This window comes from Motilimonas sp. E26 (assembly GCF_021278025.1).
In the GTDB taxonomy this organism is placed as follows: Bacteria; Pseudomonadota; Gammaproteobacteria; order Enterobacterales; family CBDFNC01; genus Motilimonas.
On sequence record NZ_JAIBHJ010000018.1, the window covers coordinates 1 to 90,125 of the forward strand.

At 43.5% G+C, this 90,125-nt stretch carries 78 protein-coding genes, 2 tRNA genes, 1 pseudogene and 1 riboswitch; of the genes and pseudogenes, 30 read left to right on the forward strand and 51 right to left on the reverse strand.

Features of this window, described 5'->3' with window-relative positions:
• Positions 1-484: 484 nt before the first annotated feature.
• Both K1M91_RS14620 and K1M91_RS14625 read right to left on the reverse strand, forming a co-directional pair.
• Positions 485-2,122 (reverse strand): methyl-accepting chemotaxis protein, encoded by a 1,638-nt coding sequence (locus tag K1M91_RS14620; RefSeq protein WP_232802787.1) that lies wholly within the window; start codon positions 2,120-2,122, stop codon positions 485-487.
• A gap of 154 nt (positions 2,123-2,276) precedes the next feature.
• A complete protein-coding gene (locus K1M91_RS14625) occupies positions 2,277-2,867 on the reverse strand; it encodes a DNA-J related domain-containing protein (protein WP_232802788.1) in 591 nt (196 codons plus the stop codon).
• A gap of 276 nt (positions 2,868-3,143) precedes the next feature.
• A riboswitch (cobalamin riboswitch) is annotated at positions 3,144-3,372 on the forward strand.
• Positions 3,373-3,407: 35 nt separating this feature from the next.
• On the opposite strand from K1M91_RS14625, the gene K1M91_RS14630 reads away from it, so the two are divergent.
• On the forward strand, positions 3,408-5,210 hold the full coding sequence (locus tag K1M91_RS14630) for a TonB-dependent receptor (RefSeq protein ID WP_232802789.1): 1,803 nt from the start codon (positions 3,408-3,410) through the stop codon (positions 5,208-5,210).
• A 72-nt stretch (positions 5,211-5,282) separates the two neighbouring features.
• On the opposite strand, the gene hemW is transcribed toward K1M91_RS14630, so the two are convergent.
• The 7 genes from hemW to K1M91_RS14665 form a co-directional block, all read right to left on the reverse strand.
• A complete protein-coding gene (hemW, locus tag K1M91_RS14635; protein WP_232802790.1) occupies positions 5,283-6,428 on the reverse strand; it encodes a radical SAM family heme chaperone HemW in 1,146 nt (381 codons plus the stop codon).
• On the reverse strand, positions 6,428-7,030 hold the full coding sequence (locus tag K1M91_RS14640; RefSeq protein ID WP_232802791.1) for an XTP/dITP diphosphatase: 603 nt from the start codon (positions 7,028-7,030) through the stop codon (positions 6,428-6,430). The genes hemW and K1M91_RS14640 overlap by 1 nt, the downstream gene beginning before the upstream one ends.
• 7 nt (positions 7,031-7,037) lie before the next feature.
• Positions 7,038-7,442, reverse strand: coding sequence for a DUF4426 domain-containing protein (locus K1M91_RS14645; RefSeq protein WP_232802862.1), 405 nt, complete (start codon positions 7,440-7,442; stop codon positions 7,038-7,040).
• An 80-nt stretch (positions 7,443-7,522) separates the two neighbouring features.
• Positions 7,523-7,819 carry a DUF167 family protein YggU gene (gene yggU / locus K1M91_RS14650; protein WP_232802792.1) on the reverse strand — a complete coding sequence of 99 codons (297 nt, stop codon included), beginning with the start codon at positions 7,817-7,819 and terminating at the stop codon, positions 7,523-7,525.
• A gap of 8 nt (positions 7,820-7,827) precedes the next feature.
• Positions 7,828-8,394 (reverse strand): YggT family protein, encoded by a 567-nt coding sequence (locus K1M91_RS14655; RefSeq protein ID WP_232802793.1) that lies wholly within the window; start codon positions 8,392-8,394, stop codon positions 7,828-7,830.
• A gap of 8 nt (positions 8,395-8,402) precedes the next feature.
• Complete coding sequence (proC, locus tag K1M91_RS14660) at positions 8,403-9,224, reverse strand: pyrroline-5-carboxylate reductase (RefSeq protein WP_232802794.1); 822 nt, start codon at positions 9,222-9,224, stop codon at positions 8,403-8,405.
• Positions 9,225-9,269: 45 nt separating this feature from the next.
• Positions 9,270-9,977, reverse strand: coding sequence for a YggS family pyridoxal phosphate-dependent enzyme (locus K1M91_RS14665; protein ID WP_232802795.1), 708 nt, complete (start codon positions 9,975-9,977; stop codon positions 9,270-9,272).
• A 27-nt stretch (positions 9,978-10,004) separates the two neighbouring features.
• On the opposite strand from K1M91_RS14665, the gene K1M91_RS14670 reads away from it, so the two are divergent.
• The 3 genes from K1M91_RS14670 to yaaA all read left to right on the forward strand — a co-directional run bounded on the left by K1M91_RS14670 (position 10,005) and on the right by yaaA (position 13,062).
• Positions 10,005-11,039: a type IV pilus twitching motility protein PilT gene (locus tag K1M91_RS14670; protein WP_232802796.1), complete on the forward strand. Its 1,035-nt coding sequence runs from the start codon at positions 10,005-10,007 to the stop codon at positions 11,037-11,039.
• A 51-nt stretch (positions 11,040-11,090) separates the two neighbouring features.
• The gene (locus K1M91_RS14675) at positions 11,091-12,200 is read left to right on the forward strand and encodes a PilT/PilU family type 4a pilus ATPase (protein WP_232802797.1); all 1,110 of its coding nucleotides are present in this window, start codon (positions 11,091-11,093) and stop codon (positions 12,198-12,200) included.
• 85 nt (positions 12,201-12,285) lie between these two features.
• Complete coding sequence (yaaA, locus tag K1M91_RS14680) at positions 12,286-13,062, forward strand: peroxide stress protein YaaA (protein ID WP_232802798.1); 777 nt, start codon at positions 12,286-12,288, stop codon at positions 13,060-13,062.
• Between the two features lie 54 nt (positions 13,063-13,116).
• Here the strand turns inward: yaaA and K1M91_RS14685 are convergent, their stop codons facing one another.
• From K1M91_RS14685 to pepA, 4 genes are all read right to left on the reverse strand, one after another.
• Positions 13,117-13,623: a 2TM domain-containing protein gene (locus K1M91_RS14685; protein WP_232802799.1), complete on the reverse strand. Its 507-nt coding sequence runs from the start codon at positions 13,621-13,623 to the stop codon at positions 13,117-13,119.
• 219 nt (positions 13,624-13,842) lie between these two features.
• Positions 13,843-16,689: a valine--tRNA ligase gene (locus tag K1M91_RS14690; RefSeq protein ID WP_232802800.1), complete on the reverse strand. Its 2,847-nt coding sequence runs from the start codon at positions 16,687-16,689 to the stop codon at positions 13,843-13,845.
• 139 nt (positions 16,690-16,828) lie between these two features.
• Complete coding sequence (locus K1M91_RS14695; RefSeq protein WP_282561156.1) at positions 16,829-17,269, reverse strand: DNA polymerase III subunit chi; 441 nt, start codon at positions 17,267-17,269, stop codon at positions 16,829-16,831.
• Positions 17,269-18,777: a leucyl aminopeptidase gene (gene pepA, locus K1M91_RS14700; RefSeq protein ID WP_232802802.1), complete on the reverse strand. Its 1,509-nt coding sequence runs from the start codon at positions 18,775-18,777 to the stop codon at positions 17,269-17,271. The genes K1M91_RS14695 and pepA overlap by 1 nt, the downstream gene beginning before the upstream one ends.
• 167 nt (positions 18,778-18,944) lie before the next feature.
• On the opposite strand from pepA, the gene lptF reads away from it, so the two are divergent.
• Together lptF and lptG are read left to right on the forward strand one after the other, a co-directional pair.
• Positions 18,945-20,060: an LPS export ABC transporter permease LptF gene (gene lptF, locus K1M91_RS14705; protein ID WP_232802803.1), complete on the forward strand. Its 1,116-nt coding sequence runs from the start codon at positions 18,945-18,947 to the stop codon at positions 20,058-20,060.
• Positions 20,060-21,124: an LPS export ABC transporter permease LptG gene (lptG, locus tag K1M91_RS14710; protein ID WP_232802804.1), complete on the forward strand. Its 1,065-nt coding sequence runs from the start codon at positions 20,060-20,062 to the stop codon at positions 21,122-21,124. Before lptF ends, lptG begins: the two co-directional genes overlap by 1 nt.
• Before the next feature lie 65 nt (positions 21,125-21,189).
• Here the strand turns inward: lptG and K1M91_RS14715 are convergent, their stop codons facing one another.
• Complete coding sequence (locus K1M91_RS14715; RefSeq protein WP_232802805.1) at positions 21,190-21,738, reverse strand: RDD family protein; 549 nt, start codon at positions 21,736-21,738, stop codon at positions 21,190-21,192.
• A 256-nt stretch (positions 21,739-21,994) separates the two neighbouring features.
• Between K1M91_RS14715 and K1M91_RS14720 the strand changes: the two genes are divergently transcribed.
• A tRNA-Leu gene (locus tag K1M91_RS14720) sits at positions 21,995-22,079 on the forward strand.
• Between the two features lie 53 nt (positions 22,080-22,132).
• Here the strand turns inward: K1M91_RS14720 and K1M91_RS14725 are convergent.
• The 6 genes from K1M91_RS14725 to rsmC form a co-directional block, all read right to left on the reverse strand.
• Complete coding sequence (locus tag K1M91_RS14725; protein WP_232802806.1) at positions 22,133-22,459, reverse strand: antibiotic biosynthesis monooxygenase; 327 nt, start codon at positions 22,457-22,459, stop codon at positions 22,133-22,135.
• A gap of 294 nt (positions 22,460-22,753) precedes the next feature.
• Entirely contained in the window at positions 22,754-23,050 is a 297-nt protein-coding gene (locus K1M91_RS14730) for a late competence development ComFB family protein (protein WP_232802807.1), read from the reverse strand.
• Positions 23,051-23,135: 85 nt separating this feature from the next.
• Entirely contained in the window at positions 23,136-24,605 is a 1,470-nt protein-coding gene (gene glgA, locus K1M91_RS14735; protein ID WP_232802808.1) for a glycogen synthase GlgA, read from the reverse strand.
• Positions 24,606-24,686: 81 nt separating this feature from the next.
• On the reverse strand, positions 24,687-25,907 hold the full coding sequence (gene glgC / locus K1M91_RS14740; RefSeq protein WP_232802809.1) for a glucose-1-phosphate adenylyltransferase: 1,221 nt from the start codon (positions 25,905-25,907) through the stop codon (positions 24,687-24,689).
• Positions 25,908-26,090: 183 nt separating this feature from the next.
• Positions 26,091-27,314 carry a glucose-1-phosphate adenylyltransferase gene (gene glgC, locus K1M91_RS14745; RefSeq protein ID WP_232802810.1) on the reverse strand — a complete coding sequence of 408 codons (1,224 nt, stop codon included), beginning with the start codon at positions 27,312-27,314 and terminating at the stop codon, positions 26,091-26,093.
• Between the two features lie 233 nt (positions 27,315-27,547).
• A complete protein-coding gene (gene rsmC, locus K1M91_RS14750; protein WP_232802811.1) occupies positions 27,548-28,594 on the reverse strand; it encodes a 16S rRNA (guanine(1207)-N(2))-methyltransferase RsmC in 1,047 nt (348 codons plus the stop codon).
• A gap of 304 nt (positions 28,595-28,898) precedes the next feature.
• Between rsmC and K1M91_RS14755 the strand changes: the two genes are divergently transcribed.
• The gene (locus K1M91_RS14755; RefSeq protein WP_232802812.1) at positions 28,899-30,596 is read left to right on the forward strand and encodes a sensor domain-containing diguanylate cyclase; all 1,698 of its coding nucleotides are present in this window, start codon (positions 28,899-28,901) and stop codon (positions 30,594-30,596) included.
• A 34-nt stretch (positions 30,597-30,630) separates the two neighbouring features.
• On the opposite strand, the gene K1M91_RS14760 is transcribed toward K1M91_RS14755, so the two are convergent.
• Both K1M91_RS14760 and K1M91_RS14765 read right to left on the reverse strand, forming a co-directional pair.
• A complete protein-coding gene (locus K1M91_RS14760) occupies positions 30,631-30,939 on the reverse strand; it encodes an STAS domain-containing protein (RefSeq protein WP_232802813.1) in 309 nt (102 codons plus the stop codon).
• A gap of 96 nt (positions 30,940-31,035) precedes the next feature.
• The gene (locus K1M91_RS14765) at positions 31,036-31,962 is read right to left on the reverse strand and encodes a Gfo/Idh/MocA family oxidoreductase (protein WP_232802814.1); all 927 of its coding nucleotides are present in this window, start codon (positions 31,960-31,962) and stop codon (positions 31,036-31,038) included.
• 172 nt (positions 31,963-32,134) lie between these two features.
• Between K1M91_RS14765 and K1M91_RS14770 the strand changes: the two genes are divergently transcribed.
• The 4 genes from K1M91_RS14770 to K1M91_RS14785 are packed head-to-tail and all read left to right on the forward strand — an operon-like array spanning position 32,135 to position 35,543.
• Positions 32,135-33,121 (forward strand): iron ABC transporter permease, encoded by a 987-nt coding sequence (locus tag K1M91_RS14770; RefSeq protein ID WP_232802863.1) that lies wholly within the window; start codon positions 32,135-32,137, stop codon positions 33,119-33,121.
• 1 nt (position 33,122) lies between these two features.
• Positions 33,123-33,890, forward strand: coding sequence for a heme ABC transporter ATP-binding protein (locus tag K1M91_RS14775; protein WP_232802815.1), 768 nt, complete (start codon positions 33,123-33,125; stop codon positions 33,888-33,890).
• Positions 33,884-34,567 carry a YdcF family protein gene (locus K1M91_RS14780; protein ID WP_232802816.1) on the forward strand — a complete coding sequence of 228 codons (684 nt, stop codon included), beginning with the start codon at positions 33,884-33,886 and terminating at the stop codon, positions 34,565-34,567. Before K1M91_RS14775 ends, K1M91_RS14780 begins: the two co-directional genes overlap by 7 nt.
• Before the next feature lie 34 nt (positions 34,568-34,601).
• A complete protein-coding gene (locus tag K1M91_RS14785) occupies positions 34,602-35,543 on the forward strand; it encodes an L-lactate dehydrogenase (RefSeq protein ID WP_232802817.1) in 942 nt (313 codons plus the stop codon).
• A 55-nt stretch (positions 35,544-35,598) separates the two neighbouring features.
• On the opposite strand, the gene K1M91_RS14790 is transcribed toward K1M91_RS14785, so the two are convergent.
• The 5 genes from K1M91_RS14790 to K1M91_RS14810 form a co-directional block, all read right to left on the reverse strand.
• The gene (locus K1M91_RS14790) at positions 35,599-36,234 is read right to left on the reverse strand and encodes a hypothetical protein (RefSeq protein WP_232802818.1); all 636 of its coding nucleotides are present in this window, start codon (positions 36,232-36,234) and stop codon (positions 35,599-35,601) included.
• A gap of 72 nt (positions 36,235-36,306) precedes the next feature.
• Positions 36,307-36,753, reverse strand: coding sequence for a chemotaxis protein CheX (locus tag K1M91_RS14795; protein WP_232802819.1), 447 nt, complete (start codon positions 36,751-36,753; stop codon positions 36,307-36,309).
• Between the two features lie 5 nt (positions 36,754-36,758).
• Entirely contained in the window at positions 36,759-37,121 is a 363-nt protein-coding gene (locus K1M91_RS14800) for a response regulator (RefSeq protein WP_232802820.1), read from the reverse strand.
• Positions 37,102-39,270 carry an ATP-binding protein gene (locus tag K1M91_RS14805; protein WP_232802821.1) on the reverse strand — a complete coding sequence of 723 codons (2,169 nt, stop codon included), beginning with the start codon at positions 39,268-39,270 and terminating at the stop codon, positions 37,102-37,104. Before K1M91_RS14805 ends, K1M91_RS14800 begins: the two co-directional genes overlap by 20 nt.
• A gap of 180 nt (positions 39,271-39,450) precedes the next feature.
• The gene (locus tag K1M91_RS14810; RefSeq protein WP_232802822.1) at positions 39,451-39,702 is read right to left on the reverse strand and encodes a hypothetical protein; all 252 of its coding nucleotides are present in this window, start codon (positions 39,700-39,702) and stop codon (positions 39,451-39,453) included.
• Positions 39,703-39,839: 137 nt separating this feature from the next.
• On the opposite strand from K1M91_RS14810, the gene K1M91_RS14815 reads away from it, so the two are divergent.
• A complete protein-coding gene (locus K1M91_RS14815; protein ID WP_232802823.1) occupies positions 39,840-41,093 on the forward strand; it encodes a glutamate-5-semialdehyde dehydrogenase in 1,254 nt (417 codons plus the stop codon).
• A gap of 131 nt (positions 41,094-41,224) precedes the next feature.
• Here K1M91_RS14815 and K1M91_RS14820 read toward each other — a convergent pair whose 3' ends face one another.
• Positions 41,225-41,902: an OmpA family protein gene (locus K1M91_RS14820; RefSeq protein WP_232802824.1), complete on the reverse strand. Its 678-nt coding sequence runs from the start codon at positions 41,900-41,902 to the stop codon at positions 41,225-41,227.
• A 473-nt stretch (positions 41,903-42,375) separates the two neighbouring features.
• On the opposite strand from K1M91_RS14820, the gene K1M91_RS14825 reads away from it, so the two are divergent.
• Both K1M91_RS14825 and K1M91_RS14830 read left to right on the forward strand, forming a co-directional pair.
• Positions 42,376-44,007, forward strand: coding sequence for a methyl-accepting chemotaxis protein (locus K1M91_RS14825; RefSeq protein ID WP_232802825.1), 1,632 nt, complete (start codon positions 42,376-42,378; stop codon positions 44,005-44,007).
• Positions 44,008-44,328: 321 nt separating this feature from the next.
• Entirely contained in the window at positions 44,329-44,547 is a 219-nt protein-coding gene (locus K1M91_RS14830; RefSeq protein WP_232802826.1) for a hypothetical protein, read from the forward strand.
• A 78-nt stretch (positions 44,548-44,625) separates the two neighbouring features.
• Here the strand turns inward: K1M91_RS14830 and K1M91_RS14835 are convergent, their stop codons facing one another.
• Positions 44,626-45,741 carry a phosphoserine transaminase gene (locus K1M91_RS14835; protein ID WP_232802827.1) on the reverse strand — a complete coding sequence of 372 codons (1,116 nt, stop codon included), beginning with the start codon at positions 45,739-45,741 and terminating at the stop codon, positions 44,626-44,628.
• Between the two features lie 242 nt (positions 45,742-45,983).
• On the opposite strand from K1M91_RS14835, the gene K1M91_RS14840 reads away from it, so the two are divergent.
• The 6 genes from K1M91_RS14840 (at position 45,984) to K1M91_RS14865 (ending at position 49,768) form a co-directional block, all read left to right on the forward strand.
• Positions 45,984-46,820 (forward strand): HDOD domain-containing protein, encoded by an 837-nt coding sequence (locus tag K1M91_RS14840; RefSeq protein WP_232802828.1) that lies wholly within the window; start codon positions 45,984-45,986, stop codon positions 46,818-46,820.
• A 115-nt stretch (positions 46,821-46,935) separates the two neighbouring features.
• Positions 46,936-47,011, forward strand: a tRNA-Trp gene (locus K1M91_RS14845).
• Positions 47,012-47,141: 130 nt separating this feature from the next.
• Positions 47,142-47,555, forward strand: a complete 414-nt coding sequence (locus K1M91_RS14850) for a DNA polymerase III subunit psi (RefSeq protein ID WP_232802829.1) — start codon at positions 47,142-47,144, stop codon at positions 47,553-47,555.
• Positions 47,556-47,564: 9 nt separating this feature from the next.
• Positions 47,565-48,032: a ribosomal protein S18-alanine N-acetyltransferase gene (gene rimI / locus K1M91_RS14855; protein ID WP_282561158.1), complete on the forward strand. Its 468-nt coding sequence runs from the start codon at positions 47,565-47,567 to the stop codon at positions 48,030-48,032.
• Positions 47,992-48,954: a M23 family metallopeptidase gene (locus K1M91_RS14860; protein ID WP_232802830.1), complete on the forward strand. Its 963-nt coding sequence runs from the start codon at positions 47,992-47,994 to the stop codon at positions 48,952-48,954. The genes rimI and K1M91_RS14860 overlap by 41 nt, the downstream gene beginning before the upstream one ends.
• Before the next feature lie 79 nt (positions 48,955-49,033).
• The gene (locus tag K1M91_RS14865) at positions 49,034-49,768 is read left to right on the forward strand and encodes an RNA methyltransferase (RefSeq protein WP_232802831.1); all 735 of its coding nucleotides are present in this window, start codon (positions 49,034-49,036) and stop codon (positions 49,766-49,768) included.
• Positions 49,769-49,785: 17 nt separating this feature from the next.
• Here the strand turns inward: K1M91_RS14865 and K1M91_RS14870 are convergent, their stop codons facing one another.
• The gene (locus tag K1M91_RS14870) at positions 49,786-50,370 is read right to left on the reverse strand and encodes a DUF922 domain-containing protein (protein ID WP_232802832.1); all 585 of its coding nucleotides are present in this window, start codon (positions 50,368-50,370) and stop codon (positions 49,786-49,788) included.
• 465 nt (positions 50,371-50,835) lie between these two features.
• On the reverse strand, positions 50,836-51,576 hold the full coding sequence (locus tag K1M91_RS14875; RefSeq protein ID WP_232802833.1) for a fused MFS/spermidine synthase: 741 nt from the start codon (positions 51,574-51,576) through the stop codon (positions 50,836-50,838).
• A 209-nt stretch (positions 51,577-51,785) separates the two neighbouring features.
• Here K1M91_RS14875 and K1M91_RS14880 point away from each other — a divergent pair, with 209 nt between their 5' ends.
• Complete coding sequence (locus tag K1M91_RS14880) at positions 51,786-52,271, forward strand: DUF4190 domain-containing protein (RefSeq protein ID WP_232802834.1); 486 nt, start codon at positions 51,786-51,788, stop codon at positions 52,269-52,271.
• 41 nt (positions 52,272-52,312) lie between these two features.
• Here the strand turns inward: K1M91_RS14880 and mtgA are convergent, their stop codons facing one another.
• From mtgA to K1M91_RS14925, 9 genes are all read right to left on the reverse strand, one after another.
• The gene (gene mtgA, locus K1M91_RS14885; protein ID WP_232802835.1) at positions 52,313-52,999 is read right to left on the reverse strand and encodes a monofunctional biosynthetic peptidoglycan transglycosylase; all 687 of its coding nucleotides are present in this window, start codon (positions 52,997-52,999) and stop codon (positions 52,313-52,315) included.
• A 174-nt stretch (positions 53,000-53,173) separates the two neighbouring features.
• Positions 53,174-53,980 (reverse strand): HAD family hydrolase, encoded by an 807-nt coding sequence (locus K1M91_RS14890; RefSeq protein WP_232802836.1) that lies wholly within the window; start codon positions 53,978-53,980, stop codon positions 53,174-53,176.
• A 141-nt stretch (positions 53,981-54,121) separates the two neighbouring features.
• Complete coding sequence (locus K1M91_RS14895; protein WP_232802837.1) at positions 54,122-54,559, reverse strand: DUF411 domain-containing protein; 438 nt, start codon at positions 54,557-54,559, stop codon at positions 54,122-54,124.
• A gap of 65 nt (positions 54,560-54,624) precedes the next feature.
• Complete coding sequence (locus K1M91_RS14900; protein ID WP_232802838.1) at positions 54,625-55,215, reverse strand: hypothetical protein; 591 nt, start codon at positions 55,213-55,215, stop codon at positions 54,625-54,627.
• 23 nt (positions 55,216-55,238) lie between these two features.
• Positions 55,239-58,397, reverse strand: coding sequence for an efflux RND transporter permease subunit (locus tag K1M91_RS14905; RefSeq protein WP_232802839.1), 3,159 nt, complete (start codon positions 58,395-58,397; stop codon positions 55,239-55,241).
• Positions 58,394-60,124 (reverse strand): efflux RND transporter periplasmic adaptor subunit, encoded by a 1,731-nt coding sequence (locus tag K1M91_RS14910; protein ID WP_232802840.1) that lies wholly within the window; start codon positions 60,122-60,124, stop codon positions 58,394-58,396. The genes K1M91_RS14905 and K1M91_RS14910 overlap by 4 nt, the downstream gene beginning before the upstream one ends.
• A gap of 15 nt (positions 60,125-60,139) precedes the next feature.
• On the reverse strand, positions 60,140-61,483 hold the full coding sequence (locus K1M91_RS14915; protein ID WP_232802841.1) for a TolC family protein: 1,344 nt from the start codon (positions 61,481-61,483) through the stop codon (positions 60,140-60,142).
• Between the two features lie 115 nt (positions 61,484-61,598).
• Positions 61,599-62,045, reverse strand: coding sequence for a hypothetical protein (locus tag K1M91_RS14920; RefSeq protein WP_232802842.1), 447 nt, complete (start codon positions 62,043-62,045; stop codon positions 61,599-61,601).
• Positions 62,046-62,148: 103 nt separating this feature from the next.
• Positions 62,149-65,088, reverse strand: coding sequence for an EAL domain-containing protein (locus K1M91_RS14925; RefSeq protein WP_232802843.1), 2,940 nt, complete (start codon positions 65,086-65,088; stop codon positions 62,149-62,151).
• Positions 65,089-65,246: 158 nt separating this feature from the next.
• On the opposite strand from K1M91_RS14925, the gene K1M91_RS14930 reads away from it, so the two are divergent.
• From K1M91_RS14930 to K1M91_RS14940, 3 genes are all read left to right on the forward strand, one after another.
• Complete coding sequence (locus K1M91_RS14930; protein ID WP_232802844.1) at positions 65,247-66,356, forward strand: site-2 protease family protein; 1,110 nt, start codon at positions 65,247-65,249, stop codon at positions 66,354-66,356.
• Between the two features lie 79 nt (positions 66,357-66,435).
• Positions 66,436-66,972 carry a YaeQ family protein gene (locus K1M91_RS14935; RefSeq protein ID WP_232802845.1) on the forward strand — a complete coding sequence of 179 codons (537 nt, stop codon included), beginning with the start codon at positions 66,436-66,438 and terminating at the stop codon, positions 66,970-66,972.
• Positions 66,973-66,994: 22 nt separating this feature from the next.
• Positions 66,995-67,978 carry a Gfo/Idh/MocA family oxidoreductase gene (locus K1M91_RS14940; RefSeq protein ID WP_232802846.1) on the forward strand — a complete coding sequence of 328 codons (984 nt, stop codon included), beginning with the start codon at positions 66,995-66,997 and terminating at the stop codon, positions 67,976-67,978.
• Positions 67,979-68,038: 60 nt separating this feature from the next.
• On the opposite strand, the gene K1M91_RS14945 is transcribed toward K1M91_RS14940, so the two are convergent.
• The 5 genes from K1M91_RS14945 to K1M91_RS14965 form a co-directional block, all read right to left on the reverse strand.
• Positions 68,039-70,846: an AAA domain-containing protein gene (locus K1M91_RS14945; RefSeq protein ID WP_232802847.1), complete on the reverse strand. Its 2,808-nt coding sequence runs from the start codon at positions 70,844-70,846 to the stop codon at positions 68,039-68,041.
• Between the two features lie 210 nt (positions 70,847-71,056).
• Positions 71,057-71,743 (reverse strand): phospholipase D-like domain-containing protein, encoded by a 687-nt coding sequence (locus K1M91_RS14950; RefSeq protein ID WP_232802848.1) that lies wholly within the window; start codon positions 71,741-71,743, stop codon positions 71,057-71,059.
• A 2-nt stretch (positions 71,744-71,745) separates the two neighbouring features.
• Positions 71,746-76,767 (reverse strand): DNA repair ATPase, encoded by a 5,022-nt coding sequence (locus K1M91_RS14955; protein ID WP_232802849.1) that lies wholly within the window; start codon positions 76,765-76,767, stop codon positions 71,746-71,748.
• Between the two features lie 76 nt (positions 76,768-76,843).
• Positions 76,844-79,072, reverse strand: a complete 2,229-nt coding sequence (locus tag K1M91_RS14960) for a hypothetical protein (protein ID WP_232802850.1) — start codon at positions 79,070-79,072, stop codon at positions 76,844-76,846.
• 19 nt (positions 79,073-79,091) lie between these two features.
• Complete coding sequence (locus K1M91_RS14965) at positions 79,092-79,700, reverse strand: OB-fold-containig protein (protein ID WP_232802851.1); 609 nt, start codon at positions 79,698-79,700, stop codon at positions 79,092-79,094.
• Positions 79,701-80,092: 392 nt separating this feature from the next.
• On the opposite strand from K1M91_RS14965, the gene K1M91_RS14970 reads away from it, so the two are divergent.
• Positions 80,093-80,344, forward strand: coding sequence for a hypothetical protein (locus tag K1M91_RS14970; RefSeq protein ID WP_232802852.1), 252 nt, complete (start codon positions 80,093-80,095; stop codon positions 80,342-80,344).
• A 244-nt stretch (positions 80,345-80,588) separates the two neighbouring features.
• Here the strand turns inward: K1M91_RS14970 and K1M91_RS14975 are convergent, their stop codons facing one another.
• Positions 80,589-81,659 (reverse strand): lactonase family protein, encoded by a 1,071-nt coding sequence (locus tag K1M91_RS14975; protein WP_232802853.1) that lies wholly within the window; start codon positions 81,657-81,659, stop codon positions 80,589-80,591.
• A gap of 28 nt (positions 81,660-81,687) precedes the next feature.
• On the reverse strand, positions 81,688-83,271 hold the full coding sequence (locus tag K1M91_RS14980; protein ID WP_232802854.1) for an ATP-binding protein: 1,584 nt from the start codon (positions 83,269-83,271) through the stop codon (positions 81,688-81,690).
• Between the two features lie 178 nt (positions 83,272-83,449).
• Here K1M91_RS14980 and K1M91_RS14985 point away from each other — a divergent pair, with 178 nt between their 5' ends.
• The 3 genes from K1M91_RS14985 (at position 83,450) to K1M91_RS14995 (ending at position 85,791) form a co-directional block, all read left to right on the forward strand.
• The gene (locus K1M91_RS14985; RefSeq protein ID WP_232802855.1) at positions 83,450-84,685 is read left to right on the forward strand and encodes a cystathionine gamma-synthase family protein; all 1,236 of its coding nucleotides are present in this window, start codon (positions 83,450-83,452) and stop codon (positions 84,683-84,685) included.
• Between the two features lie 36 nt (positions 84,686-84,721).
• Positions 84,722-85,534, forward strand: a complete 813-nt coding sequence (locus K1M91_RS14990) for a M90 family metallopeptidase (RefSeq protein ID WP_232802856.1) — start codon at positions 84,722-84,724, stop codon at positions 85,532-85,534.
• Between the two features lie 74 nt (positions 85,535-85,608).
• The gene (locus K1M91_RS14995; protein ID WP_232802857.1) at positions 85,609-85,791 is read left to right on the forward strand and encodes a hypothetical protein; all 183 of its coding nucleotides are present in this window, start codon (positions 85,609-85,611) and stop codon (positions 85,789-85,791) included.
• Positions 85,792-85,968: 177 nt separating this feature from the next.
• On the opposite strand, the gene K1M91_RS15000 is transcribed toward K1M91_RS14995, so the two are convergent.
• The 3 genes from K1M91_RS15000 to K1M91_RS15010 are packed head-to-tail and all read right to left on the reverse strand — an operon-like array spanning position 85,969 to position 88,622.
• The gene (locus tag K1M91_RS15000) at positions 85,969-86,535 is read right to left on the reverse strand and encodes a thioredoxin family protein (RefSeq protein ID WP_232802858.1); all 567 of its coding nucleotides are present in this window, start codon (positions 86,533-86,535) and stop codon (positions 85,969-85,971) included.
• A gap of 18 nt (positions 86,536-86,553) precedes the next feature.
• Positions 86,554-87,900 (reverse strand): ATP-binding protein, encoded by a 1,347-nt coding sequence (locus tag K1M91_RS15005; RefSeq protein ID WP_232802859.1) that lies wholly within the window; start codon positions 87,898-87,900, stop codon positions 86,554-86,556.
• 47 nt (positions 87,901-87,947) lie between these two features.
• A complete protein-coding gene (locus tag K1M91_RS15010) occupies positions 87,948-88,622 on the reverse strand; it encodes a response regulator (RefSeq protein WP_232802860.1) in 675 nt (224 codons plus the stop codon).
• Positions 88,623-88,988: 366 nt separating this feature from the next.
• Between K1M91_RS15010 and K1M91_RS15015 the strand changes: the two genes are divergently transcribed.
• Positions 88,989-89,654, forward strand: coding sequence for a hypothetical protein (locus tag K1M91_RS15015; RefSeq protein ID WP_232802861.1), 666 nt, complete (start codon positions 88,989-88,991; stop codon positions 89,652-89,654).
• A gap of 271 nt (positions 89,655-89,925) precedes the next feature.
• On the opposite strand, the pseudogene K1M91_RS15020 reads toward K1M91_RS15015, so the two are convergent.
• A pseudogene (locus tag K1M91_RS15020) lies at positions 89,926-90,125 on the reverse strand (hypothetical protein); the annotation flags it as partial.

Below are 90,125 nucleotides of genomic sequence, written 5' to 3' on the forward strand. Positions count from 1 at the left end.
CAGATAGCTCAGTCGGTAGAGCAGGGGATTGAAAATCCCCGTGTCCGTGGTTCAATTCCGCGTCTGGGCACCATATTAAAGGCCTCGCTAAAAGCGAGGCCTTTTTTTTACGTTGAATTTGTCCGAACACCACTCTGTCTATACATTTATCATTTGGCTATCTTTATCTCTCGGTGAGGGCGTGTTGTTTAAATTACGATATTGGTTGCTACTGCCGTTAATCCTTACGTTTTTGTTCCATGTTGGCAGTTCCGTCTATTACGCTTATGGCGGATACGGTGGTGCGCATTGCGCAGGATTGCTTGATGCTGTTTGGTCATGTTCATGGCTCGAATATTATTTAGACTATCTGCTTAACCCATTTGCTCTGTTTACTTTGGCCTTCTATCTGAGTGCTTATATGATTATTATTGTGCTTACATGGACGGTTATTCGGGCAATAAAAAAAGCGCCGTAGCGCTTTTTATTTAAGTGGCAGGTTTTGTTAAACCTTAAACTGTGCGACCAGTCTATCCAAGTTTTCACACTGTTGCGCCAATGACTCGCAAGCGTTTTCTGCACTAGCGACCATTTCAACCACCTGGTGACTATTGTCGGCGATACGTTGCACATTACTGCTCACTTCTTCGCTGACATGGTTTTGTTCTTTCGCTGCGGTGGATATTTGAATATTGAGATCGTTGATCATCGCGATAGCGTTGACAATCGCATCCAGTGACGCACCAGCTTCGCCAGCCTGCGTTGCTGTTTGCTCTCCACTTTCTTGGCTTGAAGTCATGACACTGACGGCTTGCTTGGCGCCGTTTTGCAATTTTTCAATCATATTGTGAATTTCGCCAGTACTGGCTTGTGTTTTACTGGCGAGGGAGCGTACCTCATCGGCCACAACAGCAAAGCCTCGACCTTGTTCTCCAGCTCTGGCTGCCTCGATCGCGGCATTTAAAGCGAGTAGGTTAGTCTGGTCTGCAATGCCTCTAATAACGTCTAAAATTGATGCTATATCACCTACATCATGTTCTAAGGTATTAATCACTTGTGATGCTTGAGCCAATTCATTCGATAGCGCTTGAATTGACACTACGGTCGTGCTGATGATGTGTTTTGCGCTGGTGGCTTCATCATTGGCATCTTGACTTGAGTGAGCCGCGTCTTCAGCATTCTGACTCACGGTTTCGCTGGTGGCGTTGAGCTCATGAACTGCTGTGGCTACCGCATCACTTTCTAGTTGTTGGTTACTGGCGCCATGAGCAACCCCCTGAGTGATAGATTGAATGTTGGTCATCTCAGCACGTACCGCATTCGATGAGATAATCACTTCAGTGATAGTCTCTTGTATTCTTTGGGTAAAAGTATTGAACGACTCAGCTAGATCGCCAATCTCATCTTGGGTCTCAACGGGCACTCGTGCGGTTAAGTCACCTTCACCCGATGCGATATTTTTCATGGCTGCGGTTAGGCGTTTTATCGGTGCGATCAAAATATTACCGAGTAGCCAAGTGATCGCAGCGGCAGCGACCAAGGCGCTGATACCGCCTACTTCCATCATCATTTTTGCACTACTAATACTGGCAAGTTTATCTTGTTCGAATCCATGAACAGTATCAACAAGGTTATCTTCAATGCGTTTTAGCGCTTCACGCATAGTATCAAAGGCTTGCTCTAACTCTTCCCCATTAACGGCGAATAATTGAGGAGCTTGATTTGGATTATCGATATAAGGCTTAGTCATAGCTAACCAAACATCAAAGGTACGTGCCATTTCATCTAAGTGAGTTTGATTTGATGGGGCGAATAGGCCGATATCGATTAAGCGCTGCGCTGCCAAAATTCGTTTCCGTGCTTTTGGGGCGTTATCGTTATACTCAAAAACTTGTTTTTCGATCAGTGCTTTATTGCCATTGGCTATCACTAAACCTTGGATGGCCGCAGTGGCTTGGTAAAGATCGCGATAACCGTCACCTAAATCTGCTAGGACAGGCTGTATTTCTTGGCTATATAAAATATTGAACTCAGCTTGTTGATTGAACTTGTGAATCGTGAATAAGAAAATAGCAACGAATACTACTGTTACTAGCACCACCGGGATGGCTAACTTGGCTCTAAAGTTTAATTTTTTTAACACGTGACACCTCATCGAATGGCTGAATGTGGAACTAAAAGTAGCAATATAAGTTTTACAGCTAAACTAAAAGTATGGGTTTATAAATAAAATATCTATGTAAGTATCAGGTTTTTTGATGTTGTACTTGTTGTTTTGGCGAATTAATCTAACTTCATCACGAAATGCAAACATGGATGTTTTTTAATGCCTGCCAAGCAGCATGATATTGTTTGAATTTTTCTGGAGACTGATAACCACGATCAGGATGATAAATGAGGGCAAGCTCTCGCCAGCGTTGTTTTATTTCAGCAAAAGTTGCATCTTCATTCAGTTGAAATAGTTCTAGCGCTTGCTGTTCACTTAGGCTGGATGGTTGTGTAGGCTGTTGTTGAAATTGTTGCCAAAACTGGGCGAGTAATTGGGCTATTTCCTCATTACTGGTGAGGTAGTTTTGCCAATCTAAATAGTAGGCTTTCAAGTTATGAGTGGTGCTTGTGTTAACTAGCTGAATGTCCCTTTCCGGCTTTACCAGTAACTCGATATGCAAGCTGCTTATCTGTAGATAATATTCGTTGATAAGCTCATCTTGCAGCTGGTAAAGCGCATTCATAATTAAGAAGTTAAGCTTAAATAGATGGCTGTTGGGGTCATCGTCTAGTTGAGCTTGTTGTAACGGCTTGAGGGCTTGACCTATATCGTGAATCTTCAGTGGCTGTTGGGTGTTTAGTAACAGCTCGAAAATTGGTTCAATAAATGGATTCTCCATATTTTCCGTCCTAAGCAGGTCGTAAGGCGACCCAGTTATAATAAAATTAGTGGCATTAATACTTCGTACCAGCGTTCACTATTTCGTACATACCTTCACAGCTGTTCCTTACGGTTGTTAATGACCTGCATGCTTACTTGTTCAGTATATGCACTTATTCAATACAAAATAAGTTTGTGTTTTCTTGAGTAGAAAATGTTACTTGAATAGCTACTATGTTAATTATAAATATAAATTTAGGATAAGCATTACTAGACATTTGGGCTCTTGCTCCTTAGCATGCGCGCGAATGCTGATTATGCTAGGCCTTAATTATTAAAAGCCATGGCGGGAACAGGGTGTAAATCCCTGACTGACGCGCAGCGGTGATAGAGAATACTAAAATACCGAGGGCAACCTCAGACACTGGAGCCGATAGTTTAACTTTACTCTGGGAAGTCGTGTTTTAGCGCCCACTTGGGCAGTCTCTTAAGTCCGAATACCGGTCAGCAACTAAGCGATGGACGCTTAGGTTTTTAACGCGAATAAGGTTTTCAAAAAATGAAAAAAACACTTCTCGCAGTGGCATTGACGCCGCTGTGCTTGCCCTATGCAACCGCAAAAAATATTGCTGAGGATGACACTATTATCGTCACCGCTAATCGAACCGAGCAGCCATTAGCTAGTTCATTAGCGTCGGTCGCTGTGATTGAAAAGGAAGAAATCGAAGCGATTCAAGCCAAGTCATTTGCTGAGGTACTGCGTCGTTTACCTGGTATTCAAGTCAATGAAGGCGGCTTCGGCCAGCAAACTGACATTTTTGTTCGTGGCTCCTCCAGTAAGCATATTCTACTGTTAATCAATGGCGTGCGTATCGGCAGCGCGACCACTGGCTCGGCAAACTTTGGCCAAATACCGTTAACCGGAATTGAGCGCATTGAATTTGTGCGTGGCCCGCGTGCGGCGATTTATGGCTCTGATGCCATGGGCGGCGTGATTAATGTGATCACCAGTTATCAAGGCGAAGAGTACGGTGAATTGAGTACTAGCCTGGGCTCTCGTGAGTTTTCTAGTATTGAAACCGCAGCAGCAGCGGCGCTTAAAGACGACGCTTGGGTTAAATTTGCAGTCAAGCATGACAATGCAGAAGGTTTCTCCGCGCAAAAAGCGCCGGTCGATCAAGATAAAGATGGCTTTCATAACACTAGTTTTGTGGCTGAACTGGGCAAGCAATTTAACCAACAGTGGCGTGCCAGCTTGCAAGGGTATTTTCAGCAAGGTCAATCTGACTATGATAGTGCATGGGCTGAAGATACTTATAGTGAAACTGAAAACTACAACGTGGCTGGTAAGCTTAATTACCAAGGGGAGTGGCTATTTGGTGAGCTAACGTTGGCGACAAACCAAGACAAAAGTGACGACTATTCAGCAACATCCCATGATGTATTCAAAACTAATCGTGATTTAGTCAATCTTTTAGTCAGTGCTGCGGCTAATGAAGCTGTCACTATTACTTCTGGTGTTGAGTGGTATCAAGACGAAGTGGGCACTGATAGCGCGGCTTATGCTAAGTCGACACGCGACAACAAAGCGATTTATATCAATCTAGATTATCAACTCGCGCCATTAAGTATTGAAGCCAGCGCGCGCCTAGATGATAACCAAAGCTATGGTAGCAAAACCACGTGGCAATTAGCGACAGGTTATCAAGTTGTCGAGCAAGTACGCCTGCTAGGTTCAATTGGCACCGCATTTAAAGCGCCAACCTTTAATGACCTGTATTACCCAGAATCGCCTTACAGTAAAGGTAACCCAAAGCTCAAACCAGAGCAGTCGTTGAGCTACGATTTAGGCGCAGAAGTGGTGCTTGATAGTGTTGATTTTCGTTTCACTGCCTATCAAAGTGAGATTGAAGACCTGATAATTTGGCCTGCCCCTAATTATTACATGCCTGAAAATGTAAGTGAGGCAGAGATAAAAGGTCTAGAAATTCAAGCCGAATTTGCCACGGGGGCGCTAAATCATCAGTTGTCATATGATCATGTTAATGCCAAGGATAAAAAAACAAATAAGTATTTGCCTCGCCGCGCTCGACATTTAGCCAAATGGAATCTGAATTATCGCTACCAAGACCTCCAGTTTGATGTCACTACCTTATATCAAGGTGATAGTTACGATAATGCTGCTAATACAAATAAGCTAAAGGGGTACTTCTTAGCTGACCTAGCAACTAGCTATTACTTCAGTAACGGCTTGGTGTTACGAGGTCGTATAGCTAACTTGTTCGATAAAGAATATGAAGTGAAGAAAAACTACAACACCGCAGAGCGTAGTTATTATGTAACCGGCTCATACCGCTTTTAAGTGTTTTAGTTGTAGCGCTAAATGAACAAAGGGCCAAAAGGCCCTTTTTAGTGTCGTTGTCTTTAACTTAGCTTACTCGTCCATAAATAACGCTAATAGTTCATTCAAATAGCGATGGCCGAGTGGGCTAACTTGCCACTGCTCATCCAGATCCAGTAGTAAACCTTTGCTTAGTGCGGCATCAATTGCTGTTTGCAACATATCTGGTGATTGGCCGGTGCGTTGGCTAAATTCGTTTTTATCAAACGGCTCAAATAGGCGCAGGCGGTTCATCATGTACTCAAAGGGCAATTCATCCGGCTTAACTTCATTAAGCTGATCTAAATATGCGCGCTCAGGATCAAGATAGCCATTAGGATGTTTCACCTTAGTGGTGCGGATAATCTTATTTTGCTCTGGCAGCGTCACTTTACCATGAGCGCCACAGCCAATACCTAAGTAGTCGCCGAAGCGCCAGTAATTTAAGTTGTGCTGACATTGCTTACTAGGTTTCGCGTAACCGGATATTTCATATTGCTGATAACCTGCAGCAATTAAGCGCTGGTGGCCCTGCTCATAAATATCCCACAAGATATCGTCATCAGGTAGCGTTGGCGGTTTAGATGCAAATTGCGTATTGGGTTCGATTGTTAGTTGATACCAAGATAAATGGGGCGGCGCTAAATCGATTGCGGTGGTTAAATCAAACAGTGCGTCATCAAGGTTTTGATTTGGCAAACCGTGCATCAAATCGAGATTAAAGCTATTGAGTGGGCTAGCACTGGCAAGCTTGGCGGCATTAACGGCTTCATCTTCGCCGTGAATGCGGCCTAACAAATTGAGCTTAGGTTGTTGAAAGCTTTGCACGCCAATGGAAATACGGTTTACACCGGCGGCGATAAAGCCAGCAAAACGCTCGGTTTCTACCGTGCCAGGATTCGCTTCCATGGTGATTTCAATATTTTGGCTAAACGGGATTTGTTGTGCAACGCCTTTGAGCAGCCTGGCCATCGCTTCTGCGGTTAATAGGCTCGGCGTACCGCCACCAATAAAGATACTGTGCAGCGCTCGGCCTTGGATATATTGCGCTTCAAGGCTTAAGTCTTCGAGTAGGGCGTCAATATACTCAGCTTCAGGAATGTCGCCTTTTAAGCCATGGGAGTTAAAGTCGCAATACGGGCATTTTTGTACACACCAAGGTATGTGAATATATAAGCTCAGCGGTGGCAGGGTTAGCATTATTGGCCCAGTTTCTTGTTGATTTTAGTGCTCAGTAACTGCAGCGCTTTGCCGCGATGGCTTAATTGGTTTTTACGCGATTTATCCAGTTGCGCACTGACCACGCCTTCTGTTGGCACAAAAAATACGGGGTCATAACCAAAGCCATTTTCGCCGACGGCTTCGGTGGTGATGTATCCTTCCCATTTACCATGACAAATAACGGGGGTGGGATCATCAGCGTGGTTCATCAATACTAATACACAATGAAAGCGAGCGGTGCGTTGTGACTCAGGCACTCCTTCAAGTTCTTTCAGCAATTTATTGATGTTATCTTGGTCGGTAGCGCGTTCGCCAGCATAGCGGGCGGAATAAATACCCGGAGCCCCCTTTAGAAAGTCGACTTCTAAGCCTGAATCATCAGCAATCGCAGGTAAGCCAGTAATATAAGCAGCATGACGCGCTTTAATAATGGCATTCTCAACAAAAGTGGTGCCGGTTTCTGGTACGTCTGACACCTTAAAGTGGCTTTGTGGTAATACTTCTAGATCAAAAGCGGTTAATAATTCACTTAACTCTTTTACTTTTCCTAGATTACCTGTGGCTAATACTAATTGTTTCATGCTGGTCTCAATTGTCTTCAACGTAGAATTTTTGAATGAACTTCAATTTATTACTTTTTCCTTGGCTTTCCACCTTAATGTCAAAGGTGAAGGTTTCTTCATTGCGAAACGGCACTTCGGCTAAATAATAAATGGCATTGCCTTCTTTTACTTCGCGAAACGCTAAAGTGATGCTGTTGCCTAATAGGTTTCTGGCGGTACCAGTTAATTTCGCTTCGACGCCGGGATTGCCAACTTGGTTGGTATCAAGCACGCTGATATTTATCAAGCCGTTATAAGCACTGCGTTTAATCTTGTAGGCTCGGGCAATTTTTGGCGTTAAAAACGTTGAGTTTAAAGCGATGTAATGAATATCAAGGTTGGCAAAGGTTTGTTTTTGCTCTGCTTGCCCCATTGGGCTAATGAACAGCATTAGGCTGGTTATCAAGCCTAATATAGGCAGTTTGAGGATTGACATTACTAACTCCGGTTTGGCTGTGCTGAATGGTCGTTTTAAGTATGATCTATTAGTGGTAAAAGCGCTGATGGGATCACTTTGGGCGCACAGATCCGCACTTGTTTATGTCGGCCTAACTCACCTTTCTCTATCAAGATCTGACCCTTAGCAACCTTACATATTTTACTGAAAAATTTAATTAGGTGACTATTGGCTTTGCCGTCCACAGGCGGTGCGGTAATGCTCACTTTAAGCTCGTCACCGTGTAGCCCCATGATTTTATCTTGGCTAGCCTTAGGTTGAATATAAAGGCGAAGCACTAAGTCTTCGCCTTGTCGGGTTATGGCATTCATCGACTAATTTAGAGCATTAGCCAAAGTGGGCCGATTAAGCTCAACATACCGTAATTGATAAACTGCAGTAGGATAAAAATCACTAAGATGGATAAATCCAGTCCGCCCATTGAAGGGAGCATACGTCTAATCGGCGCCATGAGAGGTTCTGTTAACTGATACATTACATATTCTATAGGGCTACGGCCTTGGCTAACCCAGCTTAATATGGCGCGAATAATCAGTACCCAAAACAGCAAGTAACCGATTTTCTTTAGGGCAACTAATGCCGTTATTAGCAATAAACCACCGACACTGTTCATGGCATAAGGTAAAAAGTTAAGGTATTGCAGCAACAATAACTTAGCTAATACGATAATCAGCAGTAACACCACACTGGCAAAGTCAAAGCCACCAAAGCCGGGGATCACGCGGCGCAGTGGTTTGAGCAATGGGTTTGTTGCCTTTACCACAAACTGACAGAATGGATTATAAAAATCGGCCCGAACTACTTGTAGCCACAAGCGTAAAATAACCACTGAAATATATAAATCAAACAGGGTGTTAATTAAAAAATCAAACGGGTTAGTGCCCATTTTGCCTCCTAGAAGAGTTGTTCCATTTGCGCGCCGCGCTTGGCAGCTGCGGTCATGGCTTGCTTAACGGTGTCAGCTAAACCTTGTTCGTTAAAAGTGCGAACAGCTTCGGCAGTGGTACCACCTTTAGAAGTAACATTGGTGCGTAAGGTGGCTAAATCAAGGTCAGGGTTTTGTACCACCATTTGCGCGCTGCCTAATGCTGACTGTTGCACCAATAGACGTGCTTGCTCAGGGGTAAAGCCCATTTCAATCGCAGTTTGCTCCATTGCTTCCATGAATAAGAAGAAATAGGCCGGCGCACTGCCAGAGGCGGCGATAATGCCGTTAATTTGTGCCTCGTCTTCAACCCAAACGGTTTTACCTACCGCTGCCATTAGATCGCCTGCAAAGGTTTTATCGCTGTCACTGACTTGAGCAGATGCAAATAAGCCGGTCATGCCAAGCTGTAACAGGGCTGGCGTGTTGGGCATGGTGCGCACTACTGGTACGTTACCTAAAATGCCTTGTAAACGTGACACCGAGATGCCTGCTGCAATTGAAACAAATAGTTTACCGGATAAGTCGGCGCCTTGGTCGACGATGTCTTGGCACACTGCAGCCATAATCTGTGGCTTAACTGCTAGTACAACCACATCTGCCCAGGCTACCGCTTCTGCGTTGTTAGTTTGGGTGCCAATAGCAAACTGTTGCTGCATTTTGCTGCGGTTTTCATCACTAGGGTCACTGGCTAATAAACACGTTTTATCATAACCGTCTTGAAGTAGGCCGCCGATCAAACTGCTTGCCATGTTGCCGGCACCGATAAAGGTAATCTTTTTTTGTTCCATGTGAGTCTCTTTATAAATCCGTTGTTAATGTTATGCGCTGATATCTTAAGCGGAATAATCGCGCGCGCCAAAAATGGCGGTTCCTACTCTAACCATGCTACTGCCATTAGCGATGGCCGGTATCATATCACCACTCATGCCCATGGATAGGGTGTCCATCTCGGGGTAGGTTTGCTGTAGTTGCAAATATAACCGATGTAATTGTTGAAAGCTGTTATTTAAGATGTTTTCGTCATCGGTTGCTTGCGGTATGGCCATGATGCCACGCAGTTTTAAACGTGGTAATGCACTTACTTGTGATGCGAGTTCAATAACTTGAGATAAAGTGGTTCCCGACTTACTGGCTTCTCCGCTAATATTGACCTGTAAGCAGATATTCAGTGGCGAGAGGTGTGCGGGGCGTTGATCGCTTAGGCGCTGTGCTATTTTTAAACGGTCGATACTTTGTACCCAATTAAAATGCTCAGCCACGGGTTTAGTTTTATTTGATTGCAGTGGTCCGATAAAATGCCACTCAATTGGCTCAACGATATCTGCGTCTTGGCTGAGAGCTTGAATTTTTTCTATGCCTTCTTGCACATAGTTCTCACCAAACAGGCGTTGGCCTGCGGCGTAGGCCGTTTTAATTTGTGCTATTGGCTTGGTTTTACTGACCGCCAGTAGTTTTATTTCATGTTTTTCTCGATTAGCAGCGGATGCCGCTTGTTCAATTTGAGATAAAACCGTAGTGAGTTGCTTCGATAGTGTGCTCATAATAGTTTACTACAGGAATCTTAGGTTATGGATATTACAGAGTTATTGGCGTTTAGTGTAAAGCATAAAGCGTCGGATCTACACCTTTCTGCCGGTGTATCACCCATGATCCGTGTTGACGGTGAAGTGCGCAAGATTAACTTACCGGCTCTCGACCATAAGCAAGTACACAGCTTGATTTATGACATCATGAACGACAAGCAGCGTAAAGATTTTGAAGAAAAATTAGAAACGGATTTCTCGTTTGAAGTGCCAGAGTTAGCGCGTTTTCGTGTTAACGCCTTCAACCAAAATCGCGGTGCCGGTGCGGTATTTCGTACCATCCCAAGTGAAGTATTAACCTTAGATGATTTAAACGCCCCTGATATTTTCAAGAAAATTTCAAAGACTCCCCGTGGTTTAGTGTTAGTTACTGGGCCAACGGGCTCGGGTAAATCAACCACCCTCGCGGCGATGATCGATTACATTAACGACAACGATTACAAACATATCTTAACCATTGAAGACCCGATCGAATTCGTCCATCAAAACAAAAAATGTTTGATTAACCAGCGTGAAGTGCACAAAGACACCCATGGCTTTGACGCCGCGCTGCGTAGTGCGCTTCGTGAAGACCCCGATGTGATTCTGGTGGGTGAGATGCGTGACTTAGAAACCATTCGTTTAGCATTAACAGCGGCAGAAACGGGTCACTTAGTGTTTGGTACCTTGCACACCACCTCAGCTGCGAAAACCATTGACCGTATCGTGGATGTATTCCCCGGCGCGGAGAAAGACATGGTACGTTCGATGCTGTCGGAATCGTTGCGTGCAGTAATTTCACAAACCTTGTTAAAGAAAAATGGCGGTGGCCGTGTTGCAGCCCATGAAATAATGATGGGGATTCCTGCAATTCGTAACTTGATCCGCGAGGATAAGATTGCCCAGATGTACTCTGTGATCCAAACGGGTATGACTCATGGCATGCAAACATTAGATCAGTGCTTGCGTCAGCTAGTTAATACGGGGCAAGTTTCTCAAGCTGATGCTGCGACCAAGGCAAGTGATGCTAATACTTTCTAAGGGGCAAGTGATGCTAAAGCGACAATTACAACTACTGTCTAGGAGTTACGGATGACACTGGAGCAATTATTAACCGGTATGCATAAGCTGAAAGGCTCGGATGTCTATATTTCGGTAGGCATGCCGCCAGCCATTAAAGTAAATGGTCAGCTGCAATCAGCGGGCAAAGAGTCATTTTCAGAAGCGGCTGTCTATGAGCTGGCTAGCCAGGCCATGAATGAACAGCAGCTGGCGGAGTTTAAAGAGAAAAAAGAATCTAACTTTGCTTTTAACGTTGAAAAAGTCGGCCGGTTTCGTATTAGCGCATTCTTTCAAAAAGACATGCCAGGTATGGTTATTCGCCGCATTGAAATGCGTATACCCACCTTTGAAGAGCTGCACTTACCGCAAGTGCTTAAAGAAGTATGTATGGCAAAGCGCGGCCTGATCTTGTTTGTTGGTGCGACAGGCTCGGGTAAGTCGACCTCACAAGCCGCGATGATCGGCTATCGCAACATGCATGCTAGTGGTCATATCATTACAGTTGAAGACCCGATTGAATTTGTGCATCAGCATGGCAAATCCATTATCACACAGCGTGAAGTGGGGTTAGATACCGAGTCATTTGAAATGGCGCTGAAAAACTCATTGCGTCAAGCACCTGATGTGATCCTTTTGGGTGAGATCCGTACACGTGAGACTATGGAGTTTGCCATTGCGTTTGCAGAAACGGGGCATTTATGTATGGCGACCCTTCACGCTAACAATGCTAACCAAGCGCTAGATCGTATTTTGCACTTAGTGCCAGAAGATATGCAGCGGCAGTTCTTATTTGACCTGTCGGTTAACTTGCGCTGTGTGGTGGCCCAGCAATTAATTAAAACGCAAGACGGTGGTACTCGTCGTGGTGCATTTGAAATTTTGCTCAATACGCCTTTGGTATCAGATATTATTCGTAAGGGTGAGTTACATGAACTGAAAGAGATCATGAGCAAATCGACCGAGCTGGGCATGAACACCTTTGACCAAGCCTTGTTTGAATTGTTCCAGCAAGGTTTAATTGGCTACGCTGATGCCCTTGCTCATGCTGATTCTCCGAACGATCTGCGTCTAATGATCAAGCTAAAAGGCAATGATAATCTGGGCACAGGCATGATGGATGATGTCACAGTAGACATGTAATGTCAGCGCGGTAAGATGTCACTATTCTAAGCCCAGTGCGCGTACGCGGCTGGGCTTTATTGCTTATAAAAAGAGTATTGTTGTTATGTTAGTGCTAATTTCTCCTGCAAAAACCTTAGATTATGAATCTCCTTTAGCGACAGACACTTTTAGTCAGCCTGAATTTGTTGCGCACAGCCATGAGTTGATCAAACGTTGCCGTGAGCTGACGCCATTGCAAATTTCACAGTTGATGAAAATCAGCGACAAATTAGCTGGTTTAAATGCGGCGCGATTTGCTGAGTGGCAACCTGAGTTTAACTTAGAAAACTCACGCCAAGCCTTGCTTGCGTTTAAAGGGGATGTTTATACCGGATTAGATGCGGCGAGTTTTAGCGAGCAAGACTTTGCCTTTGCTCAGCAGCATTTACGGATGCTGTCTGGCCTTTATGGCTTACTGAAACCGTTAGATCTAATGCAACCCTATCGCCTAGAAATGGGCACAAAATTGGATACCGCTCGCGGTAAAAATTTGTATGAATTTTGGGGCGATATAATTACCGACAAAGTTAACCAAGCCCTTGCAGAGCAAGGTGATGAACTGGTGGTTAACTTAGCATCTAATGAATACTTTAAAGCGGTAAAACGTAAAGACTTAAAAGGTAAGTTAGTCACCCCTGTTTTTAAAGATAATAAAAACGGTCAGTACAAGGTGATCAGTTTTTACGCGAAAAAGGCGCGCGGCTTAATGGCGCGCTACATTATTCAAAATCAGTTGACGACTGTGGCACAACTTAAGCAGTTTGATTTAGATGGGTATTTCTTCTCAGAAATAGACTCTAAGCCTTATGAGTTAGTATTTAAGCGCGATCAGCAAGATTAATTTTGCTGAAAGGGCACCGTAAAATGGGGGGACTCCCCATTTTACACAGCTGGGTTATTTTTTAAGACGTTTTTGAATTTGCTTTTCTTCCCAATCCTTGCCAAATTTTGGCCAAATATTAAATACGCCTAGAGCATGATTAACAATGCCGATACCCCAACCTAGCATTGGCCAAATTGCCCAAAAGTAATCAGGACTAAAAAATAAATTGATCGCAGTAAGTAATAACATGACCAAGACATAGGTTGAAAGGTGACTGTAAAAGCCTTTCAGCTCTTGCACCTCAGCTTTGGCTTGGGCTAGTTTTATCGCCTCTGGATCTTGTGGTTCACTGGCTTGACTTGTGTTCATGTTGGCTTCCTCAGTGTTAGGCATATTCTGTAATTTTTGAATGTCTACGTCCAAGGTTGCCGCAATGGCTTTTAGTGTCTCAAGTGCACCTTGTCCGCCTTTTTCTAAGCGTTGAATGGTGCGTACACTGACGCCACTAAATTCCGATAGTTGCTCTTGCGACCAAGCCTTTTGTAAGCGATATGTTTTAATCATATTGGGTTTCGACATCCTGTTATCCTTTCATGCCTCTAAGGTTACTAGAGCATACCTTTTTAACCACGACATGCAAGTGACACTAAGGTGACACGTATTTAATATCAATAACTTAGCTTTGTTTTCTTATTGGGAAGATTTGGTTCAGAAAAGGGGATGTCGGGTCTGTCAGTTGATGTAGGCAATAAAAAGGCCACCCGAAGGTGACCTTGAAAAATGCGATTAATTGAGCAATTACAACGCAGCGATGGTCGCCTGTTGCTCGGTAATTTTATCGAGTGTACCTTGCAGCTCTTCCTGCTTGGCACGCTCTTTGGCGATAACCTCTTCCGGCGCTTTACCAACAAATTTCTCATTGCCTAGTTTCGCGGTGACCTTATCAAGATCTTTAGCCACTTTCTCGGCTTGTTTCGCTAAACGTGCCAGCTCTGCTTCTTTATCGATTAAGCCCGCCATTGGGATTAATAGCTCCATTTTGCCAACTAAATTAGTGACTGAAGCCGGAGCAATTTCGCCTTCTTGCAGTACCGTGACTGTCTCTAATTTTGCTAGCGAGTTTAAGAAACTACGGTTGTCGTTAAAGCGGCGTTGATCTTCAGCGGATGCATTTTTAAGTAACGCATTCAGTGGCAGGTTAGGGCTAATGTCCATTTCACCACGAATATTACGTACCGCGAGGATCACCTGCTTAACCCATTCTAAATCGGCAATTGCAGTGGCATCGAGTTTGCTGTCATCACATTCTGGGAAGGCTTCCAGCATGATGGTATCGCCCGTTTTACCTGCGAGTGGCTTCACGCGTAGCCAAATCTCTTCAGTGATATAAGGCAGCATAGGATGTGCTAAACGCAGTAGCGTTTCTAACACGTCAACCAAGGTTTGACGGGTACCACGTTGCTGCTCTGGCGTACCTTTAAACAGCACTGGTTTGGTTAGCTCTAAGTACCAGGAACAGAACTCGTTCCAGGTAAAGTCGTATAAAGTGTTTGCCGCTAGGTCAAAACGGTAGGCATCAAGGTGATCGCGGTAGGTTTTGATGGTTTTTTGTAGTTGACCTTGGATCCAGCGATCCGCCAAGCTAAATTCGCCCGCGCCTGCTAAGTCTTGGTCTTCGGTGTGCATGAACACATAGTTACTGGCGTTCCAAAGCTTGTTACAGAAGTTGCGGTAGCCTTCTAAACGCTTCATGTCCCAGTTAATGTCACGGCCAGTTGAGGCCAGTGCCGCTAGGGTGAAACGCAGGGCATCGGTGCCGTGGGTTTCAATGCCTTCAGGGAAAGCTTTGCGAGTGTTCTTTTCGATTTTTGCCGCCAGCTGTGGTTGCATCATGTTGCCGCAGCGTTTATTCACTAAACTTTCTAAGTCGATGCCATCAATCATGTCTAATGGATCGAGTACGTTACCTTTAGACTTTGACATCTTATCGCCGTTTTCATCGCGAATAAGACCAGTAACATAAACGGTTTTAAACGGCACTTGAGGTTTGCCATTCTCATCTTTGATGAAGTGCATAGTCATCATGATCATGCGTGCCACCCAGAAGAAAATGATGTCAAAACCGGTGACCAACACATCGGTAGGGTGGAAGGTTTTTAGGGCTTCCGTATCGTCTGGCCAACCTAAGGTTGAGAAGGTCCACAGGGCGGATGAAAACCAGGTATCGAGTACGTCATCATCTTGGCGCAGTGCAACATCGGCAGGGATGTTATTTTCGCTACGAACTTGTGCTTCGTCATGGCCTACGTACACGCCGCCTTTATCATCATACCAAGCTGGAATGCGATGGCCCCACCAAAGTTGGCGTGAGATACACCAGTCTTGTACGTCACGCATCCAAGAAAAGTACATGTTCTCGTATTGCTTAGGCACAAACTGAATATCACCATTTTCAACTGCTTCAGTGGCGGTTTTGGCTAGCGGTGCAACACGTACATACCACTGGTCAGTCAGCATTGGCTCGATCACCACGCCACCACGGTCGCCGTAAGGAATGGTTAAATCGTGATCTTTGACTTCGTCTAATAAGCCCAGTTCATCTAATGCTGCAACCACGGCTTTACGCGCGGCAAAGCGCTCGAGGCCTTGAAATTGCGCTGGCAATTCAGTGCTGTAAGCATCTGATTTTTCACCATTGGTGTTAAACACTTCGGCGCTGTCGCGAATTTCTGCGTTGAAGGTCAGGATATTAATCATCGGTAGTTGATGACGTTTACCTACCTCATAGTCATTAAAATCATGAGCTGGAGTAATTTTTACACAACCCGTGCCTTTTTCCATATCGGCATGCTCATCAGCAACGATAGGAATGCGGCGGCCTACTAGAGGTAATTCAATAAATTTACCAATCAGGCTTTGGTAGCGTGGATCTTCTGGGTTGACGGCGACACCAGTATCTCCCAGCATGGTTTCAGGACGCGTGGTGGCGACAATAATGTAATCTTTACCATCTGCTGTGGTTGCGCCATCGGCTAATGGATAGCGGAAATGCCACATAAAGCCTTTTTTCTCTTGGTTTTCAACTTCCAAGTCAGAAATAGCGGTGTGCAGTTTTGGATCCCAGTTGACTAAGCGCTTACCGCGATAGATTAAATCTTCTTGGAATAGCTTTACGAATACTTCTTGTACCGCTTTTGACATGCCCGGATCCATGGTGAAACGTTCACGATCCCAGTCTACCGAGGCACCAAGGCGACGTAGTTGCTTGGTGATGGTGCCACCTGACTCGGCTTTCCAATCCCAAATTTTTTCAATAAAGGCTTCACGGCCGTAATCATTTTTAGTTTTGCCTTCTTCGGCGGCAATTTTACGCTCAACCACCATTTGCGTGGCGATCCCTGCGTGGTCGGTGCCTACTTGCCACAGTGTGTTTTTTCCTTTCATACGTTGGTAACGTACTAAGGTATCCATGATCGTATCTTGGAAGGCATGACCCATATGCAGGCTACCAGTGACGTTTGGCGGCGGGATCATGATGCAGTAGCTGTCTTGGGTGGTATCACCATGGGGTTTGAAATAGCCTTTCTGTTCCCAGTTTTGGTAATGCTTTTGCTCAATTGATTGAGGGTTATAGGTCTTTTCCATATTCAGTGTCAGCTTCTGTCAAATTAATGCCATGCAAGTAAACAGCTTGCATGTCGGGTTAGCTCTTAGCCAGAGAATGCTCTCTGTCGGCGGTATTCGTTACTGGTTATTAGGCGTTGGCATAACATACCGTGGACGCTTATTCCAGTTGAGTGGTTGCAAGCGTTATGCCCCATTGTTTGTATGTGACATAACGTTGCCGAGCTTGCTGCTTGAGCAGTTCGTCTATAGGGACGAAATCTACCACTTGTGCAAACTCAGTTGCAAATTCTGGCGCTATTTTACGCAAGTTAATCAGTACTTGTCGTCTTTGTTTTGATTTTTGCCAGCCTATTTCAACTGGCGTGCCGTAATAGGGTGGTTCGCCTGTTAAATTATGTGGCACAAAACTGTCGCCACTAAATTGCCATAAGTATTCATCGAGTAAAAATGCATCGGCTTGATTGTCGGTGGCGATAAATACTTTTTGCCCTTGTTGGTAGTGATATGCCGCCAATTGGCAAGCATAAGCAAAATGAGCCGGAAGGTTAACTTCCGGCTCATTTGCCTGACTCATTAGGTAAAACAGCCCTTGAGTCATTATTCTTCGACGCTGACGCCGCTTTTATTGATTAAAAACTGTGTCAGCATGGGCACGGGTCGCCCGGTCGAGCCCTTATCTTTGCCGCCACTGCGCCAAGCTGTGCCCGCTATGTCTAAATGAGCCCAATGGTATTTCTTAGTAAAGCGCGCTAAAAAGCAAGCTGCGGTGATTGTCCCAGCTGACTTACCGCCGATGTTAGCCATATCTGCAAAGGGGCTTTCGAGTTGCTCTTGGTATTCATCGGCCATTGGCAAACGCCAAGCGCGATCGCCAGCTTGTTCGGAAGCATTGATTAATTCATGGGCCAGCGGGTTATGGCTGCTCATTAAACCCGTGATGTGGTGGCCCAATGCAACAATACAAGCGCCAGTTAAGGTGGCGACATCAATGACTAGCTCTGGTTCAAAGCGTTCAACATAGGTTAGGGCGTCACATAATACTAGGCGGCCTTCAGCATCAGTGTTGAGTACTTCTACCGTTTGCCCTGACATCGTCGTTAAGATATCCCCTGGGCGATAGGCATTTGCGTCTGGCATGTTTTCTGCCGCTGCGATGACGCCAATGACATGTAACGGTAAATCCAGCTCAGCTAAAGCGAGCATAGTACCAAATACACTGGCAGCGCCGCCCATGTCATATTTCATTTCATCCATGCCAGCGCCGGGTTTTAATGAAATGCCGCCAGCATCAAAAGTTAAGCCTTTGCCCACGAGTACAATGGGCTTACCGGATGCGTCGCCTTGTTTATATTCAATAATCGACATTTTCGATTCATTATGCGAGCCACGCCCTACGGCTAGGTATGAATTCATTCCTAGTTCGGCCATTTCTTGCTCGCCAATAACCTTAGTGGTGATAGTGTCGTATTTTTCCGCTAACTGCAGTGATTGCGTGGCAAGGTAGTCAGGGTTACAAATGTTGGGCGGTAGGTTGCCAAGATCTTTACACTTTTTAACACCGCGCGCGACAGCTAAGCCATGAGCAATGGCACTTTCGCCTAAGCCTAGCTCTTTACGTGTTGGCACATTAAAGACCAGTTTGCGTAATGGGCGGCGGGTTTCACCTGGGTTACTTTTTAATTGATTAAAAGTGTAGAGACTGTCATCTGCCGCTTCGACGGCTTGGCGTACTTTCCAGTAGGTGTCACGACTTTTGACATGTAACTCTGTCAAAAAACAGACCGCTTCCATTGAGCCTGTTTCATTCAGGGTACCAATGGTTTTACGAATAATTTGTTTGTATTGGCGCTCATCGAGTTCGCGCTCTTTACCACAACCAACAAGAAGTACGCGCTCACTGAGCATGTTTGGTACATGGTGTAATAGCAGCATCTGTCCGGCTTTGCCTTCAAGATCACCGCGGCGCAATAAAGCACTTAAATAGCCATCACTCACTTTATCTAACTGCTCAGCAACGGGAGTCAGGCGGCGAGGTTCAAATACACCCACCACAATACAGGCGCTGCGCTGTTTCTCTGGGCTGCCACTTTTTACGCTAAACTCCATGGACTCTCCTTCATTATGAGGTCAAAAGCTGCTATTTTTCGCATATCAAAACGGCGCTGAAGGCCAATATTCGCTTTTGTGTTTGATTTAGTAAGTGCTAAAAATAATAAGTTTACCTAAAATACAGGTCTACGCCAGTAAAAACACAAGTTTAGCTAGGAATGCTCGTGATTCTTTTCCGTTATTTATTAAAAGAAACAGCCAAGACACAAATTGCTGTGTTGTTCATTTTACTATTGATTTTTATTAGCCAAAAATTTGTTCGGGTATTGGCTGATGCGGTCAATGGTAATATTCCTGCCGACTTGGTGATGACCATTTTGTGGTTAAATCTGCCTTCACTCGGCACCTTAATGATTCCCATAAGTTTATTTATTGCGGTGTTGTTTGCTCATGGGCGGCTGCACGCAGAAAGTGAAATGGTGGTGATGACGGCCTGTGGCTATAGCCCCAGAAATGTGCTAAACGCGACCATGGTATTAGCGCTTATCACCGCTGCCTTTGCGGCCTACATTACTTTTTATATTTCGCCTGCAGCGAACTTAAAAGAGCGGCAAGTGATTGAGGAGGCACAGGCTGATGCTGGACTTGCCACTTTAATCGAAGGTCGTTTTCACTCTGCACCGGATGGCTCGGGAGTCGTTTATGTTGAAAATTATTCCGAAGGTTACAATTTAAGTAAAATTTTTGCTGCTCACTGGCCCAAGGAAGGAGAGCAGCGACCGTCGGTGCTGACTGCCCGCACTGGTAAGGTGGTAGAAAAGAAAGGCGCTGAAATTCTGACCTTATATGACGGCCAACGTTATGAGGGGATACAGGGACAAAAAGATTACCAGATCACTGAGTTTGATAGCTTTTCCATGGTACTAGAAAGCCGTGAGGTAAAGGAGAGTCGGCGTAAGGTTGATACTATTCCCACTGCTGAGCTAATTGGCTCCAAGGACTTAGCGGAGCAAGTGGAGCTGCAATGGCGTATTGCGCTGCCTATTTCTATTTTGATCCTCACGTTTATAGTGGTGCCGATGGCGGTGGTGAACCCTCGTCAGGGTCGTTATGCTAAGTTATTTCCTGCCCTGTTGATTTATTTATCCTATTTTCTATTACTCAGTGCAAGTCGTAGTGGCATTGAAGATAAGACTTTACCTCTGTTAAGTATGTGGCTAGTACAAGGGATTTTCTTATTGGTGGGCATCTATCTCAACATTAAAGATGCTCCTGCGATTGCTCAGTTATTTAACAAAACAGCCAAGACAGTGGCAAGCTCAGGAAAAGGTGAAAGATAATGGGGATTCTTGATCGTTATATTGGCCGTACCATTATTGCTGCAACGTTATTGTGTTTGCTCACGTTAGTTGGGTTAAGTGCCATTATCAAGTTTGTAGAGCAGCTGGGTAAAGTGGGTGAGGGCGATTACGATGTGATGCTTGCCGGGTTATATGTGTTACTTAAAATGCCGAAAGAAATAGAGTTATTTTTTCCGATGGCGGCATTACTTGGCTCTTTAGTTGGTTTGGGCTCTCTTGCTAGTAGTAGTGAATTGGTGGTGATGCAGGCTGCTGGCATATCAAAAATGCGCATTGCGCTGTCGGTATTAAAAACTGCAGTACCGATTATGGTCTTAGTGATGGTGATTGGCGAGTTTGTTTCGCCAGTGTCTGAAACGGCAGCGAAAGAGCTACGACGAGGGGCGACTTATGGCGGCAATGTCATTAGTTCGCAATACGGCGTGTGGGCTAAAGACGGAGATAATTTTGTTAGTATCGGTGAAGTGAGAAATAAAACACAAGTGTTTGATGTTAAAGTATTTGTGTTTGATGATGAATTAAAGCTAAGCCAGTCTGTACATGCCGAAAGAGCTGAGTTTACCGAGCAAGGTTGGCAGGCATTTAATATTCAAAAAACCTTCTTCAATGAGCAGTCCGTTACATCTACATCAATCGAACAAGAAATTTGGCAGTCTAGCCTAACGCCAGATAAATTAAGTGTGGTTACGATCAAACCCGAAGATATGTCGATGCGAAACTTATGGGCTTATATTGATTATTTAAAAACTAACCGACAAGATGCTAGCCGTTACGAGTTAGCATTGTGGCGTGCGGTAATGGTGCCATTTACGGTATTGGTAACTATGTTATTGGCGATTTCGTTTATTTTTGGTCCGTTGCGTACGGTAACAATGGGGGCCAGATTAATGATGGGGATAGTCGTTGGTTTTACATTTTATGTTTCTAATGAAATGTTTGGCCCTGTTAGTTTGGTTTTTAACATTCCACCTTTTATTGGTGCGCTTGCGCCAAGCTTCGGTTTTATTTTACTTTCTGCCTTCTTACTTAAACGGCAAAGCTAAAACAACCATCGTTTAAACACAAAAGGTCACCCAAGGGTGACCTTTTGTTTGTCGGAGCTTGCTGGTTAGTACCACTTAATCCCTTTGATTGTGACTCGCTGGTTCAATTCTTTTGTTAATACTACTACTTCACATTCAGCCCAATGATCTTGGAAGCTACGGTGTTTAGGCTTGTTGAATGGCACGAATAAGTTACCTAGGCCACAGGTTGCGGTCGCTAATCGGATCACCGCTTGTGATTTAGTTATTGGGCTACCATCTTCATTTTGGACACGCAAGCGCCATGCTCGCATGCCAATGGTTTGCCCTCCTCGAGTCCAAAAGAACACATAAAAGCTAATAAATACAAACCAAATCCAAAGTTGATAGAAAATGTTATGGCTTAAGTAAGCTGCCATATCGACATGACCCGCGGTTGAAATAAGCCCCATCTTTTCCAATAGAATGGCTACCACGGCGCCCAGTGCTGCGGAAAATAGCATCACAGCTATAACCACCAGTGCATCGTATATGAGTGCGCCCAAACGTCGCCCTAAACCCGCAGATGGCAGACCGATAAAGGGGTTCACTGGCTTGCTAGGGGTTGCAGTCTTATTCTTCTTATTTTTTTTCATCGTTCGTCTACTTTAAATAATAGTGTCAGATTATGGAGCGCCAAATAACAGTGCTAGATTTTGGAGCGGTGATTGTAGCAAATTTATTTGATTTAGCAGTGTGATAGGTCATTAAAATTGCTGAATTGCTGAATAAGTGAGCGGTTGATTTGATTGTCAAACAGATTGGCATAAAAGCACTTGCCAAGGCGTTTGCCTTGAGTATAATCGGCAACACTTAACAGGGAATAGCGTTTAGGCTAAACCCAAATTGTTAGCCCGAGTGGTGAAATTGGTAGACACGCCTGATTCAAAATCAGGTTTCTTCGGAAGTGGCGGTTCAAGTCCGCCCTCGGGCACCATTTTTAAAAAAAGCCTCAACTTATGTTGAGGCTTTTTTTTTGCGTTCATTTTATTATAAGTAGGGCGGAGTAACCATTTCATCACTGACTAAGTGGTCTAAGATGGGGGTCATTAGCACAGGTGGATAGCTTCGCAAAATTGCACTGACCATTTTCTTTCGAGCTTCTTGATGGGAATCATCCATATTAAATGCCGCTTCCCAGCATGCTTTACTGGTCCACTGGCTATAAGAATACCAATTATTGTCACTTCCTTTATGTAGTTTGGAGCCTAAGGCACCGTATTTTTCAATATTACGATGAACGATTTCAGTCCAACCTTCTTGGAAGGATCTTAGGCGTTCAGGAGTAAGCTGCCATTGATATAAAACTACAAACATATTCACCTCCAAAACAACTTGCTAATAGTAATTATTATCATTAAAGTGTTTTCCATATCCATTTATTTAAGCATAGACGAAACTAAGTGATTGTCTTTATTGTTTTTTGAGCAGAAGTAACAAAAGGGTTTTATGGAGATGAACGTTTTAGTTGCCGTGTGTATTTTAATCGCTCCTGTATTGCTAATGGTACCTTCGATGCGCCCGTTTATACTTATATCGCCAATGTTTACCTTATTTGCATTGGCGATATTGTTGGCATTCGAACACGCTGGATTTAACTAATCAGAGTTATTATTCAGTATCTTTTGGTTCGCGGCTGAATTTGATTTTTTTTTCATCAAACAAAAACGCAATAGATTCATCAACGGCAGCTTCAACTTTTTGCTTTAAAGATGTTTTATCTTCATCTTTCATGTAGTTATACATATCGACATCGTATCGAATGTAATGGACAGGTAATTTATTTAGCACAATACAGGCTAAATCTTCTAAAAATTCACTATCAAATCGACTATATAAGTCGAGCTGTTTAAAGCGTTCGCTTACGAATCTTTCTGTGAAGTTATGTACATCAATACCAAGTGCCATAATAAACCCTGCTTATATGTGATTTTTTAAGTATACCCAAACATCTACAAAATGCCTTTAGCATGATGCATATTCATTATGCTGGTCATAAAGCGTAACGTTCTAGAGCTTTGGCATACAAACGTTCGTATTGAATAACCGATTCAGACCAGTAGAAATGAGACTGCATTGCTTGTGTTTTCAACCTTGTAATTTCATCTGGGCGCTCTATGTAAAGCAATAAAACCCGGCGTAATAGGTTAATTAAATCAACGGGCTCTGGTTCATAAAACATAAAGCCGTTGCCGTTATCATTGTCTTGATCGTAGTCATTCACTGTATCTTTTAGCCCGCCAACACCCCGTACAATCGGCAAGGTGCCATAAGCTAAGCTGTATAACTGGTTTAAACCACAAGGTTCAAATAAGGATGGCATTAAGAAAAAGTCAGCTCCGGCTTCCACCAAGTGAGAAAGGTAGTCACTATAGGTATTCACAAACTTAAATTTCTCAGGATGATGTTGCTCTAATGAACGTAAATGACCTGTGATAGCGGGATCGCCAGTGCCGACAATAATGAGCTGAATATCGTGCAGCAATAAATCTTCTAATGCTGGCAGTAAAATATTAAAGCCTTTTTGCTCGGTTAAGCGGCACACCATACCAAAGATGGCTTTATCTGATTGTGCTAAGCCAACCTCTTGTTGTAGCTTGGCTTTACAAACGGCTTTGCCGGATAAATCTTGGGCTGAATAGTTTTGTGGTAGATGCGGATCAACCTCAGGATTCCAGTCATTGTAATCGCAGCCGTTGATAATGCCTTCAAAGTCTCGGATTCGATTAACAAAGCAATGCGACATGCCATGTGAGCCAAGTGGTGTTAAAAGCTCAGAGGCATAGTTAGGACTGACGGCGTTAATTTTGTCCGCATAAAGTACCCCTGCTTTGAGGTAGTTAATGTAGCTGTAATTCTCTAGTACTTGATGATCCATACAGCTATTAATTTCTGGAATTAATTTCAGTTGGGACTTATCGAAAATGCCCTGATAAGCTGCGTTGTGACAAGTGAGGACCGTTTTTGTATGACTAAAACGGCCATTATCGCGGTAGCGTGTTTTAAGTAAAAATGGCACTAACGAAGTATGCCAATCATTACAATGAATGATATCGGGAATAAAATCTAAGGTTTCACAGCTTTGTAAAATAGCTAGAGAGAAAAAAGCAAAGCGCTCGCCGTTATCATTGTAAGCATGATCATCTTCGCCGTAGAGACCTGCGCGATCAAAGTAATGTGGGCTGTCGATACCATAAACGGGGACATTACCCATTTTTAATCGTTTTATAGCATAAGGGATTTCAGGCAAGCCACTTTGAGGGCACATGGTTTGGTTACATAAAAACTCAGCTGTTTCAGCACCTTTTACCGTGCGATAAAGTGGCATCATGACGCGCACGTCATGGCCATGCTCATGCAAGGCTAGAGGCAGTGCTTTGGCCACATCGGCAAGCCCACCTGTTTTCGCGAAGCCTTCAACTTCGGAAGCAACAAACAGAATTTTTAGTTTTGTATCGGTCAAAATGCGCTCCTTTTGATGCGCTGTATTTATAGTTCTAATTTTAGAAACGAAAAAGCGGCCAATCAGCCGCTTTAGGAGTGGCTAAAAGCCGACTTTAGAGCCCTTAGGAATAACAACTATCCCCTCATCGGAAACGGTAAAACGACGACGGTCGAGTTCAAGATCTTCACCGATCAAGGTACCAGGTGCAATCTCAACATCTTTATCTATGATAGCATTTCGGATGACGCAGTTTTCACCTACCTTGGTATTACCTAGCATGATGGTTCCGCTGATCCTTGAGCCCGCTCGGATGTGGCAGCGAAAGCCAAGTACGCTTTTATCAATACTTGAGCCCAAAATGTAACAACCGCCAGAAACCAACGATTGGCTTACTTGAGTTTCATGGCTTTCACAGTCTTTAAAGGTCGCAGGTGGCAGCGGTGGATAATAAGTGTGTAAGGGCCATTTACGATTGTATAGTGAGAATGGTGGCTCATCTTCAAGTAAATCCATATGAGCCTGCCAGTAAGCACTTATGGTCCCTACATCACGCCAATAGCTTCCCTCTTGTTCACCATTAATTTTGTTATCGTTAAAATTGTATACAAACACTTTTCCATTTGGATAAAGTTTCGGAATAATATCTTTACCAAAATCGTGGCTAGAGCTTTCGTCTTCGGCATCACTTTTTAATTCACGCATTAAACACTTAGCTTCAAATACGTAGTTACCCATGGACGCTAAGACATGATCTGGGTCGCCAGGGATAGTTTTTGGATTTGAAGTTGGTTTTTCTTCAAAACCTATCATGCGACCTTCTTCATCCACTTCAATAATGCCAAACTGGTTGGCCTCACTGACAGGAACTTGAATCGCGGCAACGGTCAACTCAGCCTCATTGTGTTGATGGAAGTCTACCATCTGACGGATGTCCATCTTATAGATATGGTCACTACCAAAAATACATACATGGTCAGGCTCATCAATTTCAATAAAGCGTGAATTTTGATAAATAGCGTCAGCGGTACCATCATACCAGCGTTTACCCATGCGCATTTGTGCCGGTATTGCATCAATAAAGCGATCTGTTATGCCAGTTAAGTGCCAAGCTTTACGTAAATGCACGTTTAGCGATTGTGATTTAAATTGTGTTAATACGTAAATACGTAAAAAGTCCGAGTTGACAAAGTTGTTCAGCGCAAAGTCGATCAAACGATAACTGCCACCAAAGGGAACCGAGGGCTTAGAGCGTGATTGTGTGAGTGGATAAAGGCGTGTGCCTTCACCGCCAGCCAGCACCATGGAAAGAATTCGTGCCATTAATACATCCTTAATTTAATTCATTTATTTGGGGGGGTCCCCTGCCTTGGCCCTATATCAATCTGTTCACAACCATTATTATTATTTTCTTAGTGTGTTGTGATTAGTCTGCCTAATTTGTTAATTAAGACAGTGCGGTAGCTCAAGCTTTAAGATATCTGCTTCAGTTCCGCGTAGTGATCGTTAAAATCCAACTTTAGAGTTTTTCGCGATGACTACAATGCCGTTTTCAGATACGGTAAAACGGGCTTTATCTTGCTCTAGATCTTCACCAATAATGGTGCCTGGTGCTATTTCAACGTTTTTATCAATAATTGCACGAGTAATTCGGCAGCCTTCACCTATTTTTACACTGCCTAGCATCACGGTTTCGCTAATTTTAGAGCCGCTGCGAATATGGCTGTGAAAGCCTAAAACACTGCGTTCAATCACGGTTCCAAGGACAAAACACCCGGCTGAAAGCAGAGATTGGCTTACTTTTGTTTTATGTCCGTCACTGTCTTTAAAGGTGGCTGGTGGCAGTGGTGGGTGATAGGTATGAAGTGGCCATTTTCGGTTATATAAAGAGAAAGGGGCTTCATCATCGAGTAAGTCCATGTGGGCCTCCCAATATGCATCTAAGGTGCCCACATCACGCCAGTAGACAGCATCCGGCTCACCAGCAATTTTGTTCTCATTAAAGTTGTAAACGAAAACCTTACCTTGCGGGTATAAGTGCGGAATGATGTCCTTGCCAAAGTCATGCTCGGAGTCTTCTAAATCGGCATCACGTCTTAATTCACTTAATAAGGTGTCGGTTTCAAAGATGTAGTTACCCATGGAAGCTAACACATGTTCAGGATCGCCAGGGATGGTTTTAGCTTCTTCAACGGAAGGCTTTTCTTGGAAACCTATCATGCAGCCATTCTCATCAACTTCAATAATACCAAAGTGATAGGCTTGATCTTTGGTTACTTTTATTGCCGCAACGGTCAACTCTGCCGCTTTACGTTTATGGAAATCAACCATTTGGCGAATATCCATTTTATAGATATGGTCACTGCCGAAAATACAGACTTGATCAGGCTCATTACTTTCAATGGACTTATCATTTTGGTAAATCGCATCGGCGGTACCGTCATACCAACGTTTGCCAATGCGCTGTTGCGCCGGAACGGGGTCAATGAAGCGGTCTGTAATACCTGACAGGTGCCATGCTTGTCGCAGGTGGATATTGAGAGATTGTGATTTAAACTGAGTCAGCACGTATATTTTTAGAATGTCCGCATTAACAAAATTGTTGAGTGCAAAGTCCAGTAAGCGGTAGCTGCCTCCGAATGGCACTGCGGGTTTAGAGCGAGTTTCTGTTAGGGGGTGAAGGCGTTTTCCTTCCCCTCCCGCGAGGATCATCGCGAGAATACCGGCCATATGTTCTCCATTTTAAGTTATTAGATAAGCACAAGAATTTTCGGGTGTAGTGAGTTCATTTGAATAAAAAATCATGACACTAAAATGAATTCTGATATTTTTATTACTTATTAATAGTTTTATCTTTTTTTGCTTATTTTGTGAATAGTTAATATCTAGAAATGGCGGTTGAAGGGAGGATATGAGGACTAAGCCGCTATTTTTGCGGCTTAGGAATGATTGTTGCTGGTTTATTAATCGGGATAATTGCTCAAAAGCTTAAACTTAGTGGTTTCTGTAAGTAATTCGCAATGGGTGAAGGCTTTTTCAAATAAAGGCTCGTAACGTAAAAATTTATTCGCCACTAAAATCAGCCGGCCGCGGATCTTTAGGTGCTGTTTGGCATCAGCGATTATTTGCTCGACCGCGCCATAATTGGTGTTTAATCCAGCATGGAAAGGCGGATTGGATATTAAGGTGGTATATCTTTGTTTGACTTCGCTATAGACATCACTCGGGAATACATGGGCGTTTAGGCCATTTTTTGCCAAGGTAAGCTTGGCCGATTCGACCGCTAGTGCACTTACATCGGTCATTTCAACTTTTAGCTCAGGGTTTTGTTTAAGCAAAAAGCTGCCAATAACCCCTGCACCACAGCCGATATCCAAGGCATTTCCTTTCAGAGGGGCGATATTTTCTAACAGTAAACGCGTGCCGAGATCGAGCTCTTTAGCACTAAATACACCTGGTAGGCTAACTATGTCGAGGTGTTCGCCTTTCACTTCGCAAGGATAGGTTGTTAGCCAGTCGTCAAGCTGGAAAGGCTGACACTGTTGAGATATTTCCAGGGCAAGTAAGCTGCAACGGCGTGCACTGTCGAGCTTAATGGCTTTATTACCGTAGGGCTGTAATTGTTTATCTACTGATTTTATGCCGCCGCGATTATCGCCGACGAGATAGAGTATCCCACCTATTTTGATTTGTGGCACAACATTAGCGAGTAGGTAGTCAACTTCTGCTTTTGTTTTCGGTAAATATAATATTGCCGCATCAACTTCAAGTGGGCTTTCTGGTGCAAAGCTCGCACCAAAGCTTAATCCAATCTGATCCGATTGTTGTAAAGCTTGATAAGCGGAATAGTAGGTTGTAAACACGTGAACTGAACGACAACTGTTAGCTAATTCAATTGCATAAGTGTCTTCAATGGCACCGGTAACGAGTACAGACTTATCATTAAATTGGCTGATATTTCTTTCTAACACTTGGCTAGCTGAGGTTGGGGATGAACTTATCGCGGTCATATTGAGGCTTATAGCAAAAAAAGTGTTGCTATTATACCCGATGAATGGCCCCCAAACAGCCTTTGGTGGCTATTTTAGTTGTAGTTAAGTTTGAGGTTTTTATTAAAAGCCATTAAAGAGCGTCATAAATATTACCTAATTAAGTTATAGCTAACGTTTTTTATTGATTGTATGTATTAGTTTGGCTTGCAACAGGTGAAGTCAAAACCTTGGTTTAAAGGCCTGTTATAATCAGGTGTAAGAAGTGCTCCTCTATCGCACTAATTGGTTGAGGTGCTGAACCAACAAAGCTGGCTTGGATGTTATGGAAGAAAACAGTTTTTTTGCATTATTAAACCAGCAAGTGGCTGCAGCTGGCGATATGACGGGCGTATATCAGCAAGCCCTCGATGAGCTGCAATTGTACAGTGATGCGGATAACTGCGCGATTATTTTAGTGCATCAAGGCTTTCAAGTATTAGCGAAAAAGAACGGCTGCGATGATGTGGTTTTTTACGATGGCGACTCAACGTTACGTCAACACACTGACTTACCTGAATCTTTCATTAAGTCAGTTGCTTATTCTAAAAAGTTTGAATATCAAATTAATTTTCAAGCGGAAGATGATATTTGGCAAACACAATCTTTAGATATCCATGAAAGCGTACAGGTCGCGGCACCTATTTTTCATGACGATATGGTATTTGCGATTTTATTTTTAGAAACCAATCATGATGTTGATGCGCTGGAGCTTGATGAACAGAATATTATCAAACTGTTCGCTCAAACCATCGGTGCAGAGTTTGAAAAGCGTTACCTCTCCGAGCAGGCCCAGCTTGCGCAAGCTGAGAATGTAACAACGGCTAAGGCGCTTGGCGAGAAAGTTGCACAATCTGAGATGTTTTTGTCGTTACTCACACAATTACACCGAGTGAGTATTGAGCTATCTCAAAGCTCCACACTGAATGACCTTTACTACAATTCAGTACGCTTAGCACAGCAGCACCTGCAAATTGACCGCATGGCGATTTTTTTGATCGATCATGAGTCAAATAAAATGTTTGGTACCTATGGCACCGATGAAAATGGCAAAGTGGTGAATGAGTCATATTTTAGTAGCCCGATTCCAGAACACCCCGTGGTACAAGAAACCCTGCGACGTAAAGACTACGTTATTGTAATAGAAGATACCGCGTTGCAGCACAATAAAAAAGATGTTGGGCGGGGATGGAACGCTATGGTCGCTTTATGGGACGGCGATCAAGCATTGGGTTGGATTGCTGTCGATAATTTGATTAACCAAAAGCCACTGGAATTACATCATAAAGAAGTACTTAAGCTGTATGCAGCAAACCTATCTCAGCTGATTTTTAGAAAACGTCAAGACGAGAAGTTAGTTCAGTTTAACAAAGAGTTAGAACAAAGGGTGTTAGAGCGTACCGCGGAGTTAGCATCGGCAAACTATGCTTTAGAGAGTGCAAACCGTGCATTAGAGTCTGCCAACATACAGCTTGAGCGCCTTTCTATGATGGATGGATTGACTGGCGTAAGTAATCGGCGCTTTTTTGATATTTCCCTGCAAGCCGAGTGGGACCGCGCACAGCGACATGGCTATCGTTTGACTCTACTGATGATCGATGTCGATAAATTTAAAGAATATAACGATTGTTATGGCCATATTGAGGGCGATAAAACATTGCAACGTGTTGCGCAAAGTTTGCTTATTCATGCTCGTCGTGCTGGCGAAGTGGTTGCTCGCTATGGCGGTGAAGAGTTTGCTATTTTGCTTCCGAATATGGCAGAGGCAGCTGTACATGCAGTGGCGGATAATATTTTAGAGGGAGTTAAAAAGCTGGGTATTATTCATAAAGCAAGCAACGTTGGTGGTGTTGTAAGTGTCAGCGTAGGTGTGGCCAGTATTATTCCTAACAAGGAGTTGTTATCAACTGAGTTGGTTGAACAAGCAGACAAAGCATTGTATCGGGCAAAAGCACTGGGGCGTGATCAATGTGTATTCACTTAGGAATAATAGCTTGCGGCTTGCTCTTTGCTAACGACTAATTTTCTATTTTAATCAGTTTATCGAAATGAGCAATTTTTAGAATTTTTAGCACAGTATTAGAAGGGTGACTGATTTTTACTGTGCCATTCTCAGATTTTTCGGTGTGCTCCTTTAACAGCAGCATCATCCCCAATGCCGAGCTATCCATGTACTGGGCTTCACTAAGATTGATGTTATAAACCAAATCAGGCTGCTGGTCTTGATAGCAGGCCCTAAACTCACGATGTAAAGAATAATCAAATCGGCCATGGATGATAATTTCTAATTCCGAATCGTTATTTATTAAGCGTTTAGTAATTGACATAATCTTATCCACTTAAGTGTGATTTGACACTAAGCTGCAAGCAGCGAATAGTTTTTAGCGATTTCAAAGCTCTATAGGAATATAGCAGCAATCTGCTTATTCGTTTATTTTAGCTTCGATATATTTGACTATCTTTTCACATAATTTATGTGTTGTTAATAAGCTATCTAAATAATCATGCTCTGGCTGGCTTTTTTTGATCTGAGATAGCCAGGCATCTAATAAATTGTCGAATCCACGTTTGTAGAGTGTGCTTTGCCAATCTGAGAACAACATGGGGGTCATGGTGTTGTCGCTACAGTGTTGGCCTTGTCGTAAATTATCAATTTGCCAGTTTTGGTTGTCTGTAAATGCTTCAATTCGTTCAAATGTTTGCCCGCTGATACGGTTCATGCTGCCTTCTAATAAAGTATTTTCGGTGGCAATGCGTAAAAACACGGCAGCCAGTTGTTGTTCTTTCATGACAAAGCTAATTTGTGGCTCTATGGGAGTGGCTGGACGGCCAAAATAGAGCAGGCTGTCAACAACATGAATAAAGTCATCATAAATAAACTGGCGAATGTTGCCGGGTAGGTTGTGACGATTTTTTTGCCAACGCAATTGATTGAGAGGGTGGCCTTTTAGGGGCTGCAACAAGGGGGCAAAACGACGGTTAAAGCCGGTGCACAAAGGCGTGTTATTTGTCTTTGCTAAATCGATTAACTGGCAAACTTGTTCTATATTATCGCTAATAGGCTTGTCGACTAAGGTGGCGATGCCTGCTTTTATGCTAGCAGAGGCTATCGCAAAATGGCTGTCGGTAGAGCTGTGGATCATTATTGCATCAGGGGCTGCATTAATCGCATCTTTTATATCTGTATAGGTCTCTTTGACGCGGTACTGTTGCGCTAGCTGCGATAAGGTCTCTTTATTCCGGGTGCAAAAAATAGGCTCAATTTCGGGGTGCTGACAAACTATGGGGAGCCAAGCCTTTTGCGCTATATCTCCTAATCCCACTAATGCGATTCTGACTTTTTCTGTCATGACCATGGCTTCCTCAATCATCAAATGTGGTCGTAACTGAGCGGTTTTTTCCCAGCTAAGTGTTTGCTAGTGTTATCATAGCGCCACCTTATGAGTCTGTGCCAGAGTGATAGTGAAAATAAGTCGAGCTCCCGTTGTATTTATTATATTAAGTGTAAGCTTATTGGCTATCATGCTGTTTTCTCTCATGATCGGCCCGCTTTCTTTCAGTCCTTGGCAAAGCTTGCAAACCTTAGGGGCGCTGTTAGTGCCACAGGCATTTCCTGAAATAACCGCCACACATATCATGGTGATGCAAAACTTACGTTTACCTCGTACCTTGTTGTGCCTGTTGGTGGGAGCTAATTTGGCGTTATGTGGCGCTATGATGCAAGGGTTGTTTCGTAATGCGCTTGCAGATCCTGCCATCATTGGCGTTTCAAGTGGTGCGGCATTGGGGGCGGCGGGAGCTATCTTTCTCAGCAGTTTAGTGATTCCTTTTACCTCGACGCTCAGTACTGAACTGCTAGTGGCTTTGTTTGCTTTTTTAGGGGGCTTGATTGTTACTTTTTTAGTGCTCCGCATTGCATCGACTCGTCATGGTACGTCGGTTAGCGTGATGTTATTGGCAGGGATTGCTGTTACAGCACTCGCGGGAGCTGGGATTGCGATTTTGTCTTATTTTGCTGATGACACTGTATTGCGCAATATCGTCGCATGGCAATTAGGCAGTTTGGTTGGAGCTAACTGGGTCATGGTTAGCCTTTGCTCCCTGGTTAGCATGGCATTATTTGCTTTTATTATGCCCGTTGCCAAGCCTTTAAATGCATTATTACTTGGCGAGTCAGAAGCGCGTCACTTGGGCGTTGATGTGCAAAGGTTAAAATATACATTAGTGGTGTTGACAGCTTTAGCGGTTGGAGTCAGCGTAGCTTGCGTGGGTTTAATTGGTTTTGTTGGGTTGGTGGTACCGCACTTAATTCGTTTACTCGTTGGACCTGACCATCGCTATTTGCTACCACTTTCTGGTTTACTTGGTGCGTGCTTTTTATTACTGGCTGATTTGTTGGCTCGTACCTTATTTATGCCGATAGAGCTACCTGTTGGCGTGGTAATGGGGTGCATTGGGGCGCCATTTTTTATCTTTTTGTTAATGCAACAAAAACAGTACATGGTTTGATATGCTGCAAGCTGTAAATATTAATTTAACCCGTGATGATAAGGCCGTGTTAACTGAGGTTAATATTGCGCTTAATTGTAATGAAGTAGTGGCTTTAGTTGGGCCTAATGGGGCTGGCAAGTCGAGCTTATTTAATGTCATCAGCGGTGAGCTTTTTAGTACAGGGCAAGTCTTGATAGAGCAGAAGCTGAGAGCTACATGGCCGCCACGTGAGTTGGCTGAGCGGCTGGCTATTTTGCCACAAAGCTCGCAGCTGAATTTTCCATTCTCCGCATTTGAAGTTGTTAACATCGGGCGAATGAACAAAACGACTGGCCACCTCGAAAATGAACAGGTGATTCGGCAAGTAATGAGCTGGACTGATATTCAAGATAAAGCGCAGAATATTTACACTCATCTATCTGGCGGTGAAAAGCAACGAGTGCAACTTGCCCGAACCTTTGCTCAGATATGGGAAAAGCCTAGCCTAGGTGGACGTTATTTATTATTGGATGAACCAACAGCAGCACTCGACTTGTATCATCAACACCAATTATTAAGCCTGCTCAAAGAATTAGCTTTACTGCAAATTGGCTCGTTAGTTGTACTTCATGATTTAAATCTTGCGGCGAGATACGCGGATCGCATTGTTGTGCTTGATCATGGCAAGGTGGTTGCGCAAGGCACGAGTGGTGAGGTTTTTACTCAGTCATTGCTAAAAAATGTGTTTTCATTAGAGGGGGAAGTTATTACTCACCCGAAATCAGGCTATCCGGTCATTTTATGTTAGCAAGTACCGAAAAAGGGAGACAAACAATGCTTTCTGAGCAACAAGTGGATCATTATGGCCAGCTACTTTGGCATGATCTTGTGCTTTACTCTCCACTAAAGGCTGCCAGTTGCATCATAGTGATGGGCTCTATCGATATTAGAACGGCGCAGCGTGCAAGTGAATTAATCCTGCAGGGGCTTGCACCTTATGTGGTATTTTCTGGTAATTGTGGCCGTAATACAGAGGGACTTTTTAAAAAAACAGAGGCCGAAGTGTTTGCTGACGTTGCCCGTCAAGCTGGTGTGCCTGCAAGCCATGTTCTATTGGAGCCTAAAGCAACCAATACCGGTGAAAATGTTAAATTTTCAATGGCATTGCTGGCAGAACGAGGTATTCAGGTGGATAGTGTTATTTTGGTACATAAAGACTTTGCAACAAAGCGTGCTTTCGCTACGTTTAAACAACACTTTCCTGATATTGAGGTGATGGTCGCTGGGCCGCAGCTGACTTATTCCTCTTACCCCAATGATGTGATAGATAAAACTTTACTTATTCATACCTTGGTTGGCGATATGCAGCGTATGAAGCTATACCCTATGCTGGATTACCAAGTCGAAATGCCTATTGATAGTGAAGCTTGGCAAGCTTATCAAGCATTAGTGTTGGCTGGGTTTACAGAACAAATTATCCCTTAAACTTTTTTGTCTCGTATCTCGAGAAGGAGTGTAAATGAAGACTAAATCTGTCGGTATTGTTGGCGCTGGTAACGTTGGTGTTGCAGGTGCATATGCGATTTACTTACAACAGCTTTGCAGTGAAATTATTTTAGTTGATCTTGATAAGGCGCGAGCGGAAGGTGAAGCATTAGATCTTATGCATGGCCAAGGGATCACTGGACGAGTGAAGGTGAAGGCAGGGGATTACGCAGATCTAGTTGATTGTGATGTGATCATAGTGACAGCTGGCGCCGCGCAAAAACCGGGCGAGACGCGATTAGATTTACTCAATAAAAATGCCGCTATCTTTAAGTCGATTACCGCTGAATTAGACCATTATGCGCCAAATGCTATTGTGGTCATCGCCTCTAATCCGGTTGATATTCTAACCTACATTTTCCAAGAGCTATCTAGCCGCCCCAATAGCAAAGTGATCGGAACAGGCACTGTATTAGATACAAGCCGCCTTAAGTCGTTGCTTAGTGAACATTATGATGTCGATCCGGCTTCTATTCACGGTTACATTCTGGGAGAACATGGTGACTCTGAGTTTGCGGCTTGGAGTACGATCACTATTGGTGGCGTCCCCGTCGTTGGTAATGAAGTATTAGGCATTCCTTATAGTCAGCAAAATATTGACCAATTGTACGAACAAGTAAAAAGTGCTGCATATAAGATTATTGCCGCTAAGGGCTACACCAATTGGGCGATAGGGGTTGTACTTGCTAAGCTAGTGTCAGTGCTCATGTCTGATCGTGCTTCTGTGCAACCTATTAGTGTGCGTTTAACCGGAGAATACGGCATTAAAGATGTTTGTATCAGTGTTCCTGCTAAAATTGGCATTAAAGGTGTTGAGCAGATTGTTGAGCTCAACCTGTCTAAAGATGAACTGAAAAAATTACGTATTTCAGCTGATGTGCTGAGGGATAATTTGGCCGGGATTGACTTAGCGTAACGCTACAGTGCTAAAGCCTCTTCTTTTTGAGCAAAGGGAGGTTTTAGCCTGTTATTTATGCGATGCGCTTTTTTACCACTGCATTGGATTTCTGACTGCGTTCAACATCAACAAACTCAGTTCTTCCTGTTTCTGCATTGTACCAAAGCACACGGGTGCCAAACCCTTGGCCATCTGCTTTTCTCAGCATTTCTAAAAACATTTCGGTCGAACTGGCTAAATACACATCTTCTAGCATTTGCATAAATGAAAAGATGGCTTCTCGGAAGTAGAGTGGGGTACAGTTTACTGGAAACATTAACCTAAGGTTCATCTCGTCATCTTTTCCGAGCATCCTGTAATTTAGGCAGCAATGCATCGAAAATATGGTGGATTTTATCGAACCATCTTTATTTCTTAATTGGAAGGGCTCCTGAGCTTGGATCATTTTCTGATACAACTCAGTTTCGATCAGTTGTTTTAACGGAGCCACAAAACTTTCACGCGCTGGATCTAGCTGCGTTTCGTAAAATGGTTTGACTAATTCCATTGTCACACCACAAGGAAGCAACCAATCAAATCGGGCCAATGCGCCAGTCGGCCTGAATTGGCTCACAGAAGCTTGGCAACTGATTTGCTTAAATAGGTTACATAATGGCTGGTAAACAGAATTATCTAAATGTGGGAGCACTTTAAATTCTAGGCTAAACATTCCTGCCTCACTGTATGACATATTTTACAGCAGAAAAAGCACAGCCAATATTAAGGCTGTGCAGATAAAAGATTACTCTAAGCAGATAACCAGAGCTGCTTTGTCTTGACCCCAAGTTATAGGGATTACAAACGAGCGTATTTCGCGGGGTAATTTAATATCTTCAAGCTGACCTTTTACAATGACAGGAACAGAGATAACAAACTCAGGCCCTAAATCTCTGCGAGCATTCCCTGAAACGGTATTGGCTACTTCACCTACCACATCACATAAGTTGTCATCTTCTAAATCATCTTCGCCTAAAGCTTGCAGTAACTTTGCCAATAATCGACCTGGCGCAGAAAAGTAAACACAGCCTTTTCGCGCGCCTGCAATACCGATAATGCCTGTGTAATCAAAAGCCACTTTAGTATCGCTAGAGACTAAATAAGGAACGCCGACATCGACTTGTTGGCCGGCAAAGGTGCTAAAGAAATATTTTGTACCTTCAATAAATACTTGTAATTGTTCTTCTTTCATTTTGCTTAAATATCCTCTAGCAATTGCTCAAATGCATCATTGAGCTCATCTTCCGTAAACGGTTTACAAATGAAGCCTCGAGCGCCAATCGTGAGGGCGCGAATTGCGGTTGCTTTATCCGCTAGTGCTGACACAACCAAAATGCGCGTGTCAGGCTTAACTTCTAGAATTTTTTCAATACTTTCAATGCCATCCATCTCTGGCATAGTTAAATCCATGGTGACTAGATCGGGTTGGGTTTGCTTTACAAGTTCAACAGCCTCAAGACCATTACATGCACTGCCAACAACTTCTAGATCACCTACTTTATTGCTCCGTCTAATTTTACGACGAATAATATTTGAATCATCAACTATTAACAACTTCATGGTTAACCTGCTCTACCCCAATATTTTGATCTGTTTCATTATAAGTTTTTGTTGTCGTTGTAATTTTACCTGGTAATACAATCTCAAAACGACAACCTTTATTTTGTTTGTAGCTTAGCTTCATCTTACCGCCAGCTTCCATTACAGATTGCTTAATTACATCCAGCCCAACGCCACGACCTGCGTGCATAGATACGTTTGATGCAGTGGAGAATCCTGGCTGGAAAATCAGATTGAGGATTTCACCATTAGACATTTTTTCAATATCTTGCTCAGACACTAAGTCGTTTTGTAGCGCATGACGCTTGATGCGATTAACCGATAAACCAGCACCGTCATCAATAATGGTTAGTGAGTAATTGCCATCAGATTTTTGTTGGAAGCTTGCTTTTACAGTTCCTTGTGGTGATTTACCTAGTTCAACCCGTTTGTTTGGCTCTTCGATACCATGAACAACAGCGTTACGTACTAATTGTATTGCGACTTCACGCACCTTACGAATATATGCCGGTGGAACATGATGGCTGTCTAGTCCTTGAGTGACTAGGTTAACCATTTTGTTTTCATCTTCAGCAACGCGTTTAACCAAGCTATTTATTTCAGCAAACGACTGCGTATTTGAGTGTGTCACTGGCTGTGCCGTGTCTGAATGCTGGTCGCTAATGTTCGCAATTTGTTCACTTAAAAGACGCAAGCTACCAATCTGTGAAAATAGTTCGTCAAGTTTTACGGTGAATGGTAGGAAACTATTACCCGTGATTTCATCGCTATTGCGAATGTCGGTCAATACATCTTCCATTTCGTGAGTCTTCTTCTCAACAGGGGATACATCTAATGCCGAAGCATCGCCTTTGATTGAGTGAATAATGCGCTGGAATTGCACCACGTTTGCCATATAGGCTTTGTGGTCTTGATTGGAAGACTTTAACTCTTCATTGATTAAGTTAATGCCATCGCTAGCCTTGTCAAGAAAGTCGATAAAGGCACTTTTCTCGATACTTAAGATACTCACTAAGCTATCAACTTCACCTTTTGCTTTGGTTTTCGCTTCTTCTAGTTCGCGTTCTAGCTCAACCTCAACGGTTCGATCCATTACTGTTACCAGTACATGTGATACCCGTTTATTAACGCGTACACGGTTGAACTGGAAGGAAAGATACTTAGTTTCAAACAGACCAGTAGGACCAAGCAGGTTTACTTCAATTTGTTTTAGCGGGTTTAAGCTTTGGATAAGGTTTTCATTTACGTGTTCTTTAAAGAGTAGGCCGATGTAATCTTCAGAAAGCTGTAGCTCGCTGTCTGATACCATGTCTTTTAAAAGTACCGCTAGTTTTTTACCGTCTAAATCTTGGCGACCAAAGATGTTAACCAGTTCTTGAGAATACTGTGATCCGATGATTAGTTCTTGGTCAAGTAGGAATAAGCCTTCTTTTACCGTACCAAGAATTTCGGCGTTTTCTTTTTGTGACAGCTCAAGTTGTTCATCGTTTTTCTTCAAACGACCAACAAAAATAAACATGATAACAAAGAAGTTCAATATCGCCGCAACCACAGCTGCTAGCTCTACGTACTGCAGCATCTGCGTTTTCTCGTTAGCTTGCTGCTCCATGTAACGGGTTAAATCGTTCATGAATGTAAGTAGTGTTGCGTTCGTTTCTTTTACCGTGGCGATTGACTCATGGATATCAAGAAGTGAAACCTGCTCGCTGCCGTTATTTATGATAGGGCCGAGTATTTCCCGATATTGTTGCCAAAGTTGTAAGCCCGCATCCACTGATTGCATCGCTGCTTCAGAGTTTACCGGTTGAACTTCAATTTGTTCGGTATCATTGATATCGGTGACTGGTACCATGCCACCTTCTTTTAGCGCTACGAGCGTGACATCAAACAACTCGAAAGTATCAGCAAACTCCTGAAAATTATCTGTAACGTCAAGGTTTACAGCTAAGTCGTCCTGTAACTCGTAAAGAGATTTTAATAGCTTTTGCGTCAACATCCCTTGTCGACCAGCTAAATTAACACTTTCAGTTTCTTGTTGAATTTCTTTTGACACGAAATAGTTCAGCGCCAACACACAGGTATCTAAGACAAGAAATAAAGTAATTGCAGCTACAATACCGCGGTATTTGCCCAAATCGTGCAACAACATGGTTTAACTTCCTTATACAAAGCTATTGAAGATTTAAAATATCTTTATAAACAATAGGTTTTAATGTTTAACACATTTAATTGTCTGAATATAACATGCCGTTTTTAGAAAACCTAGTTACAACAATTCGCTATGTGAGCTTAAGCAAGTAACTGACACCTTTAAACTAGGTCGATAGGGTTAATTTATCTTGGAGTTTATTAAGTCTATAAGCTGGTTTAAGCCTACCTTATTTACGCTTTCCAAATCATCGACTTCACATTGTAAGGCCTTCTCTATTTCGACTAAATTAAAACCTGAGGAAAAACAGGCGTCTAGAATTGTTGTTAACACGATCTGGTTTATGGTGCCAGTTGATTCTAACTCTAAATTAGCTTGTTCTATTAATTGTGTTAGAGAGGGGAAATTATTTTGCGGAAGTGAAAATTTCATGCTTATCCTTGGCTGGCATTAGCGATGGCTGAGTGTGAACTTGAGGGCGTTGCTTGCCCTTATAAATATTATTCTTTATTCTGCCAGACTCCCCTCGAAGGGCAAGGGTTTAGGTTATATATAAGGATAATGTCACCATGAACGTGCAAGAATACATGCAAAATTTAGGTAAAAGCGCGAGAGCGGCGTCACGTCAGATTGCCGCGGCAACCTCTGGCACTAAAAATAACGCGCTACTCGCGATCGCTAATGCATTAAATGAAACACGTGATTTTTTGATTGCAGAGAATGAAAAAGATTTACAGGCGGGTCGTGAAAAAGGGCTTGATGAAGCCATGATTGACCGCTTGGCCTTAACGTCTCAAGGCATTGATAAAATGATAGAGGGCTTAACTCAAGTCGCCGCATTACCCGATCCTTGTGGTGCGATTACTGACCTAAACTACATGCCTTCAGGTATTCAAGTGGGCAAAATGCGTGTGCCACTGGGAGTGATCGGTATTATTTACGAATCGCGTCCTAACGTGACGATTGATGCGGCGAGTTTGTGCCTTAAATCTGGCAATGCAACCATCTTGCGTGGCGGTAGTGAAGCAATACATTCTAATCGTGCTGTCGCGCAATGTATTAAATCGGGTTTACAAAAAGCCGGATTGCCGGAAACGGCTGTGCAGGTTGTTGAAACAACAGATCGCGCGGCGGTAGGTGAGCTAATCACTATGGCCGAGTATGTGGATGTGATTGTGCCTCGTGGCGGCAAGAGCTTAATTGAGCGTATTTCTAAAGATGCTAAGGTGACAGTTATTAAACACTTAGATGGTATTTGTCATGTCTACATTGATGATCAGGCCGATTTAGACAAAGCTTATGACATTGCCATTAATGCTAAGACTCATCGCTATGGGGTTTGTAATGCAATGGAAACCTTGTTAATCAACCAAGCGGTCGCGGCTGATATTCTTCCTCGCTTAGCAAAAGGTTACGGTGAAAAAGGGGTGGAGTTAAGAGGTTGCCCAGAAACACGCGCAATTATTGCTGCAGAAGTGGCCACGGATGAAGATTGGGCAACTGAATATTTAGCGCCTATTTTATCGATTAAAGTCGTACCCGATATGGATGCCGCTATGGATCACATAGCTAAATACAGCTCTGCACATTCTGAATCCATTGTTACTCAGGATTATTCAAAAGGGCGCCGCTTTATTACTGAAGTTGATTCAAGCTCTGTCATGATAAATGCGTCTACGCGCTTCGCCGATGGTTTTGAATATGGGTTAGGCGCTGAAATTGGCATTTCAACTGATAAAATTCATGCGCGAGGGCCTGTTGGATTGGAGGGGCTAACCTCGCAAAAGTGGGTTGTGCTTGGTGATGGGCATATTCGTCAATAATCAAATGCTAAAAAGAAAAAAGCCGAACATAGGTTCGGCTTTATTGTATTAACCAACTGAGCTTTGAAAAAGTACTTTTTAAAGCCAGGGTTTAAACTAAGAAAAATTTCTCAGCATATCCGGTACAAAAATTAGCGGTAGTAACGAATTTCAACACGCTTGTTAGCTTGTTGGCCCGCTTTCGTATCATTAGTCGCGACAGGTTGTGTTTCGCCGTAACCGACGGCTGTCATGCGTGATACTTCAACACCTTGAGATGCAAGAAATGCTTTTACAGATTCAGCGCGTTTTTGTGATAGCGTCATATTGTAGTCATCGCTACCTGTACTAGATGTATGTCCAGCAATTTCTACATCGCTAGATTCGCGAACTAGGCGAGATGCAACAGCTTCAAGAATTGTTTTTGCTTCTATAGTTAGCTCTGCAGAAGCTTCACCAAAAACAACACCTGGTAGATGTTGGACTTGTGTGTATGTGCCAGTCTCTTCTTTAACGATTAATTGTGAAAGAAGTATTTTTAGCTCTTCAGTACATTGAGTGCTGGCTTCTTCTTTATACATAGCAGCATTATTCGCGGCTTTTTCAGCTGCTGAATATTCAACTTCACTTAGTTGGCCATCAGATGCTTTTCCAATTAGTCTGTTCGCTTGCTCTAATGCTTGAGCAGTGTTGTGAATGGCAACAATACATTGACCACTAGCGTTATTTTGTACTTCATTGATTGTTTGTTGGATTGGTTCAACATTTTTATTAGTTGAACAGCCAGCAAGAACTGCGATTGCTGCGGTAGTTAGTAGCAGTTTTTTCATCGTTTTTCCTTTGGTTGGTTTTTTTGACTATAGAAAATACAAAAACAAATATTGATCCTAACCAGTTTAATATGATACGGAGTATGTATTATGACTGGTTTTTTATTTAATTTTGATTTTTATCACTAATTCTATGCTAATTCAAGAATGTTGCATCATTGTGACACAAAAAAAGCAGTTGTAGATTTTAAATTATTAATTTCAATTGTTTTTATTTTGTTGTTTCTATTTGTATTTTTCTCATGTAATGGACTCAATACTATCACGTTAGGCAAGCCAAACCGAGTTATTTTAGTGACGCCAATAGGAGGTGGGCTCGTGATTGTCAAGCCGTGATCTTGGCTTTGTTTTTCTTGTCTGCTCTCAATTACATTAAAGAAACTGGCGAGTAAGCCGATAATTACCTAGCTTTTATAATAATAAGGTAACCGTTTAGTTACCTAGGCTGCAGTAAGCATGATTGAGGATGCAAAATGACACTAAAAACAAAAGTATGGGGCATGGCTACGTTGACCTTAGTTGCCCTCTTAGGGGTTATGCTAATGGGCCTTTATACCTTGAGGCAGGCCAGTGATATCGATAATAAGTCGAGAATATATCAATTACTTAAGAGTACCTTTTCTACTGTTAACCAAATCGAGTTGTATGTCGCGTCAGGCAAAATGAGCGATGAGCAAGGTAAAGAGTTGGCGGCGCAGATTCTTCGTGAGAATAAATATAATGACTCCGAATATGTCTACGTGGCTGACGAAAATATGAATTTTGTGGCTGCGCCTCATGATCCTCAGCTTCATGGCACCAGCTTCCATGATTTTAAAGATGCGCAAGGGGCAAGCGTTGGACAAATTCTACTGAATGCGGTGAAAGCAAACCCCAATGGCATTGTTGAATATGAGTGGACGTCGCGAAATGCAGATGGTGACGTTGCTGATTTACTTTCTGTTGCTCAAGTGTCAAAACGCTGGAAATGGGCTGTCGGAACGGGGATTCGCTCTACTGAAGTAGACGAACGTTTTTGGAATTCGGCACAAAATCAGCTGATTCTGTGTTTAATTACTGCTGCTATTCTGGGTTTTATCATTATTACGACGATTCGCAAAATAACGACTGACTTAGGTGGTGAGCCTGAAGATGTATTGACCTTAGTTCGAGCGGTTGCTGCGGGGGATTTATCAACCAAAGTGAAACGCGATGGTGAAGATTTTGATGAGTCGAGCATTTATGGTTCGGTAGTGACCATGCAAGCGTCACTACGAGATATTATGAACAGCGTTGCGGCTGCGACTGCAGAGCTGCGCAATGAAGCAACCAATGCTGATAGTCGCTCAAGCCAGGTTGATCAGGTATCGGATGTACAGCGCAGTGAAACGGACATGGTTGCCACTTCGATGACAGAAATGTCATCGTCTGCTAGAACCGTTGCAGAAAGTGCAAATAATGCTGCTGCCTCAACTCAAGAAGCGGACGCAGAAGGTCAAAGGGCGCAAAATATCGTATTAAGTTCGGTTAGTTCAATTGAAGGCTTGGCTTCTCAAATTGATGAAGCCGCGCAAGTGATTGGTGAGCTTGGACGTGATGTAGATAATATCGTGTCGGTGTTAGATGTTATTCGAGGCATTGCCGAGCAAACTAACTTGTTGGCGTTAAATGCAGCAATTGAAGCAGCAAGGGCTGGTGAGCAAGGTCGTGGTTTTGCAGTCGTTGCAGACGAAGTGCGTAATTTAGCGAAACGAACTCAAGATAGCACCGCAGAAATTCAGCAAATGATAGAACGCTTACAAAGTGGTTCGCAAAAAGCCGTCAGTTCAATGGAGAACAGTAAAACGTCAAGTATTGATACGGTATCGGGCGCGCAAGAGGCGGCACAAGCCTTACAACAAATTGCTGACTCATTAGGCACTATAACCGAAATGAACCATCAAATAGCCAGTGCTGCAGATGAACAAACTAAGGTAGGGGATGATATCTCTCATCGTATCAACGCTATTGCTGACAGCTCTCACCAAGCTGCGGAGCTCGCCCGTGAAAACCGAGCTTCGACTAACGTTATAATGGATTTAGCCGATAACCTAGAGCAGCAAATACGTAAGTTCAAAGTAAGTTAATGGCGCTTGCCGATATGAAAGCGCAGCATTAAGCTGCGCTTTTTTTTTGCCTAATGAAGAAGAGGCCTGCTTTTTGTTTGATCCCAACGTTGGCATCACTGAGTTAGCAGCGGTATGATGCGCCCTAGGGATATTTATTGCTGTCACCTTAGCTTTAGCTAAGCAATTTAGTCTGTTTTTAGCTATGAAAACAAAGCTTATCAGTGAAAACATACTTGATATTATGAAGATCAGTTAAACAGAGTTACAGTGATTGTGGTAAACGAGATAGGTTAAATGTAGTTAGCGACGCTTTGTAAGCGTCGCAATTTGGAGTCAAGCATGAACGATTTTGAGCAAGAATTAAAAGCAATGGAAGAAGAAGCGGTAGATGAAACACCGCTTCCGAGTATTGAAGAGCAGCGAGCCATTGTTGCTAAATTGAAAGCATTAGAGGAAAAAGGCGAACTCACTCCGGAAGTGATGGCTGAGCATTTTGCCACTTATGCCACTGAAACTAATCGTGTTAAGAATTTGGCGGCAACGGAAGAAGAAGAGTAATTTCAAATACTCGAAACAATGTAAAAAGCATAGCTCGCGATGGTGTTGACAAACTAGAGCTATGCTTTTTTGAACTGATTAGTTAGTGACTTGTTGCCAAGCCCAGCTTAACCATGGAAGTAGCGCTTCAAGATCACTGGCCTCAACCGTGCTACCACACCAAATTCGTAATCCATCTGGCGCATCGCGGTATGAGCCAATGTCATAGGCCACGCCTTCATTCTCAAGTAATTTAATGAATTGTTTCACTTGGTCTGCACTCGCTTTTAATGTAAAGCAAGCACTGGTATTTGAAATGGTTTCGGGGGCTTGAGCAAGAAATTCAATCCAATCATTTTCTGCTACAAATTTCGCTAATACAGCGAGGTTGTCTTTCGACTTTTGGATCGCTGCCGGTAAGCCTCCAATCCCATCAACCCAATCTAATGCATCTTGATAATCCGCAACACACAACATTGAAGGTGTATTAATTGTCGCACCACTGAAAATCCCCTCGATTAATTTGCCTTTAGCGGTTAAGCGGAAAATTTTTGGTAGCGGCCACGCTGGGGTGTAACTTTCAAGGCGCGCTACTGCGCGAGGGCTTAAAATAATCATGCCGTGTGCGCCTTCACCGCCCAGTACTTTTTGCCAGCTAAAGGTGATTACGTCTAGCTTTTCCCAAGGCATTTCCATCGCAAAAACAGCGGATGTTGCATCGCAAATCATCAAGCCTTGGCGGTCATCTTTGATCCAATCTCCGTTAGGTACTTTTACCCCTGAAGTAGTGCCATTCCAAGTGAATACCACGTCATTATCTTGATTGATGTTGGTTAGATCGGGTAATAAACCATAATCAGCAAAGTGGGTGTTTACATTTTCAAGCTTCAGCTGTTGACTGATATCCGTAAACCATTCTTGACCAAATGATTCCCAAGCAACCACGTCCACCCCACGGGCTCCGAGCATAGACCACATGATCATTTCCATCGCACCAGTATCAGAGCCTGGAACGATACCGACTCGATAGCCTTCAGGTAAACCTAAAATGCGCGAGGTATCATCAATCGCCTTACCTAAAGCATTTTTACCAACAGCGGCACGGTGCGAGCGGCCTAAAGTCTCAGTTTTTAACTCAGCTAAGCTGTAACCAGGTCGTTTGCTACATGGGCCTGATGAAAAATTTGGGTTCGCGGGCTTGTTCAAAATAGTCATATGTTCCTGAGATCCTTGGTATTAAGATATTATATTTGTGGGCTGGCGCCCAAATTGAACGAGTTAACCAAACTATGCTAAAAAGATGCGAAAAGTGAGGTTGGTATTATCAGGCTTAGTGTGCGATAAGCGCGTTAATGAGGCAAAAATACCACGAAGCTTTAACCTTAATCTATAGTTTTAACGATGGCTTTCGTCATTGTCGCGTCACTAATAAAGGTTTTTAATATAAGGAAACTGGCATGGCAATAAATATCACCAGTCAAGAACGGGCATTGCTCAAAAGTATCAGTATTCCACCTCGGCCTGCTGTGTTACTAACTGTTGCCGAAGAGGCAGGCAAGCCTGAGCCGGATGTTTCAGTGATAGCTAAAGCCATTAGCTCCGATGTCAGTATTGCTTCTGCTGTGTTGCAAGTTGTCAATTCAGCGGCTTTTCGCCGTGCTAAAGAAATACAATCAATCAACCAAGCCGTCATGATGCTGGGGTTAAAACGAATTATTCCTCTGGTGAAAGCGGTCGCCCTCAGATCGGCGATGAGCTCTCATGCGTTACTTGATGATTTTTGGGAGCAAGCAACGGAAGTTGCACAAGCAAGCTCTGTTGTCGCCAAATTATTAGGTAAAGATGCCTTGGTTGATAACGCTTATATGCTAGGCCTATTCCATTTATCGGGTGTACCAGTGATGATGCTGGGTTTTGAGCAATACCCTGCGCTTTATGCTCAACTTGATGAGTTAGGCTGGCCTGCTTTGACAGAGCGAGAGCACCAATCATTTGGTACTGCACACACAACGATTGGCGCTTTATTGTCACAGCAATGGATGTTGCCAAAGGCATTAGTTGAAATTATCTACTACCAACAAGATGCCGCAGGTTTTTATCAATCTGGCGAGATGCCTCCTGTGGCGTTAGATTTATTATCTATTTTAAAAATCGCGCGACATGTGGTGTTGAATAATTCCGACTCGGAATGGGCTCAGGTACAAGTCCCCATTGGCGAGCACTTTAATCTGGATGATATTCAATTAGAGGAGCTTCTTGACCGCGCAGATGAAGAATTAACAACCCAATGTTGAGAGCCAGATCACGTAAACTCGATAACACGGTGATAAATTCAGCAGTCGAAAATAATTTGTCATAAAAGGCTTTACCTTTAAAAATCATTTGGTATTATCTGCCTCGTTCTTCAGCAGGGGTGTAGTTCCAACGGCAGAACGTCGGATTCCAAATCCGAATGTTGGGAGTTCGAATCTCTCCACCCCTGCCACATTTTAAAAAGCCTGACTTAGTGTCAGGCTTTTTTCGTTTATAATTCCTGCTTTTCTTCAGTTCCAACATAGCTACCAGTCAGACATTTCGGTAATATTCTTTTTCTTACTTCTGCGCTAACCGAGCTAATGAATCAATACCAAGCTTTTATATTAAAAGAAATGGGCATTACACTATGGCTGTCAAATCAAAGCCTAGATCAACCTATCAAGGATGACTTATCGGCAGCCGACGCTCCCCTTATCATTGATGATGAAACTGAAATAGTCATTTTGGCTGAGTCGGACGTGTTGCAAAGTGAATTTGTTAGCGCTGTGCTTAAATCGATGGGGCTTACTGTAGCGCAAGCACAGGTCGTCACGCAGGAATGTTTTTTGCAATACCAAGGCCCGTTACCTTTGTGGGTATGGAGTACTCAGTCACCACTCGCGCTTCGTCGTTCAACACAGGTAATAAACAGCGCCAGTATTGAGCAAGTCAGTCAAGACCCGCTGCAAAAGCGAGGTTTATGGCAGCAAATAAAATCCTATCAGACACAATAGAGAATATGAATGACTGATTATTCAGAGCTTTGTATCATGCCAATGGCCCTTAATGATTTACCACAGGTGATCCGTATTGAGGCTCAAGCTCATGCCTTTCCGTGGAGTGAGAAGTTATTTAGCAGTAATTTTGGTACCCGATATTTTAATCATGTTTTGTCACTGGATGAGCGGGTGCTTGGCTACTATGTCGCGAGTCAGGCGGGTGTTGAAGCAACGTTACTTAACATTGCTATTGCTCCAAATGAGCAAGGTAAGGGGTTGGGGCGTAAACTACTAGAGCACTTACTTGACCACGCAAGTACCAAGCAGGTCGAAGAAATTTGGCTGGAAGTTAGAGAGTCAAACCAAAGTGCTCATCATTTGTATAATGAACTAGGTTTTGTCGAAGTAGACCGAAGGAAAGGTTACTACCCCACAGCAGAAGGACGCGAAGATGCGATTGTTATGTGTTGCTACCTTGATCTCGTTGTTTAAATATGTGCTAGCGGTCTGTTTGACGATGAGCGTCTGTCTCCCGAGTTTGGCTGCTCGCGATGTTTATAAATATCAAGATGAGCAGGGTAACTGGGTGTTTACTGCTATTAAGCCTCAGGTCGTGTTTGAGGTAGAGCATGAGCGTGTGGCTGAGCCTGAGGTATCTCCCGTGCGCGTGTTACATAAAGTTATCAACGGGGAAAACCAAGCAGAAGTGATTGCTGTTAACAATTATGGTATGCCCGTGACCGTTAAATTAGCGTTTACTGAGCTGACTAACACAAAAACTTCCATCTCAATACCTGAGGCATTTGCACTCGCACCAAACAGCCGGCAAAGGTTATTTACTATCTTTCCTGAGCAGCCTGGCCAATGGCGTTTTCAGTATCAATATAGTTTCACCCCCGGTAAGCTGGATCCTGAGTTTTACGCTGATTATGCTTATCAAGTGCCCTTTAATCTGCCCCAAGCCGCCTATATCTCGCAAGGTTTTAATGGCAGTTTTACGCATTCAGAGCCTCACAGCCAATACGCAATTGATGTTCCGCTACCTGAAGGGACCGAAGTTGTTGCCGCAAGAGAGGGCACTGTCGTTGAAGTGGTCGAAAACAATAGTGGCGCAGCAACGGCTGACTTTGCCAAAACGAAGGCTAATGTGGTCCGCATTGCTCATGCCGATGGTACGATGACGGTTTATGCCCACCTTAAAACCTTTTCTTCTAAGGTCAGAGTCGGGCAGTTGGTGAAGCGGGGTGAGCCTATTGCCTTATCTGGCAACACGGGGTTCAGTACAGGTCCTCATTTACACTTTGCGGTACAAATTAATCAGCAACATGAATTAGTCGCGGTGCCATTTTTGTTGCAGATAAATGGTGCCGTGGTAGAGCCTAAACCTGGCCTTAAAATAGCGCCTCAAGGTTAAGTCATTATTTATCTGAGTTTTGCTTAATGAGGGGTTTAGTGGAATAATCCGCGGCTGCATAAATAGGAGTAAGAACTCGATGATCACCAAAAATCAAATTAAGCTGATTAACTCTCTCGCACAGAAAAAATACCGTAAACAACACGGTTTGTTTATCGTGCAAGGTGAAAAAAATGTCGTCGAGCTATTTGCATCGAACTTTGAAATTCATCAGGTTTTTGCTACTGAATCATTTTTAGATAAATATCAAGCTCATCTAACCACTACTCACTTTGTCGCCGCCACGTCAGAGGAATTAGCGAAAGCGGGTACTTTTAGTTCCAATAACACCGCGATAGCCTTAGTTAAAACGCGACAACTTGCGTTACCCGACAACAATTTAAATGAACTGGTATTGGCCTTAGATGGCGTATCTGACCCCGGTAACCTAGGCACCCTAATCCGCCTTGCTGATTGGTATGGCATAAAGCAGATTGTAGCAAGTGAAGACTGTGCGGATGTTTATAATCCAAAAGTGATCAGCGCTACCATGGGCTCATTTTGCCGAATTAATCTGGTTAATACCGATCTTGTCGCTTACTTGTCGCAGCAAACTGTGCCAATTTATGGTGCTTTTCTAGAAGGTGAAAATATTCATCAAGCAGCATTAAGTCAGCAAGGGGTGATACTGCTAGGCAGTGAATCTCACGGTATTCGGGGGAGTGTATCTAACTTAGTTAGCCACAAAATAACTATACCGAGTTTTGGTCTGGCTGAATCGTTAAATGTGGCCATGGCTGGGGCAATTATTTTAGATAACTTCAAGCGGCTATAAGGACAACAAAAGCTTAATTATTGGGTAGATAGCCAAGATGTTCCTTGGCTTAAACCAAACTGTGTATCTTGATCATAGTTTTTTTCCGCGTTAGCTATTTTCAATATATGTTGTTGTGCTAGGTCTTCAGCTTGAAGTTTGATCTCTTCGCAGGTTGCTGCTGCAGGTAATGTTAATATCGACTTTTCTATCGCCTGTAGTGCTTCTACCGCAATTTTTTTATGGCCATCTAAGTGCATAAAGATACCTTGATAAAACCCCTCCCACTTGAGCTGTAATGCTTCCGGTGCTGTGGCTTGATCAAGCCAGCGCGGTAACCGGTAATCAATTTTGAGCCAAGTGTTTACGTGGGTGATTTTGCAGCCTGATGGTGATTCTTTCGTGATCAGTACCCAACCTTTTTGCCAATGGTTGTCATTGTGAAACACCTTGTGCTGGGCAAAGTAATCATTTTGCTTACTCAGTTGTTCACTAATCGCGTGCTCTGTTTGACCATAAAAGCCAAGGTGCTTGTAATGGATGGTAATTTCAGGTGTCGCCCAAAGTGGAAATGAAATCAACACTGAGAGAAGACTAGATAAACAAAAAAATAATCGGATCATATTGTCTTCTTTATTATGTCTAAGAAAGATTGCTATTCAGCAGGTTGCATTATTATAACGCTGACTTATAGTTTTTTCTTAGCGTCTCAAGTGATTATTTGGTTTTATTACATTAATTTGATTATGGAGTAGGGATACGCCAGCGTTGCCAAAGAGCTAGTTTCACGCGCCTTTTGCTGTCTTATTGATTTTGATTTACCTGAAAGCAAGTATTTTAAAGTTGAAGTACATCGATGGGCATAAAAAAGGCCTCATTAAGAGGCCTTAAGGGTAACTTGCTTACACTCAGATACTTGCTTCCTGCGTTGTACCTAATCGGGTATAAGACCAAATTGATTACCGTGAAAAACTGGTTTAAGAAGCTATTTACTAGCTAAAGATTGCTTTCAAGGTGCTGAGTCTATTGAGCATATCTGTTAAGTAAGACCGAGCATTTTTGTAATGGTTCAATCTTTTTTCTCTTTTTTAAGAAATATTTTTCAACTGGTTTAAAAGTCGAGTTAAATCAATATCTGACGCCAACTTCAACTGTTGCGCAGCTGATTTACTCTGGGTTAATTTCACCGCTATGTCAGCTTGTGACGCAAATACAATCCAGTTGCCAGAGCTAACATGGCAACCATACAGGTAAGGGAAATTTTTTCTTAGGGCGGCGGCAAAGTCGTGATTTTCACTGTGTTCATGCCAACAATTAAGGACGAGTATGCCTTCAGCTTTTAACTGTGAGCAACAGTGCTGTAGGAAGTCATCACTTAACTGGGCTTGATCAACCCCTAGTGCGTGATAAATGTCAGCAAACAGCAAGTCTACTTTTTTGTGCTGATTTTGCTTAATGAAAGCCACGGCATCATCATTGATTAAGGTTATTTTTTTACCATGAGGGAGTCGAAAAAAATGTTTTGCAATTTCGATAACCGCGCTCCTTAATTCCACGGCGGTTAGTTTTATACCAGGAACCGCATGATGTAATGCACTCACCAAGCAACCTGCGCCTAAGCCTAATACCATGGCACTTTTCGGCTGACTGAATAACAGGGCTAATAACATCCCCTGAATATATTCATGCTCAGGTAGGTGGGGATGACGTTTGTCTTGACGGCTTTGTTCATCACCAGGACCAAATGAAAGTTTACGAATAGTACCTTCTTCACTCACTTCAATGGGGCCCCATTTATCTTGAGTTTGAAACAGTAATTGCGCAGACATATAACTTGGCCCTAATGCGAGAAAAGCGGCATTATCCTGACTATTTCAAGGGGGGTCAATCTAGCGCGTTATGCTGCGTGAGTTGATATCCGTCAAAACAGTGAGTTCGCAGTGATTTTTTCGTACTACTGATACTTTCTACTCGCGCAAAAGTGCTCGCTTGTTTATATTGTTTTGTTTTTATATAGATGATTTAAGTTGAGGGTAAGATGCAAGGTACGGTTTTAGATATCAATGAAGCAGCGCAGACTGGCCTGATCAAATGTGATGAAGGTGATCGTTATGAATTTTCACTGGCAATTTGGGGGGGAAATATCCCGCCGAAAACCTTAGATAAGGTTGAATTTTTTGTTGAGAATGGGGAGGTCAAGCATATTGCTCCACTGGGCCAGGTCCAATCCAGTGCTCCTAGCCAGCCGAATCTTGCCGCTACAATGCCGAACAAGCCTGTAGAAACATCGCCTTTAGCCGTTGTGAGTCTTATTTTTGGTATTTTAGGTATTTTTATCTTTGGCTCACTTATCGCGATTATCTGTGGCCATATCGCACGCAGTAATATACGTCAAAGCCAAGGTAAATTATCCGGAGATGGCATGGCCTTAGCGGGATTAATAACCGGCTATATTGGCATGGTTTTGTTTATTGGCACCTTAGTGATGTATGCCATTATTGGCGCGGCAGAATTTGGCTATTAGCAGGGCATCGATGATTTTTGTTGTAGTTAAACTTAGATCTCTTATTTAATTGCTTTTAAGTAGCCTATGCCTAATTGCCGCATTTGCTGCCTGATCCATTGCTCACGCTTTATTTGATAAGTACTCGGCGCCGCGGCGCTGAAACGATAAGGGTTAGGTAGCACTGCGGCCAATCGCGCACTTTGCGCCGCAGAAAGTTGCTTAGCGCTTACGCCAAAATAATGCTGACTCGCCGCTTCTACGCCATAAATGCCGGGGCCAAACTCAACAATGTTGAGGTAAATTTCTAAGATCCGTTGCTTATTCCATTGCCACTCAATTAGTAACGTCAGCCAAGCTTCAATGGCTTTGCGCGGAATACTTTTACCTGACCACAAATACAAATTTTTTACCGTTTGTTGGCTTAGCGTACTTGCGCCGCGAAAACGTTTACCACTGATCATATCGTCGATTGCTTGCTTAGTAGACTCAACATCAATGCCATTATGGCTTAAGAATAATTGATCTTCGGCCGCTATCACTGCCAGCTGCATTGAGCTAGAAATGTCCTCAATCGATACCCAGTGATACTTAGCATCTTCGGGATAGAGTGCTGGAGGATTGAACTCTCGTTGTAGTTGCCAACTCCAAAAAATGGGGTTGATATATTTAAGGGGGAAAGTGATCAAGAGTGAGCTGACAACAATAAAAACCCCAACCGTAAAGCAGGCTTTTAACAACCATTTCATATGCATTTCCCCTGACGTTAGAGTGCTAATATATAAAGGTTTGTAAGGGATTGAAAGGGGTTGGGGGCCAGAGGTTGGCCGCCAACAGTTATTGATGAGTTTACAGATGCAGGAATACTGCGATTACATAATGAGTCAAGCCTAGTTCGGCCGGACTAGTATTTGATAAGTGAGCTATGAGTTTACGGACTGCAAAATAGTGCTGGTTAAATAATTAGCGACGCCGAGTTGATGTGCATGGCCAATGATCTCAGCGTGCGGCACCGCGGCTTTAACACTTTCGGCGGCATTGAGCATCACTTTTGGGTGGGCGGCATATTGTAGCATTTCAATGTCGTTTTCACCGTCGCCAAACGCCATCACTTGATGAGCGGCCAAGCCTAGATGTTTACATAAAGCATCAACTGCGGTGGCCTTTGAAATGCCTCTTGGCATAAGCTCTAAACAATGAGGTAGCGAAAATAAGCAATCTAATTGGCCTTGGTATTTTGTTGTTAGCTCAGCTTGCAGTGCCAATAGTCCCATACGGTCGCCCCACAAGAAAAATTTTACCGCTTGTTTGTCTTGAATAAAGTGAGGTGTTACTAATTCACACTTAAAGCCCGCCTTATCACTGTATGCTTCTAGCTTGGCATTGGTTTCGGTGGCATACCAATTAAAGTCGGTATACATGTTTAAAAATACGCCTTCTGGCATTGGGTGATGCACTAGTTCTTGGGTAATGTGATCTGGAATGTAAGCACTCGCTATCACCTCGCCATTTGGCGCAATTGCCATACCACCATTACAGCTGATCATGCCAATGGGGCGGTCAATTTTTTTTGCTAAATCAGCTACGTCAGTGTGGTGGCGTCCTGTGGCGATAGCAAATATGCGTCCTGCATCATGTAAGTTACGAATAGCGGCTAAGGTCTCAGGCGCTAAGGAATGATCTTCCTGTAATAGGGTTCCATCAAGATCACTAACAAAAAGCACAGGCATGGCATCTCCAGTAGATAATAGGAAAAAGGGAAAAGCAGTGGCAGTCTATCCTTTGCCTGCGGCTAAATAAAGAGCAAGTGTGTTACTAAATGTAACTTGCTCTTTATTCGTATTATTTCAAAATACAAGGGATGAGTTGCATTAGTATTGCTGATAAATGCTCAGTTTATCTTCAGAAAAAGCTATCACATCAAAGCCTTTATACGGCTCGCCTGGTAGTGCCATGCCAGGCGAATGCTGTGGCATACCGGGGGCTGCTAAGCCTTTAATATCGGTTGGACGCTCTTTTAATAAACGAGCGATATCTGCTTCCGGTACATGGCCCTCAATAAGGTAACCATCAATGACAGCGCTGTGGCATGACTGCAGTTGTGGCGGCATAAAGTGGGCTTTTTTCACGTCGGTCCAATCAGACTGCTGACGCACATTAACGGCATAGCCTTTTTGCTCCATGATGGTGGCCCACTCGGTGCAACAGCCACAAGTCGGCGATTTATAAAGTTCTATGGTCGGATTGGCGTAAAGCCAGTTGCTCCACATGAGTAATACAAAGCTTGATACATAAGCGATTTTTTTCATTGATAATTCTCTTGATTAGTTGGTAATAAGCACCAAGGTTAATTGGCGCTTATTATTCGTTGAGATTAGAGTTGAATGTTTTTCACCATTCCCGCTTCGCTGTGGCCGGGAATATTACAAGCAAACTGAACTTGAGTTTCACCATGGAAATGCCAAAGTAACTGCTTTGCTTTACTAGGCTTAACGGTCACAGCATTACCACTTTCATGGGCGTGACTGGCCATGGTTTTCATCATTTCACGGTGCTCTCGCATTTCCTCTATTGAGCCAATTGCAAATTCGTGATCAATTTTACCTGTGTTCATCACCACAAATTGCACTACGTCATTGGGCTTGATAGTGCCTTCTTGCTTAAAGGTGATTTTCATATCATCACTTAATATCACATGCACCACTTTGTCTGGCTTAGCGCCGGGGGCAGGCATACCCACCGCGGTCATTCCCGGCATTCCTGCCATGCTGGTGGCATCCATTTGAGAATGATCCATATTGGAATGGTCTACTGTCTCTGCAGGCATTTCCATCTGGTTATGATCCTCCATTTGCGAATGGTCCATATTCGAGTGATCCATTGTTGAATGGTCAACCTTGTCTGTTGTCGCCCAGCTGGTGGTTGATGCTAGTGTGATGGCTAATGCTAATAATGATTTTTTCATGGTATTTATCCTTTTAAATTAATTTAGTTTGATGTTTCAGTTGTTTGATTAATAAGTGCGTGGCGCTTAATTTCTTGGCTTTTCCACAGTTTGAAAATGGCGGGCAGTACCAGTAAGGTCAGCATTAGCGCTGAGGCCATGCCACCGATCATGGGCGCGGCAATGCGCTGCATCACTTCTGAGCCGGTACCTGAGCCATACATGATCGGGATTAAACCTATGATCACCGTCAGTACCGTCATCATCACTGGGCGTACGCGCAGCCCTGCGCCTTCTTCGATAGCTTGGCTTAAATCTTGCGCCGAGATGGCTTGCTGATTTTCTTCGGCATGCAATTTTTTGTAATGCCACGCTTGGTTTAAATAGACCAACATGATCACGCCAATTTCGACTGCCACGCCTGCCAGTGCAATAAAGCCCACACCCACGGCAATAGAGAAGTTATAGCCAAGCACATGCATTAGCCATAAGCCGCCGACCATGGCTAACGGCAAGGTTGCCATGATGATCAGCACCTCACCAACACGGCGAAAACTTAAATAAAGCAGCAACATAATGATGGACAGCGTGATCGGCGTCACGATGCTCAAGCGTGCCTTGGCGCGCTCCATATACTCATATTGTCCAGACCACGCGAGGGAATAACCTGCGGGTAAGTCCAGTTGCTCGGCCACCGCTTGCTTGGCGTCTGCTACATAGGAGCTAAGATCGCGCCCTTCAATATCGACAAATACCCAGCCATTGGGGCGGGCGTTTTCGGTTTTGATCATCGGTGGGCCGTCTTCATAGCGAATATCTGCGACATCGGCTAATGCAATGCGGGCACCATTAGGTGTGACTAAAGGTAAATTTTGCAGCTTCACGACCGAATCACGGTAATCTTGCGGATAGCGCACATTGATGGGATAGCGTTGCAGCCCTTCAACGGTTTCACCGACATTCATGCCGCCCACGGCAGTTGAGATCACTTGCTGCACCTCATTGATGTTAAGGCCATAACGTGCGGCATGATGACGTTTAATATCGATGGTGACATAGCGACCGCCTGCTACGCGCTCGGCGTAAACCGATGCGGTGCCTGCTACTTGGTTCAAAATAGGCTCAAGGGCGGCGCCGATGGCTTCGATCTGTTTCAGGTCGGGACCCGCTATCTTGACGCCGATTGGGGTTTTTATTCCCGTTGCTAGCATGTCGATGCGGGTTTTAATCGGCATGACCCAAGCATTGGTGATACCGGGAAATTGAATTAGCTGATCGAGTTCTTTATGCAGTTTTTCCGGTGTCATGCCTTCACGCCATTGATCGCGCGGCTTAAATTGGATCACCGTTTCTATCATGGTTAACGGCGCTGGATCGGTAGCCGATTCGGCGCGGCCGACTTTACCCCAAGCCGTTTTCACTTCAGGCACGGTTTTAATCAGCTTGTTAGTTTGCTGCAAGATCTCACGCGCTTTACCAATGGAGACACCGGGGAAGGTGGTCGGCATATACATTAAATCCCCTTCATCGAGTGGCGGTATAAATTCACCGCCAAGCTTAGTGATGGGGTAATAAGCCGAGGCCATTAACGTTAAAGCCACCACTATCATGGTTTTAGGGAAAGTTAAGCTGAGCTTTAACAAAGGACGATACAGCGCCACTAAGCTGCGGTTCACTGGGTTTTTATGCTCAGGTAAAATGTTACCGCGAATAAAATACCCCATTAATACCGGCACTAAGGTAATGGCGAGGCCCGCTGCGGCGGCCATGGCATAGGTTTTAGTAAACGCCAGTGGCGAGAACATTTTGCCTTCTTGACCCTCTAAGGCAAACACCGGAACAAAGCTTAAGGTAATGATTAACAATGAGAAAAATAGCGGCGCGCCGACTTCTTCAGCGGCTTTGCCGATCACCTGCCAGCGGTTTTTGTCGGTCAGCGGCGTACGCTCAATGTGTTTGTGTACGTTTTCTATCATCACTATCGCGCCATCAACCATGGCACCAATCGCAATGGCAATGCCGCCCAATGACATGATGTTGGCGTTAATTCCTTGCCAATGCATGATGATAAAAGCCGACAGAATGCCGACAGGTAAACTCAGTGCTATGACCAGTGATGAGCGAATATGGAATAAAAACAAGGCACAAACCACTGCCACCACAATGAATTCTTCGGCCAGCTTGGTCCAAAGGTTATCGACTGCGGCATTGATCAAAGTCGATCTATCATAGGTAGTGACAATTTCGACGCCATCGGGCAAGCCTTTTTGTAGCTCGGCAAGTTTGATTTTGACATTGTCGATCACTTCACTGGCATTTTCGCCAAAGCGCATCACCACTACGCCGCCTACTGTTTCACCTTCACCATTGAGCTCCGAAATACCGCGGCGCATTTGTGGCCCTAAGCTAATATCGGCAATGTCGCCTAACAATAATGGCGTGCCTTTATCGGTGACCTTTAACGGCAGCGCTTTAATGTCTTCGATATTAGACAGGTAGCCAGTCGTGCGCACCATATGCTCGGCTTCGGCGACTTCAATCACCGAGGCGCCGGACTCTTGGTTACCGTTTTTTATCGCCATATTCACTTGTTGCAAGGTCAGGTTATACGCGCGCAATTTGGCTGGATCGATTTGCACCTGGTATTGCTTAACCATGCCGCCAACGGTGGCTATTTCCGACACGCCAGCAACGGTTTGTAGCTCGTACTTTAAAAACCAATCTTGCAAACTGCGCAGCTCTGCTAAATCGTGTTGGCCGGTTTTATCTTGCAATACATAATTGAAGATCCAGCCAACCCCAGTGGCATCAGGGCCTAAGGTTGGCTTAGCGCTCTCCGGTAATTTCGGGGCTACTTGGCTTAAATACTCCAATACCCGTGAGCGCGCCCAGTACATATCGGTTTGATCATTAAAAATGATGTAAACGTAAGAGTCGCCAAAAAATGAGTAACCACGCACCGTGACTGCGCCGGGTACCGCTAGCATCGCGGTGGTAAGTGGATAGGTCACTTGATCTTCCACTACTTGCGGCGCTTGGCCGGGATAGCTGGTTTTGATGATCACTTGTACATCGGATAGATCCGGCAAGGCATCAACTGGCGTGTTTTTTACGCTGTATAAGCCGCCTAAGACCAGAAATACTGTGGCAACTAACACCAAGAAGCGGTTGTTAATGGACCAGCGAATAATCAGTGGGATCATAATTTATCCCCTTTATTAACCACTTGGATTAACTGAAATGCTTGCCCCTGTTTTTGCAGTAAAAACCTCACCTCTTGCCCTTCGGCAAACTGGCTGAGATCAATCTTGTTTGCTGCGCTGTCGTTAACACTAAAGTTCATTTCGCCCGCTTGCCAATTGAGTTCGTTCACGGCTTGATGCGCGATAGTGAGCATGCCAAAGTCCGCCATCAGCATCGAAATCGTGCCACTTGCCCAAACTTCAGTCGGGGCTGTGCTTTCGCTCACTTGGTAATTGATGATTTCATAGCCACCGGCAGCAGTTTTTTGCATTTCAAAATCAATATTTTGACCTACTTTTTCATCTGTTAACTGCAAACCATCCGCCAAGGTAAAATCCATCACCATCCCCGGCCAATCCCATTCTTTTACCGGCTGGTGGTTGATAGTGAGCATGTTATGCCCCGCCATCACTTGGGTGATTTCGCCTTTGGCCCATACGCTGTTTAGCGCCGGCTCAATACCATTGATACGCGATAAATCGGCGGTTTGACTGGATTCTGAATCCAATAAAAAATGCGCCGAGGTCACCACTAAATCTTGCTCGGTTAAGCCCGCTAAAACTTCAATTTGCTCGCCCGCTTCACGGCCCACTTCAATGCGCGCCGAGCGGTATTTGCCATTACCTTCAGATAATACGACTCGGGTCATCCCCCCAGAGCGGATCACCGACGAGCGCGGAATGGTCATCACGGCTTGCTGAGTTTGTGGTTGTAAGGTGATGTTGGCAAACATGTTGGGCTTTAGGGCGTAGTCTGCGTTGCTAAATTTCAAACGCATTCTCAAGGTGCGCGTTTTAGGGTCGAGGATCGGATAAACGTAATCCACTTCTCCTTGCCAATTTTGACCGGGCAGTGCGTCTAAGCGCATGCTGGCTTTTGAGCCTGCTTTGATCCAATGGGCTTGGCGCTCAAACACTTCGGCATCAACCCACACTTCATCAATCGGACCGCCGCTGATCACCGCTTGCGCAGGTGAAAGGTAGCCACCTTCGCGAATATTTAAACTGGCGATAATGCCGCTATCTAAGGCTTTGACTTGGATATTTTGTTGCGCTTTACCTTGGCGCACGATTTGTTTTATTTGCGCGCGATCCACCCCTAAGGTGACTAAACGCTCGGTTGCGCCCTTAATCAGTCCTGAGCGCTCGGTACGATAGGCGTTAAGTAATTCTTCTTGGGCTTTGACTAGTTCAGGTGAATACAAGGTAAACAGGACATCGCCTTTATTGACTCGCTCACCGACGGCGTTAATGTTGAGTTTTTCTACCCAGCCACTGACGCGCACGTTGGTTTGCCAAAGACGACTTTCATCAAAGGCGATGTAACCGACGGTTTCAATTTGCGGGGTTAAGGGTGCAATGGTGACGCCTTGGGTTTTAACACCTAGGTTATTCTCCACTGCAGGATTAATTTTAACGGTGCCCGCAATGTCATTATTATCCGCTAAATCTTCAGCATAAACAGGCACTAAGTCCATGCCCATCGGGGATTTACCCGGCTTGTCGCGCTGATAGTTGGGATCCATTGGCGCGACCCAATAAAGGGGCTTATCACTGGCGGCTGGGTTTTCTTGGTTTGCTGCTGCACCAGTCAGTGCAACAAGATAAGGCTGACCTGCATCACTGGCGACATAACCGAGTGCAGCGCCCACTAATAAGGTGATGGTGGCAATACTAAATGTTTTCATTGTTGTTATTCTCTATTATTTTCTTGCACTTGGGCGCGCAACCTGAGGCTGTTCAACCTGATAATCAAAACCGCCTAACAGGGCAGCAAGATTGCTTTGGGTGATATTCAAGTCGGTGACTAATCGCGATTGTTCAAGGGATAGGGCGAGCTCAGCTCTGACCGCGCCGATGACGTCATTAAATTGCGCGGTGTTATTTTCATAACCGCGCTCAACCGCTTTCGTGGTGGCCTTGGCTTGTTTGAGCAAGGTGTTTTGATAGAGAGCAATGCGCTCATTGAGATTATGTTTGTCTACCAACAAAGCATTCACTTGGGCATTCATTTGCCGCAGCAGTTGATCGCGCTGCGCCTTGGCCGCGCCCAATTGGTATTGCGCCGCGGCGTGATTGCGGTCTTGCCGGTTGCCAGTGAATAAAGGTACATCGACCGTTAAATAAGCGCTGATTAAATCGGAGGCCGGTTTACCGCCCATGCCGTTGGCTTGGCGATTGGCATACATCACTTCAATACCAAACTCAGGTTTGTAGGCCTCGTTGGCGATAGCCACTTGGGTTTGATTACCTGCAATACTGGCTTTGGTTATGGCAATCATAGGGTGTTTTTCTAACAGCGAGTAATGTTCGTTATTGTGCTGATTACGTGACAATAACTCGTCAAGTTTAGGCCATTCTAGCTGGTTTGAAGTGGCCAGTGGACGGCCGTCTTTAAGCCAATCTGCACCTAACCATTCAGAGAGCTGTGACATAATACGGCGCTGCATTTGTTGGTTAGCTTGTAGCTTTTCATCAAGTTGGCTGACTTGCAGTTGTGCTTGCAGTAAATCTTGCGTTTCACCTTTGCCAATAGCGTAGTTGGTATCAATAAAGCGCACCATTTCTACCATTAAGCTACGATTTTGCAGCAAAATTTGTTCAGCTTGCTGTTGATAACCTAGCTCTAGCCAAAGCTTGGTCATGGTATTGGCGATTTCTAATTCGCGTACACCCAGTTGCAGTTCAATGCTATCTGCTTGTTGATTCATCTTTTGTTGTTGTAGCGCGAGTGTATCGCCACGGCTAAATTGCTGCATAAAGCCAATGGCTATATTGGTCATCGGGTCGTCATCGAAACCTAAGGTATCAAGGGGTAGGCCGCCTACACCGATTTTTACTTTAGGGTCCATTAAGGTGGCACTGGCCATGCCAGTTTCGCGTATGGCTAGCGATTGGCTAAGTAATTGCTCACGGCTAAGATCACGTTCAAGCGCATATTCAATCAGTTGCTTTAGGCTAATTTGTGTTTCGCTCGCCCAAACAGGGACGAAAAATACAGGGCTAGCAACGAATGCTAACGCTAACATCGTAAGTTTAATATTCACGATAAATTCCAATATTTAGTAAAAAATAGGATAAGAAAAGGCTAAGGCCTTAACAGAAACAGACTTTTTTACTTCGACATATCCGCACCGTAGGGGGGCTCAATATGCGTTGGAATTAGCTAATAGGGGGGCGATATAAAGAGGATGCACGAACGATAACTTGACCAGCGCTCTCAATGGCAACTTGGGTGCGATGAGGCTGGCGTACAATAAGCTGTTCGCTGGGGGTTAAGGGAAGCGCTAAACTAATACATACCGCAGGACAACAATCATTAGCGGCCATTTTACTGCAATGGTCGGCACTGCTAGTTGTCGTTGTAAGGGGAGCTGAGTTAGGCGAGCTCATCATTTGTTCATTACAATGAGGAACCTTAGTCTTGGACATTTGCTCATGCCCCATGTCCACATCACCTGCTAAAGGCTGATGTACCATAACCGTATTATTGATTAAGCTAGTCATTTGCATATTCATCATTGCGGAACTGGAGGCACTGCCTGACATCACCAAGGCGGCGAGTGTGAGTAAGTTAATCCAAATTTTGTGAAAGCTGCTAAGCCGCATCACAATATCCCCAATAATTATACGCTTTGATTATAACCACTTTTTATAAGCAAAAGTCAATTATAAGGTTAAGCTTTGAGTTATTGATATAAAATAGTTTTTCTTATTTTAATTTAACCGAACTTGGTTGTTGCGCGAGATTCTGAGTAAATAACCAAGCCACAAAATCATCTTCAGACATAGGTTTAGCGTAGTAGTAGCCCTGGTAAATATGACAGCCTAATGCGGCCAACCGGTTTGATTGCGCTAGCGTTTCCACACCTTCGGCGATCACGCTAAGATGCATACTCCTGCCAATTGAAATGATCGATTCTGTAATAGGGGAATAATCGCTCGTGGCGAGCTCGTCGATAAAGGTTTTATCTATCTTGAGTAAATCGAGCGGCAGATCTCGCAAGTAGGCCATTGACGAGTAGCCTGTGCCAAAATCATCTAAGGCTATTTCTATGCCGAACTTACGCATTTGAGAGAGTTTTTGGATAGTATCAGGTATGTCTATCAGTAAGCCCGTTTCTGTTACTTCTAGCATGATAGAGCTTGGTTTAATGCCTTTATTTTTTACTGCATGGATAATGTCGTCAGCGAATGCGGGTAAGGCAAATTGCCAAGCTGATACGTTAACGGAAAGGTGTCCTTTAAAGGGAATAGAGTTTTCTTGCCATTGCTCTATGCGATGCAAAGATTGGTTAAACACCCATTCGCCAATGCTGTGGATCAACCCAGTTTCCTCAGCTAAAGGAATAAATTTAGCGGGTGAGACAAAGCCAAAAGTGGGTGAAAACCAGCGTAGTAAGACCTCCGCACCAAACTGTGAGCCATCTTGCCTAACTTGAGGTTGGAAAAATAATGACAGCTCTTCGTTAGTAATAGCGTTTTTCAATGCTTGTTGCATTTTCATGCGCTCTTGCGCCACTTTTTCTAAGTTATGCTCGTATACCTGATAGCGTCCTCGGCCATTGCTTTTTGCTTTATATAAAGCCAGTTCGGCATGGCGTATGACATCGAGTGCAGTTTCATCGGTCTTAGGAAATAGACAAATACCAAAACTCGCTCCTATGTCTATTTTATGTTCGCCTATTTGCAACGGTTGATTGATTATTTTTTGCAGTTTATCGAGTGACACTTTGATCTGGCTGCCATATAAGCACAGGTGACGACTGATTAAGGCAAACTCATCGCCGCCTTGACGAGCAATGAAAAATTCATCAGAACAGTGCTCTGCTAGGCGTTTACCTATGTGGCGCAAGATGTCATCGCCAATATCATGGCCTAACACGTCGTTAATGGTTTTAAAGTGGTCTAGATCCATCACGATGAGCATGGCTTGCTCTTGGCTAGATTGTAGTTTGGCAATCTGCCCGTTCAAGTGTTCAAGTAGCAGGGCTCGGTTAGGCAAATGGGTGAGGTAATCCTCAAACGCCATTTTCCTAATATCGGCTTGTGCTTGGCTGCGTTGCATTTCGGCGCCTGCTCGCGATGAAAAAATATCCAAAATATCACGAAGTTGCATATCGTCGGGCATTTTTTCGTCATGCATTAATACAATCAGCCCTTTTGCTATGCCGTGTTCGTCCTTGATCTTGGTGCAAATATAGCTCTCAATTGCTCTTTCTTTAATTAGCGCATCATTTGGGAACAGTGTTTGGACTTGATCTGGGAAGCTGCATACATCGCATTGAGATAAATGGGTACAGGGTGAATGAGTGAGTTCATAATTAAAATTACTGACTACCTTGTCATTTTCTACTACAGAGCAAGTTCTAATGATATTTTTGTTTTGTTCTGAGAGAAAGCCGATAAAGCCATACTTGGCATTAAATAACTTGGCTAGGTTGGCGATCAGATCATGATAAAAGTCGTCACCTTGTGCGGAAGCAACGCCTCGAGCTATATGGCGAATTGCTTGTTGTTGTTGCTCTTGAGCGGTGACATCAGAGCAGGAGACGATGATTTTTTTCGCCTGATTATATTCACGAGTGATAAAAATTTTAAATGTTAAAATAGACTGCTTACGGTGCTCCGCAAAATAAGGTGTGCTGTATTCGTTAAGACTAACAGGAGGCAGGTGGATATTTTCTTTGTGGCTAATATCGGTAATTTCACCACGTTTTTTTGGGTAAAGCAGGCATAAAAAATCTAAAAAATTAACCCGCTCTACAGCTAGCTGACGGTGCCAGAAGTTATCACAAGCTTGATTACATTCAACGACGAAACCGTTTAAATCTAAAATCAATAAAGCAGAAGGAGATTGGTCGACGACTTGAGCCATCATATTGAGACTTTTTTGTGCAATTAAACGTTGACGACGCTCTGCGGTAAGCTTAACGGTTTGCGCGACAATGCGCTGGTTGGTTCTTCTGAAGTCAAGAGCAAGACTAAAGCTCATTAGCATCACTAAAATTACAAAGGCAAAGCCGACGGTGTAGAATATTTTTATCAAGCCCGCGTCGATCATGATGCCTATGATGGCAGAGCTTAGTTGAGCCAAAATATAAAGACTAAAGAAGATGGCAATTCGGGGTTCATTTTTTTTAAACAGTCTCCAGCTACGGTAAGCAACCCAGAGCAACAAAGCTTGGTAGAGGCCGTGCATTAGCTTACCCCAAGGTGAAATTTCGCCTCTTATCAAATTAATACTTTGCTGCCAAGGTAACACTATGTTGACGCGCTCAACTACCTGTTCAAACCTTATTGTGAGTGGCTGTTCATAGTTAATAAACATCATAAACAAACAAACTAACGTGATGATATTAAAAAATATTTTGTAGTTTTTTTGCTGCGTATAAATTGCAATAAAGATAAAGAATGAGGGCGTAAGAGCAAGCACAGAAAATACCTGCCAGCGTAATAGCTCAATGGCAGCGTAAGTGTCAGCTGCAATAAGATACTGAACCGAAAATACTTGATAGCTTGCTATGCATAAACATACCCAAGCAAAGTGAAGGAATAGCTTTTCTTTTTGCTTTAATAAGGCAACGAAGCCGCTAAAGCTGGCGGCAAAAATACAAATTCCTGCGGAAACATAATACAGAGCTTCTAACAAGAGCACTCCTAAATTCTAAGTTAGTATACTTTTGGCTTTCAGAAGTTAGTTTAGTCAAAAACAAATCATGTTGAGTTAAATGTTTATTTCGAGGTTAATTTTGCAAATACAATGACTCTAGGCATAATGCTGTCGAGATAGTCTAAGGAAGTACAGCGTTGGAACTTTTACACCTGCATTTTTTCGATAAACCATTACGTTTGGAGGGCTCTACCTCTGGTGAACAGAAGCTATTTTGGAATGAAGTATTAGTTTCTCAATCTCCAGCGATAGACGGTTCAAAGCGTCAATTCATTCATACTTTTCAATTGCAAAAAGCCGCTACAGACGAGGCAGAGTCGAGCTCGATAGATGCTATTGAGGTCAAATTAGAGATCGACTTAACTTGGCAGCCTTTTAGGTTAGTATATTGCCTAAGCCATAATGACGTGATTGACGCACAAGGCGAGCGCACTGAGCGCGATATCGAGCGTCAGCAAGTAAGCCAACCCATAGTGGTAGAGAGAAAGTGGAGCACGCTAGGGCTTATGTCCTTGGGCTTTAAGCTGTTTAAGAGTGCAAAGCTGATTAAGGTTGCGTTAGCTGGAGCCAGTTTAGCCGCTTACTCTTGGCTGTTTTCGCTGCAGTTTGCACTTGCGTTATTGGCTTGCTTAGTTTTTCATGAGTATGGCCATATTCGGGCCATGAAATATTTTGGTATGAAAACCAAAGGTATATACCTAATTCCGTTTTTAGGTGGGTTAGCGCTCAGTGATGAAAAAATTAATACCCGCTGGCAAGATGTGGTGATCTCCATCATGGGGCCATTTTTTGGCTTGATCATGTCTATTGCCTGCTTAGTTGCTTATTGGGTCACGGGAAATATCTTTTTTGCTGGCTTAGCGGCGTTTAATTCTTTATTGAATTTATTTAATTTGTTGCCTGTCTTACCCCTTGATGGTGGCCATATATTGAAAAGTATCAGCTTTTCGATGAACACTAAAGTTGGCCTGATTGCTTGTTTAGCGGGGGCGGGGTTAGGCGTTTGGGTAAGCTACTCTTTTGGTCTCGCGTTACTCGGCTTTTTGTTGCTGATTGGCTCAATAGAGATTTTGCTCGAATGGCGGATGCGTCATCAAAGTCATTTATTGCCCCTGAATCGCTATGCGCAAACCGTGTCGCTGGTTTGGTATGTGGCAACAGTTGCCGCCTTTGTTAGCATTATTTGGCATCTAGCGGGCACAGGTGATGCAATGTTGGGCTTGCCATTACAAATATTAAGTAGCTAAACAAAGCCGCTTTATATCTACTTTAATACTAAGGTCGCTGTTGCTGGTGGCCCCATTACTTTTACAATTGGAAACTACCATGGCCATTGGCGCTACAATTATTAAAGCAAGATTACAACTTGCTAATATGGATACTCACCTTTACCAAGACTTTAATCTAACCTTGGCGCAGCACCCTTCAGAAAACGAACAACGATTGATGGTGCGTTTATTGGCATTTGCGTTAAATGCCAGTGATGAACTGATGTTTACTAAAGGCCTTTCATCTGACGATGAGCCTGAGCTGTGGGCTAAATCCATGACCGATGAAATAGATCTTTGGGTTGAGCTGGGCACACCGGAAGAGAAACGTTTGAAAAAAGCCTGCTCACGAGCTAAAAAAGTCGTGTTATATACTTATGGTGGCGGCACTGCAGATGTTTGGTGGAAGCAAAACCAAAAGCAAGCCAGCAAGTTGAGTAAGCTAACGGTGGTTAATTTACCATTGGAACAAACTCAAGAGTTGGCCGCTATGTGCCAAAAAAGTATGGATATTCAGGTTTCAATTCAAGATGGCGAAGTATTAGTCAGCTCTGAGCAAGGCAGTGTTGCGGTGACGCCGATTATCTTGCAATAGCCACAGCAAAGGAAACTAAGTCATGATTAAATTAGCGATCGTAGGTACAAACTGGATCTCCCGTCAGTTTGCAGAGGCCGCGCTACAGAGCCAGCAATTTACAATTAGCGCAGTCTACTCGCGCGATATTGCCCGTGCTCAAGACTTTGCCCAAGGTTTGGCATGTTCGCATTATTTTGATGATTTAAATGCGTTAGCAAATAGTGATGAGGTGGCCGCTGTTTATATAGCGAGCCCTAATTCGTTGCATTACGAGCAAGCTTTATTGCTGTTAAATCAGGGCAAGCATGTTATTTGTGAAAAGCCGATGGCGGCTAATCCGATACAAGTAGCGACGCTATTGGCTGCAGCAAAAGAGCATAACGTGGTGCTGTTTGAAGCCTTTATGACCCAGCATAGGCCGAATTTTTTTCAACTAAAGCAGCACATTGAGAAAATTGCCCCCCTGCGTCAAGTGCTACTCAGTTATTGTCAGTATTCATCGCGTTATCCTGCTTACTTAGCGGGGGATAATCCCAATACATTTAACCCCAATTTTGCCAATGGCTCTATTGTGGACATTGGCTATTACTGTGTTGCCACTGCTGTTGCGCTATTTGGTGCGCCGCGTCAGGTGTTGGCAAGTGCTTACTTGCTTCCTTCTGGGGTGGATGGCCAAGGCTGTGTCATTTTACAATATCCTGAGTTTGAAGTGATACTGCGCCATTCAAAGATCAGCGATTCTAAATTGGAAAGTGAGCTTCAAGGAGAGGGCGGTAGATTATTAATCAGCCACCCAGTGTCACTGTGCCAACAGGTGCAATGGGTCGATCAAGATGGCGCCGTGACTGATATTTCTTTAGTGCAGGCAGACAATCCAATGCTAGAAGAAGCATTGGCTTTTGCGCAGCAAGTTAAATTGGGTGCGATGGATCCTGTTATGTGTCAGCGCTCGCAGCAGGTTGCTGATATTTTGTATGAAGTGCGCCGTCAAACGGGGGTCGTGTTTCCAACAGATGAGGATTAACCTTAGTTAGGTCTTAGCCATTTCATACAGTTCGATACTGTGAGTATGGTTAAGACCGGCTTAAAAAATAGTATTTTCTTTGCTGGTTAAGGCATCTTCATTGGCCCCCAGTAAGGACATGAGTTGTTTTAATACTTGGTGCTTCTGATAGACCCAGCGGGTGTAGGTTAAGGGATACAAAATGAGCCCCGCGCGTTGAAATATTTTGTAGCGGCTTAAATGATAGTAATCTTGCGATTCTCCCGGATAGCCAATTAAATCTAAGGCAACGGTATTCTCACCATATTGGCAGACTAAATCTAATTCAGCGCCCGCAATGGGGTAGTTTTTCCAAGTATTGATACCGTTTATTGTCAATAAACGCGAAACCTCTGCCTGAAAAGCATCAAAGTCACTGACATCATCTAGCGAGTAGCTTTGGTTACGTTCTATGCTATGGATGTACTCAAATAACAGCGATTGAGATGGCAATTTATGTGGGCGAGTAGAGAGGAATATATATTGCTCATCACGCGCGCGCGTGATGGCTACATTAAACACGTCTTCACGATTCATGTAACGATATTGTTGCCCTGAGCTACTCTCATCGACACACATACTGATTAACATAATGTCACGCTCTTCCCCTTGGAAGCCATAGGCGGTTTCTATTTTTATTTTATGGCGCTCAATTTGGTCTGGGGAAAGATACTTACCAATTAATTTGGTGAGCAAAATGGTTTGTTCACGAAATGGCGATAGGATGCCAATGCTAGAAGTCAGCTCCATTTCTGTGAGGTTGTGGATCTTGTTACGCAAAAATTCTAATAAGGTGATGGCTTCTTGTTGGTTTTTGCCACTGTTATATTCGCCCTGACATTTAATGATACTGATTGGGTATTCACCTTGATTTCCGGGCTTATGGCGCATGATCTTGAGTTGACGGTGATAAAATTTACGGTTACTAAAATCAATCAGTGCACTTTTACTACGAAAGTGTTCATCTAACACCACAATAGCATGTTGATTTTGAATACGTCGATTAGCCAAATCTAACGCACTGACGTTGCGATAGTTAAATTCGTCAGTTTGGCTGGCTAAATCATATCGCGCCTGTAACTTATTTTGTTTCTTACTGGATAAAAAAGAGATAAATCTGAGCTGTTTATTATCGCCTACTATCACTAAGTGTTTAGCTCGATAGATAGCGGGTAATACACTGGCGATATCACATTGGCTCGCTTCATCAATGATCACTAAGTCAAACAACTCAGCTTTAAGGGGTAAGCTACGGTGCAAGTCACCTAAAGTTCCAAGCCAAACTGGCATAGCTTGCAGCAGGACACTGTAGTCAATTTTGTCAAAACTGGCCTCTTGCTGCGCTGAGTTATTGGCATTAATAGCCTCACGAAAGCTATTAAGCTGACGACGATGATGGGTTAATACTTTGTGTAAGCGCTTGCGTCGACTTTCACTAATGTAGTGGCCTAAAGCCACATGGCGAATACGTTGTTGTTGAGTTATTTGGGCAAAGACATCGAATAAAATATCTTGATTCAAGGTGGCACGTTTTGCCCACCAAGCACTAAAGCGGTTTAAAAAATTGGCATTTTGCTGCACTTTCCAAGTCGACATTCCGTAGCGAATGGCTTTTTTACAGCGCTTGGCAAACTGTCGCTCCAGTTTCTCCATTTTTAGCTTTTGTTTTTGCAGGCTATCGAGTGGTGTATGGGTTTCATTTTGCTGCGTTAGGTAACCACTTAACAAATCTTTTAAGTAGCGTTTTAATTTTTTATGGTAGCTAGCGTTACCGACGCGTACCACAAAGTCTTGCTGACCTAACATAGATTCAATTTTATCGCCAACAATGTTGACACTTTCATTATTTTGACCCACCACAAGAACCGATTCGCCTTGTAAATAACGCTCAAGTGCGAGACAAGCTATTGTGTATGACTTGCCTGTTCCTGGCGGCCCGATTATTTGACTAACAGTATGGCGTGAGGCGTTATATAGCGCATCACGTTGAGCTTTACTGAGTACCGCGGGAATATTATCTGGCATGGCAGGCGCAAGCTGAGGGGCTGGGCGCAGATCGTCAGGGGGTTGTGGCCCATATTTATCGTTAGGCCTGTTTTGCTCGTTGTCGTTACTTTTCTCACCAAGCAAAAATTGCGTCACAGAGTTGGGCATATATGAGGCCACGGCCATGGCTTTTAAGTCATGGAGTATCCCTCTAGAGGCGACCGAGTAGTTGATTAAAGTAACAGCAGAGGCGGCGATTAAGCTAAACTGGTCGGTTTTTATTTGAGTTTGTTTAGCCTCAATTTGCTCCGCCGTGGCCAACTTTGGATAATGATAAAGCTCTAAACAGTTTATGTTATTACTTAATGAGCTGATCCAGTGGCTTAGTTTTGCAACATCGCGTTCGGTAATATCTTTATTAATAAACTCAGGCTCTGAGCTTTGACTCGATTCCGCTAAGATCCAGCGTAATAAAGGCCAATTAACAATAGGCTTGCTCTTTTCAATGGTGAGGTAATATTCGTTGTTTTCCACGCTCACTTGTGCTTGATAATAGAGCAGGGGGGCGCAAACCGTGCGTTTGCCTGGGTAGCTGGGGGGCAATTTTCCGAGTAAAAAAAAGCTACCGTAGAGTAATGTCTTTTCGCGTTTGTATAGGGTTTGCGATTGATATAAACCTTCACCATAACTGCGTGGCAGTGGATAACGTGGCAGCTCACCTGATATTAACGACTCTCTACCTTGAATAAACCGCGTCGATTCGCAATTTCGATGGAATACATTGAACAGAGTTAAATCTCGATTATCAGCTTGATAACAAGCACGATAATATCGAATGAGATTGCGACAACTCCGGTCTAACATAAAATTCCCTGAAATAATGAACTGTGCTGATGCATCAACAGGACATTCTGCAATGCTAGGCAAAAAATTTAAAGCTGCTAAATAGCAAAATTTGAACTGGGCGAAGAGAGATACTCTTCGCCGCGTAACATATCAAGTTAACTTAGGAGGGAAAACCGGAATTCTATTAATTATTGTTTAGAAATTGAATTCGCTAGGTTAGAAGAGGCATTAGCCCAACTTGGTCCATAACCGCTCAAACTCATAACTAAAAGCTTGTACTAACTTAGGGTTATCGGTAGTAGCGATATTCTCTTGGTTAAATTTTGAGGCACTTCGGGTCCAGTTAAAGCTGCCGTTTAACAGAATTTTCTTGTCAAATAAGGCAAACTTGTTGTGCATATGATGCTCAGTGCGATCGACCACTACTGGAATACCGGCTTCATCAAGTTGATAGACATCTGACCCTTTGTCGTTGCGCTTATCATTATCCGAGATGATACGCACATTAATACCGCGTTGGTGGGCCTTAAGTAAGGCGGCGGTAATCTCATTACATGAGATAGTAAAGACACAAACATCAATACTATGGCGTGCTTGGTTACACAAGCTAACAATGCGGTTTAAGCAATCGTTACCTGGGCTAAAACAAGCGTCGGCGACGATGCTAGGCTGCTGGCTATTTTTGTCTAAGGTTTTGACCACATTCTCTAGCCATTTGATGGCGCGAAACTGTGCTTCGTTAAAATCACCTTGCTCTAACAGCACCGCAAAAGCTTTATTACGGATAAAACTAATTTTATCGGGCTGATTTTGCAGTTCTTGGGTTAATTCCGCTAATTGATTTTTCTCACTTTGATCAAGTTTATTGTCGGCCAAGCTGTCAATTAACGCTTGTTCTATCTCTTGTTGATTCATTCTTATTTACCTTGTTCGTGTTTGGGCTTTTTGCTAATACTCACCTGAGTTTTACCTGTTTCAGTGGTGGTACGCTTAAAGCGATAGCGAGTTTGACTTAAGGTATCGTTAATGCCGGTTAAGTTGGCATTAATATCAAGTAATTGCGATACCGCTTTGAGAGTCATGTCGCCATCACCGCCTAAGGTTTTATGTTTAATAAAATCGGCTTTTATTTGCTGCCAGCGTTGAACTTGCTCGGCAGTCATGTTGCCACGTAACTCGGCTAATTTAAGTAAGTTTTCTTCGGCTCCTGCGGCGAGCATTTGCGCTTCGCCTAAATAGTGGTCTTCAATCAGTTGCATCAGTTCATTGTCATTCATCACCGATGAGACCTTTTCCGCCATTTTATTCATGTTACGGTAACTACCTTGTAACTTGAACGGTGGCTCTTGGCGGTATTTATCAGCTTGCGCAGCAGAGGCGATATAACTTTGGTTTACCGACAAAACAACTTCTTGAATACGTAGCAACTTGGCCAATACGCCAGTGATTTCATTGAGCTCAGCGCCGCTGTAACCGTGCTCTAGCTCACTGCTATCGACTTGGTTGCCTTGGGCCATGTTCACTAGTTTATAAATATCTTGCTGTGAACGCGTTGCCAACGGTGCCAGTACTGGGTTTGAGGTCATGGCATTTTCCAAGTAACTCAAAGCAAATGCTTCGTCCATGCCACCTAAAATATCGCCTAGGTTATAAATATCGGCGCGGTTAGCCAGCATGTCTGGAATTTGGAATGCTTCACCTGATTCGGTGTAAGGGTTACCTGCCATGATGACGCAGAATTTTTTACCGCGTAAATCATAGGTTTTCGGTTTTCCTTGCCAGATACCTTCAATACGGCGAGTACCATCACACAGCGAAATGAACTTTTGTAGGAACTCTGGGTTGGTGTGCTGAATATCATCAAGATACAGCATCACGTTGTTACCCATTTCTAGACCTAAGTTAAGTTTAATCAGCTCTGCTTTTGCCGTTGCGTTCGGTGCTTGTGCAGGGTCGAGAGAGTCAACTTCATGACCAATTGATGGACAGTTGATCTTCATAAAGATCAAGCCTAAACGGCTGGCAATGTACTCCATCAAGGTGGTTTTACCGTAACCCGGCGGTGAAATGAGCATTAATAAGCCCATCAAGTCGGTACGCTTGGTGTCGCCCACAGTGCCCATTTGCTTGGCGAGGTTATCACCAATAATAGGTAGGTAAGCGTCGTTGATCAGTTTGTTGCGAACAAAAGAAGACAACGGACGCGCTTTAAATTCAGAAAGGCGTAATTGTGCTTTCTGATTTTGCGTTACCTGGCTGCGTACTTGTAAAAATTCATTATAACCGGGCAAGACAACCTGCTGATGGTGCTCAAGGCGCTGCAAAAAGTTATCAAGTGATAAGTTTAAGCTGCGATCTTTGATCCGTGCATGTTGTCCCATTAAGCCGCTAACCGTGAAATCAAGATTGATATCTAATACGCGACGGCTAACTCTACCTTCACCATTGATGAGGGCAATAGCTTCCGGAATGTAGCCTTGGTATGGCTGCATTTTCTTGTTGCTGACTAAGGCTTGTAACCAAGCTTGGGTGAGTGCCCAGCGTTGTCCTATTTGTCCTTTTAGTTTCTCTAAGGTGTGCTGATAAGAGTTCCACGATGCCGTGTCCATGGCGCGTTTCAGCTCATCTGCTAGATGGGTGGCGTATTTGCTACTGGAGAAAACCACGGGCTCTTTGGCGAGCTCTTGCACTAAATAGCGCGAAGCTAAGTCAATCGCGGTGTCATCAACCGGTAATTCAAACTGCTGAGCAAATGCTTGCTGCGCTTGTTTTATTTCACGCTCAAGTAGTTGCTTGGCATCGCTGGAGCTAAACAAGGCTTCCATGCGCAGCGCTGATTTAGCGCGCTCAACCCAAGTTTGTTGCTGCGGCTCTTGTTGGTTGTTGGCCCAATAAATCGCGGCAAAACCACGGCTGAGTGGTGGATACTTGAGCACATCTGCACCGGTTAGAGCCGGTAATAATTGCGCCAAGATCAAACTCGCATCATGATCATGAATACCCCGCTCGTAACCCTCTTTATAGCGCGGTGCGGCAAAATCTTTAACCAGCTGGCTAAGTTGTTGCTCATCGGTTTGTGCCAATCTTAGGGCTTCTAACGTTAGCCCATTTTCGTTGCGCTCAGCAGCATCTAAAATTTGCTTAACGAGGTATTCGGCGCGATAAACATCGGCGGTTTCTGATTCAATTTCTTGTGGCCAAAAGGGTTTAAGGCGGTTTAGTGCTTGATCATTAGCAACGTCAAAGTAGTCGGTGCCAGTTAAGTGAAACACCAGTTTGTCGTCTTTTGGTAATAAGGTGAGGTCTAACTCTTGAGTGTTTACGGTAAACTTATGACGAGGCCCCAATTTGATAACGTTACCACCGTCCTCAAATATTTCCGACTTATCGCGTAATGAGCGTACGGCTTGATCTTTGCTATTTTTAAATTTGGCTTCAACATCATCGGCTTTGACCGAATCATCGAGATCTCTAAGCTGGGATACTAAATCATAAATCTTAAGCGCTAAGGCATCGGAAGCAAAAAAAGTATTAAGCTCGTCAAGCTCGGTAAATTTTTGTACTCGGCGTGTAATACTGGCCAGAATTCGCTCGGCAGCATCTTTTAGGGAGCTGGCTTTGCGTTGGCGGGTTTCCACCATACGCTGGCGGTGCGCTTCAAAGCTTTCGATAACCTCTTCACGTTTGGTCAGAATATCGGTGAGAAACTCTTCTTGCTCACTAAACTGGCTTTCCAGCTCTTCTAACTGCACCAGTAAACGAGACAATTGTTCATCGGCTTTTTCTGGGGTATTAGCTAAGCCTAAAGCGTTGGTAATACTTTGGCTAAATAGCTTAAATTGCGCTGAAAATTGCGCTAAGGATTCGGCACTGCCTAAGCTGCTTTTTTTATGCTTAGCGCTGGCTTTAGTTTGATTTAAACGGCCATAAATTTCTGAAATGGTGTCGATGATGCGGGTGCGCACCGTGGCATCGTTAACTTTCAAGGTTGCCATTAACTCGGACAGTAAATCGAGCCCTGAAGCCATTAACTCCAGTTTTTCGGCAACTGGCTCAAGCTCGGCGACGGAAACGACACTCTCTAACTCGTGATTAAGTTGATCTAATTTATCGTTATAAGGCGCTAATGAGGCGTCTTTAGCCAAGAAATCAACGGTCTTTTGGCTTAACTTCGCTTCTTCTTGCTCGAGCTTTGTGCCCATCTCGGCAATTTTTTGCTCATCCATGTAGCGCATGGATTTAATGGTTAGTAAATGCCCTTTTTGTTTGCGCAGTGAATCTAATCCGCCAACAAACAGCTCAGGTGTTTGCCAAGAGTCAGGTGTTAACGCGCTAATAATGCTAGCTTGCTTTTGCTGGGCTTGTTGTAGCGCTTGTTGCGCTTGCTGACGGATGGTTTCAACTTTTTCAAACTCATCCAAAACCAGCTCGGACGTTTCTGATATTTGCCGTAGTAACGGATCAATTCCGTTTACTTGAGGGGCGTTCATCCAGTGATAGCTATCAAACATGCGGTTAACATTTTTGATTAGCTCGCCATAAAGCTTAATCGACACCGCTTGGTTATTAATGGCTTTCACTGTACTAAATAGCTCAGAAATACCGCGGACTAATTCAGCATTACCTATTTTGCCAAAAAAGCTTTGCTTACTGGGTTGAGTGCTGGCGTAAAAATCACTGCAATAAGGCGTTTGCCAAATTTGCATTGGGTGCACGCGTGTTGGCTCGTCTTCAGCATAAAACAGTACCACACGACCATCGGCGAGGGCGGCGTAGCCGTGGCCGAATAGTGGGTTTTCCAATGATTTATTGATCAGATTGTAAGAGTATAAGGCGACTTTACCTTCAACGGGTTCATAAAATACATACAGCACATCTTCGCCATTGGGGCTTTTGATGGTTCGCTTATATTCAAGACCAGTGATGTCATCATCAAAGGTTTTGTATTCGCCATTTTGTAAATAATAACCACCGGGGAAAATAATGCCGTGGTTTTCAGGTAGCTGAATGCAGGCGTGGCCAATATTATCAATGCGCACCACGGTTTCGGTATTGCGGTTGTAAACTAAATAACGCCAAGTTTCTTCGCGATAGGGCAATATTTTCAATAAGATCAATGAACCGACTTCGGCATAGCAAAAGCGCGCATCATCCAGTGATTGGTTATCATCAACCACATCTTCGGCGTAAATACCAAGGCCTGAATTAGTGTTGTTTTCGATCTTGATGGTTAAGTCACCTTGGGTGGTTTCCACAAACAAGGTGTCTAAAATATTCATGTGCGGGAAGCGTCCCGCCACTTCATTTTCACGAGTACACTCACGCCATTCAAAATCATATTGATTAGGAGGGAGAAGATCGCGTTCGCCGCGATTATCAATATACTCGATGGTTTGGCCATCGCTGCTAATACTCCAACGGAATACTCGTACGTCAGACAGCTTTAAACCAATTTGAAAACTGGCCAGTAACTTGCCATCACGCACCGCCAGGCGCAGTAGACGGGCTTCTTTGTAATAGGTGTAAAGCTCGGTGAAATCTTGCTCAAAGCGTCCGTTATCTAAGAAACTGCCAGCCATGGGTTCGGCATGCATCTCATAACCGGCTTCGGTTTGATTTAATTTATACAGGCCAAATACATCCGAAATTTTAATTTCTTGTTTCAGGCCGATAAAAACGTTGTAGCCAAATAACAGGTAATCGCCCGCACACACGATATCACGTGCTTGGCAGTTATTTTCGGTTCTGACTCTGACTCGCCCCAGCACATGCATGTCTTCACGGCCAAATTCTTCTAGGCGTGCTTGGTTGAGTTGCTGGGTTTTTTGTTCAAGCTCTGCGCCTTGCTGATTAAGGCGCGCTCGAATAACTTGGTAAGCTCCGCCTTGGGCGACGGCGGCTAAATCTTGTTCATTTTCTGCAACAGTTTGATCCGACATCATGCATCCTTTTCAAATACTAGGTGTAAAAACCGGCTCAATCGAGCCGGTTTGTAAACAATGACGTGGTTAAACGTTATGCTTCAGTGGACTCTGTTGTCGGTTTTTTCGCTTTGGTTTTTTCGTTCAATAAGCCACCTAGTACATCAGATGAGTCTTTCGCTGGCTGTTGCGCAGTTTCTTCATTACCAATGAATTTGTTTAGTAGCGCGGCTACCGATGGGCTTTTACCCACTAAGCCGTTGATAGATTTGCCTACCGTAAGCGCTTTGCTGAGTGAGTTAAAGTAGTCACCTTGACCACCAACAATATCAATGTTGGCTTTTTCAAGAGCAGAAGACAGTACATTCGCTTGTTGTACGGCAATGTCTTTGTTAACCGAAATCGCTTCCATTGCTTGCTCGAAGTCTTTCTCTAGCTGCATACGGAACTCTTCATGCTCACGTGCATCTTTTGACATCGTAGCCATGGCGCTGAACTTCTCAACCAAGCCTTGTGCTTCGGCGTGGAATTTCGCGCTAAGCACGTCGGCTTCGGCCATACCTTGTTCTTTATCACCTTTGGCTTGAGCAGACAGTTTCATTGCTAATACGTCAGCTTCAGCTGTACCCAATTCGCGTGAAGCAAGGGCTTTAGCCAAGCCAATGTCTTTATCACCTTTAGCTTGAGCAGACAGTTTCTCTGCCAGTACCGCCGCTTGTGAAAGGCCGATATCTTTATCACCTTGGGCTTGAGCGGTGAGTTTCTCAGCCAGAACCTTCGCTTCTGCTAGACCATCTTTTTCTTTCGCGCTGGCGTTCGCTTCTAGTACGCGGGCTTTAGATAGGCCAATTTGCTCATCACCTTGTGCTTTAGCAATTAAGGTTTCTTGTTCAATTCTCGCCTTCGCTAAGCCTTCTTTTTCTAGGGCATCGGCAAGGGCTTCTTTCACCCGTGCTTCTGCTAGACCTGGTGCTGATTGCTCAGCCTCAATGCCTTCTGCAAGTTTCTTCATTGCATCAGCATTTTTCGCTGATGCTTCCAGATCAGCTTGGGCCATGGTGATGATTTTTTGCGCTTCGTGTTTCGCTTTGATTTCATCTGCTTCAGCTTGTTTCACTTGTTTAACAAGCTCTTCTTGTGCTTCGGCTTCAGCATTTAGGATCACCACTTGGCGATTACGATCGGCCTCTGAAACTTCACGAACTTCTTTGATTCGCTCTTCTTCTTCCGCCACGGTTTTTTCTACCGCAATACGCTCACGAACCACGTTAGCGATTTCTTTTTTCTCAACTTCTAGAGCGCGTTCTTTCTCAATGGTTTGCAGCGCTACTTCTCGTTCACGAGAAACGACTTCTAAGTCTTTCGCGCGTTGTACCCGTTCTTGCTCAACGCCAATGGCGCGTTCGCGGTTTTGTTGTGCTACTTCAATTTCACGTAGCTTGTTTTCTTCTTGAATAGAAATTTCTTGTTCGGTTGTAATGCGAGCTGATTCCGCTTTTAAGCGCTCTTCCTCGCTAACACGCATTTGTTCTGATTGTTCACGCGCTTGAATGTTTGCTACTTCGCGCTCTTGTTTCGCACGGGCTTCTTTTTCTTGGCGATCTAGTGATAGCAAGTGCTCGATGGTTTCAACGTTTTTCTTCTTAATCGCACGCTCTTCATCGCGAATAAATTCGTTGGTTTTTACATTTTCTCTTGAAGTCACTTCTGTGATTTTACGAATACCTTCAGAGTCCATGATGTTGTTTGGATCCAATGCCGATTTTGGCGTTTGTTCCAGATAGTCGATTGCCACGTCTTCAAGGGCGTAACCGTTTAAGTCATTGCCGATGGTTTTTACTATTTCATCGCGGAAAAATGCTCGCTCTTCAAATAGTTGTAAAAACTCCATCTTTTTACCCACGCTTTTTAGCGCTTCAGAGAATTTGGCATTAAATAGATCATTTACGGCATCTTTATCTGAGGCGCGATCGGCACCAATCGATTTAGCCACTTTCAAAACGTCTTCAGCGGTTTCATTTACACGCAAATAGAATGCAACTGTGATGTCGGCGCGCATATTATCCAAACAAATTAGGCCGTCTTTACCGCGACGGTCAATTTCTAAGGTAATTAATGAGATGCGCATTTTTTCCATTTTGTGGATAACTGGAATGACTAAGGCACCAGTGAAGCGAACCTTTGGCACGGCTTGAGTGGTGTTAACAATCAGTGCCGTACCTTGTGGCACCTTAATGTAGAAGGCTTTAACAAGCATTGCCATGGCCAGTAGGCCGATGAATGCAATGCCAACAATGATCAGAATAGTTGTTATGTCTAACATATTTTGTCCCTAAAAATAATTACGAATGAGGGGTTACGTGGTAAATGTCTTGCTCTGCTTGGTATTCCACCAACAAAACAGTATCGCCACGATTAAGTTGGTTAGGTTGTTGTGCTCTTATTTTTATAATGATACCGGCTGCGCCATTGTTAAAATTGGCTTCACCAAAGGTATCGGTCACTGTGTTGCTGCGGATTACCGCGGTTTGACCAACAAGATCTTTTTTGCTTAAGACTTCTTGATCGCGAAAAACTTTCCTTAAGGGCTTTACACATTGGCAGGCAATGAGGTCGCCGAGCAGGAGGCTAATGAGCATTACTGCCAAGCCAACTCCCAATTGAGCGAGTAAAGGAAGCTCCCATTGATTCATTTGATTTTGCATTATCATGCTAACTATCCACGAAAAATAAAATAGTAATGACAATGCAATGGTGGCAGGCACGCCATCCAGTTTTAGCTTGGCCAGTATGCCAGTCATGTCTAAAAATGAGTCGTCGACGTCAATATCAAGCATTTCAATTTCGGTCATGCCTATCATGGTGGCTAACCAATATAAGGTAAACAAAATAACAAAGCCGGTATAAATGGCAGTTGGCAAACTAAATGCAAGATTGAAAAACATGCTCATTGTGTCTATTTCCTACCTAATGATTAGCATTTTTATTGTTATTTGATTATCAAGGCAATATTAAACGCTTGTTTATATCAGTATTAAAAAGCCAGCGCAATTATGTGTTTGACTATTTTTTGCCATCTTGGGTTAACCTCGATCTATGACTCATTTTTGCGTCATCACTTTTTAGAATCGGGCCTGAAAAAATAGTCAAGTAAACTCAATAAACTCTAATTAACGAAAGTTAATCTTCTAAACACCGGATGTTTACCAATGGGGTTATATGATAGCCACAAGTTTTAGGCAGTTACCTTGTTTTATTGTTAGTTCGCTCTTTGTTAATTGCTCAATGTTATTGATTAATTTACAGCTAGAAGTCAGATTAGCAAAAGATAAAAGGGAGCAATATGAAGTCTTATTTTCAAACTATTCGTTCACAAGCAGGAGCTAATGCACCTGTTAATGGTTTTCCGGCAGTGCTACGAGCGTTTATTCTCGTGTCATTTTTTCTGTTAGCACTGCCACTTCTTTTTATACTGTTGGCGCTGCAGCTAGTGATAGGGGTCGGTTTATTTATTGCCGCAATGGTGATGAAAAATCGGCAGCATCATCAAGCTGAAAGCTGGAGTAATGGTGAGAAGGTTATTAACCCTCTCTAGTTAATTGTGCAGTGTGTATTGAGTGTTTTAGTTTTAATGTGTTCCATGTTCCATGTTCCATGTTCCACTTGTTCCATCCGTAAATTGTGTTTCTATTGTGCTTGTCACCATCCCTTTGCCCAACCTTGCGTTGGGCTTTTTTTTGTCGTTATTAATTGGGTGGTTTATTGTGCTTATACTCAAATAATGCCCTTTGCCCAACCTTGCGTTGGGCTTTTTTTGTTGTTATTGGTCGGGTGGTTTATTAAGGCAAGCTTGACTCGTTCGTGATAAAGCATACGCAGGAAGGAGCATTAACGGCAAACAGCGTCTCAGTTAAGGTGAGCGCACCGCTGTGACGATCGCGGTTTAACAGGCGAATATTGTCACTTTGCTGATTGGCAACCACAATAAAGTCTTGGTTTGGCGACAGTGCAAAATGACGCGGGAATTGACCACCTGTTGAACAGCTTGAGCGAAAGCTTAAGGCTTGGCTATCAGGCGCAATGGTAAAGCAACTGATACTGTCATCACCACGATTACTTAAGTAGACAAATTTTCCTTGTTGGTCCACTAGCACCTCGGCAGGATAGCTGTGATTGCTATTATTAGGTGCCAGAGCGGGCAGGGTGGCACACAAGGCTAGCTCGCCTGTTGTAGGGTTAACTTGCACCTGACTAATGGTGTTATTTAGCTCATTGGCAACGTATAAGCTTTTACCATTGGGGTGAAAGGCACAGTGACGAGGGCCGCTGCCTGCAGGCATGGTCAGACTGAATACTTGCTCGATCGCGCCAGTTTGACTAAAGCGATAGCTCACGAGCTTGTCTGCGCCTAAATCGGCGACAACAAAAAAAGCGTTATCAGGTGAAGCCGTTGCACTGTGCACATGGGCTTGGCTTTGACGATCACTGATCACACTTGAGCCTGAGTGTTGAATGCAAGTTTGCGCGGGCAGTAATTCAACCGAGTGCTTGGTATTAAAATCGGCAAAGTTTCCGCCACTGTAGTTTGAACAGATTAAGTGCTGGTTAAGCCAAGCTAGATGACAAGGATCGCCGCCTTGACTTAACTGTCGTGCCACTAGTTTAGGTTGTTGTGGTTGCGTTAAATCATATTGCGCGACCCAGCCACTGTTGGCGCCATCAGCATTATTTATCTCACTGACAGCAAATAATTGTTTTATGCTGGCGACATAAAGTAAATAACTAGCATTGTCGAGTTGATTGTCAGTGGCGATCGGTTTGAATTCAGTTTGGTTAGCCGATTGAATTAATTTCAGCCCTTGGATGCTGGGCGTTCCTGATGGATTGTAACCGCCGACGTATAGCAACATAGTTTCCTCGATTCAGTCAGAAGATGGTTTAGGGTAAAGGCAGTTGCAACATAAATTTCGTGCCTTTACCCAGTTCGCTTTCTACTTTTATTTCGCCACCATGTTGTTCAATAATGGCATGGCTGATGGACAGGCCTAAGCCCGTTCCTTTACCCACTTCTTTAGTCGTAAAAAAGGGATCAAAAATTTTATCCATGGCTTCTAGCGGAATGCCAATGCCAGAGTCATAGACTTCAATAAACAAGCGTCGATCTTTTTGAAACGCTTTAATGCCGACGATTTTTTCATCACAGTCTTCTACTGCATCACGGGCATTAACCAACAAATTCAGTAATACCTGCTCAATTTGTATCTTGTTGCATTTTATGTGCGGTAAGGCAGGAGCAATGTTTTCGCGCACCTCAATATTTTTACTCACAAATTGACGCTTTAAGAACATTAAGCTGCTATTTATCAACTCATTCGAACTAATGGTTTGATGTTCATCATGGGCCGAGTCTCGACCAAAACAACGTAGTTGTTTAATGATGCTTTGCGCACGATCGACTTGTTGCATAATATCGGTAAACGCTTTCACCACGCGATTGTGCTTACTTTGCGCTAAGTATTCAGGCCCCATTTCGGTATTCATACTAATGACTTGCAATGGTTGATTTAGTTCATGCGCGATCCCTGTGGCCATCTCACCTAAGGAAGCAAGTTTCGTGGAATGGACGAGCTGGGATTGGGTGTTTGCTATCTCTTTATTTTTCTGCCTTAGCTCATCATTTTTCGCTTCCAACTCCACTTTTTTACGCTCAACTTGGCGGGCAAAATAAAATGAAAAAGACAACAGCAAAGAAATACATAAGCCAAATGTCAGTACCATGCTTGGTAACATACTGGTACTTTTATTCAGTAATGATTGCGATGGCCAGTTGTAAATTTCCCAATGTCGACCATAAACCGTCATTTTAGTTTGCAGCATATTTTGGTCGATACGGGTGTTTTCAGGCACTTGTTGGTAAACAATTTGTCCAGCTTCCATTATGGTCACAGGAGTATCAAAGTGGCCATTTTCAAGAATTAAACTTAGTAATTTATTAAAACTAAATACCCCCACGATATAGCCATCAAATTCGCCCTTTGGATACAGCGGTAAAAATACTAAAAAGCCTTTCCCACCGTGAGTCAGTTTAACACTTTGAGAAATAGCCACCGTCCGCGTTGTGCGGGCTTGTTTCAAGGCATTGTTATGATATTGGCTGATCTCGTTGAGCAAGTGTTGGTTTTCACTTTTCTGCTTAATCGGTGCTACCCATTGAATAGAATTGTATTTGTCGACCCAAGCAAGGCTATGGTAAGCCTGCTCATAAGTCATAAAGTTGAGGGCGTCAAAGTGCCATTGATCAAAAGGGGTACCGTTGCTGTATTCCCAGCGTTTAGCCATGCGCTTGAGAGACTGTACTTGCTCAGTTAACTGAACTCGGATCACCTTAGTGATATTGGCACTTTGGTTGGCGACTTCGTTTTGAATAACTCTCGTTTCATGTTGTTTTAAATGATGCCATGAGCCAATAGAAAGGGTTGCCCCGAGGCACAAAATTAAACAAGCAATGATCTGGTACTTCAAAGTGATCTCCTTGGCGTGGGAGTGAGCCTGGACATAATCATGAGAATTTATCGGTTATTTGCTGATTTTTTTTCATAACGCTCTGTGATTACTGTAAATTGTTGCTCAAGAATAATGTTTAGGCTGGGCGCCAGTTTATCATTCTCTCCACATGAACTCACGGCCAAGGATAAAAAATATGTCAAGTAGAGGATTTACTACACAATTAATTCATAGTGATCGCCTTTTAGGCTTAGAGCATGGTGCAATCCATGCCCCGGTTCATCCTTCTGTGCCCTATGGTTATCAAGACGTAAATGATTTAGTGGACGTATTTCAAGGTAAAAAAGCGGGACACGCCTATGCGAGGCAGTCAACGCCAACCATGGATGCATTAGGTCATAAAATTTGTCAGCTCGAGCAAGGTGTTGCCACTTTGGTCTTTGGTACGGGTATGGCGGCAATTTGTGCGACTTTTCTAACTTTGTTAAAGCAGGGCGACCACCTTATTTGTAGTCGCTTTGTTTTTGGAAACACCTCAAGTGTTATGGGAACATTGCGGGGTTACGGTATTGAGGTCACTCTGGTAGATGCCACCTCTATTGAGCAAGTGAAAAGCGCTAAGCAAGCGAATACTAAAATGGTATTTGTTGAAACCATCGCTAACCCTGTCACTCAAATTTCAGCATTGGCCGAAATAGGTGAATTTTGCCGCCAAGAAAAACTGCTGTACGCGGTAGATAACACCATGACCTCGGCTTATTTATTTCAACCTAGCACAGTACAAGCAAGCTTAATTATTAGCTCTTTATCTAAATATTTTGGCGGCCACGGTAATGCTCTAGGTGGCAGTGTGACAGACACAGGTTTATTTGATTGGTCTGAATATGAGAATATTTTTGACGGCTATAAGAAGGGTGATCCTAAGTTATGGGGTATTAGCCAAATAAAGAAAAAAGGCTTACGTGACATGGGCGGAAGTTTAAGCTCGGAAGCAGCACATTTACTGTCAGTTGGTTCAGACACGCTAGCGTTAAGAATGCAGCGTCAATGTCATAACGCGATGAGCTTAGCTAAATTATTGGATGCCCACCCCAAGGTTGCCCAAGTGTATTACCCTGGCTTAGCTGCTCATCCACAACACCAAAGAGCCGCTGAACTATTTCGTGATTTTGGCGCTCTACTGAGCTTTGACCTCGTGGACAACATTGATTGTTGTGCATTTCTAAATGAGCTGCAATGGGTTATTAATGCTACTCATTTAGGTGACAATCGTACTTTGGCTCTACCGGTGGCTCCGACTATTTATTTCGAAATGGGGCTAGCGGCGCGCCAAGCGATGGGGATCAGCGAGAACATGATCCGTTGTTCAATTGGCATTGAGGACACCCAAGATTTACTCGATGACTTTTCTGCCGCTTTGGACAAGTTTTAATATGAGATTAATCCCCTTAACTACAAGGTTTATATAATGAATATTGTGTTTTTGGTCTTTGCTGTATTAATCACTGGATTGTTTTTATTTCTTCCAGTATATAAAGACAAAAAGGCAAGGTTTGCTGACTTTCCGCAGCAATGGCGAGATATTTTAAGTAAAAATGTCCCTATGTATAACGTGTTGCCTGAGCCGTTAAAGTTACAACTGCATTTGTTGATCAATAGTTTTTTACATCGTAAAAAATTCTACCCTTGCCAAGACTTAGTCATGACCGATGAAATTCGAGTTACTATTGCGGGCCAAGCTTGTATCTTGCTACTAAACCGCAAAACCGATGAGTTCGCCAAGTTAAAGTCGGTGTTAGTCTATCCAGCTGCTTTTATTGCCGCGCACACCAGTGTTGATGAAAATGGCTTAGTCAGCATTGAGCAAAAAGGCTTAGCGGGTGAATCTTGGGGGACGGGGAAAATTGTACTCTCGTGGGACGATGTGCAAAAAGGGGCGATGGATATAGGCGATGGCCACAATGTGGTATTACATGAGTTTGCTCATCAGCTGGATTCGGCCGATGGCTCAACGAATGGCGCGCCTGTTTTAAGCTCTGCCAATGCTTACAAAAGCTGGGCAAAAGTGATGAGTAAGGAATTTGCTGTACTGCAACAAAACCAGCAGCATCACATACGCAGCGTGATGGATGACTATGGCGCAACGAATCCTGCTGAATTTTTTGCCGTGGTGACGGAAACATTTTTCGAGAAACCTAAGCAGCTAAAGCAGCGGCATCCTGAGTTATATGACGTGCTTGCGCAATATTATCATGTGAAACCCGACGAATGGCAGCATTAAGCGACCAATGAAACCTCACTTGATGTTTTTTTGTTTACACTAAATTTATAGTAAAAAACATCAAGGGGGTTTATATGGTTTCGTTACTGCATTTTCTGAAAAACGTTGGTGGACTAATTTTTGTCAGCCTGTTTTTACTCTATACCTTTATGACTCAAGCGCAGCCAACACCAGATATCAGCGGCGTTGAAAATGCGGTGGTGCAGGTTAACGAAGTCGCATTAAACACAGCCCCTCAGTCATCGATTAGAAAGTGATAAAAGCTATCCAACTCACCTTTAGTTGATTTAATGTGTAGGGCTAGCCACTTTAATTTATTCTGGCAAAAACTGCCGAAGCACTGTGTTGGTAAATTAATGCCAAGTTAATTGTTATCACTCTTAGCAACAGCCACCTTTATTTACTCTTTTCTGATCATCTTCTATTTGCTGAACTTACTGCTTTGGTGGCGTTGTTTGTTGCTCAGCTAAATCTTGTGCCACTTTTAGGGTCTCACTTAGGGCTAAATTAAGAGTGGTTTCCGATAGTGGCGTGTAGTTACCGCGCTTATAATCTGGGATAGGTAACCAAACTTGTTGTAAGTCCATTAGCACATGTAAGCGTATTGCTTCACTGTGCGGATTGTGTTTAATCACCACGGCCGGAAAACGCAGGACTTGATAGCGCTTAAGCAAGCTTTGGGCTTGAGTATCATCAGATTTGACCGTAATACTAATTTTAACCATAGGTTGGATTTGCTCACTGATACTTGGCAAGGTGAGATAGTTTTCTTCAAAATCATCACAATATTTACAAGGTGAGCGTTTTAAATAAATCAATAAAGGGCGCTGTTGTTGCGTGGCGAGTTTTTTCGCATGAGGTAATTGCTCAATCCCAAATAGCCAACCGTCTTTTGCCGACACATGATGTTGCTGCTTAACATGGAAAAAAAGCAAATAAGCCAGAGCAGCTAAACTAAATGCGACCACAACTGCAAGTCTAATAAGTAAGGTTTTGTTCATAACGCCCTTTTGTATTATTTAGTCGATCGGAAAATGAAGTAAAAATCCCGCTCCACCCAACTCGCTGTCAAATATTTCAATCTTTCCGGCATATGAGTGGATAATTTCATTACTTACAGCCAATCCAATTCCTTGGCCTCCTGAGCTATCTGCTCTTACCCCTCGCTGCAAAATTTTATCGCGAATGGCTTTATCAACACCTAAACCATCATCTTCAACAATAATAGTTAAACCTTCCGTTTTGCTAAATTGAGCGGTGATTGATATTAAACTTAACGTAAACTTACAAGCATTATCGAGCAAGTTACCCATCAGCTCCATTAAATCATCTTGTTGGCCAAAGAAGATGGCATTATTAGGATCTTGAAACGAAAAGTGAATTTTTTTGTGTCGATAAACCTTATCTAAGGTATTAATCAGTTTAGTAATCTCCGGAGCAATGGCAATGGGTTTTCCCGTAATATTCTGTCTACCTGAGACTGCGCGGCGAAGTTGATAATGCACAATTTGATCCATTTGGCTGATTTGCTCATTGAGGGCAAAGTTAACCCCTTTATTTGTTGAGCTTGGCTCTTCATTCACGGCTTTTAGTAATGCTAAACGCGTTTTCAAGCTGTGTGCCAAATCGTTCATCGAATGCTGATAGCGTGTTTTTTGTTCTCTTTCACTATGTAATAGTTGATTTAGTGCGGATGTTAATCCTTGCAGTTCCGGCTCATATTGTTTTGATAAAGCCTCTCTTTTTCCTTCTTTAATACTTTTAAGTTCGCGCGTTAAGCGCGTTAAACTTAATAAACTCCAATGAATGGTGAGATAGAATAGGGTAGTAAAAAAGAAAAACAGTACTAAGTTACGACGTAGTACTTTTTGCTTGAACAGCGTCATGGCTTGTTCTAAATCTTGGGCGTCCTTAGCTACGGCTATGACATAGCGGGTGGTGTACTCATTGCTGCTATGTTGTAATTGAACTAACTGAATAATCACTGGCTCTTCGTTAATTTCTAACTCGCCATAGCGGCTTTCAATACCGTCAATATTAAGCGGCACCAGCTGTGAAACTTCTTCGCCCATCACATTAACCAAGCGAGTACAGGCAGTGCCATTGGTGTCAATGTGCGCAGCTGAACGTGAACGCCAAAGCATTTTTTTAGAGTCCTGATTACAGACTATTGCCACCAAGCTAGCACCGGGTTTATTGAGCTCGCCATAGGACACCTCTTCTGGCATGGTGATGCTATCCTTGCGCATTCTGCTTTCAGAAAATAACCCCGTTACAATGTTTTGCAGCAAATTTTGCTGTTGCTGCAGCAATTGTTCTCGATGGTTACTGATCTGGTAATGACTGAAGGTATAAAGCCCCAGCATTAAAACACATAGGCTGGTGGACAGTAGCTTAAACTTAAGTGAACGAATTATTTGCATGAGATTGAAAATAGGTATCCTTGACCGCGAATAGTGTTAATGGGTTTGATGGTGTTATCTTTATCCATTTTTTTACGCAAGCGGCTTACCATCACTTCAACCACATTTGGGTCGCCTTCGCTGTCACTGTAAAGTTGATCTAAAAGTTGCTGTTTTGACACCACTTGACCATGGTTACGCATCAAATACTCCAAAATTTGGTATTCAAATGCGGTGAGCTCTACCTCTTGTTCGGCGACAGTTAAACTTTTTTTTGCCAGATCTAATCGATAAGGACCGGCTTCAATTTGTGGTTTGATAAAGCCTGCACTGCGGCGAACTAAGGCATTTAAACGAGCCCATAGTTCGTCTTGCTGAAAAGGCTTTACCACATAATCATCAGCGCCAGATTCCAGTCCTATGACTTTCTCTTGCCAATTGCCGCGCGCGGTTAAAATTAAAATAGGAAAGCTTAACCCTTGCTCGCGAAACTTTTTTACTAGATCAAGACCATCCATGTCAGGTAAACCTAAATCAACAATCGCTACATCAATCGGATATTGGTTGGCATAGTAGTCGCCCATTTCTGCATTTTCTGCGTCGTAAACATGATTGCCAATCGCTTCTAATTGGGTTTTTAAGTGGTGGCGTAAAATTGGCGCATCTTCAACTAACAGAATTTTCATTAAAACCTCATCTTTATTTTTGTAGGCACTATACCGCCTAAAGGCTAAACCTAAGCTTAATGAAGCGCGGTCAACATGGTTTGGGCAAGGATTGTCCCCTAGTTTAGCGTTATTTGTTATGACGAGGTCATAAAAACATAAAGTTAAGTCTACCCAAAAGGCAGAATCTTTGCCAAAGTTCATACTTATCCTGCTTTACGTTTTCATATAATAGAAAGGGGCCTGCGTAGCGTATATGCAGTCTTAAATCGTTCGAGACGCTTAATTTTCTGGTAGCTAGCGCGGTGAACTTTTAGAATGAAGCGTTGGTATGATTAACAGTATGATGAACATTAACTCTAGGTTGCGATAAAGGTAGTGATAAACATGGAACATGCATCTTTGCCGGAAAAACAAGGTTTGCTAGCGCAATTACAGGCTAAAGACGAGCAAATCAAAATTTTAGAAGCGAAAGTGGCAAATTTGAATAAGCGCATAGATGAGCGAACGCTTACCTTATCGCAGCATTTAGCCAGTTTGCGAGGCAACAATGCTCAAGTATCGCCTTTAAATACACTGTTATTGCAAATTCGCACGCGGGTGTTAAATGATGTGACGCGCAACATTGGCATGCCTGATAGCTTAGCGGCCAAGCGAGAATATAATTTATTAGTTATTGCAGCGACGGAGTTTATCAAAATGCTGGAGTTTGGCGCGACTAAAATGACCTGTTTAGCCGCTGACTTTCTTGATGACTATGCCGAAAATCAAGACGTTGAAGGGGAGTTGGTAAGCGACCTTTCAGAAGGGCTGCGCACGTTAGCTGATGGCTTTAATGAAACAGTGGAAACGGCTTATTACTGGGTTCCCGATCGTATTGATACGTTAAAAGCAGATATTTTTTATGATGACGAGGACGATACAGTTCCTGCGCCAGATTCGTTACCAAATTACATGACAATTATGCGCCACGATCGATTTGACGCAGACAGAAAAGAACTAAATGTGCTGTTAACTCATGCCTTTGATATTGAAGACTACTTAGTGGAATAAGCTAAGTTAACTTTAGCTGCTAGCCTTTAAGGCTGATGTTGAGGGGCTGCTCCTAGCGAGTAGCCCTGAGTTTAGGTTTAGAGCTTTGTTATATGCTCAAGGCTCCTCAATATGCAGGATTCAGAGCCGCTAGCACGGGGCGAGTTTTGTAGCTTGATCCTTTGTAGCTGATTTTAAAGTAGAATAACTATGTCTCAAATCAGCGCCGCGCCTAACAGCCTACCAATTCTTACTGAACAAGCATCTTAAGGTAAGTTGGGTATTCATGCTCTTAATAACCTCCCCCCATCATTTTTTCTTCTTTAGTCGGCTGTTCCCCTGTGCTAGCGCAGCCAGTAAGGAATGCGCCTGAAATCAACAAGCAGCACATTAACAATGATATTTTCATTTTTATCCCTAGGGCGTGTTGATCTTTCGCGATGGATTTTTGAGCAGCATGGTAAAGGGTTATAATTTGCTTCGCCAAAAGTA

Bases quoted from the DNA above. Each gene is read 5' to 3' on its own strand.
- K1M91_RS15010 (WP_232802860.1), bottom strand. From the start codon at position 88,622: ATGAAAATTCTGTTAGTTGAAGATGCGCCAATTTTACGCCACCACTTA.
- yaaA (WP_232802798.1), top strand. From the start codon at position 12,286: ATGTTAGTGCTAATTTCTCCTGCAAAAACCTTAGATTATGAATCTCCT.
- pepA (WP_232802802.1), bottom strand. From the start codon at position 18,777: ATGGAGTTTAGCGTAAAAAGTGGCAGCCCAGAGAAACAGCGCAGCGCC.
- K1M91_RS14670 (WP_232802796.1), top strand. From the start codon at position 10,005: ATGGATATTACAGAGTTATTGGCGTTTAGTGTAAAGCATAAAGCGTCG.
- hemW (WP_232802790.1), bottom strand. From the start codon at position 6,428: ATGCTAACCCTGCCACCGCTGAGCTTATATATTCACATACCTTGGTGT.
- K1M91_RS14895 (WP_232802837.1), bottom strand. From the start codon at position 54,559: ATGAAAAAAATCGCTTATGTATCAAGCTTTGTATTACTCATGTGGAGC.
- K1M91_RS14725 (WP_232802806.1), bottom strand. From the start codon at position 22,459: ATGTTTGTAGTTTTATATCAATGGCAGCTTACTCCTGAACGCCTAAGA.
- K1M91_RS14625 (WP_232802788.1), bottom strand. From the start codon at position 2,867: ATGGAGAATCCATTTATTGAACCAATTTTCGAGCTGTTACTAAACACC.
- K1M91_RS14945 (WP_232802847.1), bottom strand. From the start codon at position 70,846: ATGTTAGACCGGAGTTGTCGCAATCTCATTCGATATTATCGTGCTTGT.
- K1M91_RS14870 (WP_232802832.1), bottom strand. From the start codon at position 50,370: ATGATCCGATTATTTTTTTGTTTATCTAGTCTTCTCTCAGTGTTGATT.
- K1M91_RS14905 (WP_232802839.1), bottom strand. From the start codon at position 58,397: ATGATCCCACTGATTATTCGCTGGTCCATTAACAACCGCTTCTTGGTG.
- rimI (WP_282561158.1), top strand. From the start codon at position 47,565: ATGACTGATTATTCAGAGCTTTGTATCATGCCAATGGCCCTTAATGAT.
- K1M91_RS14780 (WP_232802816.1), top strand. From the start codon at position 33,884: ATGTTAGCAAGTACCGAAAAAGGGAGACAAACAATGCTTTCTGAGCAA.
- K1M91_RS14965 (WP_232802851.1), bottom strand. From the start codon at position 79,700: ATGAGCATGTTTTTCAATCTTGCATTTAGTTTGCCAACTGCCATTTAT.
- K1M91_RS14640 (WP_232802791.1), bottom strand. From the start codon at position 7,030: ATGAAACAATTAGTATTAGCCACAGGTAATCTAGGAAAAGTAAAAGAG.
- K1M91_RS15015 (WP_232802861.1), top strand. From the start codon at position 88,989: ATGGAACATGCATCTTTGCCGGAAAAACAAGGTTTGCTAGCGCAATTA.
- K1M91_RS14860 (WP_232802830.1), top strand. From the start codon at position 47,992: ATGCGATTGTTATGTGTTGCTACCTTGATCTCGTTGTTTAAATATGTG.
- K1M91_RS14900 (WP_232802838.1), bottom strand. From the start codon at position 55,215: ATGAAAAAATCATTATTAGCATTAGCCATCACACTAGCATCAACCACC.
- K1M91_RS14795 (WP_232802819.1), bottom strand. From the start codon at position 36,753: ATGAAAGAAGAACAATTACAAGTATTTATTGAAGGTACAAAATATTTC.
- K1M91_RS14685 (WP_232802799.1), bottom strand. From the start codon at position 13,623: ATGTCGAAACCCAATATGATTAAAACATATCGCTTACAAAAGGCTTGG.
- K1M91_RS14890 (WP_232802836.1), bottom strand. From the start codon at position 53,980: ATGCCTGTGCTTTTTGTTAGTGATCTTGATGGAACCCTATTACAGGAA.
- K1M91_RS14835 (WP_232802827.1), bottom strand. From the start codon at position 45,741: ATGACTATTTTGAACAAGCCCGCGAACCCAAATTTTTCATCAGGCCCA.
- K1M91_RS14920 (WP_232802842.1), bottom strand. From the start codon at position 62,045: ATGCGGCTTAGCAGCTTTCACAAAATTTGGATTAACTTACTCACACTC.
- K1M91_RS14630 (WP_232802789.1), top strand. From the start codon at position 3,408: ATGAAAAAAACACTTCTCGCAGTGGCATTGACGCCGCTGTGCTTGCCC.
- K1M91_RS14935 (WP_232802845.1), top strand. From the start codon at position 66,436: ATGGCCATTGGCGCTACAATTATTAAAGCAAGATTACAACTTGCTAAT.
- K1M91_RS14675 (WP_232802797.1), top strand. From the start codon at position 11,091: ATGACACTGGAGCAATTATTAACCGGTATGCATAAGCTGAAAGGCTCG.
- K1M91_RS14880 (WP_232802834.1), top strand. From the start codon at position 51,786: ATGCAAGGTACGGTTTTAGATATCAATGAAGCAGCGCAGACTGGCCTG.
- K1M91_RS14830 (WP_232802826.1), top strand. From the start codon at position 44,329: ATGAACGATTTTGAGCAAGAATTAAAAGCAATGGAAGAAGAAGCGGTA.
- K1M91_RS14940 (WP_232802846.1), top strand. From the start codon at position 66,995: ATGATTAAATTAGCGATCGTAGGTACAAACTGGATCTCCCGTCAGTTT.
- K1M91_RS14875 (WP_232802833.1), bottom strand. From the start codon at position 51,576: ATGTCTGCGCAATTACTGTTTCAAACTCAAGATAAATGGGGCCCCATT.
- K1M91_RS14975 (WP_232802853.1), bottom strand. From the start codon at position 81,659: ATGTTGCTATACGTCGGCGGTTACAATCCATCAGGAACGCCCAGCATC.
- proC (WP_232802794.1), bottom strand. From the start codon at position 9,224: ATGGAACAAAAAAAGATTACCTTTATCGGTGCCGGCAACATGGCAAGC.
- K1M91_RS14730 (WP_232802807.1), bottom strand. From the start codon at position 23,050: ATGGCACTTGGTATTGATGTACATAACTTCACAGAAAGATTCGTAAGC.
- K1M91_RS14715 (WP_232802805.1), bottom strand. From the start codon at position 21,738: ATGAAAAAAAATAAGAAGAATAAGACTGCAACCCCTAGCAAGCCAGTG.
- K1M91_RS14825 (WP_232802825.1), top strand. From the start codon at position 42,376: ATGACACTAAAAACAAAAGTATGGGGCATGGCTACGTTGACCTTAGTT.
- lptG (WP_232802804.1), top strand. From the start codon at position 20,060: ATGGGGATTCTTGATCGTTATATTGGCCGTACCATTATTGCTGCAACG.
- K1M91_RS14910 (WP_232802840.1), bottom strand. From the start codon at position 60,124: ATGAAAACATTTAGTATTGCCACCATCACCTTATTAGTGGGCGCTGCA.
- K1M91_RS14770 (WP_232802863.1), top strand. From the start codon at position 32,135: ATGCTGTTTTCTCTCATGATCGGCCCGCTTTCTTTCAGTCCTTGGCAA.
- K1M91_RS14790 (WP_232802818.1), bottom strand. From the start codon at position 36,234: ATGTTTAGCCTAGAATTTAAAGTGCTCCCACATTTAGATAATTCTGTT.
- K1M91_RS14765 (WP_232802814.1), bottom strand. From the start codon at position 31,962: ATGACAGAAAAAGTCAGAATCGCATTAGTGGGATTAGGAGATATAGCG.
- K1M91_RS14950 (WP_232802848.1), bottom strand. From the start codon at position 71,743: ATGAATCAACAAGAGATAGAACAAGCGTTAATTGACAGCTTGGCCGAC.
- K1M91_RS14785 (WP_232802817.1), top strand. From the start codon at position 34,602: ATGAAGACTAAATCTGTCGGTATTGTTGGCGCTGGTAACGTTGGTGTT.
- K1M91_RS15005 (WP_232802859.1), bottom strand. From the start codon at position 87,900: ATGCTGGGGCTTTATACCTTCAGTCATTACCAGATCAGTAACCATCGA.
- K1M91_RS14775 (WP_232802815.1), top strand. From the start codon at position 33,123: ATGCTGCAAGCTGTAAATATTAATTTAACCCGTGATGATAAGGCCGTG.
- K1M91_RS14865 (WP_232802831.1), top strand. From the start codon at position 49,034: ATGATCACCAAAAATCAAATTAAGCTGATTAACTCTCTCGCACAGAAA.
- K1M91_RS14985 (WP_232802855.1), top strand. From the start codon at position 83,450: ATGTCAAGTAGAGGATTTACTACACAATTAATTCATAGTGATCGCCTT.
- K1M91_RS14695 (WP_282561156.1), bottom strand. From the start codon at position 17,269: ATGACTCAAGGGCTGTTTTACCTAATGAGTCAGGCAAATGAGCCGGAA.
- K1M91_RS14805 (WP_232802821.1), bottom strand. From the start codon at position 39,270: ATGTTGTTGCACGATTTGGGCAAATACCGCGGTATTGTAGCTGCAATT.
- K1M91_RS14645 (WP_232802862.1), bottom strand. From the start codon at position 7,442: ATGCTGTTCATTAGCCCAATGGGGCAAGCAGAGCAAAAACAAACCTTT.
- K1M91_RS14655 (WP_232802793.1), bottom strand. From the start codon at position 8,394: ATGGGCACTAACCCGTTTGATTTTTTAATTAACACCCTGTTTGATTTA.
- K1M91_RS14995 (WP_232802857.1), top strand. From the start codon at position 85,609: ATGGTTTCGTTACTGCATTTTCTGAAAAACGTTGGTGGACTAATTTTT.
- K1M91_RS14810 (WP_232802822.1), bottom strand. From the start codon at position 39,702: ATGAAATTTTCACTTCCGCAAAATAATTTCCCCTCTCTAACACAATTA.
- K1M91_RS14755 (WP_232802812.1), top strand. From the start codon at position 28,899: ATGGAAGAAAACAGTTTTTTTGCATTATTAAACCAGCAAGTGGCTGCA.
- glgC (WP_232802809.1), bottom strand. From the start codon at position 25,907: ATGGCACGAATTCTTTCCATGGTGCTGGCTGGCGGTGAAGGCACACGC.
- glgC (WP_232802810.1), bottom strand. From the start codon at position 27,314: ATGGCCGGTATTCTCGCGATGATCCTCGCGGGAGGGGAAGGAAAACGC.
- K1M91_RS14800 (WP_232802820.1), bottom strand. From the start codon at position 37,121: ATGAAGTTGTTAATAGTTGATGATTCAAATATTATTCGTCGTAAAATT.
- K1M91_RS14960 (WP_232802850.1), bottom strand. From the start codon at position 79,072: ATGTTAGACATAACAACTATTCTGATCATTGTTGGCATTGCATTCATC.
- K1M91_RS14990 (WP_232802856.1), top strand. From the start codon at position 84,722: ATGAATATTGTGTTTTTGGTCTTTGCTGTATTAATCACTGGATTGTTT.
- K1M91_RS14690 (WP_232802800.1), bottom strand. From the start codon at position 16,689: ATGGAAAAGACCTATAACCCTCAATCAATTGAGCAAAAGCATTACCAA.
- K1M91_RS14760 (WP_232802813.1), bottom strand. From the start codon at position 30,939: ATGTCAATTACTAAACGCTTAATAAATAACGATTCGGAATTAGAAATT.
- K1M91_RS15000 (WP_232802858.1), bottom strand. From the start codon at position 86,535: ATGAACAAAACCTTACTTATTAGACTTGCAGTTGTGGTCGCATTTAGT.
- K1M91_RS14955 (WP_232802849.1), bottom strand. From the start codon at position 76,767: ATGTCGGATCAAACTGTTGCAGAAAATGAACAAGATTTAGCCGCCGTC.
- rsmC (WP_232802811.1), bottom strand. From the start codon at position 28,594: ATGACCGCGATAAGTTCATCCCCAACCTCAGCTAGCCAAGTGTTAGAA.
- yggU (WP_232802792.1), bottom strand. From the start codon at position 7,819: ATGAATGCCATAACCCGACAAGGCGAAGACTTAGTGCTTCGCCTTTAT.
- K1M91_RS14820 (WP_232802824.1), bottom strand. From the start codon at position 41,902: ATGAAAAAACTGCTACTAACTACCGCAGCAATCGCAGTTCTTGCTGGC.
- K1M91_RS14815 (WP_232802823.1), top strand. From the start codon at position 39,840: ATGAACGTGCAAGAATACATGCAAAATTTAGGTAAAAGCGCGAGAGCG.
- K1M91_RS14970 (WP_232802852.1), top strand. From the start codon at position 80,093: ATGAAGTCTTATTTTCAAACTATTCGTTCACAAGCAGGAGCTAATGCA.
- K1M91_RS14665 (WP_232802795.1), bottom strand. From the start codon at position 9,977: ATGAGCACACTATCGAAGCAACTCACTACGGTTTTATCTCAAATTGAA.
- K1M91_RS14850 (WP_232802829.1), top strand. From the start codon at position 47,142: ATGAATCAATACCAAGCTTTTATATTAAAAGAAATGGGCATTACACTA.
- mtgA (WP_232802835.1), bottom strand. From the start codon at position 52,999: ATGAAATGGTTGTTAAAAGCCTGCTTTACGGTTGGGGTTTTTATTGTT.
- K1M91_RS14840 (WP_232802828.1), top strand. From the start codon at position 45,984: ATGGCAATAAATATCACCAGTCAAGAACGGGCATTGCTCAAAAGTATC.